At 67.5% G+C, this 113,878-nt stretch carries 103 protein-coding genes (2 of these 103 only partly in view); 49 read left to right on the top strand and 54 right to left on the bottom strand.

Translation table 11 applies throughout. The features are described from left to right. On the top strand, nucleotides 1-374 hold the 3' end of the coding sequence (locus tag ACFQ9K_RS10165) for a sensor histidine kinase (protein ID WP_378717675.1). It extends 748 nt beyond the left edge of the window; only the last 374 of its 1,122 coding nucleotides appear in the window; the start codon falls outside the window, past its left edge; the stop codon is at nucleotides 372-374. Between the two features lie 4 nt (nucleotides 375-378). Here ACFQ9K_RS10165 and ACFQ9K_RS10160 read toward each other — a convergent pair whose 3' ends face one another. The 8 genes from ACFQ9K_RS10160 to ACFQ9K_RS10125 form a co-directional block, all read right to left on the bottom strand. Further along, nucleotides 379-1,221, bottom strand: a complete 843-nt coding sequence (locus ACFQ9K_RS10160; RefSeq protein WP_378717674.1) for an SDR family NAD(P)-dependent oxidoreductase — start codon at nucleotides 1,219-1,221, stop codon at nucleotides 379-381. Beyond that, nucleotides 1,218-1,472: an acyl carrier protein gene (locus ACFQ9K_RS10155; RefSeq protein ID WP_378717673.1), complete on the bottom strand. Its 255-nt coding sequence runs from the start codon at nucleotides 1,470-1,472 to the stop codon at nucleotides 1,218-1,220. The genes ACFQ9K_RS10160 and ACFQ9K_RS10155 overlap by 4 nt, the downstream gene beginning before the upstream one ends. Beyond that, entirely contained in the window at nucleotides 1,469-2,338 is an 870-nt protein-coding gene (locus ACFQ9K_RS10150; RefSeq protein ID WP_378717672.1) for a hypothetical protein, read from the bottom strand. The genes ACFQ9K_RS10155 and ACFQ9K_RS10150 overlap by 4 nt, the downstream gene beginning before the upstream one ends. Next, nucleotides 2,322-2,570, bottom strand: coding sequence for a hypothetical protein (locus ACFQ9K_RS10145; RefSeq protein ID WP_378717671.1), 249 nt, complete (start codon nucleotides 2,568-2,570; stop codon nucleotides 2,322-2,324). The genes ACFQ9K_RS10150 and ACFQ9K_RS10145 overlap by 17 nt, the downstream gene beginning before the upstream one ends. Then, nucleotides 2,567-3,457 (bottom strand): diiron oxygenase, encoded by an 891-nt coding sequence (locus tag ACFQ9K_RS10140; RefSeq protein WP_378717669.1) that lies wholly within the window; start codon nucleotides 3,455-3,457, stop codon nucleotides 2,567-2,569. The genes ACFQ9K_RS10145 and ACFQ9K_RS10140 overlap by 4 nt, the downstream gene beginning before the upstream one ends. Beyond that, nucleotides 3,454-4,479: a hypothetical protein gene (locus ACFQ9K_RS10135; protein ID WP_378717668.1), complete on the bottom strand. Its 1,026-nt coding sequence runs from the start codon at nucleotides 4,477-4,479 to the stop codon at nucleotides 3,454-3,456. The genes ACFQ9K_RS10140 and ACFQ9K_RS10135 overlap by 4 nt, the downstream gene beginning before the upstream one ends. After that, nucleotides 4,476-5,093 carry a hypothetical protein gene (locus ACFQ9K_RS10130; RefSeq protein ID WP_378717667.1) on the bottom strand — a complete coding sequence of 206 codons (618 nt, stop codon included), beginning with the start codon at nucleotides 5,091-5,093 and terminating at the stop codon, nucleotides 4,476-4,478. The genes ACFQ9K_RS10135 and ACFQ9K_RS10130 overlap by 4 nt, the downstream gene beginning before the upstream one ends. Nucleotides 5,094-5,156: 63 nt before the next feature. Further along, complete coding sequence (locus ACFQ9K_RS10125) at nucleotides 5,157-5,582, bottom strand: hypothetical protein (protein ID WP_378717666.1); 426 nt, start codon at nucleotides 5,580-5,582, stop codon at nucleotides 5,157-5,159. 162 nt (nucleotides 5,583-5,744) lie between these two features. Between ACFQ9K_RS10125 and ACFQ9K_RS10120 the strand changes: the two genes are divergently transcribed. From ACFQ9K_RS10120 to ACFQ9K_RS10110, 3 genes are all read left to right on the top strand, one after another. Then, on the top strand, nucleotides 5,745-7,301 hold the full coding sequence (locus ACFQ9K_RS10120; protein WP_378717664.1) for a molybdopterin-dependent oxidoreductase: 1,557 nt from the start codon (nucleotides 5,745-5,747) through the stop codon (nucleotides 7,299-7,301). A gap of 23 nt (nucleotides 7,302-7,324) precedes the next feature. After that, complete coding sequence (locus ACFQ9K_RS10115; protein WP_378717663.1) at nucleotides 7,325-8,062, top strand: hypothetical protein; 738 nt, start codon at nucleotides 7,325-7,327, stop codon at nucleotides 8,060-8,062. A 75-nt stretch (nucleotides 8,063-8,137) separates the two neighbouring features. Next, a complete protein-coding gene (locus ACFQ9K_RS10110; RefSeq protein WP_378717661.1) occupies nucleotides 8,138-8,923 on the top strand; it encodes a BTAD domain-containing putative transcriptional regulator in 786 nt (261 codons plus the stop codon). On the opposite strand, the gene ACFQ9K_RS10105 is transcribed toward ACFQ9K_RS10110, so the two are convergent. Then, nucleotides 8,924-10,954 (bottom strand): LuxR C-terminal-related transcriptional regulator, encoded by a 2,031-nt coding sequence (locus tag ACFQ9K_RS10105; protein ID WP_378717659.1) that lies wholly within the window; start codon nucleotides 10,952-10,954, stop codon nucleotides 8,924-8,926. It lies immediately after the preceding gene. Nucleotides 10,955-11,377: 423 nt separating this feature from the next. On the opposite strand from ACFQ9K_RS10105, the gene ACFQ9K_RS10100 reads away from it, so the two are divergent. From ACFQ9K_RS10100 to ACFQ9K_RS10075, 6 genes are all read left to right on the top strand, one after another. Continuing rightward, on the top strand, nucleotides 11,378-13,585 hold the full coding sequence (locus ACFQ9K_RS10100; protein WP_378717657.1) for an aminotransferase class III-fold pyridoxal phosphate-dependent enzyme: 2,208 nt from the start codon (nucleotides 11,378-11,380) through the stop codon (nucleotides 13,583-13,585). Between the two features lie 133 nt (nucleotides 13,586-13,718). Next, nucleotides 13,719-20,267 carry an SDR family NAD(P)-dependent oxidoreductase gene (locus ACFQ9K_RS10095; protein ID WP_378717656.1) on the top strand — a complete coding sequence of 2,183 codons (6,549 nt, stop codon included), beginning with the start codon at nucleotides 13,719-13,721 and terminating at the stop codon, nucleotides 20,265-20,267. Between the two features lie 46 nt (nucleotides 20,268-20,313). Then, on the top strand, nucleotides 20,314-25,887 hold the full coding sequence (locus ACFQ9K_RS10090) for an SDR family NAD(P)-dependent oxidoreductase (protein WP_378717654.1): 5,574 nt from the start codon (nucleotides 20,314-20,316) through the stop codon (nucleotides 25,885-25,887). A gap of 23 nt (nucleotides 25,888-25,910) precedes the next feature. Continuing rightward, nucleotides 25,911-31,520, top strand: coding sequence for an SDR family NAD(P)-dependent oxidoreductase (locus tag ACFQ9K_RS10085; RefSeq protein ID WP_378983063.1), 5,610 nt, complete (start codon nucleotides 25,911-25,913; stop codon nucleotides 31,518-31,520). 24 nt (nucleotides 31,521-31,544) lie between these two features. Continuing rightward, complete coding sequence (locus ACFQ9K_RS10080; RefSeq protein WP_378983060.1) at nucleotides 31,545-33,902, top strand: type I polyketide synthase; 2,358 nt, start codon at nucleotides 31,545-31,547, stop codon at nucleotides 33,900-33,902. Nucleotides 33,903-34,032: 130 nt separating this feature from the next. Further along, nucleotides 34,033-34,236, top strand: coding sequence for a cold-shock protein (locus tag ACFQ9K_RS10075; protein ID WP_107655522.1), 204 nt, complete (start codon nucleotides 34,033-34,035; stop codon nucleotides 34,234-34,236). Nucleotides 34,237-34,299: 63 nt separating this feature from the next. On the opposite strand, the gene ACFQ9K_RS10070 is transcribed toward ACFQ9K_RS10075, so the two are convergent. Continuing rightward, on the bottom strand, nucleotides 34,300-35,118 hold the full coding sequence (locus ACFQ9K_RS10070; protein ID WP_378724436.1) for an SDR family oxidoreductase: 819 nt from the start codon (nucleotides 35,116-35,118) through the stop codon (nucleotides 34,300-34,302). 175 nt (nucleotides 35,119-35,293) lie between these two features. Here ACFQ9K_RS10070 and ACFQ9K_RS10065 point away from each other — a divergent pair, with 175 nt between their 5' ends. After that, nucleotides 35,294-35,485 (top strand): hypothetical protein, encoded by a 192-nt coding sequence (locus ACFQ9K_RS10065; protein WP_378724438.1) that lies wholly within the window; start codon nucleotides 35,294-35,296, stop codon nucleotides 35,483-35,485. Nucleotides 35,486-35,497: 12 nt separating this feature from the next. Further along, the gene (locus ACFQ9K_RS10060) at nucleotides 35,498-36,904 is read left to right on the top strand and encodes an amidase (protein WP_378724440.1); all 1,407 of its coding nucleotides are present in this window, start codon (nucleotides 35,498-35,500) and stop codon (nucleotides 36,902-36,904) included. Here the strand turns inward: ACFQ9K_RS10060 and ACFQ9K_RS10055 are convergent. From ACFQ9K_RS10055 to ACFQ9K_RS10030, 6 genes are all read right to left on the bottom strand, one after another. Beyond that, nucleotides 36,894-38,945 (bottom strand): phosphocholine-specific phospholipase C, encoded by a 2,052-nt coding sequence (locus ACFQ9K_RS10055; protein ID WP_378724442.1) that lies wholly within the window; start codon nucleotides 38,943-38,945, stop codon nucleotides 36,894-36,896. The two genes, ACFQ9K_RS10060 and ACFQ9K_RS10055, sit on opposite strands and share 11 nt — an antisense overlap. 202 nt (nucleotides 38,946-39,147) lie before the next feature. Then, the gene (locus ACFQ9K_RS10050) at nucleotides 39,148-39,975 is read right to left on the bottom strand and encodes an LLM class F420-dependent oxidoreductase (protein ID WP_378724444.1); all 828 of its coding nucleotides are present in this window, start codon (nucleotides 39,973-39,975) and stop codon (nucleotides 39,148-39,150) included. An 82-nt stretch (nucleotides 39,976-40,057) separates the two neighbouring features. Next, a complete protein-coding gene (locus tag ACFQ9K_RS10045) occupies nucleotides 40,058-41,911 on the bottom strand; it encodes a glycosyltransferase (RefSeq protein WP_378724446.1) in 1,854 nt (617 codons plus the stop codon). Continuing rightward, complete coding sequence (locus ACFQ9K_RS10040; protein WP_378724448.1) at nucleotides 41,911-42,657, bottom strand: hypothetical protein; 747 nt, start codon at nucleotides 42,655-42,657, stop codon at nucleotides 41,911-41,913. Before ACFQ9K_RS10040 ends, ACFQ9K_RS10045 begins: the two co-directional genes overlap by 1 nt. After that, complete coding sequence (locus ACFQ9K_RS10035; RefSeq protein ID WP_378724450.1) at nucleotides 42,654-43,493, bottom strand: DUF692 family multinuclear iron-containing protein; 840 nt, start codon at nucleotides 43,491-43,493, stop codon at nucleotides 42,654-42,656. The genes ACFQ9K_RS10040 and ACFQ9K_RS10035 overlap by 4 nt, the downstream gene beginning before the upstream one ends. Next, nucleotides 43,486-43,626 carry a hypothetical protein gene (locus ACFQ9K_RS10030; RefSeq protein WP_378724452.1) on the bottom strand — a complete coding sequence of 47 codons (141 nt, stop codon included), beginning with the start codon at nucleotides 43,624-43,626 and terminating at the stop codon, nucleotides 43,486-43,488. The genes ACFQ9K_RS10035 and ACFQ9K_RS10030 overlap by 8 nt, the downstream gene beginning before the upstream one ends. 237 nt (nucleotides 43,627-43,863) lie before the next feature. Between ACFQ9K_RS10030 and ACFQ9K_RS10025 the strand changes: the two genes are divergently transcribed. Continuing rightward, nucleotides 43,864-44,580: a LuxR C-terminal-related transcriptional regulator gene (locus ACFQ9K_RS10025; protein ID WP_378724459.1), complete on the top strand. Its 717-nt coding sequence runs from the start codon at nucleotides 43,864-43,866 to the stop codon at nucleotides 44,578-44,580. 148 nt (nucleotides 44,581-44,728) lie between these two features. Continuing rightward, on the top strand, nucleotides 44,729-45,061 hold the full coding sequence (locus tag ACFQ9K_RS10020) for a hypothetical protein (RefSeq protein ID WP_378724454.1): 333 nt from the start codon (nucleotides 44,729-44,731) through the stop codon (nucleotides 45,059-45,061). A gap of 70 nt (nucleotides 45,062-45,131) precedes the next feature. On the opposite strand, the gene ACFQ9K_RS10015 is transcribed toward ACFQ9K_RS10020, so the two are convergent. Next, nucleotides 45,132-45,467, bottom strand: a complete 336-nt coding sequence (locus ACFQ9K_RS10015) for an Lsr2 family protein (RefSeq protein ID WP_150407356.1) — start codon at nucleotides 45,465-45,467, stop codon at nucleotides 45,132-45,134. A 135-nt stretch (nucleotides 45,468-45,602) separates the two neighbouring features. On the opposite strand from ACFQ9K_RS10015, the gene ACFQ9K_RS10010 reads away from it, so the two are divergent. Continuing rightward, entirely contained in the window at nucleotides 45,603-46,664 is a 1,062-nt protein-coding gene (locus ACFQ9K_RS10010) for a threonine aldolase family protein (protein WP_378724457.1), read from the top strand. A gap of 4 nt (nucleotides 46,665-46,668) precedes the next feature. Here the strand turns inward: ACFQ9K_RS10010 and ACFQ9K_RS10005 are convergent, their stop codons facing one another. Next, nucleotides 46,669-47,148, bottom strand: coding sequence for a DoxX family protein (locus tag ACFQ9K_RS10005; protein ID WP_378983054.1), 480 nt, complete (start codon nucleotides 47,146-47,148; stop codon nucleotides 46,669-46,671). A 210-nt stretch (nucleotides 47,149-47,358) separates the two neighbouring features. On the opposite strand from ACFQ9K_RS10005, the gene ACFQ9K_RS10000 reads away from it, so the two are divergent. After that, the gene (locus ACFQ9K_RS10000; protein WP_378718340.1) at nucleotides 47,359-47,961 is read left to right on the top strand and encodes a GNAT family N-acetyltransferase; all 603 of its coding nucleotides are present in this window, start codon (nucleotides 47,359-47,361) and stop codon (nucleotides 47,959-47,961) included. 40 nt (nucleotides 47,962-48,001) lie between these two features. Here the strand turns inward: ACFQ9K_RS10000 and ACFQ9K_RS09995 are convergent, their stop codons facing one another. Continuing rightward, nucleotides 48,002-48,319: a hypothetical protein gene (locus ACFQ9K_RS09995; RefSeq protein WP_378718342.1), complete on the bottom strand. Its 318-nt coding sequence runs from the start codon at nucleotides 48,317-48,319 to the stop codon at nucleotides 48,002-48,004. 347 nt (nucleotides 48,320-48,666) lie between these two features. Here ACFQ9K_RS09995 and ACFQ9K_RS09990 point away from each other — a divergent pair, with 347 nt between their 5' ends. Next, nucleotides 48,667-48,987: a hypothetical protein gene (locus tag ACFQ9K_RS09990; RefSeq protein ID WP_378718344.1), complete on the top strand. Its 321-nt coding sequence runs from the start codon at nucleotides 48,667-48,669 to the stop codon at nucleotides 48,985-48,987. On the opposite strand, the gene ACFQ9K_RS09985 is transcribed toward ACFQ9K_RS09990, so the two are convergent. From ACFQ9K_RS09985 to ACFQ9K_RS09970, 4 genes are all read right to left on the bottom strand, one after another. Beyond that, entirely contained in the window at nucleotides 48,979-49,647 is a 669-nt protein-coding gene (locus tag ACFQ9K_RS09985; RefSeq protein WP_378718346.1) for an HAD family hydrolase, read from the bottom strand. The genes ACFQ9K_RS09990 and ACFQ9K_RS09985 overlap by 9 nt on opposite strands. Nucleotides 49,648-49,763: 116 nt before the next feature. Continuing rightward, nucleotides 49,764-50,129 (bottom strand): VOC family protein, encoded by a 366-nt coding sequence (locus ACFQ9K_RS09980; protein WP_378718348.1) that lies wholly within the window; start codon nucleotides 50,127-50,129, stop codon nucleotides 49,764-49,766. Beyond that, a complete protein-coding gene (locus ACFQ9K_RS09975) occupies nucleotides 50,080-51,267 on the bottom strand; it encodes a hypothetical protein (protein ID WP_378718349.1) in 1,188 nt (395 codons plus the stop codon). Before ACFQ9K_RS09975 ends, ACFQ9K_RS09980 begins: the two co-directional genes overlap by 50 nt. Continuing rightward, entirely contained in the window at nucleotides 51,264-52,193 is a 930-nt protein-coding gene (locus tag ACFQ9K_RS09970) for a metal-dependent hydrolase (protein WP_378718351.1), read from the bottom strand. The genes ACFQ9K_RS09975 and ACFQ9K_RS09970 overlap by 4 nt, the downstream gene beginning before the upstream one ends. 147 nt (nucleotides 52,194-52,340) lie before the next feature. Here ACFQ9K_RS09970 and ACFQ9K_RS09965 point away from each other — a divergent pair, with 147 nt between their 5' ends. After that, the gene (locus ACFQ9K_RS09965) at nucleotides 52,341-52,952 is read left to right on the top strand and encodes a TetR/AcrR family transcriptional regulator (protein ID WP_378718353.1); all 612 of its coding nucleotides are present in this window, start codon (nucleotides 52,341-52,343) and stop codon (nucleotides 52,950-52,952) included. Between the two features lie 11 nt (nucleotides 52,953-52,963). Here ACFQ9K_RS09965 and ACFQ9K_RS09960 read toward each other — a convergent pair whose 3' ends face one another. Continuing rightward, on the bottom strand, nucleotides 52,964-53,140 hold the full coding sequence (locus tag ACFQ9K_RS09960; RefSeq protein WP_191094372.1) for a DUF6011 domain-containing protein: 177 nt from the start codon (nucleotides 53,138-53,140) through the stop codon (nucleotides 52,964-52,966). A gap of 195 nt (nucleotides 53,141-53,335) precedes the next feature. Here ACFQ9K_RS09960 and ACFQ9K_RS09955 point away from each other — a divergent pair, with 195 nt between their 5' ends. The 3 genes from ACFQ9K_RS09955 to ACFQ9K_RS09945 all read left to right on the top strand — a co-directional run bounded on the left by ACFQ9K_RS09955 (nucleotide 53,336) and on the right by ACFQ9K_RS09945 (nucleotide 56,709). Beyond that, entirely contained in the window at nucleotides 53,336-54,205 is an 870-nt protein-coding gene (locus ACFQ9K_RS09955) for a GyrI-like domain-containing protein (protein WP_378718355.1), read from the top strand. Nucleotides 54,206-54,416: 211 nt separating this feature from the next. After that, on the top strand, nucleotides 54,417-54,845 hold the full coding sequence (locus ACFQ9K_RS09950) for a GtrA family protein (RefSeq protein ID WP_378718432.1): 429 nt from the start codon (nucleotides 54,417-54,419) through the stop codon (nucleotides 54,843-54,845). A 106-nt stretch (nucleotides 54,846-54,951) separates the two neighbouring features. After that, the gene (locus tag ACFQ9K_RS09945) at nucleotides 54,952-56,709 is read left to right on the top strand and encodes a flavin monoamine oxidase family protein (RefSeq protein WP_378718357.1); all 1,758 of its coding nucleotides are present in this window, start codon (nucleotides 54,952-54,954) and stop codon (nucleotides 56,707-56,709) included. 31 nt (nucleotides 56,710-56,740) lie between these two features. Here ACFQ9K_RS09945 and ACFQ9K_RS09940 read toward each other — a convergent pair whose 3' ends face one another. The 6 genes from ACFQ9K_RS09940 to ACFQ9K_RS09915 all read right to left on the bottom strand — a co-directional run bounded on the left by ACFQ9K_RS09940 (nucleotide 56,741) and on the right by ACFQ9K_RS09915 (nucleotide 62,105). Next, on the bottom strand, nucleotides 56,741-57,238 hold the full coding sequence (locus ACFQ9K_RS09940; RefSeq protein WP_378718359.1) for an SMI1/KNR4 family protein: 498 nt from the start codon (nucleotides 57,236-57,238) through the stop codon (nucleotides 56,741-56,743). A 45-nt stretch (nucleotides 57,239-57,283) separates the two neighbouring features. Further along, entirely contained in the window at nucleotides 57,284-58,063 is a 780-nt protein-coding gene (locus tag ACFQ9K_RS09935) for an alpha/beta fold hydrolase (protein WP_378718361.1), read from the bottom strand. Between the two features lie 211 nt (nucleotides 58,064-58,274). Then, on the bottom strand, nucleotides 58,275-59,456 hold the full coding sequence (locus ACFQ9K_RS09930) for a 4-hydroxybenzoate 3-monooxygenase (protein ID WP_378718363.1): 1,182 nt from the start codon (nucleotides 59,454-59,456) through the stop codon (nucleotides 58,275-58,277). 165 nt (nucleotides 59,457-59,621) lie between these two features. After that, nucleotides 59,622-60,395 (bottom strand): AraC family transcriptional regulator, encoded by a 774-nt coding sequence (locus tag ACFQ9K_RS09925; protein WP_378718365.1) that lies wholly within the window; start codon nucleotides 60,393-60,395, stop codon nucleotides 59,622-59,624. 48 nt (nucleotides 60,396-60,443) lie between these two features. Next, nucleotides 60,444-60,923, bottom strand: coding sequence for a hypothetical protein (locus tag ACFQ9K_RS09920; protein WP_378718366.1), 480 nt, complete (start codon nucleotides 60,921-60,923; stop codon nucleotides 60,444-60,446). A 294-nt stretch (nucleotides 60,924-61,217) separates the two neighbouring features. Continuing rightward, nucleotides 61,218-62,105, bottom strand: coding sequence for a helix-turn-helix transcriptional regulator (locus ACFQ9K_RS09915; RefSeq protein ID WP_378718368.1), 888 nt, complete (start codon nucleotides 62,103-62,105; stop codon nucleotides 61,218-61,220). Between the two features lie 138 nt (nucleotides 62,106-62,243). Between ACFQ9K_RS09915 and ACFQ9K_RS09910 the strand changes: the two genes are divergently transcribed. Beyond that, nucleotides 62,244-63,023, top strand: a complete 780-nt coding sequence (locus ACFQ9K_RS09910) for an NAD(P)H-dependent oxidoreductase (RefSeq protein ID WP_378718369.1) — start codon at nucleotides 62,244-62,246, stop codon at nucleotides 63,021-63,023. Between the two features lie 12 nt (nucleotides 63,024-63,035). Here the strand turns inward: ACFQ9K_RS09910 and ACFQ9K_RS09905 are convergent, their stop codons facing one another. Beyond that, on the bottom strand, nucleotides 63,036-63,317 hold the full coding sequence (locus tag ACFQ9K_RS09905; protein WP_378718370.1) for a hypothetical protein: 282 nt from the start codon (nucleotides 63,315-63,317) through the stop codon (nucleotides 63,036-63,038). 81 nt (nucleotides 63,318-63,398) lie between these two features. Here ACFQ9K_RS09905 and ACFQ9K_RS09900 point away from each other — a divergent pair, with 81 nt between their 5' ends. Further along, entirely contained in the window at nucleotides 63,399-64,337 is a 939-nt protein-coding gene (locus ACFQ9K_RS09900; RefSeq protein WP_378718372.1) for a MerR family transcriptional regulator, read from the top strand. Nucleotides 64,338-64,845: 508 nt separating this feature from the next. Beyond that, nucleotides 64,846-66,837: an NAD-dependent DNA ligase LigA gene (ligA, locus tag ACFQ9K_RS09895; RefSeq protein WP_378718373.1), complete on the top strand. Its 1,992-nt coding sequence runs from the start codon at nucleotides 64,846-64,848 to the stop codon at nucleotides 66,835-66,837. A 331-nt stretch (nucleotides 66,838-67,168) separates the two neighbouring features. On the opposite strand, the gene ACFQ9K_RS09890 is transcribed toward ligA, so the two are convergent. Then, on the bottom strand, nucleotides 67,169-68,134 hold the full coding sequence (locus ACFQ9K_RS09890) for a zinc-binding dehydrogenase (protein ID WP_378718375.1): 966 nt from the start codon (nucleotides 68,132-68,134) through the stop codon (nucleotides 67,169-67,171). Nucleotides 68,135-68,216: 82 nt separating this feature from the next. Here ACFQ9K_RS09890 and ACFQ9K_RS09885 point away from each other — a divergent pair, with 82 nt between their 5' ends. Then, on the top strand, nucleotides 68,217-68,849 hold the full coding sequence (locus tag ACFQ9K_RS09885; protein WP_378718377.1) for a TetR/AcrR family transcriptional regulator: 633 nt from the start codon (nucleotides 68,217-68,219) through the stop codon (nucleotides 68,847-68,849). Here the strand turns inward: ACFQ9K_RS09885 and ACFQ9K_RS09880 are convergent. Continuing rightward, complete coding sequence (locus ACFQ9K_RS09880; protein ID WP_378718379.1) at nucleotides 68,830-69,528, bottom strand: hypothetical protein; 699 nt, start codon at nucleotides 69,526-69,528, stop codon at nucleotides 68,830-68,832. The two genes, ACFQ9K_RS09885 and ACFQ9K_RS09880, sit on opposite strands and share 20 nt — an antisense overlap. A 192-nt stretch (nucleotides 69,529-69,720) precedes the next feature. Between ACFQ9K_RS09880 and ACFQ9K_RS09875 the strand changes: the two genes are divergently transcribed. Continuing rightward, nucleotides 69,721-70,173, top strand: coding sequence for an SRPBCC family protein (locus tag ACFQ9K_RS09875; protein WP_378718380.1), 453 nt, complete (start codon nucleotides 69,721-69,723; stop codon nucleotides 70,171-70,173). Nucleotides 70,174-70,180: 7 nt separating this feature from the next. Here the strand turns inward: ACFQ9K_RS09875 and ACFQ9K_RS09870 are convergent, their stop codons facing one another. From ACFQ9K_RS09870 to ACFQ9K_RS09850, 5 genes are all read right to left on the bottom strand, one after another. Then, nucleotides 70,181-70,852 carry a DUF998 domain-containing protein gene (locus tag ACFQ9K_RS09870; protein WP_378718382.1) on the bottom strand — a complete coding sequence of 224 codons (672 nt, stop codon included), beginning with the start codon at nucleotides 70,850-70,852 and terminating at the stop codon, nucleotides 70,181-70,183. Between the two features lie 33 nt (nucleotides 70,853-70,885). Continuing rightward, on the bottom strand, nucleotides 70,886-71,455 hold the full coding sequence (locus ACFQ9K_RS09865; protein ID WP_378718383.1) for a hemerythrin domain-containing protein: 570 nt from the start codon (nucleotides 71,453-71,455) through the stop codon (nucleotides 70,886-70,888). A 175-nt stretch (nucleotides 71,456-71,630) separates the two neighbouring features. Further along, nucleotides 71,631-71,777, bottom strand: a complete 147-nt coding sequence (locus ACFQ9K_RS09860) for a hypothetical protein (protein ID WP_378718385.1) — start codon at nucleotides 71,775-71,777, stop codon at nucleotides 71,631-71,633. Nucleotides 71,778-71,792: 15 nt separating this feature from the next. Beyond that, on the bottom strand, nucleotides 71,793-72,092 hold the full coding sequence (locus ACFQ9K_RS09855; protein WP_378718387.1) for a DUF3467 domain-containing protein: 300 nt from the start codon (nucleotides 72,090-72,092) through the stop codon (nucleotides 71,793-71,795). A gap of 3 nt (nucleotides 72,093-72,095) precedes the next feature. After that, complete coding sequence (locus tag ACFQ9K_RS09850; protein ID WP_378718389.1) at nucleotides 72,096-72,611, bottom strand: hypothetical protein; 516 nt, start codon at nucleotides 72,609-72,611, stop codon at nucleotides 72,096-72,098. A 423-nt stretch (nucleotides 72,612-73,034) separates the two neighbouring features. Here ACFQ9K_RS09850 and ACFQ9K_RS09845 point away from each other — a divergent pair, with 423 nt between their 5' ends. Continuing rightward, complete coding sequence (locus ACFQ9K_RS09845) at nucleotides 73,035-73,541, top strand: hypothetical protein (protein WP_378718391.1); 507 nt, start codon at nucleotides 73,035-73,037, stop codon at nucleotides 73,539-73,541. Between the two features lie 34 nt (nucleotides 73,542-73,575). Here the strand turns inward: ACFQ9K_RS09845 and ACFQ9K_RS09840 are convergent, their stop codons facing one another. Further along, entirely contained in the window at nucleotides 73,576-74,253 is a 678-nt protein-coding gene (locus ACFQ9K_RS09840; RefSeq protein WP_378718392.1) for a class I SAM-dependent methyltransferase, read from the bottom strand. A 74-nt stretch (nucleotides 74,254-74,327) separates the two neighbouring features. Between ACFQ9K_RS09840 and ACFQ9K_RS09835 the strand changes: the two genes are divergently transcribed. From ACFQ9K_RS09835 to ACFQ9K_RS09795, 9 genes are all read left to right on the top strand, one after another. After that, nucleotides 74,328-75,242 carry a helix-turn-helix transcriptional regulator gene (locus ACFQ9K_RS09835; RefSeq protein ID WP_378718393.1) on the top strand — a complete coding sequence of 305 codons (915 nt, stop codon included), beginning with the start codon at nucleotides 74,328-74,330 and terminating at the stop codon, nucleotides 75,240-75,242. 42 nt (nucleotides 75,243-75,284) lie between these two features. Next, nucleotides 75,285-75,701 (top strand): DoxX family protein, encoded by a 417-nt coding sequence (locus tag ACFQ9K_RS09830; protein ID WP_378718395.1) that lies wholly within the window; start codon nucleotides 75,285-75,287, stop codon nucleotides 75,699-75,701. A 294-nt stretch (nucleotides 75,702-75,995) separates the two neighbouring features. Continuing rightward, nucleotides 75,996-77,390, top strand: coding sequence for a glutamine synthetase family protein (locus ACFQ9K_RS09825; RefSeq protein WP_378718397.1), 1,395 nt, complete (start codon nucleotides 75,996-75,998; stop codon nucleotides 77,388-77,390). 50 nt (nucleotides 77,391-77,440) lie between these two features. After that, on the top strand, nucleotides 77,441-78,226 hold the full coding sequence (locus ACFQ9K_RS09820) for a 2OG-Fe dioxygenase family protein (RefSeq protein ID WP_378718400.1): 786 nt from the start codon (nucleotides 77,441-77,443) through the stop codon (nucleotides 78,224-78,226). Then, nucleotides 78,223-78,636 carry an adenosylmethionine decarboxylase gene (gene speD / locus ACFQ9K_RS09815; protein ID WP_378718402.1) on the top strand — a complete coding sequence of 138 codons (414 nt, stop codon included), beginning with the start codon at nucleotides 78,223-78,225 and terminating at the stop codon, nucleotides 78,634-78,636. The genes ACFQ9K_RS09820 and speD overlap by 4 nt, the downstream gene beginning before the upstream one ends. Continuing rightward, nucleotides 78,633-79,058, top strand: a complete 426-nt coding sequence (locus tag ACFQ9K_RS09810) for an ester cyclase (RefSeq protein WP_378718404.1) — start codon at nucleotides 78,633-78,635, stop codon at nucleotides 79,056-79,058. Before speD ends, ACFQ9K_RS09810 begins: the two co-directional genes overlap by 4 nt. 3 nt (nucleotides 79,059-79,061) lie before the next feature. Next, entirely contained in the window at nucleotides 79,062-80,282 is a 1,221-nt protein-coding gene (locus ACFQ9K_RS09805) for a kynureninase (RefSeq protein ID WP_378718405.1), read from the top strand. After that, entirely contained in the window at nucleotides 80,279-81,718 is a 1,440-nt protein-coding gene (locus ACFQ9K_RS09800; RefSeq protein ID WP_378718407.1) for an MFS transporter, read from the top strand. The genes ACFQ9K_RS09805 and ACFQ9K_RS09800 overlap by 4 nt, the downstream gene beginning before the upstream one ends. A 104-nt stretch (nucleotides 81,719-81,822) precedes the next feature. Further along, nucleotides 81,823-82,551, top strand: a complete 729-nt coding sequence (locus ACFQ9K_RS09795) for a GntR family transcriptional regulator (RefSeq protein ID WP_378983050.1) — start codon at nucleotides 81,823-81,825, stop codon at nucleotides 82,549-82,551. An 83-nt stretch (nucleotides 82,552-82,634) separates the two neighbouring features. Here ACFQ9K_RS09795 and ACFQ9K_RS09790 read toward each other — a convergent pair whose 3' ends face one another. Next, nucleotides 82,635-83,360 carry an alpha/beta hydrolase gene (locus ACFQ9K_RS09790; protein WP_378718412.1) on the bottom strand — a complete coding sequence of 242 codons (726 nt, stop codon included), beginning with the start codon at nucleotides 83,358-83,360 and terminating at the stop codon, nucleotides 82,635-82,637. Nucleotides 83,361-83,579: 219 nt separating this feature from the next. Continuing rightward, nucleotides 83,580-83,966, bottom strand: coding sequence for a hypothetical protein (locus ACFQ9K_RS09785; RefSeq protein WP_378718413.1), 387 nt, complete (start codon nucleotides 83,964-83,966; stop codon nucleotides 83,580-83,582). 714 nt (nucleotides 83,967-84,680) lie between these two features. On the opposite strand from ACFQ9K_RS09785, the gene ACFQ9K_RS09780 reads away from it, so the two are divergent. Continuing rightward, nucleotides 84,681-86,576: a hypothetical protein gene (locus ACFQ9K_RS09780; RefSeq protein WP_378718416.1), complete on the top strand. Its 1,896-nt coding sequence runs from the start codon at nucleotides 84,681-84,683 to the stop codon at nucleotides 86,574-86,576. A 121-nt stretch (nucleotides 86,577-86,697) separates the two neighbouring features. After that, the gene (locus ACFQ9K_RS09775; RefSeq protein ID WP_378718418.1) at nucleotides 86,698-87,096 is read left to right on the top strand and encodes a hypothetical protein; all 399 of its coding nucleotides are present in this window, start codon (nucleotides 86,698-86,700) and stop codon (nucleotides 87,094-87,096) included. 101 nt (nucleotides 87,097-87,197) lie between these two features. On the opposite strand, the gene ACFQ9K_RS09770 is transcribed toward ACFQ9K_RS09775, so the two are convergent. Continuing rightward, nucleotides 87,198-88,316, bottom strand: coding sequence for a serine hydrolase domain-containing protein (locus tag ACFQ9K_RS09770; protein WP_378718419.1), 1,119 nt, complete (start codon nucleotides 88,314-88,316; stop codon nucleotides 87,198-87,200). Nucleotides 88,317-88,370: 54 nt separating this feature from the next. Beyond that, entirely contained in the window at nucleotides 88,371-89,231 is an 861-nt protein-coding gene (locus tag ACFQ9K_RS09765; protein ID WP_378718421.1) for a helix-turn-helix domain-containing protein, read from the bottom strand. A gap of 254 nt (nucleotides 89,232-89,485) precedes the next feature. On the opposite strand from ACFQ9K_RS09765, the gene ACFQ9K_RS09760 reads away from it, so the two are divergent. Further along, nucleotides 89,486-91,039 carry an acyl-CoA carboxylase subunit beta gene (locus tag ACFQ9K_RS09760; RefSeq protein WP_378718423.1) on the top strand — a complete coding sequence of 518 codons (1,554 nt, stop codon included), beginning with the start codon at nucleotides 89,486-89,488 and terminating at the stop codon, nucleotides 91,037-91,039. 46 nt (nucleotides 91,040-91,085) lie between these two features. Here ACFQ9K_RS09760 and ACFQ9K_RS09755 read toward each other — a convergent pair whose 3' ends face one another. Next, nucleotides 91,086-92,549, bottom strand: a complete 1,464-nt coding sequence (locus tag ACFQ9K_RS09755; RefSeq protein WP_378718424.1) for an MFS transporter — start codon at nucleotides 92,547-92,549, stop codon at nucleotides 91,086-91,088. 521 nt (nucleotides 92,550-93,070) lie between these two features. Between ACFQ9K_RS09755 and ACFQ9K_RS09750 the strand changes: the two genes are divergently transcribed. After that, on the top strand, nucleotides 93,071-93,424 hold the full coding sequence (locus tag ACFQ9K_RS09750; protein ID WP_378718426.1) for a VOC family protein: 354 nt from the start codon (nucleotides 93,071-93,073) through the stop codon (nucleotides 93,422-93,424). 6 nt (nucleotides 93,425-93,430) lie between these two features. Here the strand turns inward: ACFQ9K_RS09750 and ACFQ9K_RS09745 are convergent, their stop codons facing one another. After that, a complete protein-coding gene (locus ACFQ9K_RS09745) occupies nucleotides 93,431-93,829 on the bottom strand; it encodes a DUF4440 domain-containing protein (protein WP_378718427.1) in 399 nt (132 codons plus the stop codon). Nucleotides 93,830-93,931: 102 nt separating this feature from the next. Here ACFQ9K_RS09745 and ACFQ9K_RS09740 point away from each other — a divergent pair, with 102 nt between their 5' ends. After that, nucleotides 93,932-94,552 (top strand): hypothetical protein, encoded by a 621-nt coding sequence (locus tag ACFQ9K_RS09740; RefSeq protein WP_378983047.1) that lies wholly within the window; start codon nucleotides 93,932-93,934, stop codon nucleotides 94,550-94,552. 61 nt (nucleotides 94,553-94,613) lie between these two features. Here ACFQ9K_RS09740 and ACFQ9K_RS09735 read toward each other — a convergent pair whose 3' ends face one another. From ACFQ9K_RS09735 to ACFQ9K_RS09720, 4 genes are all read right to left on the bottom strand, one after another. Continuing rightward, on the bottom strand, nucleotides 94,614-95,555 hold the full coding sequence (locus tag ACFQ9K_RS09735) for a hypothetical protein (protein WP_378718431.1): 942 nt from the start codon (nucleotides 95,553-95,555) through the stop codon (nucleotides 94,614-94,616). Nucleotides 95,556-95,998: 443 nt separating this feature from the next. After that, complete coding sequence (locus ACFQ9K_RS09730; protein WP_378983044.1) at nucleotides 95,999-96,250, bottom strand: hypothetical protein; 252 nt, start codon at nucleotides 96,248-96,250, stop codon at nucleotides 95,999-96,001. A 21-nt stretch (nucleotides 96,251-96,271) separates the two neighbouring features. Further along, nucleotides 96,272-96,814: a YaeQ family protein gene (locus ACFQ9K_RS09725; protein WP_378723392.1), complete on the bottom strand. Its 543-nt coding sequence runs from the start codon at nucleotides 96,812-96,814 to the stop codon at nucleotides 96,272-96,274. A 52-nt stretch (nucleotides 96,815-96,866) separates the two neighbouring features. After that, the gene (locus tag ACFQ9K_RS09720) at nucleotides 96,867-98,114 is read right to left on the bottom strand and encodes an alpha/beta hydrolase family protein (RefSeq protein WP_378723390.1); all 1,248 of its coding nucleotides are present in this window, start codon (nucleotides 98,112-98,114) and stop codon (nucleotides 96,867-96,869) included. A gap of 176 nt (nucleotides 98,115-98,290) precedes the next feature. Here ACFQ9K_RS09720 and ACFQ9K_RS09715 point away from each other — a divergent pair, with 176 nt between their 5' ends. After that, entirely contained in the window at nucleotides 98,291-98,437 is a 147-nt protein-coding gene (locus tag ACFQ9K_RS09715) for a DUF1059 domain-containing protein (protein WP_150404935.1), read from the top strand. A gap of 5 nt (nucleotides 98,438-98,442) precedes the next feature. Here ACFQ9K_RS09715 and ACFQ9K_RS09710 read toward each other — a convergent pair whose 3' ends face one another. Then, nucleotides 98,443-99,009 (bottom strand): hypothetical protein, encoded by a 567-nt coding sequence (locus ACFQ9K_RS09710; RefSeq protein WP_378723388.1) that lies wholly within the window; start codon nucleotides 99,007-99,009, stop codon nucleotides 98,443-98,445. A 1,044-nt stretch (nucleotides 99,010-100,053) separates the two neighbouring features. Here ACFQ9K_RS09710 and ACFQ9K_RS09705 point away from each other — a divergent pair. Then, nucleotides 100,054-100,905: a ParB/RepB/Spo0J family partition protein gene (locus tag ACFQ9K_RS09705; protein WP_378723387.1), complete on the top strand. Its 852-nt coding sequence runs from the start codon at nucleotides 100,054-100,056 to the stop codon at nucleotides 100,903-100,905. 385 nt (nucleotides 100,906-101,290) lie between these two features. On the opposite strand, the gene ACFQ9K_RS09700 is transcribed toward ACFQ9K_RS09705, so the two are convergent. Then, complete coding sequence (locus ACFQ9K_RS09700) at nucleotides 101,291-101,524, bottom strand: hypothetical protein (protein ID WP_378723386.1); 234 nt, start codon at nucleotides 101,522-101,524, stop codon at nucleotides 101,291-101,293. A gap of 118 nt (nucleotides 101,525-101,642) precedes the next feature. Between ACFQ9K_RS09700 and ACFQ9K_RS09695 the strand changes: the two genes are divergently transcribed. The 4 genes from ACFQ9K_RS09695 (at nucleotide 101,643) to ACFQ9K_RS09680 (ending at nucleotide 106,115) form a co-directional block, all read left to right on the top strand. Continuing rightward, nucleotides 101,643-102,392: a hypothetical protein gene (locus ACFQ9K_RS09695; RefSeq protein WP_378723384.1), complete on the top strand. Its 750-nt coding sequence runs from the start codon at nucleotides 101,643-101,645 to the stop codon at nucleotides 102,390-102,392. 188 nt (nucleotides 102,393-102,580) lie between these two features. Continuing rightward, entirely contained in the window at nucleotides 102,581-104,137 is a 1,557-nt protein-coding gene (locus ACFQ9K_RS09690) for a M1 family metallopeptidase (protein WP_378723383.1), read from the top strand. Between the two features lie 652 nt (nucleotides 104,138-104,789). Then, entirely contained in the window at nucleotides 104,790-105,608 is an 819-nt protein-coding gene (locus ACFQ9K_RS09685; protein ID WP_378723382.1) for a DUF1460 domain-containing protein, read from the top strand. A 42-nt stretch (nucleotides 105,609-105,650) separates the two neighbouring features. Continuing rightward, a complete protein-coding gene (locus ACFQ9K_RS09680; protein WP_378723381.1) occupies nucleotides 105,651-106,115 on the top strand; it encodes a GNAT family N-acetyltransferase in 465 nt (154 codons plus the stop codon). A 181-nt stretch (nucleotides 106,116-106,296) separates the two neighbouring features. Here the strand turns inward: ACFQ9K_RS09680 and ACFQ9K_RS09675 are convergent, their stop codons facing one another. From ACFQ9K_RS09675 to ACFQ9K_RS09665, 3 genes are all read right to left on the bottom strand, one after another. Further along, on the bottom strand, nucleotides 106,297-107,079 hold the full coding sequence (locus ACFQ9K_RS09675; protein ID WP_378723379.1) for an alpha/beta fold hydrolase: 783 nt from the start codon (nucleotides 107,077-107,079) through the stop codon (nucleotides 106,297-106,299). 994 nt (nucleotides 107,080-108,073) lie between these two features. Beyond that, nucleotides 108,074-108,523 (bottom strand): NUDIX domain-containing protein, encoded by a 450-nt coding sequence (locus ACFQ9K_RS09670; protein WP_378723378.1) that lies wholly within the window; start codon nucleotides 108,521-108,523, stop codon nucleotides 108,074-108,076. Nucleotides 108,524-108,782: 259 nt separating this feature from the next. After that, on the bottom strand, nucleotides 108,783-110,579 hold the full coding sequence (locus ACFQ9K_RS09665) for a lytic transglycosylase domain-containing protein (protein ID WP_378723377.1): 1,797 nt from the start codon (nucleotides 110,577-110,579) through the stop codon (nucleotides 108,783-108,785). Between the two features lie 521 nt (nucleotides 110,580-111,100). On the opposite strand from ACFQ9K_RS09665, the gene ACFQ9K_RS09660 reads away from it, so the two are divergent. Continuing rightward, nucleotides 111,101-112,684: a family 20 glycosylhydrolase gene (locus ACFQ9K_RS09660; RefSeq protein WP_378723376.1), complete on the top strand. Its 1,584-nt coding sequence runs from the start codon at nucleotides 111,101-111,103 to the stop codon at nucleotides 112,682-112,684. A 111-nt stretch (nucleotides 112,685-112,795) separates the two neighbouring features. Beyond that, on the top strand, nucleotides 112,796-113,878 hold the 5' portion of the coding sequence (locus tag ACFQ9K_RS09655) for a hypothetical protein (protein ID WP_378723375.1). The gene runs 66 nt beyond the window's last position; the window shows 1,083 of its 1,149 coding nt (coding positions 1-1,083); it begins with the start codon at nucleotides 112,796-112,798; its stop codon lies off the right edge, out of view.

Below are 113,878 nucleotides of genomic sequence, written 5' to 3'. Positions count from 1 at the left end.
GGAGCGGAATACAGGTGAAGTATGTGGTGCAGGGGGATTGGCGCTCGGTGTCCGCCGTGACCGGTCTCGCGCTGTACCGGATCACCCAGGAATCGCTGGCCAATATCGCCAAACACGCACCGAGTTCGACCGCGATGATCGATCTGCGCATCACCGATTCGACGGCGACCCTGGTGGTGGTGAACGACGCGCCGCGGTGCCGGACGAGCCGTGCGCGCAGCGGCGCCGGCCTGCGGAGTATGCGGCAGCGGGCCGAATTGCTCGGTGGCCGATTGCAGGTCGGTCCCGGCGACGACGGCTGGCTGGTGCGGGCGGAATTGCCGAACGGGGCCGGCCCGGGGGATATGCTCCGGCCGTTCCAGGGGATGACGTGAACGGTCAGACGCCGGAGCGCCGGACGATTCTGTCCACGGTTCGCGGGGCGAAGGCGCCGAGTACGCGCAGGGACCGCGCATAACGCGGTTCGATCCGCACCGGGCGTTTCCGGATCGCGGTCACGATCCATTCCGCCGCTTCCGCGGAACTCAGCACCGGCAGATTGGCGTAGCTTGCGGTCGGCGCGATCATCGGCGTGCGGACGAACGGATAATTCACCGAGGTGACCGCGATCCCGGTGCCTGCGAGTTCGGCGTTCGCGGTCCGGCTGAACGCGGCGAGCGCGGACTTCGAACCGAAATAGGCGGCGAAGTTCGGCGCGGTATCCGCCGCGCTGGTCGCGGTGCCGACGTTCACGATATGACCCGACCCGTGTTCGAGCATCGCGGGCAGCAATGCGAGCGTCAGCCGCACCGGTCCGAGATAGTTCAGCGCCACGGTGCGTTCGAAGTCGTGGAATCGGTCCAGCGATTCGGTCAGCGGTCGCCGAATCGAGCGTCCCGCATTGTTCACCAGTACGTCGATCGGCGAATACCGCGGCAGAATCCACTCCACCAAACGGTCCACGTCGCCGGTATCCGATACATCGCAGCAGCGGTATTCCGCGGAACCACCCGCCGCGGCGATTTCCGCGCACACGGCTTTCAGTTCGTCCGCGCGCCGCGCGACCAGAATCAGGTGCGCGCCCGCCGCGGCCAGCCGCACCGCCGCCGCGCGGCCGATGCCCGACGACGCACCGGTGAGCAGAATCCGTTGTCCCGCAACGCTTTCGTTGATCTCCGCGGCGCGCCCGGGCCGATGCAGCGACCTCGGCGGCCGCAGCGCCCACACCGGCGGGTGTCTCATCCCGCCCGACCGTTGAGATGCGCCTCGATCGCGGCGGCGGAGGTGAGCGACGGCGTGACCTCCGGCTCGATCCGAAGGCCGAACTCCGCCTCCAGCGCCAGCATCAACATCATGTGGTGCAGCGAATCCCACCGCTCCAGGTTGTGCGTGGCCGGCTGGTCCGGCAGGTCCGCCTCCGCCACGTGCAGCACGGTGCCGAGCACCGTGCGCACCCGGCGGGCCACGGTCGCGGTCTCCGCGTCCGATGTCATTGCCACAGCCCCGCTTTCGCCTCGATGACCCGATCGAGCGCCGCCGCGCCGAAGTGCTCGAGCAGCACGGAGATCCATCGCTCCAGGCCGAACGCGGCGCACCCGGAGAACGCGAACGAGCCGTCGTCCAGGGTGATCGCGCATCGCTCGCCGAAGAAGTTGCGGTGGAAGTTGATCGAACCGATCGCGACCGGTCCGCCGCCTCCGGTGTAGACGAATTCCTCCTTGACCGGAAACAGTTGCTGCATCAGCTTCCGCGGCCCCGACGCCTCGAAGAACGGATCGCTGGACGCCTGCACGTCGAGCGGTAACCCGATCGCCTCGGCGAACGCCAGCACCGTCTGCTTGAACGTCCGCACGTGCTCGATCACCGCCTCGTTCGCGCCGACACAGACGACCTCGCGCATGGTGAAGCCGAGCAGCCGCCGGTCGTGATACTCCTGCTCCCGGCGGAAGCAGGAGCACACCGTGGTGACTCGCCGATCCCGCTCGATGGTCGAATCCCGCAGCGCCAGATACACGTTGAAGCAGGCGGCCGAGGGCAGCGCGTACTGCGCGGGGCGCAGATCTTCGGCCGGAACACTGTCGATACGCGTCGATTCGACGTAGCGCTGCTGAGTCTCGTTGTCCCGCAAGCCGGTTGCGAGTACCGCCAGGTGCGGGAAGTTGCGGAAGTAGTCGAGGCCGGCCAGCTCCGCCACGGCGATCAGCGGCGGAAACAGCTGTCGCGTTGCTCCGGCCTGCAGCGCCCAGCCCTCGAATATCGCGTCGAGCGCGGAGCGGAGGGCGACCGCGTCGTCGTCCAGCGTGGCGAGCCCCGCGCGCACCGCGAACGGGGCGTGGGCCCGGCTATCGGGTCGAGTCATCGAAAAACCTCGCCTTGATCCGGTTGACGGTGCGAAAGTCACTGGGGGAGACGCTGTCCAGGGTGATCTCCCGGCCGGTCGCCTCCTCCAGGCGGTACAGGAACTCCACGAACATGAGCGAGCTGATGATCCGGTTGTCGATCAGATCCAGGTCGGGGTCGATGTCGACCAGGTCCGGACGGCGCTCCCGCAGGAAGCCGACGACGAACTCGACCCCGCCGCCGACGGTCATGCCGCGGCCCCCTCGGTGAATATCCTCGACTTGACCAGGTAGTCGGTCGGCCGCCGCAGCACGCTCGTGGTGAACTCCCGCCACCGAGGCGATTCGAGTACCCGGCGGCGCGCGGCATACGGGTCCGGGATGCCCGCGTCCCGGTAGGCCGCCGGGCTGGCCAGCGAGTCCATCGAGGCCCGCATGTAGTCCCTGAGGTGGCGCTCCAGCTCGCGCAGCTGTTCGGCGGGCAGCGTGTGCGCCAGCTTCGCGTACAGGTGACCGACGATCTGCCTGCCGAATGCGATGTGCCTGGACTCGTCGTGATGGTGAATCGCGTTGACCTGCTTGATGGTCTCGTGCAGACGCTGGTCGACGCCCAGCTTCGCGTTGAAGTAGTCGACGATCTCCTCGAAGATCCACAGCCGCGCGAACACCAGGAAGTTGGCCGCCTCGGCCTGGTCGGCGTTGTTCCAGCGAAGCTGCTTGTCCTCGTAGATCTTTCCGCCGTACTTGAGGCAGAAGGTGGCGAAGAACCACATGTGCTCGTTCTCTTCGCCGACGATGTGATGCAGGTATTCCGAGGCCATCTCGAAGCCGCGGGTGTGGATCCGCCCGATGATCTCGTTGAGCAGTTCGCGGATGCCGTGCACATTGAGGCTGTAGAAGTTGATGCTCTCCCATTTGCTCAGCCGGTGCAGTTGCTCGATGCCGAGCTCGTCGGCGACGTCGGTGCCGTGCACCGACATCAGCTCCGGGCTCATCCAAAAGGTCTCCTCCGGCAGCGATTTCGGCCACTGGAACAGCTTGTACGGGTCGTAGTAGTCCCGCTCGGACATCATGCAGAGCCGGTCGAGCGTCTCGCGGAGCTTCTCGTCGGTGTCGTTGAGCGCGGGTGCCGCGGTCATGGTTTCTCCCTTCGAAGTTCGGCCGGTGCCGAGTCCGGCGAAACGGGCAGGATGACGGCCTCGACGGACGGTTCCGAAACCGTGCCGCGGCAGCCGTGCGTGGCCAGTGGCTGCGCCGCCGAGAGTGCCGTCGGCAGGAGCCGATTGGTGCGCGCGCTGATATCGGGGCGATCGAGCAGTGGATTGCTGTCGGGCAGCATCGAGGAGAACAGCCCGAAGATCGGGTCCAGGATCTTGATCGTGCCGTCGGTATCGACGACCTCCACCCACGCGTGCACCAGGTCCAACATGCCGAGCACCCAGCCGCGTCGCGTGCGTGCGGTCAAACCCGCTGCCTGACATTGCCGTTCCAGATAGAGGCTGGCGGTGACGCAGGTGGCGATGCCACGCGGCAGCAGGGTGTCGACCTCGGCCTGGATCGCGGCGGGTAATTTGCTCCACCGCAACGAACGCGCGAGAAAGCCGGCGTAGATCTCGCGCACCCGCGCCGACCGGATCTCGGTGAATTCGCCCGCCACCCGAATCTCGGCCTGGAGGCGCAGCGTCTGCCCGGACGACCGCAGGCGTCCGGCCGCATCGGCCTCTATGTGCCCGGGCAGCCGGATTTCCCCGCCGTAGAGCTGCGGCGCGGGCACGGCGAGCGCGGACCCCGGATCGCCGTCGCAATACCGCGGCGCACGGCAATCGACGTCGGCGGTGAAGGTCCAGGTCCGGGCGCGGGTCAGCTCGTCCGTCGGCAGCGACATCCACCGCAGCGCGTAGCGGAACGCCAATTCCGGTGGGGTGCGGCCGGATCCGGTGTGCAGGGCGAGATTGAACAGGTCGCGCTGATCGAAACGCAGCCGCGCGCCGTCGCGCGTAGCGGGCAGGCCGCGGCGCACCAATTCGGCAAGGGTGTCCTCGTCGCACCCGAGGAGCTGTCGCGCCGCGACCGGATCCGTATCCGCTCGGCGTAGGGCGGCCGGTATCGGGAAGAAGCCGGCCAGGGTGTCGAAGAGCCGGTCGGTCGCCTGCTCGGTCACGCGGCCTCCCGGGCGGGACGCCACATCGTGGTCAGCACGTCACCGCTGGGCAGGTGGCACAGCTCGCGCGGCTCGAAGCCGACGAGGGCATACAGCTGAGCCAGCAGGGGCGCGCTCGCCTCCAGATACGCCGAGCGGCCCGCGTTGTCGACGTGACGATCGAGCACGGTCCGCATCAGCATCATCCCGATGCCGCGCGTCCCCTCCTCCGCGCCGATCTGCCAGAAGTGCACGTGCGCCTGCGGCGGTTGCAGGCCGCTGAAGTCGTTGTACGCGCGCAGCGCACGAAGTGCCGAGAACGGCCCGGCGATCAGGCCGGGCAGCACGCGCGGCGGCCAGGTCCACCAGGGAAAGCCGCGTTCGCCGTCCAGGAACGCGAGGACGACGCCGACCAGCCGATCACCCTCGTACCCGCCGTACACCAGACCCTTGCGGCCGTAGGCGATCAGCATCTCGACGAGGAAGAACAACCGCAGCACGAGCAGGCGATGCCGGCGCGCCCGCGGCCACACCGCGGTCATCACCGGATCGGCGAGAAACGCGTCGGCGAGCAACCTGGCCGCGGGCCACGCCTGCCGCAGCGGCAAGCGCTCCACCCTGGTGCTGCTGTTCATACGGCCAATTAATCAACCCCCGCGCCCGTGCCGGTACCCCTAGCGCGGGATAAGGGTGCGCGTCTACAACAGTTGGCCGTGCACGAAACCCGCCAGCAATACGAGGAATCCGCCGATCTCGCCGATGATCAACGTGACCATGTACACGCCCGTACCCCGTACCGGATTACGCAACTGATTATCGGTGTCCTGTCGCCAGCCGTGCCAGACATAGGTCGCGATGGCAATGACGAAGTAGGGCAGCAGCACCGCGGCGGCGATCAGGTTCACCGCGGTCGGCCAGTCGCTGAGCTCGACGAATACCGCGATGAGCAGCACCGCGAAGGAGTACAGCAGCGCGGCCCGGTGCGCGATGCTGACGTACGGATGCGCCTGGTGTTCCGGTGATACCACGATCTGCCGGTATTTCCATGCGCCGAGCAGCAATGCCCAGAGAAAGATCAGCCCGGCCACCAGCAGTAATACTTTGGTATCTGTCCCCAGGATCATCGGCACAGTGTAGGTATCCGCACGTCGGGCCCGACACCCTTACTCCACTAGGGGTTTCGACGGTCCGGCGGCTTTTGGGTTAATGGCACGACGTTGAAAAGCACCACTCTGTGCGGGGAGCTATTCGTGACCGTTGTCCGGGCCGGCCGTAGGGGAGATCACGTGTCTTCCGGCATCGCCGCCGCCGCTGTGCAATTGGCGGTGACCGAACTCGTCGCGCGGGCGATACCCGGTCTCGGTTCCCCGCTGTCGGCCGTGCAGCGGGCCGCCGTCGACCGGTCCTCCGCGCCGCTGTCCGACGCCGCGCTCACCCTGGTGGGCGGGTACGCGAAGCATCTGCTCGGCGCGGGCCTGATCGGCGGCATCCTCGGCAACGGTGCCGCGGCCGGGCTGGCCGTGCCCCGGGTCGGTGCGGTCGGGACCGGCCTGCTCGGCATCACGGGTGTCGTCGGCGCGCTGGGCAGCCTGACCCGGCCGGGTGCGCCGTCGCACGCCGCGCTGCCTGCCGCGGCAGGCACCGCCGCCGGAGTGCTCACCCAACTCGCACTCGGTCGCCGCGGGTGGCGCACCGCCGCCGTACTGGCGGGCGGCGCCGCCCTCGCGATCGCCGGGACGCGCAGGCCGCCGGCGATCGAGCGGGACGAGATCAAGCTGCCGCAGCCGGCCACGCTGCCCGCGCCGCGGGCCGACATGGAGTTCGGCATTCCCGGTGTGCGGCCGCTGATCACGCCGGTCGAGGACTTCTACGTGGTGCACATCGCGATCGATATGCCGCGGGTCGCGCTGCCGGATTGGCGGCTGCGGCTGACCGGTGAGGTCGAGCACGAGCTCGAGCTGACCTACGACGATCTGCTGGCCATGCCCATGGTCGAGGTCTACTCGACCATGGTCTGCGTGCACAACCACATCGGCGGCCCCCGGGTGAGCACCGGCCGATGGCTCGGCGTACCGGTGGCCGATCTATTGGCGCGAGCGGGAGTTTCGCCCGGCGCGGATCAATTGCTGGCGCACTCGGTCACCGCGGACGCGCTCACCTCCGGTCTGCCGCTGGACACCGCGCGCGACCGATCGATCCTCGCGGTCGGCTTGAACGGTCAGCCGCTGCGCATCGAGCACGGCTTTCCGGTCAGGCTGCTCACACCCGGCTCCTATGGTCAGTGGGCGAACGTGAAATGGCTGGAGCGACTGGAGGTTACGCGCTTCGCCGACGCTCCGGACTATTGGGCCCGGCGCGGCTGGCCGTTGACCGGCTGGGTCCGGCCCGGCTCGCAGATCGATGTGCCGGCCCGGTTCGCCGCCCTGCCTGCGGGGGAGACCATCGTCGCGGGGGTCGCCTGGCATCCACCGGAGGGGGTGCGCTCGGTCGAGGTGTCCATCGACGACGAGCCATGGGCCGCAGCCGAACTCGCCGCGGAGCTGGCGCCGACGGCCTGGCGGCAGTGGCGTTTCCGCTGGCCTGCGACACCGGGCCGGCATCGGATCCGGGTGCGCTGTGCCGGGCAGGAGTCGCGCACCCGATCGGCATTCCCCGAGGGATTCGGCGGCTACCACACCGTGCGGGTCGAGGTCGGGACGGCCGATTCCCCGCTGCGGCGCGGGCTGTCGATCTGGGCCGACGAAATGCTGACCAGGGCGAGGTACGCCACGCACGTGCCCGGAAGTTGGCTCGGCGTTACCGGGCGAAGGCCGAACCCGGCCTCGGGCAAGGGTTTCGAGTGAGCGCGGAAGGGAGTGGGTGGCCGATGCCGAGGCACGTTGTGACGATCACGCTCGGCGAGCTCAAATGGACCAACTTGCTGTATGCGATCGGTGGGCGGGCGGATCGGCCGGGCGCGCCGCGGCCACACCTGTGGACCGCGTTCTTCAAGGTCGACGGGGACAGCGTGCAGGGCAACGGGCACGGTGGATTGGCCGGCACGCCGGAAATATATGTCACCGATCGAAACGACGGCGACCCGATATTCCCCGCCGCGCAAGCCGAACGTTGGGTCGCCATACCGAGAACGGTCGGACAATGGTCGGGGACATTGTCACCAATTCCCGCGGCGGCCGGTCCGCGCGACGACCACGAAGGCCCGGGATTGGTCGGTGTCGCCGTCGCCCTCCTGCAGTCCCAAGGCTTTTCGATCGAGGCGACGACCGCGACTCGCGCCGCGCTGGACGACGCCATCCGAACCGCGATTTCCCGGGCGGTCGCGCGAGAATCCCTGCCCGACATCTATGTTCGGTTGCCGGACCGGGTGTCTGCGGCGCTGTGCGCGGCGGATCACCGCGGATTGTCTCGCCCGTCGGACCAGTTGCTCGGCCATCTCGTGCTCACCTGGTGTCAGCCCTGGTCGACCGGAAGGTATGCGAATCAACCGCTCTGTTCGGGTGGCGACCAGCTGTTCTCCGGAAAACTGCGCGCCGGCTGGTGGGAAGAATGGGAACTGAACGGTCTTGTCGCCACGCGCGACATAGTCGACGGTTCGACGGTCTAGTTCGACGGATTCGAGACAACCAGGCGGGCGGGAATGGATAGAATACGGTCCGGGATGGGGGAGGGTTGAGGCCCAATGGAATTCTCGGTTCTCGGGACACTGACGGTCACCGCGAACGGTGCGCCGATCGAGCTGGGCGGCGCCACCCAGCGGGCGGTCCTCGGGTACCTGTTGCTGAATGCCAATCAGATGGTGCCCATTTCGCAGCTGATCCGGGTGCTGTGGCGGGACGATCCGCCCTCCACGGCGCGCAAGATGGTGCACAACTCCGTCTGGTCGATCCGGCGCAGCATGGTCGCGCCGCGCGGGCGCGCGGTGAAGCTGGCCACCCAGCCGCCCGGGTACGTCTTCCGCGTCGATGACGATTCCGTCGATCTGTTCCGCTTCCGCCGGTTGGTCCGGCAGGGCCGCCAGGAACTCGACCGCGGCGCGATCGAGCGCGGAATCGACCTGCTCAGACAGGGATTGGCGCTATGGCGCGGCCAAGCGCTGGCGGACGTGGTCGATCAGGCGCAGCGCTGGTCCGAGCTCGTCGCCATCGAGGACGAGCGGCTCGGCGCCTACGAGGACTGTCTCGAGAACGAGCTGGCCTGCGGGCGGCACCGGGAACTCACCGCCGAGCTAGAGCGGCTCACCGCGGCCCAGCCCCGCCGGGAAAGCCTGCACCGGCTCTACATGCTCGCGCTCTATCGATCGGGCCGTCAGCTCGACGCGCTGGATGTCTTTCAGCGAGTGCGTACTTCGCTGGTGGACGGGTCCGGCGTCGAACCGGGACGCGAACTGCAACGCGTCCACGAACTGATCCTGCGCCACGACCGATCCCTCCACTCGGATCCCGGCCGGACCGTGCTGCACCCGTGATCAGCTGAGCAGCTCGTCCGCGCGCATGGCGAAGCGCAACTCGGATCGGCTGCCCACCTTCAACTTTCGGAACACCCGGGTGAGGTGCTGTTCGACGGTGCTCGTGGTGATGCCGAGCTGCTCGGCGATGTCCCGATTGCGTTCGCCGTCCGCCGCGAGGGTCGCCACCCGCAACTCGGCCGGGCTCAACGCCGATCGGATCTCGGCCGACGAACGGATCAGCACGGGCTTTTCCTCGGCGGTGGCGTTGCCCGCCAACGCTTTCGCGCCACACCGCCGGGACAGTCGATCGGCGTTGCGATGCAGCGCGCGGGATCGATCCGGCTGCCCCGCGCGCCGATAAGCCTCCGCGAGATCCTGGAGTACCCGGGCGATTTCGAGCTGATCGTCGTGCGATCGCGCGATCGCCTCGGACTCGCGCAGCAGCGCGAGGCCCTCCTCCGGTTTGCCGGTCGCCGCGAGCAGCCGCAGCGAAACGCCGCCGGTGCGGTGCGCGCCGGGCCGGCCGAGCTCGGCGAGGTGCATACGCGCGTAAGTCCGCGCATTGTCCCGGTCGCCCATGGCCAGGTACGCCTCGGCCATATCGTTGCGCCACGGCACCACGACGGGCAGATCGATCTGCCAGCGCTGCATGAGTTCACCGCAGCTGCGGAAGTCCTCGAGGGCGTCGTAGAACCGGTGCGTCGCCAGATAGAGATGACCCCGGGCATGGAGATAGCGCAGCCCGAACCGGGACGCGAACATCGGCAGCGGTACCGCGCGATCGAGCTGCGCCTGCGCCTCGCGATACCGTCCGGCCGCGGTCAGCGCGCGGATCAGCGTGGCCACCGGACTCCCGACCCAGGTGCCGAGATTCTTGGCCGACACCTGATTCAGCGCGCGCTGCGCATAGTGCTCGGCCGCGGTCAGGTCGCCGCGGCGCAGCGACACCTCGGCGCGCAGGCCGGCGAACACGGACTGCCAGGTCGGCGCTGACCGGGCGTTCGCCTCGGCCAGCAGCACATCGCACCAGGTCTGCGCGAGATCCAGGCGTTCGGCGTGCACGAGTCCGGCGATCGCGGTGGCGAGCGGCTCGACGGTCGCCGAGTTCAGCCGGTGCTCGGTCAGCAGCTCCTGTGCGGCAATCGCGATCTGCCCGATGGGTTCCCGCGCGGTGATGGCGGACAGCACCGTCGCGGCCTGCCGGTCGGCGGAGGCGGCATCGGTGCCGGGTTCCTGCACCGGTTCGATCTCGCGCGGGCCGTGGGTCGGGACCTCGGGATGGGTGTAGGCCAGCCAGGCATAGAGGAAGGCGACCTCGTCGGAGTTCGAGTCGGTGCCTGACGAGCGCTCGAGCGCGTCCAGGGCGACCTGCGCGTCGTCGACCTGGCCGTGCCACAGCTCATAGCGGACCAGGAACGGCAGCATGCGCCAGTTCAGCAGCCCGGCGCGCGCGGCAACCGTCGTGCGCACATAGCTTCTGGTCGCGGGCGACGGATTCACCTGCCATTCGATCGACAACAGCCGTCCGGAGATATCCGCGCGGTCGGCGGCGTGCAGGCTCGCGCGATAGGCGAGGGTGAGGCATTGGACCGCGCGATAGATCTGGTTCTGCAACATCGCGTCGTCGGCGGCGGCGAGCAGCACCGCCGACGACCACGGATAGCGCGCGTAACCGGCGCCGAGCAGCAGCCCGGCCACGGTGCGCGCGGATTCCTTGCCGAGCTGGAGCAAACCGGCGGCTCGGTGGAACAGGCTCTTGCGCGCGTCGACCGGCGTGTGCCGCAGGACGCGATCGCGGAAGTCGGCCTGCTGAAACCTGGCCGCCGCCGCGTCGACCAATCCGGCGGCGGACAGGCGGCCGAGCGTGGACCGCACGGCGGACTCGTCCGCCTCGAGCAGGGCGGCGACCCGTTCCGGCGTCGCGGCCTCGTCGAGCACGGCGATCGCCTGCGCGATCCGCCACACCTCACCGTCGCCGATCGGCAAGGGCGGCATGCCATTCGAACGCGCCACCCCGGCCGGGCAATTCGGATGTTGTGTGGAATGCATTCGACTCACTTGTGCCTCCAGCGTGCCGCGCCGATCGCCCTGCGTGAAAAAAGGTGAGGTGCTCTCCATACGTCAATACGGGAACGTGGTCGACCTCGATCGGCTAGCATTCCCCCACCCAATCTTGCGTCAAACAGTGCATCGCACCCGCGACGACGTTGTCAAGATTGCGGTCCACTCTGCGCGGGAATTAGCAAGACCCTGTCATATGACCCGCAAAATGAACGTGCGGTGACCCGGTGCTGCTAGGCGGCACATATCCTGGACGCGCGACCGGCGCCGGGTCGGCCGCCCGAGTTCGCGATTACTCCGCAATTACCCGGCCTGGTTATTATGGCACGGGATTACCCGGCGTCGCGGCGGGGCGCGATAGGGGATCGCCTAGGGGTTTCTGCCTGCTGTCCGGCACGCGATCGTGGGTGGATGCACACAGGCGGAGCAGATTCCAGTGCCCGGGGTGAGCCGGGCGTGCACCTCGATCCGGGCGATAACCGGGCCCGCGACTTCCCGCGGTCGGCGCTGGCCGAAGATCAGTGGGCGGCGCGCGCGATACTGGCCAAGCGGGTGGCGGCCAAAGCACCGAATATGGTGCTCGCCAGCGCCTATATCCCGATCGACGGCGCCGTCGCCTGTTATCTGCTGCATCGAATTCTGAGCCGTGCCGGTGAATCCGGAACACAATGGCATTCGGTATTCGCCAATTCGGGCGTAGACGCGGTCGGCACCGTACTGAAATACGTGCGCAACCGCACCAACCGCAAAGAACCGGGGACGTCCTGTCGAATTCTGGTATTGGACCCGACCGGAACCATCGCGCACGCGTCCGGTCACATCGTGCCCGGCCTGCGCTCGATGGTCGACGACGGCCTGCGCATCGTCGCCGATGTGCCGAGTTTCGTTCGGCACGCGGCGGATTCGTGGAGCGCCTACCTCGTCGTTCGCGACGGTCTCGACGATCATGAGTTGACCAGGGTGCGGGACGTGCTCGCGGGGCGCAGGGGTGTCGTCGCCCACGGTGCGCTGCGCGACGAGGCGGCGTTCGCCCGTATCTGCGCCACGCCACCCGACGGCGACATCGTCTTCCTCGGCGAGGTGTGTGTCAAGGGTCAAATCCCCTGCGGGACAGTGTCATTCACCCGCGCTGCGTTCGCTCTCTGGAACAACCTGGCCGACAGCATCGCGCATATCTCGACCTTCGGCGGTAACGGCATCGCGGTGCAGATGCTGTGCGACACCCTGATCGAGCGGCGCCCCCTCGATCACCGCGCGGCGGCGGTCGTCGACCGGATCCGGCATCAGCCGATCGTGCGGCGGGCCAGGCTGCGGATGCACGCCAATTCGTGGCAGACCCGCAATATCGACATCGGCGGCGTCAACCTGACCTTCGACAAGGCCGACGGCGTCAGCTACATCTCCGGCGACCGGCGCTACGTCGACCTGGCCTCCGGCGCCGGGCCTGCCTTCCGCGGGCACAATCAGCAATCGCCCGACGTCATCGCCTCGATCGGCGGCACCGGACGCGAAACCGAGCTGCTGGAAAAGAAACTCGGCGCACTGACCGGGCTGCCGGTCATGCTGCCCTCGATCAGCGGGGCGAGCGCGGTCGACAACGCGATCCTCGCCGCGCTGAGCGCGCGACCCGGCCGCGGCACGGTGGTCACGTTGCACGGCAACTACTCCGGCAAGGGGCCGATGTCGATCGCGGTGAGCCGGACCAGTCCGTTCCTGCGCGAACTCGATCATCATCCGTTCCGGCCGTACCCGGTGCGGATCGTCGAGGTGCCGATGGACGATCTGGCGATGCTGCGTACGACGTTGCGCCGCACAGATATTGCGCTGGTCTGGATGGAAGCGGTGTTCGGCGCGGAGTGCCTGGAGATACCGAGGGCGGTGCTCGACGAGATCGCGCGGGCGCGCGAGTCGTCGGGCTACCTGGTCGGGTACGACGAGATCTTCTCCGGCTTCTGGCGCGGCGATCCCGGCCACTTCCTCGCCAGCGCGACGCACGGGGTGCCCGCCGATCTGATCGCGGTGTCGAAAGGCCTGAGCGACAGCCTCGTTCCGATCGGCGCGACGATGATCTCGGCAGCGGTGATGGACGACCTGACCGCGTCGTCCCCGGACATGGCGAGCTGGCTGCGGTCGCACTACCGCAGCGATTTCGGGGCCGGATTGGCGCTGGCCGCGCTGGCGGAGGTCGACGGTCGAGCGACGCGGGCCGAACTCGTCCAGGCCCTGGAGTCGATGCTGGCCAACGCATCTCGATCGCCGATGTTCACCGGCTACCGCCGGGTCGGGCTGTTCGGCAAGTTGTTCGTGCGGCGGCCGCCGCGGATATTCGGGCCACTGCGCCGATATCTGGAGGACTACTTCGAGGTACTCATCTCCAGAATCCTGGCGACGCGATGCGGCGTGATCCTGCTCGGCATGCGCGTGCTGCCGTGCACCGCCGGCGGACACGACGCCGAACTCATTCGCGCGCTCGACGACACGGGTCGCTATCTCGGGCAGCTGAATCGGCCGCGATTCCTGCGCACGATGGTGACCTCGGCACTGCACTTCGCCGCGCTGGAAACGGCGACGATCCTCGTCTCGATCCGAGAGCGAATCGGCGACCGCAGGGCGAAATAGGGGACCGCCCTAGGGGTTTCAGCGAATTCAGGGTTTTGGCAGCATAAAGCGCAACTGCGGGTCCCGGCGTCGGGCGGAGGGGTTCGACGCGCCGACCGCGTCCCGCGATCGCCCAACGACAGAGGTTGTTCCGATGGCAAACGAAAACGAGCTCCGCGCATATCTGAAGAAGGCGATTCTCGAGTTGCAGGATACCCAGCAGCGCCTCGACGATGTGGAGTTCCGGGCGCACGAGCCGATCGCGATCGTGGGGATGGCCTGTCGTTATCCGGGCGGGATCGAATCGCCGGAGCATTTGTGGGCGGCGGTGGCCGAAGGCCGGGACCTGATTTCGGAGTGGCCGACCGATCGCGGCTGGGATGTAGACGGACTGTACGACCCGGATAATCCGGGGCGGGAGGGGAAGTCGTATGTCCGGGTCGGCGGATTCGTGCACGACGCGACGAAATTCGACGCCGCGTTTTTCGGGATCAGCCCGCGCGAGGCGCTGGCGATGGATCCACGGCAGCGGACCGCGCTGGAGTCGGTGTGGGAGGCGATCGAATACGCCGGCATCGACCCGACGAGTCTGCGGGGCAGCGACACCGGCGTCTATCTGGGGATGATGTCCGACTTCTACGGTCCGCTGACGCTGGAGGGCGGACGCGAGGAATTGGACGGTGTGCTGCCGTTCCTGATGACGGGCCAGGAGGCCAGCGTCGCGTCCGGGCGGGTGGCCTACGCGCTGGGATTGCAGGGCCCGGCCGTGACCTTGGATACGGCCTGCTCGTCGTCCTTGGTCGCGGTGCACCACGCGACGCAGTCGCTGCGCTCCGGCGAATGTTCGCTGGCGCTGGCGGTCGGGGTGACCATGATGGCGTCGCCGGTGCCGTTCGTCGGGTTCTCCTTGCAGCGCGCGCTGGCGCCGGACGGGCGGAGCAAGTCGTTCGCGGCGGCGGCGGACGGAACGACCTGGAGCGAGGGTGTCGGCACCCTGCTGCTGGAACGACTCTCGGACGCGCGCAGGCACGGGCATCCGGTGTGGGCGGTGGTGCGCGGGTCGGCGGTGAATCAGGACGGCACCTCGAATGGGCTGACCGCGCCGAACGGGGTATCCCAGCAGCGGGTCATCCGGCAGGCCCTGGCCAACGCCGGCGTAGCCGCGCACGAGGTCGACGTGGTCGAGGCGCACGGCACGGGCACCGTGCTCGGCGATCCGATCGAGGCGCAGGCCCTGCTGGCCACCTACGGGCAGAATCGCACTGCGGGACAACCACTCTGGCTGGGGTCGATCAAGTCGAACATGGGTCACACACAGGCCGCCGCCGGCGTCGCCGGGATCATCAAGCTGGTCGAGGCCATGCGCCACGATGTCGCGCCGCCGACCTTGCACGTGGATGCGCCGACGCCGCATGTGGATTGGTCATCGGGGGAGGTGCGGCTGCTGACCGAGGCGCAGCCGTGGCGGCCACGCGCTGATCGCCCGCGCCGGGGCGCGGTGTCCTCGTTCGGGATCAGCGGCACCAATGCGCACGTGATCGTCGAGGAGCCACCGCAGGATGCGAGCGCCGCGGCGGTGCCCGCGTTCGATCGATCCGGCCTGGCCGCGGTGCCGTGGGTGGTGTCGGCGAAGAGCGATCAGGCGTTGGCCGGGCAGGCCGCGAAGCTGCTCGACTTCGTGCGGCGCAATCCGGACCTCGATGTCGTGGACGTCGGGTGGTCGCTGCTGTCGCGTGCGGTGTTCGAGCATCGTGCGGTGGTGGTGGGGCGGGACAGGGCCGAACTGGTGGCCGGTCTGTCCGCGCTGGCCGAGGGCGGGGACGCGCCGGGGGTGGTTCGGGGGCGGGCCGACGCCGGTGCGAAGACGGTGTTCCTGTTCCCCGGTCAGGGAACGCAGTGGGCGGGCATGACGGCCGGGCTGCTGGCGACCTCGCCGGTGTTCGAGGCCGAATTGCGCCGTTGCGCCGAGTATTTCGCGGAGCTGGTGGACTGGTCACTGCTGGACGTGCTCGACGGCGTGCCGGGGGCGCCGGATCTTCAGCGGATCGACGTGGTTCCGCCGGTGCTCTTCGCGGTGATGGTGTCGTTGGCGGCGGTGTGGCGTTCGCTGGGCGTCGAACCCGACGGCGTGATCGGTCATTCGCAAGGCGAGATCGCCGCCGCCTATGTCGCGGGCGGACTGCCGCTGCGGGATGCGGCGCGGTTGATCGTGCAGCGCAGCCGGGCACTGACCGACATCGCCGGGACCGGTGCGATGATCTCGGTACCGCTGGATCTGGCGACGGCGCGCGAGCGAATCACCCCGTGGGGTGACCGATTGAGCGTCGCGGCGGTGAACGGCCCCGCGGCGACGGTGGTCTCGGGCGAGGTCGCGGCCATCGATGAGATCCTGGCCGAGCTCGTCACGGAGGGGATTTCGGCCCGCCGGATCGCGGTCGACTATGCGTCGCATTCGGCCCAGATCGATCTGATCCACACCGCGCTGGTCGAATCCATGGACGCGGTGCGACCGGAGAGCGCGGCGACGGAGTTCATCTCCGCGGTCTCCGGCGATCCGGTCGATACCGGCGTGCTCGACCTCGACTACTGGTTCCGGAATCTGCGTGAGCCGGTACGGTTCGACAAGGCCGTGCACACCGCCTACGAGCTCGGATATCGCAGCTTCGTCGAGTGCGGGCCGCATCCGGTGCTGTCGGTCGGCGTGGAGCAGTTCCTCGACGGGGTCGACGACCACGGCGATGTGTTGGTCACCGGTTCGCTGCGCCGCGACGACGGCGGGCTCGACCGGTTCCTGGTCAGTGTGGCCCAGGCGTACGTGCGGGGCGCCGCGGTGGATTGGTCGGTTCTGTTCGCCGGGACCGGCGCGCGTCGAATCGCGTTGCCCACCTACGCGTTCGACCGAAAGTACTACTGGCTCGAGCCGAGCGGCGATGCCAACGTCACCGCCGCGGGCCTGCAGACCGCCCAGCATCCACTGCTCGGTGCGGCCCTCACCCCGGCGGACGGCGGCGGGTTGATCCTGTCGGGGCGGTTGTCCTTGCAGTCGCATCGATGGCTCGCGGATCACCGGGTCGGCGGCGCGGTGCTGCTGCCCGGCACCGCCCTGGTCGAATTGGCCCTGCATGCCGGTGAATTGGTCGAGACGCCGGTGTTGGGTGAGCTGATTCTCCAGTCACCGTTGCTGATTCCGGGTTCCGGGGCGGTCGAGCTGCAAGTCGTGGCCGGTGCCGCGCAGGAGTCCGGGGACAGGTCGGTGTCGGTGTATTCGCGTCCCCAGATGTCCGGGGACGAGGCGGCCGCCGGCCCGTGGACGCCGCACGCGGTCGGTGTGTTGCGTACCCACCGCGACGAGGCGCTGGACGACAACGAGTTCGGCACCTGGCCGCCCGCCGGTGCGGTCGCGGTGGAGCTGGCCGACCTGGCCGAGGTCTACGCGGGGCTGGCGGCGCTCGGGTATCAGTACGGTCCGGTGTTCCAAGGATTGAAAGCGGTGTGGCGACGCGGAGATTCGATCTTCGCCGAGGTGGCCCTGCCCGAGTCGGCCCGGAGTGAGGCCGAGCGATTCGGCCTGCATCCGGCCTTGCTGGACGCCGCCCTGCACGCGGTCATCGTGACCGCGACCGCCGGCGTGGCCGGCGAGGTGCGGTTGCCGTTCTCCTGGGAGGGCGTCTCGCTGGAAGCCGTCGGCGCGTCCTCGCTGCGGGTGCGACTCGCGGCGACCGGGCCGGATTCGATCGCGGTGACCATGGCCGATCCGGCGGGCGGCATCGTCGCGAGGGTGGCGTCGCTGACCACCCGCTCGACGTCGGTCGAGGCATTGGGCGCCGTGCGGGGCCCGGTGGTCGACGACGCGTTGTTCGGCCTGAACTGGGTGCCGGTGACGGCCGCGGACGAGGTGCCCGCGGCGAGGTGGCAATCGTTGCCCGGCAACGGATCCGGGAACGGCGCGGCCGTGGCGGAGCGCTACGTGGGGTCGGCGGGCGAGTACGTGGTGATCCGCTGCTTCGCCGGGATCGGCGCCGGTCCGGACGTCGCCGCGCCGATCCGGGCCCGCACCGTCGAACTGCTCGCTCGGATACAGGATCTGCTGGCCGATGCGGGCTCGCCGGCATCCATCGTCGCGGTGACCTCCGGCGCGGTGTCGGTGCACGGCACGGAAGACATCGCGGACTTCGCCGGCGCGGCCGCCTGGGGTCTGCTGCGCAGTGCGCAGAACGAGAACCCCGGCCGCATCGTGCTCGTCGACGTCGACGAGCCGGCCGGCTACCGGGAGGCGGTGGCCACCGCGCTGGGCATCGGGACGGAACCCCAACTCGCGCTGCGCCATGGCGCGGCGTATGCCCCGCGGCTGGTACGCGCCGGAGCGGACACCCTCGGTGCGCCGGAACTGCTCGACCGCGGCGACTGGCAGATTGTCACCCGTGGCCGAGGGACGCTGCACGGCGACAACCTGCTCGCGGGCGAGAACCCCACGGCGGGAATGACACTCGCGCCGGGACAGGTGCGGATCGAACTGCGCGCGGCCGGGCTGAACTTCCGCGACGTGCTGATCGTCCTCGGCATGTATCCGATCCAGAACACGCCGGTCGGCGGCGAAGGCGCGGGCGTGGTGGTCGAGATCGGGCCGGAGGTCACCGATCTGGCCGTCGGCGACCGGGTGTTCGGCATGTTCCCGGGCATCGGTGCGACGGTGATCGCCGATCAGCGGGTCGTCACGCGGATGCCGGCGGGCTGGTCCTTCGCCGAGGCGGCATCGGTGCCGGTGGTGTTCGCCACCGCGTACTACGCGCTGGTGGACCTGGCCGAGGTGCGGGCCGGTCAAACGTTGCTGGTGCATTCCGCGACCGGTGGCGTCGGCATGGCCGCCGTGCAACTGGCGCGGCACCTCGGGCTCGAACTGTATGTCACCGCCAGCCTGCCCAAGTGGAACGTGCTGCGGGACATGGGTTTCGCGGACGACCGGATCGGCGACACGCGCAGCCTGGACTTCGAGGCGAAGTTCCGCGGCGCCACCGAGGGGCAGGGCGTGGACGTGGTGCTGGATTCGCTGGCCGGGGACAAGGTCGACGCCTCGTTGCGGCTGCTGCCCCGCGGCGGTCGCTTCATCGAGATGGGCGTCACCGATGTTCGCGAACCCGGCGAGATCGCCAACCGGTATCCGGGGGTCGACTATCGGCAGTTCATGTTGCCCGCGGTGCCGCCGCAGCGGCTGCACGAGATCATGGTCGAGCTGGTCCGCCTGTTCGAATCCGGTGTGCTGCGGCCGGTTCCGGTGACGGAGTGGGACGTGCGACGGGCACCGGAGGCGCTGCGTTTCCTCAGTCAGGCCCGCCATATCGGCAAGAACGTGCTGACCATGCCGCGCAGACTGGATCCGAACGGGTCGGTGCTGGTGACCGGTGGCACCGGTGGCCTGGGCGGCGTGCTGGCCCGGCATCTGGTGACGGCCCGCGGTGTCCGGCATCTGGTGTTGACCAGTCGGCGTGGTCTCGCGGCCGCGGGCGCGGCGGAGCTGGTCGCCGAGCTGTCGGAGTCGGGTGCCGCCGTCGACGTGGTGGCGTGCGACGTCACCGATCGGGGCGCGGTGCAGCGGTTGATCGCCGGCATCGATGCCGAGCATCCGCTGACGGCGGTGGTCCACGCGGCCGGCGTCCTCGACGATGACCTGTTCACGGCGCAGACTCCGGAGTCGGTGGCTAACGTGTTCGGCCCCAAGGTGGATGCCGCCTGGCACCTGCACGAGGCGACGCGCGAGCTGCCGCTGGCGGCGTTCGTGCTGTATTCCTCGATCGCCGGAGTGCTCGGCGCCCCTGGGCAATCCAACTACGCGGCGGCGAACGCGGTACTGGACGCGCTCGCCCACCATCGCCGGGTGCTCGGCCTGCCCGCCACGTCGATGGTCTGGGGCTTCTGGTCGCGCGCGACCGGCATGACCGGTCACCTGCAGGACGCGGACCGGGATCGGCTGCGCCGCGGTGGTTTCGCCGGAATCTCCGACCAGGACGGGATGGCGCTGTTCGACGCCGCGCTGGGATCGGGCCAGACGCTGATCGTGCCCGCGCGGATCGACGTTGCTGCGCTGCGCAAACAGGGCGGCGAAATCGAGGACATCCCGCCGCTGCTGCGTGGCCTGCTGCGGTCCGCGCGGCGGGTGGCCGACGGCGGTTCGGTGGAGTCGTCCAAGCTGGTGGCGAGTCTGCTCGGGCTCAGCCGGGGCGAGCAGGAGCGAATCGTCCTGGAGGCCATTCGCGCCCATGCCGCGGCGGTGCTCGGCCACGAGTCCAGCGACGCGGTCCCGCCCGATACCGCGTTCATGGAGTTGGGCTTCGATTCGCTCGGCGCGGTGGAGTTCCGCAACCGGCTGCAATCCTCGGCGGGGGTGAAGTTGCCGACGACGGTGGTGTTCGACTATCCGACCTCGATGGCGCTGGCCCGTTTCCTCACCGAGGAGATAGCGCCGGCGGACGACCCGGCGGCGCGGCTGCTCGACCAGGTCGATTCGCTCACCGCCGCATGGACATTCGCCGAATTGGCGCCGTCGGATCAGGACGTGCTGGCGGCTCGGCTGGACGACCTCGCCCGCCGGATCCGCGCCCGCGCGCCGGAGGCCGCCGACGAGGATCTCACCGGCGCCGACGACGACGCGATCTTCGATTTCATCGATCAAACCGATCCGCTGGTGGATTCCGGTGGACCGCACTGATTCTCGCGCGGTCCGCCGATCGCCCTAGTTGCAGAGGTTGTCCCCGATGGCGAATGAAGCCGAGCTTCGTACCTATCTGAAGAAAGCCACCCTGAATCTCCAGAAGACGCGGCAGCGGTTGCGTGAGCTGGAGTCCAGGGTGTCCGAGCCGATCGCGATCATCGGCATGGCCTGTCGCTATCCCGGCGGCATCGCATCGCCCGACGATCTCTGGACGGCCATATCGGAAGGCCGCGACCTGATCTCGGGCTGGCCGACCGATCGCGGCTGGGACGTCGAGGCGCTCTACGAACCGGACGAGCCGGGCAAGAACGGGAAGTCCTACGTCCGGGTCGGCGGGTTCGTGCACGACGCCGGGGAATTCGATGCCGCGTTCTTCGGCATCAGTCCGCGCGAGGCGCTGGCGATGGATCCGCAGCAGCGGGTGGTGCTCGAATCGGCCTGGGAGGCCATCGAACACGCGGGCCTGGATCCGGCGGCGTTGGCCGAGAGCGACACCGGCGTGTTCCTCGGCATCATCTCCGCCGACTACGGGCCCACCATGAACGGCGACGCCAACCACAAGGACGCCGACGCCGTGCCGTTCCTGGTCACCGGGCTGACCCCCAGCGTCGCCTCCGGGCGGGTGGCCTACGCCCTGGGTTTGCAGGGGCCCGCGGTCTCCATCGATACGGCATGCTCGTCCTCGTTCGCCGCGATCCATCAAGCGGTGCAGTCGCTTCGGCTGGGGGAGTGCTCGCTCGCCCTGGCCGGCGGGGTGACGGTGGCCACGACCGCGGAGATCTTCGTCGGGTTCTCCGCGCAGAAGGCGCTGGCGCCGGACGGGCGGTGCAAGTCGTTCGCGGCCGCCGCGGACGGCACCGGGTTCAGCGAGGGCGTCGGCATGCTGATGCTGGAGCGGCTGTCCCAGGCGCGGCGCAACGGGCACCGGGTGCTCGGCTTGATCCGGGGCACCGCGGTGAATCAGGACGGCGCGTCGAACGGTCTTGCCGCGCCGAACGGTTTGTCGCAGCAGCGGGTGATCCGGCAGGCGCTGGCGAACGCGGACCTGTCCGCCGCCGACATCGATGTGATCGAAGCGCATGGCACCGCAACGGTATTGGGCGACCCGATCGAGGCGCAGGCGCTGCTGGCGACCTACGGACAGCATCGGCCGGACGAGCGTCCGGTGTGGATGGGGACGATCAAATCGAATATGGGTCACACCCAGGCGGCGGCGGGGGTGGCCGGGTTGATCAAGATGGTGGAGGCGATGCGCCACGAGGTCGCGCCGCCGACCCTGCACGTGGACGAGCCGACGCCGCACGTGGATTGGTCGGTGGGAAATGTGCGGCTGCTGACCGAGGCGCAGCCGTGGCCGCGCGGCGAACGGCCGCGCCGCGCGGCGATCTCCTCGTTCGGGATCAGCGGCACGAACTCGCACGTGATCGTCGAGGAGGCGCCACCGGATCCGGATGCCGTCGGCGCCGAACCCGTTGGGCCGGCGGTGGTTCCCTGGGTGCTGTCGGCGAAGAGCGAACGGGCGCTGACCGGGCAGGCGGCGAAACTGCTCGCCTATCTGGAGCGTAACCCGGACGTCGATCCGGTGAACGTCGGCTATTCGCTGGTATCGACCCGGGTCGCCTTCGATCACCGGGCGGTCGTGGTCGGGCGCTCGCGCGCGGATCTGACGGCCGGGTTGGCACTGCTGGCGGGGGAGGATGTTTCGCCGACCGTGGTGCGGGGGGTCGCCGGAACCGGGGCGAAGACGGCGTTCATGTTCCCGGGGCAGGGCTCGCAGCGGGTGGGGATGGCGCGCGGATTGGGTTCGGCCTTCCCGGCTTTCGCGTCGGCGTTCGATGAGCTGTGCCAGGGGTTCGACGGCGCGTTCGAGGTGCCGCTGCGGACGGTGATCTTCGCCGAGCCGGAGTCGGCGGAGGCCGGATTGCTGGATCAGACCGCCTACACCCAGGCCGCGTTGTTCGTCATGGAGGTCGCGCTGTGCCGGCTCCTCGAATCATGGGGCGTGGTACCCGATCTGGTGCTTGGCCATTCGATCGGCGAGGTGACCGCCGCCTATGTGGCGGGGGTCTGGTCGTTGGCGGACGCGTGCGCACTGGTGGCCGCCAGGGGCCGGTTGATGCAGGCGCTCCCGCCCGGCGGCGCGATGGTGACGGTGACCGCCGGCGTCGACCAGGTGGCGGCGGCGCTGCGCGGGTTCGAGGATCGGGTCGGCGTGGCGGCGGTGAACGGACCCGAATCGGTGGTCGTCTCCGGTGCCGAGGCGCAAGTCGAGCAGGTGGTGGCGGCGCTGGCGGCCGGTGGCGCGCGGTCGCGGCGGCTTCGGGTGAGCCACGCGTTCCATTCGCCGCTGATGGACCCGATGCTGGCCGACTTCGAGCGGGTCTGTGCTGGCTTGACCTATCGGCCGCCGCGGATCGGTGTGGTCTCGAACCTGACCGGTGAGCTGGCCGACGCCGACGAGCTGTGCTCGCCGGGGTATTGGGTGCGGCATGTGCGGGAGCCGGTGCGGTTCGCCGAGGCGCTGGGGTGGGCGCAGTCGAAGGGCGAGGTGCGCTGCTTCCTCGAGGTGGGTCCCGGTGCCGCGCTGACCGTCTCGGCGCAGGGCGGCCTCGCGCCGGGTTCGGCCGTGGTGCAGGGGACGTCGCGGGCGCGAACCGATGCGGACATCGCGCTGCTGTGCGGGCTGGCCGGTGTGTATGCCGCTGGGACGCACGTGGATTGGGCGTCCGTGTTCGCAGGCAGCCAGGCGCGGCGGGTGGACCTGCCGACGTATGCGTTCGACCGCAAGTACTTCTGGCTCGACCGATCGGACGGCGTGAACCTGTCCGCCGCCGGACTCCAGGCTTCGGAACATCCGTTGCTCGGCGCGCGGCTGTCCCTCGCCGAGGACGGTGGCCTGGTTCTCTCGGGCCGGCTCTCGGTGCAGTCGCATCCCTGGCTTTCGGATCATCGGGTGGGCGGGAAGGTGCTGCTGCCCGGCACCGCGTTCGTCGAATTGGCCTTGCATATAGGCGAATTGGTGGAGTCGCCGGTACTCGGCGAGCTGATACTCCAGTCGCCGTTGGTGATTCCGGATTCGGGCGCCGTCGAGGTGCAGGTCATCGCGGGCATGCTGCGGGAATCCGGCGATCGGGCGGTGTCGGTGCATTCGCGGGCGCCGGGCGCCGGCGACACGGCATGGGTGCGGCACGCGGCCGGAGTGCTGCGCGCCGATGACCTCGCGGGCACCGGTGCCGTACCGGACCTGGGCGACTTCGTGTCCTGGCCGCCGGAGGGAGCCGTAGCCCTCGAACTCGGCGATGTGTATGCGGATCTCGCGGGTCTCGGGTACCAATACGGCCCGGTGTTCCAGGGATTGGCGGCAGTGTGGCGTCGAGGTGATTCGATCTTCGCCGAGGTGGCCCTGCCGGAGCCCGCGCGCGGTGCGGCCGAGAAGTTCGGTGTGCACCCGGCGCTACTCGACGCCGCGCTGCACGCCATGATCGCCACCGCGGTCGCCGAAGGCGGCTGGGAGGCGGGCGAGGTGCGGCTGCCGTTCGCGTGGGAAGGGGTGTCGCTGCACGCGGTCGGTGCTTCCTCGCTGCGGGTGCGCCTGCACGCGGCAGGGCCGGATTCGATCGCCTTGACCCTCGCCGACGCCGCCGGTGGGCCGGTCGCGCACGTCGCCTCGCTGACCACGCGGGCGGTGTCGATGGCCGCGCTCGGTGCCGCGAGTCGCTCCGTGGTCGACGAGGCGCTGTTCGGGGTGGACTGGGTGCCGCTGCCCCAACCGGATCGGCCGACGCCGATGATCAGTTGGTCCGTGCCGAAAGCACTGCACGGCAACGGATCTGCGAACGGATCGATGGCGAGCCTGCTGCGCTGCGTGGTGGGCGACCGAGAGTACGTGGTACTGCGCAGGTTCGCCGGTACCTCGGATTCGGCGATGCCAGAGCACATTCGCACCGAGGTGACAGACGCCTTGGCCCGGACGCAGGAGCTGCTCGCCGGTCCGGAAACGATCATCGTGGTCACCCGTGGCGCGGTCGGCATCGACAACACCGAGGATCCGACCGATGTGGCCGGCGCGGCGGTCTGGGGTCTGCTGCGTAGCGCGCAGAACGAAAACCCCGGCCGCATCATGCTTGTCGACGTCGACGAGCCGGATGCGTACCGAGCTGCGATCGCCACCGCGATAGCGGCCGGGCCGGAATCGCAACTCGCGATTCGACGCGGTGTACCGCACGCCCCGCGACTCGCCCGCCGGAGAGCCGACGCACCGGAGCGGGACGGCAGCGCGGTGTTCGATCCCGAGGGATCGGTACTGGTGACCGGCGGTACGGGTGGGCTCGGTGGGCTGCTGGCCCGGCATCTCGTTGCGGCGCACGGCGTTCGGCACTTGATACTGACCAGTCGGCGCGGCCGCTCGGCCGACGGCGCACCGGAATTGGTGGCCGAACTGTCGGAGGCGGGGGCGTCCGTCGACGTCGTGGATTGCGATGTAGCCGATCGATCCGCGGTCGACGACTTGATCGCAGGCATCGATCCGCAACATCCATTGACCGCGATAGTCCATACCGCCGGTGTGGTGGACGACGCCCTGTTCACCGCGCAGACCCCGGAATCGGTGGCGAAGGTGCTGGGCCCCAAGGCCGTTGGCGCATGGCACCTGCATGACGCGACCCGGGAGCTGCCGTTGGCCGCGTTCGTCCTGTACTCCTCCGTCGCGGGTCTGCTCGGTTCGCCCGGCCAGGGCAACTACGCCGCGGCGAACGCGGTGCTGGACGCGCTGGCGCAGCATCGCCGCGCCCAGGGCCTGCCCGCCACCGCGATGGCCTGGGGGCTGTGGGAGCGCGCGACCGGCATCACCGGCGGTCTCCAAGCGACCGACCGAGAACGCATGCGCCGCAGCGGATTCGTGCCGATCTCCGACGCGGACGGCCGGGCATTGTTCGATGCCGCGCTCGGTTCGGGCCACGCGCTGATCGCTCCGGCCCGCATCGATGTCGGTGCTATTCGCCGGTCGGGCGCGGACTCCGCGGACCTGCCCCCGCTGCTGCGCGGCCTGCTGCGGTCCGCGCGCCGGGTGGCCGACGGCGGCTCGGCGGATTCGGCGAAACTGGTGACGAGCCTGATCGGGCTGACCAGGGTCGAGCAGGAGCGGGTGGTCCTGGAGACCGTTCGTGCCCATGCGGCGGCGGTATTGGGCCACGAGTCCAGCAGGGCGGTTCCCGCCGACGCGCCCTTCCTGGAGCTGGGTTTCGATTCGCTGGGCGCGGTCGAGTTCCGCAATCGGCTGCAATCGGCGACCGGCGTGAAGCTGCCGACGACCGTGGTTTTCGACTATCCGAATCCGCTCGAATTCGCCCGCTATATCTGCGCCGAGATCGCACCGGTGGACGACCCCGCGGCCCGGCTCCTGGAACAGGTCGCCACCCTTGCCGCCGCCTGCTCCTCGGTGGATCTCGAACCGGCCGAACTCGGCGCGCTGGCCGCCCGGATGGACGAAATCCTGCGCGGACTCCGCGACCAGATGCACGTGTCGGACGCCGCCGCCGAGGACTTCGGCGCGGCCGACGACGACGCGATCTTCGAATTCATTGATCAACCGGATCCGCTGGTCGATTCCGGTGGCTGAACCGATTGCGGAGGTTATCCCCGATGGCGAATGAAGCCGAGCTGCGTACCTATCTGAAGAAGGCGGCGGCGGACCTGCACAAGACGCGGCAGCGGTTGCGTGCGCTGGAGTCCAGGGTGTCCGAGCCGATCGCGATCATCGGCATGGCCTGCCGCTATCCGGGCGGGATCAGCTCACCGGAGGAGCTCTGGACGGCGATATCGGCGGGCCGAGACCTGATTTCGGAGTGGCCGACCGATCGCGGCTGGGATGTCGCGAATCTGTTCGATCCGGACCACCCCGGCCGGGAGGGAAAGTCCTATGTCCGCAACGGCGGCTTCGTACACGACGCGACCGAGTTCGACGCGGGCTTTTTCGGAATAAGCCCGCACGAGGCGGTGGCGATGGATCCGCGGCAGCGGACGGCGCTGGAATCGGCGTGGGAGGCGATCGAGTATTCGGGCATTGATCCGCAGACTCTGCGGGGCAGCGATACCGGCGTCTTTCTGGGGATGATGTCGGACTATTACGGACCGACCACCGCGGAGGTGGACCGTGACGATCTGGACGGTGTGCTGCCGTTCCTGATGACGGGACAGGAGGCCAGTGTCGCGTCGGGGCGAGTGGCGTATGCGCTGGGTCTGCAGGGACCGGCGGTGACCTTGGATACGGCGTGCTCGTCGTCGCTGGTCGCGTTGCACCAGGCGGCCCAATCGCTGCGTTCGGGGGAATGCGCGCTCGCCCTCGCCGGCGGAGTCACGGTGATGGCGTCACCGATCCCGTTCGTCGGATTCTCGCTGCAGCGGGCGCTGGCACCGGATGGGCGGTGCAAATCGTTCGCGGCCGCCGCCGACGGGACCATCTGGAGCGAGGGCGTCGGCATGCTCCTGTTGGAGCGGGCCGCGGACGCGCGCCGCCACGGGCACCGGATTCTGGCGCTGATGCGCGGTTCGGCGGTCAACCAGGACGGTGCGTCGAATGGGCTGTCCGCGCCGAACGGCGGATCGCAGCAGCGGGTGATCAAGCAGGCACTGGCCAATGCCGGGGTGCCCGCCGCCGACGTGGATATGGTCGAAGCACACGGCACCGCAACGGTATTGGGCGATCCGATCGAGGCGCAGGCGGTGCAGGCCACCTATGGCATGAGCAGGCCCGAGGGCAGGCCGCTGTGGCTGGGCACGATCAAATCGAACATGGGGCATACGCAGGCGGCCGCCGGAGTGGCCGGGGTGATCAAGGTGGTCGAGGCGATGCGGCACGAGGAGATGCCGCCGACACTGCACGTCGATGCGCCTACCCCGCATGTGGACTGGTCGGTGGGCGACGTGCGGCTGCTCACCGAGGCACAGCCGTGGCCTCGGCGCGCCCGGCCGCGCCGGGCCGGGGTGTCCTCGTTCGGGATCAGCGGCACCAATTCGCACGTGATCATCGAGGAGCCCCCGGCGGAGGAGGCCGTCGAGTCATCGGATCCGGCTGTGCTGCCGGTGATTCCGTGGATCGTCACGGCGAAGACGGCGAATGGGCTGGCCGCGCAGGCGGCGAAGCTGCTGGCGTTCGTGCGACGGCATCCGGATCTGGATCCGGTGGACGTGGGCTATTCGCTGGTGGTGTCGCGGACGGTGTTCGACCATCGTGCGGTGGTCTCGGGACGGGACATGGCCGAATTGGTCGCCGGCCTAGGGGTTTTGGCCGAGGAACGGGAGGCGCCCACGGTGGTGCGCGGGCGGGCCGATCCGGATGCGGACGCGGAGACGAAGTCGGTCTTCATGTTTCCGGGCCAGGGTTCGCAGCGGGCGGGAATGGGCCGCGGGTTGCACTCGGCCTACCCGGTTTTCGCGACGGCGTTCGACGAGGCCTGCGCGGGATTCGACGGGCAGTTCGAGCACCCGTTGCGCGCGGTGATCTTTGCCGAGCCGGAGTCGGCCGAGGCGGGTCTACTGGATCAGACCGCCTATACCCAGGCGGCGCTGTTCGTGGTCGAGGTGGCGCTGTATCGGCTGCTGGAATCATGGGGCCTGGCACCGGATCTGGTGCTCGGCCATTCGATCGGCGAGGTCACCGCCGCCTATGTGGCCGGTGTCTGGTCGTTGCCGGACGCGTGTGCCCTGGTGGCCGCTCGGGGCCGGTTGATGCAGGCACTGCCTTCCGGCGGCGCGATGGTCTCGGTCACCGCCCAGGTCGACGAGGTCAACGCGTTGCTGCGCGGGCTCGGCCGCCGGGTGAGCGTGGCGGCGGTGAACGGGCCCGAGTCGGTGGTCATCTCCGGTGACGAGGCGGCGGTCGCGGAGGTGGCGGCGATGCTGGAAGGCACCGGGGCGCGGTCGAAGCGGCTCCGGGTCAGTCATGCGTTCCATTCGCCGCGGATGGACGCGATGCTCGCCGACTTCACGCAGGTGTGCGAGGGACTGACCTATCGGGAACCGCGGATCGGGGTCGTGTCGAACGTGACCGGCGAGCTGGCGACCACCGAGCAGCTGTGCTCGCCGGAATACTGGGTGCGGCACGTGCGGGAACCGGTTCGGTTCGCCGATGGTCTGGCGTGGGCTCGCGCCGCCGGGGTTCGGAGTTTCCTGGAGGTCGGCCCCGGTGCGGCGCTGACGGTTTCGGCGCAGGGCGTGCTCGAGCAGGAGCTCGAGCACGGGACCGTCGTGCTGGCCGGGACGTCACGATCGAAGGGCGATGCCGACTCGGCGCTGATCTCCGGGCTGGCCGAGCTGTATACCGCTGGCGGACAAGTCGATTGGCGGGCGGTGTTCGCCGGAACGAACGCGCGGCGCATCGATCTGCCCACCTACGCGTTCGACCGCGCCCACTATTGGCTCGACGCGACCGGCGGCGCGAACGTCACCGCCGCGGGGCTGGCGTCGGCGGGGCATCCACTGCTGGGCGCGATGGTGAGCCTCGCGCAGGGCGACGGCCTGCTGCTGTCGGGTTTGTTGTCGGTGCGGGCACGGCCGTGGCTCGGCGAGCACCGAGTCGGTGGTGTGGCCTTGCTGCCGGGTGCCGCATTGGTCGAATTGGCCTTGCATATAGGTGAATTGGTCGAGACACCCGTGCTGGGTGAACTCATCCTGCACGCGCCGGTGATGCTGCCCGAGGCGGGCGCGATCGAGTTGCAGGTCGTCGCGGGCGGCGTAGTGGATTCCGGGGAACGGTCGGTGGCGGTGTACTCGCGGCCGCAGATCCTCGGTGACGACGCGGTGGGTGCGGCGTGGGTCTGTCACGCGACGGGCGTGCTGCGCGCGGACGACGCGCGGCCGGCTCCGGACGCGGACCCAGCCGATTTCGCGGTATGGCCGCCGGTCGATGCGGTGGCCGTGCGGCTGGGGGACGTCTACCCGGGCATGGCGGAGCTGGGTTATTCCTACGGACCGGTCTTCCGCGGCCTGAAAGCGATGTGGCGACAAGGAGATTCGATCTTCGCCGAGGTCGAGCTGCCCGAGCAGGCGCGCGCGGAAGCCGAGAAGTTCGGCGTGCACCCGGCATTGCTCGATGCCACCCTGCACGCGCTGATCGTGACCGCCGACGCCGCGGCCGGGCCGGATACCGGAGAGGTGCGGTTGCCGTTCTCCTGGGAGGGCGTATCGCTGCACGCGGTCGGCGCGTCCTCGCTGCGGGTGCGGTTGCGCGCCACGGGAACGGATTCGATCGAGCTGACCCTGGCCGATCCGACCGGCGCCCTCGTCGCGCATGTTGCCGCGCTGACCACCCGTGCGGTGGCGCTGGCGGCTCTGGGCGCGGCGCAGCCCTCGGTGGTCGACGACGCGCTGTTCGGGGTGGACTGGGTTCCGGTACCCGATCCGGCGCGATCGGAGGCCGAGTGGATCGCGTCGGACGCGGTGCACGGCAACGGTTCTTCGAACGGGTCGGCGGCCGCGCCGGAGCGGGCGGTGATCGCCGGCCGCGAGTTCGTGGTGGTCCGGCGCTGCACGGCGGTCGCGAGCGGCGCGGACTCCACTGTGCCGGAGCGGATTCGCGCCGGAGCGACCGAGACGCTCGGACAGATACAGGCATTGCTGGCCGCCCCGGCGGCGCCCCGGATCGTGGTTGTCACCTCGGGCGCGGTCGGGACCGGCGGCGCGGATGATGTCACCGACTTCGCGGGTGCGGCGGTGTGGGGGCTGTTGCGCACCGCACAGAACGAAAACCCCGGCCGCATCACGCTTGTCGACGTCGATGATCCGGACCGCTACCGGGACGCGGTGCTCGCGGCAGCGACGGGTTCGGAATCGCAGCTGGCGATCCGGGCCGGGGTCGCGCACGCGCCGCGGTTGATTCGCGTCGAGCTCGACCGCCCGGATGCGCTCGAGCACAGCCGAACCGAGCGATTCGACCCGGACGGGACGGTGCTCGTCACCGGCGGCACGGGCGGCCTCGGCGGCGTGCTGGCGCGGCATCTCGTTGCCGCCCATGGTATTCGGCATCTGGTGCTGAGCAGTCGCCGCGGCATCGAGGCGCCGGGCGCCGCGGAACTGGTGGCGGAACTGACGGAGGCGGGAGCCGACGTAGCGGTCGTCTCGTGCGACGTGACCGATCGCGCGGCGGTGGGACGGCTGATCGGTGGTATCGGCACCGCACATCCGTTGACCGCGGTAATCCATGTCGCCGGTGTCCTCGACGACGCGCTGTTCACCGCGCAGACCCCGGAGTCGGTGGCGACCGTGTTCGGCCCCAAGGTCGATGCCGCGTGGCATCTGCACGAGGCCACGCGCGGACTGCCGCTGACGGCATTCGTTCTGTACTCGTCGGTCGCCGGATCGCTCGGAACCCCGGGGCAGGCCAACTATGCGGCGGCCAACGCGGTGCTCGACGCCTTGGCACAGCACCGCCGCGTGCTCGGCCTGCCCGCCACCGCCATGGCCTGGGGGCTGTGGGAACGAGCCACCGGCATGACCGGGCACCTCCAGGACGCGGACCGGGAACGCATGCGCCGCAGCGGATTCAGTCCGATCTCCGACGACGACGGCATGGCCCTGTTCGATGCCGCACTGGCCGCGGGCCGGGCGCTCACGGTGCCCGCGCGGATCGATCTGGGCGCACTGCGTAAACAGGGCGGCGATGTCGACGCGTTGCCACCGCTGCTGCGCGGACTGCTGCGGGCGTCGCGCCGGGTCGCCGACGGCGGCACCGCGGAATCGTCGAAGCTGGTGGCAAGCCTGGTCGGGCTGGGCAGGGCGGAGCAGGAACGAATCGTCCTCGACGCCATCCGCACCCACGCCGCCGCGGTGCTCGGCCACGCGTCCAGCGATGCCGTGCCCGCCGATACCCCGTTCATGGACCTGGGTTTCGACTCGCTCGGCGCGATCGAGTTCCGCAACCGGCTGCAATCCGCGACCGGCGTGCAGCTGTCCACCACCATCGTTTTCGATTACCCGAACGCCGTCGAGCTCGCTCGCTACCTCGGCCAGGAGATCGCGCCGGCGGACAATCCCGCGGCGCGCATCCTCGAACAGGTCGACGCGCTCGCGGCGAGCTGTGCGACGGTCGCCCTCGCCCACACCGATCGCAGCGTGCTGGCGATCCGGCTCAACGACATCGTCAGATCGCTGCACGGAGAGGTCGCGGCGGGACGCGCGATCGCCGATGTCGACGCCGCCGAGGACGACGAACTGTTCGATTTCCTGGACAAATCGCGGCCGGCCAGTCGCGCCTGACCCACCGAGAGGCTGCCGCCGCCGATGGCGAACGAAGACGAACTGCGCGCGTATCTGAAGAAGGCGGCGCTGGATCTGCAGAAGACCCGGCAGCGGCTGCGGGAACTGGAGTCCAAGGTTTCCGAGCCGATCGCGATCATCGGAATGGCCTGCCGGTATCCGGGCGGAATCGAATCACCGGAAGACCTGTGGACCGCGGTGGCGCAGGGCCGCGATCTGATCTCCGGCTTTCCGACGAACCGCGGCTGGAACCTCGATCTCATCTACGACGCCGACCCGGCCAAATCCGGTACCACCTACGTCCGCGACGGCGGTTTTCTCGATCATCCCGGCGAATTCGACGCCGATTTCTTCGGCATCGGCCGGCGCGAGGCGCTGGCCATGGACCCGCAGCAGCGCCTGGTGCTCGAGTGCGCGTGGGAGGCGATCGAGCGGGCCCGGATCGACCCGGTGACGCTGCGGGGGAGCGCGACCGGCGTTTTCGTCGGGGCCAACGATCAGCGGTACGGTATTTTCTCGCCCGAGGGCTGGGCCGCCTATACCCGATTCGACGATGCCGAATTGTTCTGGATGACCGGCAATATGAGTTCCTACGCTTCCGGTCGGGTCGCCTATCTGCTCGGGCTGGAGGGGCCGGCGGTCACCCTCGATACCGCGTGCTCGTCGTCCCTGGTGGCGTTGCATCAGGCGATGTCCGCGTTGCGGTCCGGGGAATGTTCGCTGGCGTTGGCGGGCGGGGTGACGGTGATGTCGACACCGATGCAGTTCGCGCTGTTTTCCCGGAACCAGGGTTTGTCGCATTACGGCCGGTGCAAGTCGTTCGCGGCGGCGGCCGACGGGATCGGATTCGGGGAAGGCGCCGGGTTGGTGCTCGTCGAACGACTCTCGGACGCGCGCCGCAACGGCCACCCGGTGCTCGCCGTCGTCCGCGGCTCGGCGGTGACTCAGGACGGCGCTTCGCCGAATCTGATGGCGCCGAAGGGTTCTTCGCAGCAGCGAGCGATCAAGGACGCGCTCGCCGACGCCGGGGTGGTCGCGGCCGAGGTCGACGTGGTCGAGGGGCACGGAACCGGCACCCCCATGGGGGATTCGATCGAGGCGCAAGCCCTGCTGGCTACCTACGGGCGGCATCGGCCGGACGGAAATCCGTTGTGGCTGGGGACGATCAAGTCGAACATGGGCCACACCCAACTGGCCGGCGGCGCCGCCGGATTGATCAAGATGGTGCAGGCGATGCGGCACGGCGTGGTGCCGCCGACCCTGCACGTGGACGAACCGACGCCGCACGCCGACTGGTCGGCGGGCAACGTGCGACTGGCGACCGAGGCACGGCCGTGGCCGGATGCGGGTAGGCCGCGGCGCGCCGGAGTGTCGTCGTTCGGTGTCAGTGGTACCAACCTGCACCTGATCCTGGAGCAGCCGGCGCAGCCGGAGCACGAACCCGGCGATGCCGCCCCGAGCGTTGTTCCGTGGGTGCTGTCGGCGAAAACCGATGCGGCACTGCGGGGTCAGGCGGTGCGGTTGGCGGAGATGCTGGCGGACGAGCACGAATTCAGCCCGGTCGATGTCGGGTACTCACTGGCCGCCACGCGGACGACGTTCGACCGGCGGGCGGTGGTGGTCGGCGAAACCCGCGCCGAACTGCTGGACGGGTTGGCGGCGATCGTCGACGGCGGACCGGTGCTCGAGGCGCGCACGGTCGGCCGCGGCGGGACTGCGATATTGCTGCCCGGCAAGGGAAGTCAGCGGATGGGACGGGACCTGTATGCCGCGTTCCCGGCATTCGCCAAGGCCCTCGACGAGGTGTGCGCGCACTTCGATCCGCGACTGGACCGCCCGTTGCGCGACCTGATGTTCGGCGAGAGTGGTTGCGCCGGAGCGGAGTTCGCCGCACTGCTGGCCGGACAGGTCGCGCTGTACCGACTGCTGGAGTCGTGGGGTGTACGCCCGGATTTCGTTGTCGGGCAGGCCCAGGACCAGTTCACCGCCGACCATGTGACCGGCGCGCTGCCGCTGCCGGATGCGGTCACGATGCGTCCGGCGGACGACGGCGCCCTCGACGACCGGGTCTCCGCGCTGCTCGACGCCGGGGTGACCACCTTCCTGGAATTCGGTCCGGGTGAAGGGCTGTCGGAGACCATCCGCGAAACCGTCGGTGCGGCAGGCGCAACCGTGATCCCGACCCGGCCGCAAGGTGTATCGGAGGTGCGCGGGCTGCTGGAATCGATTGCCCGCCTGTGGATTCGGGGTGCCCGCGTGGACTGGAGCGCGACGTTCGCCGGACGCGCCGCCCGCACCGTCGACCTGCCGACCTACGCGTTCCAGCGTCGCACGTACTGGATCGGTGACGTCGGTGCGGTGGCCGCGGAACCGGCGGGCTGAGTGTCGGTTAGCTCACATACCGGGATATTTCGTAGGGATTGCCACCGATCCATGACATGGTAGTCCAGTGAGATCAAGCTTATCGACGTGATTCGTTTGGCTCATCTACAGAAAAGAAGAAGTAAAAGTAATGGCTCAAGGCAGTGTGAAGTGGTTCAACAGCGAAAAGGGCTTCGGCTTTATCGCACAAGATGGTGGCGGCGCTGACGTGTTCGTTCACTACTCCGCCGTGTCCGGCTCGGGATTCAAGTCCCTCGAAGAAGGACAGCGCGTGGAGTTCGAGGTCGGACAGGGACAGAAGGGGCCGCAGGCCCAGGACGTCCGCGCTATCTGATCGACATAGCGTGAAAGAGCCCCGCACCCTTTGGGTGCGGGGCTTTTGCGTGGGATGGGACCGTCAGTTCCCCTGTGCCGCAGCGGAGATCGGCTGCCACCTACGCCACAGCTCCAGCCGGGACTCGTAATCCCTGGTGGCGATCGCCAGCGGCGCTTCGCCGAGGAAGATGCGCAACGGCGGCTCGTCCGCGTCGACCACGGCCAGGATCGCGTCCCTGGTGGCAGTGGGGTCGCCGCTGGGCATCGACGAACGCTGCGCGGCCCTGGCTTCCCGAGCCGCGTCGTAGGCCGGGTTCGGGGTGGCGTGCTTCGATGACGGGCCTGCCCAGTCGGTGCCGAAGCCGCCGGGCTCGATCAGGGTCACGTGCACGCCGAACGGCGCCACCTCCTGGGCGAGCGACTGCGAGAAACCCTCGAGCGCCCACTTCGACGCGTGGTACGCGCCCAGGTTCAGGAAGGCGGAGATGCCGCCGATGCTGGACACCTGGATGATGTGGCCGCTGCCCTGCTCGCGCAGGATCGGGACCGCCGCCTGGGTGACCCACAGGGCGCCGAACACATTGGTCTCGAATTGCGCCCGCAGCTCGTCTTCGGTGAGTTCCTCGATCATGCCGAACTGGCCGTAGCCGGCATTGTTGACGACCACGTCGAGCCGGCCGAAGCGGTCGACCGTCTGGCGCACGGCGGCGAAGTCGCCTGCCCGATCGGTGACGTCCAGCTGAATCGGTTGAAAGCTGTTGGGGTACTTGGCGACCAGGTCGTCGAGCGTACTCAGGTCGCGTGCGGTGCCTGCGACACTGTCGCCGCGCTCCAGGGCGGCGAGTGCCCATTCGCGGCCGAATCCTCGGGAAACGCCGGTGATGAACCAAACTTTGCTCATGCCTCCACGGTAGTCACCTGGAGTGCACTCCAAGCAAGGGCTCCCGGCGGCGAGTTCCCGCTGTGTGAGCCAGTCCACTCGATTTTCCTCCGCGCCGCGCTACGCGCCGGTATGGTCACCGAATCTGAGGCAAAGCCTCTGCTCGGAACCGCTTTTTTCTGCCGAGGAGGTCGCAATGCGGCGCATCTCTCTCCGCCCGCTGTGGCGTCACGTGCAGCGTGGCCTGATCCTGTGCGGTGCGTGCACCGGCGGATCGGCCCGCTGCTACATCGAGTGGGCGCGGGCCAATCCCGTCGACCAGCCGAAGCAGGAATGCTGGGACTGGTCGGTGCCGCAGCAGTGGTACGAGGCGGCACATCGGCACTGAACCGGGGTCTGAATGAGTGATCCGGCCGATCTACCCGCCACCGCCATGCTGGCGGGTTATCGCGCTCGAACGCTGTCGCCGGTCGAGGTCGTCGACGCGGTGCTGGCGCGGATCGAGCGGTGGGAGCCGCGAATCAACGCCCTGTACGTCGGCTATGCCGAGCAGGCGCGGGCGGCGGCGCTCGCCAGCGCGGATCGCTGGCGGCGCGGGGAACCGGCGGGCGCACTCGACGGGATACCGCTCACGCTTAAGGAGAACATCGCCACCGCGGGCTGCCCGACGCCGTTCGGCACCGCCGGTTCGGACCGCACCCCGGCCGCCGTGAACAGCCCGACCGCGGACCGGATCGAGGAGGCGGCCGGGATTCTGGTCGGCAAGACCACGATGCCCGACTACGGGATGTCCTCCAGCGGGCAGTCCAGCATCCACGGCGTCACGCGCAATCCGTGGAATCTCGCGCGCAATCCGGGAGGTTCGAGCTCGGGAGCGGCCGCGGCGGCCGCCGCCGGGTACGGGCCGATCCACTACGGCACCGACATCGGCGGGTCGATCCGGTTGCCCGCGGGCTGGTGCGGGGTGGTCGGGTTCAAGCCGAGCTTCGGCCTGATCCCGGTGGTCCCGCCCTACCTCGGCCGCACGATCGGCCCGTTGACCAGGACGGTCGCGGATGCGGCGCGCGCGACGTCGGCCGCGGCGATACCGGACCGGCGCGATCACACGGCCGGCCCGGAACTCGCGACCGACTGGGCCGCCGCGGCCAGGCCGCTCGCGCTTTCCGGTCTCCGGATCGGCCTGATGACCGACGCCGGCGCCGGGTTTCCGGTGGAGCCCGCCGTGCGTGCCGCGGTCGGCGCGGTGGCCGAATTGCTGCAGTCACTGGGCGCGCACGTGGAGCAGGCCGAGCCGGTCATGACCGACGACATGCTCGCCGGATTGAACGACTTCTGGTGCATGCGGCAGTGGTCGGACATCCGCGCACTGCCCGAAGAACGCAAAGCGCTGATCGCGCCGTTCATCCACGACTGGACCGCCGACGCCGAAAACCTGACCGGTGCGGCGGTTTTCGCCGGCTACTCGCAGTTCGACACCATGGCCTTCGCCGCCGACCGCAGGCTCGACGCCGTCGACTTCCTCATCACCCCGACCTCCCCGGTCACCACCTGGCCGGTCGAAAAGGTGGTGCCCGACGACGATCCGGCCCTCCCGTTCAAACACGTCTGCTTCACCATCCCGTTCAACCCCGCCGGGCACCCGGCCATCTCGATGAACTGCGGCCGGGTGGCCGACGGCACCGCCATCGGCGTCCAGTTCGTCGGCCGCCGCTTCGACGACGTCCGGCTGCTGCGACTCGCGGCCGCGTTCGAGGAGGCGCGCCCGGCGCAAGCTCCGTGGCCGAGCGCGCCGCCGGTCAGCCCGTGACGCTCGGCTGGCCGTTCTCGATGTGCCCGCGGAAGTGACGCTGGTAGGCGGGGTCGATGTCGACGGTCAGCGAGAGGTCGTACCAGCCCTTGCCGTAGCTGAGGGTGTTCCAGGTGTCGGTGGTGGTCTTGCCGGGGGCGATCTTGTAGGTCCAGGGGCCGTCGGTGCGGTAGCTGTTGGCCTTGACCGTGACGACGGCGGGGGCGGTGCCCTTGTTCGTCATGGTCAGTTGCAGCTTGTTGTCCGGGGAGTATGCGGCGGTGACCTCGAGCGGGGAGGTCGACGTGCCGTTCATGCGCCAGAGAAAGCGGTTGGCGCCGTGAATGGCGATGCCGTATTTCTTGTCCGGGTAGCTCTGGACATTCCAGGTGTCGGAGATGGTGGCACCGGATTTCACGTCGTAGTGCCACGGGCCGTCGGTGCGGCCGTCCGCCCGGTATGCGGCCAATTGCAGATCGGCCGCACCGGTGTTGCGGAACGTGGTGGTCAACGCGCCGCTGGCGAGGAGCGTCGCGTTGGCGACGGGGGCGTAGGGCAGGGCGCGGGCCGGCCGGGTGCCCGGCTCCTGCTCCGGTGGATGCTGGCCGCCGACGGGTGGGGGCGTGGGTCTGGGGAGCTTGCTCTGGGTGGCATCGGCTTGTGCGCGAAGGGCATTGGCGTCGGGCAGCGTCGGCACGGTGGTATTGGGCTTGGCGAAGTCGAAGCAGCCGGTGAGGTCGCCGCAGATGGAGCGGCGCCAGGCGGAGATGTTGGGTTCGGTGACGCCGGTCCACTTCTCCAGGAAGCGGATCACCGAAGTGTGGTCGTGCACCTGTGAGTTGACCCAGCCGCCACGGCTCCACGGCGAGATCACCAGCAGGGGGACGCGCGGGCCGAGGCCGATGGGCTGGCCGTTGACGTACTCGCCCGGTGTGCCCGGCGGCGCCATCGGCGGGGGAACGTGGTCGAAGAAGCCGTCGTTCTCGTCGAAGTTGATCAGCACGGCGGTCGAGTTCCAGAGATTCTGGTTGCCCCACAACGCTTTCAGCACGGCCTGGGTGTAGGCGGCGCCGTCGACGGGGCGGGCGGCGGGGTGCTCGGAGTACCCGTAGGGGGCGACCACCCAGGAAACCTGGGGGAGTCGGCCACCGGAACAGTCGGCGATGAAGTCCGCGAGGACGTGGTCGACGTTCTTGCCCTGGCCCGAGTCCGGCTTCCAGTTCTGTGCGCCGAATACCTTTGCCCGCGAAGCCAGTTCGGTGTTCTTCGGATCGTGGTAGGCATCGAAGAGCCACAGCGGGTTGTCGCCGTAGTCGCCGACGAAGGGGTGGCCGCCGTCGTCGCCCACCTCGTCGTTGGCGTACACCTTCCAGCTGATGCCCTTGTCCTGCAGGCGCTCCGGATAGGTGGTCCACCGGTAGACGGGCTTGTAGTCGGCCGGGTTGCTGATCGCCGGGCCGCCGAATTGTCCTGCGGGGTCGATGGTTCCGGTCCAGTGATACAGCCGGTTGGGTGTGGTCGGGCCGAGGACGGAGCAGTAGTAGTGATCGCAGACGGTGAACGCGTCGGCGAGCGCGCGGTGGAACGGGATGTCCGCGTCGGTGAAATAGCTCATGGCCATCTCGCCCTTCGCCGCGGTCCAGCCGTCGCTCCAGCCGCCGCGGACCGCGCGATGCTGATCGTCCCAGCCGTGCGGCAGATCGCCGAGATCCTGGCCGTCGACCACCTTGGTGTCCACGTGGAAGGGCAGCAGGTAGCCGCCGTCGGATCGGCCAGGATCCGGCTGATAGTAGACATTTCGGCCATCGGCCTTCAGCACGACCGACGCGTCGGCGAGCCCGCGCACGCCGCGCATCGTGCCGAAATAGTGGTCGAACGAGCGATTTTCCTGCATCAGGATCACCACGTGTTCGACATCGCCGAGGGTTCCCTTGCGGCTGGGCGCCGCAAGGGCCTCGGCCATCCCGGTGGGCAAGTTTTGCAGCCCACCGCCCAGCGCGGCCGCGCCGAGCGCCCCACCGATGAATCGTCGCCTTGGAAAACCCGAACCTATGTGGGGCACAGCATTCCTCTCGATACGACATCAAGCTGACGTGCGGAGTAGAGAATGTTCGCTTGCTATAACCATCGACGATGGTTTCGGCCGGAGGCAACTGGGCAGTGAACAAGCTGTAACTGGGGTCCGAATGGGCGGGGACTACGCGGGTTTAGGCAAACTCTCGGTTAATCATCGACGACCGGCGGTGGAATGGACGTCCGCGGCCTCAGCCTCGGGACAGGTAGGCATCGGCGAGTTTGGCGAATTCGTCCAATTTGTGCAGGGTTTCCGATTCGGGGAGGGTGGGCAGGGTGAGGGAGACTCGCCCGACGCCTGCTTCGGCGTAGGCGTCGAGCAGGGCGGGATCGGCGTTGGCGCCGAGCACGGTGATCGGGAGGTCGTTGCCGTCGAGCTGGGCCAGCTGGGCGGGTATGTCGGTGGGGTCGGACACGGCGAGGGGGACCCAGCCGACGCCGTGGCGGATCGCGCGCCTGGCCGCGGAGTCGCCGCCGCCGATGAAGATCGGCGGGTGTGGCTGCTGGACGGGCTTGGGCCAGGCGTAGATGGGGTCGAAATCGACGAAGCGGCCGTGGTATTCGGCGAGGTCCTTGGTCCAGATCTCGCGGATGGCCTCGATCTGCTCGTCGACCAGCGCGCCGCGGGTGCGCGGGTCGGTGCCGTGGTTGGCCATCTCCTCCCGGTTCCAGCCGATGCCGACGCCGAAGACGAAGCGGCCGTTGGAGATTCGATCGAGCGTGGCGATCTGCTTGGCGGTGTGGATGAGGTCGCGCTGAACCAGCAGGGTGACCCCGGAGGCGAGGATCAGCCGCTCGGTGACGGCCGCGACGGCGGCCAGCGTGACGAACGGATCCTCCGCCCGGTAATACACTCGCGGCAGTTCGCCGCCGCCCGGATAGGGGGTCTCGCGGCTCGCGGGAATATGCGAATGTTCAGCCAGGAACAGTGATTCGAACCCCCGATCCTCCAGCGCCAAGCCAAGCTTCGGACCACTGATTCCCTCGTCGGTGACGAAGGTATTGATACCGATATCCATGCGCAGACCAACCGGGGACCCACCGCCGGATATTCCGCTCGACCGTGACCGCCGAGCGATGCGGCACGGAAGGCCCCGGCGGTCAGCGCAGCTGCACGACGTGCTCGATGGCGAATTGCCGCAGCCGTTCGCGGACGACGGCCGGTGCCGCGCCGTGGGCCCGGGCGGCGAGGCCGGCGAGTTCGTCGACGGTGCGGGTGCCGTCGCAGAGGTCGAGCAGGTCACCGGTGGCGGGGGTCAGACGGAAGATCCGGCCCTGGAGGCTCGGGCGTTTGTGAAACGCGCACAGCCACGGTTCGCCGTGCACGAACTCGCCGCGAGTGGTCAGGGAGTCCAGGGCGAGCGTGAATTCGTCCATTCGGAGCAGCGAGCTGCGAATCGGACGCAATCGGCCGAAATCGGAGTCGCGGCGTGCGCCCGCCGAGCGGGCGAAGGCAGGCTGGACGACGTCGTGGTCCGCGTCGACCGCCAGCCACAGGCGGTGTTGTTCGAAGCGGATGATCTCGCGGACGGTATCCGGCGGGAGGTCCAACGGGGTGTCCGCGCCGACGGATTCGGCGAGCAGCGTGGCGAAATCCGGCGCGCTGATCGGGGCCGCCTGCTGCAGGAGCTGTTCGACGCGGCCGTTGAGGATCGCCACGGTCTGCGGCATGTTCCGGCGCAGTAGGGGAAGTATCGGGTCGGTGATCGGTTGCAGCGGCCTGCCGTGGCTGACGGCATCGAACATCGTTTCGTACGTGGCACCCATTTCGTCGTTGTCCGCCAAGGGAATCCGCTCGGCACTCCGCCGCCCGAATTCGACCGCCGCCGCCGGATCCTCGATCACGTCCGCGAGTACCGTTGCCAGCTCGTCGATATCGCGCGGGTCTTCGACGACCCGCGCCCGCTCGCGCAGCTGCGGCCAATACGGCTGGGTGCGAACCACTTCCGCGGAGAGCACCGCACAGGTTCCGCTGCTGAGCAGCTCCATCGGCAGCCCGGGGCGATGCACCCGCACCGGGAAATCCCGCTCCAGGCCGCACACCGCCGTGCAGGCGCGCAGTATCTCCGGAACGCGCCAGTGCGGCAGGAAAGGGAGTGTCCAGGTCAGGTCGGCGAGCCCGAGTTCGTCGAGCGCGGCGAGGAAGCGCGGGCGTTCGGTGCCGCCGGCCATGACCACGAAGTTGAATCGCATTCCGCGCCCGCGCAATCGCGACAGCGCCTGGATCAGGTCGTAGGAACCCTTGGTGACACCGAGCTTGCCGTAGACGCCGATCGTGGCGACCTGGGGATCGAGGGGTGCGGTATTGCGCACCCACGGCTCGTCGCTCAGCCGGGCGACGAGCGCCGACAGGTCGGCGACCGGACCGTCGGGGGTGAACTCCGGCGGCAGCGAAGCCCGCGGAATGGGCGCGATTCGCTCGAGCGGAATCCCCAGCCCGGTCAGATTCCGGTCGCCGACAACAAGATCCGCGCGCCGCAGTACCTCGCGGTAGGCCTGACCCAGCTCCGGATGATCGAGCAGGCGCGTGCGATCGCTGCCCGCGTGCTGGACGACGTGCGGAACGCCGGTCCAGGACGCGGCCAGGTGGGCGCTCAACCCGTAGGGCTCCAGGTAGGCCGAGAACACCAGGTCCGCGCCGTGCGCGCGGATTTCCTCGGTGGCCAGCGCGGCGAGCTTGGTCGCGAACGGATTGGCGGTCGGGATGTACGCCCTGGATCGCTCCCATCGGCCGGTCGAGATCACCCGGACCGCGCCACCCTGCGGAAACGTCGCCTCCAGCCGCTGGAAGTCGCTGTCGTCGAGCCGGATTCGATAGTCGTCCTCGACCTCGTCGGCATTGGTCACCACGTCCACCTGGTGCCCGCGCTCGGCCAGCGATCGGGCCATCCAGTAGCAGTGCGCACTCACGCCGCCCTGGATCGGCGGGTACTTCATCACCGCGCAGATCCGCATCAGCCCACCGGGTTTCCGTCGAGCAGCCGTTCCTGCCGGGCGAACCGGAGCACCGGCGCGGCCTCGGGCGGATACGGTGCGCCCGACCGCAGCACCCGAAAGGCCCGCTCGCCCAGGCGATAGCAGGCCAGAGCGGAGCGTCCGGCCACCTTGGCCAGGGCGATGCGAATCGGCGTCGCCGAGACGTCGTGCGGGAGTTCGCCGGTGCGCGTCCATTCGTTGTGCTGGGCAACCACATCGGTGTCGAATTCGGCGAGCCGCACGTGCGCGCCGAGTCGCGACCCTTCGTTCGTCGCGTACTCGGCCGCGAGCGTTGCCGCCGGGTCATAGAGCAACTCCAGGCGCAGTACCTCGTACCTGGCCAGATCGGCCATGCGCTGCCGGCCGCTGGTCACCAGATAGTCGAGAAACCTTGCCCCCTCGGCCAATACGCGTTTGTGGTTCTGCTGACCCGCGACGTGCACCGGCGGATAGCGGCGGATGAAGTCGCCGAGCAGCTCATGCTGATGCGGTGCCGCGGACAGGGTGGCAGGCAGGCAGCGGGCGAGCATGTCCAGCCGCTTGTTGGTCACCGAGCGCACGTTGATGTCGAGCTGCTGCCGATCCGCGGCGACCAGCAGCGCCAGCTCGGCGGGGGTGAGCCCGAACCGGGTGGCCAGCTCGGTAGGCCGCTCGTCCAACAGGATTCGCGCGTCGCCGGCGGTGAGCAGCTCGGCCAGCGCCCGCTGGAAACCGCTGCCGGTCATCGGTTCACCACCGGCCCGATCGCCTCCCTGGCCCGGCGCAGGTCCGCGGTGAGTTCGTCGAAGTCGTCCGGGAACTCTTGGTCGCGTTCGAGGATGACGCAGCGCAATGCCGGTGTCCGGTCGGACACGTACTCCAGCAGTTCCCACACCTCGGCCGGCACGGGGGCCGAATGCGAGTCCAGCAGGGTTCCTTCCGACCAGTAGCCGCCCGCCAGGTGCAGCTGCACCACCCGTTCGAGCGGGATCGAGTTCAGGAACTCGATCGGGTCGTAGTGGTGGTTGGTGGCGTTGACGAAGACGTTCGTCAGGTCGAGAAGCAGTCCGCAGCCGGCCTTTTCGACCACCCGCGTGATGAACTCGGCCTCGGACAACTCGGCCGGGAAGTCCAGGTGATAGGTGATGTTCTCCAGCAGGAACGGCGTGCCGACGTGCTCCTGTACCTGCCGTGCCTTGCCCGCGATGTCGTCGGCCAGTTCCCGCGTGCGCATCAGCGGCGTCAGCTGACCGATCGAGACGCCGCCGGCCCGGGTGAAGGACAGGTGGTCGCTGCACCACGGCGCGCCGACCCGCGCCACCAGCTGAGCGAGATCGTCGAGATAGGTGAGGTCGAGCGGTCCCTCGGTGCCGATCGACATCTCGATTCCGTGTGGTACCAGCGCGAACTGGTCGCGGAGCTGCTCGAGTGGGCCGCCCACCGGCGTGTCGAGAAAGCTCTCGGTGATGATCTCCAGGCAGTCGATCGGTTCCTGGTTCGCCATGATCGCGGCGTCCAGTTCCCGGCGATATCCGAGACCTACCCCGAGTGCGGGCAGGCGGCCGAGGTCGGCATCAGGCATAGCACATGCAGCAGCCACCGCAGCGGCAGCAGGGGAGCACACCCATGATGCGGTTCTCCGTGGCGCCTTCGTCTTCTGCCAGCTCCACGCGCTCGAACAGGTATGGATCCATCAGCTCTACCGCGATCGACATCGCTCTCACCTTTCGTCAGGTACCGAGCAGCCAGCATGGCCGGGTCGGTGGCCTTCGGACAGGGAGTACCGACCCGTTCCGGCTGGGAATCTTTCCCGGGTTGGCCGGGAAAGATCCGGGCGGCGGGTTCGGTCAGCGGTCCGGCGGCTTTCCATCCGGCCCTGGTCAGAGCACGCTCGGGCGGGACAGTCCGGCGAACCGGGCTGATATCGAGGACTGTGCAGGGGGTTGATCACCGTGCTGCCGAAGGCCGCTGCGCAGCGGCGAACGCTCGGGCCGGAACTTTCCGTCATCGACGGCATCGGGGCGACGTTGACCGGAACGCGACCGCTGACCGTGGTGCTCGCCGACGACCACGTGGTGGTCCGGGCGGGTCTGCGGTCGCTGCTCAGCTCTGCCGACTGGATCGAGGTGGTCGCCGAGACCACCGCGGACGGTGCGTTGCGCGAGGCGGTGCTGAGCCGGCCGGACGTGCTGATCCTCGGGCAGTGGCGGCACCCCGAAAGCGGCGCGGTCATCGGCGAATTGGCGCGTTCCGCGCCGGGGGTCGCGGTGTTGGTGTTCAGCGTGGGCGAGGACGACGAATCGGTGTTCGCCGCGCTCCGGGCCGGCGCGGGCGGCTGTCTGCGCGATGCGGCCGATCGCGACGACATCCTGCGCGCGATCTGCGCGGTGTCCGCGGGCTGGGTGGTACTGAGCCCACACATCGGCGGCAGGCTCGCCGCCATGCTTGCCGACCCCGCTCGGCCTGCCCGCCCGTTTCCGGATCTGACTACCAGGGAATTCGACGTGCTCACCCGTGTCGCCGCGGGGTTATCGAATGCGGCTATCGCCGCCGAACTCCAGTTGGCGCCGAAAACGATCAGTAACTACCTGTCGCGCATCTTTACCAAACTGGGTGTCGCCGATCGCGCGAACGCGATCGTACGCGCGCGCGACGCGGGGCTGGGATGAGTACTGGGCGGTCGACCGTGAAGTGTCGGTTGTTCGACCGACAACAGGGTTCCCGGTATGTATTTCGGTGTAGAGTTCAACTACTTTCATCGGGTCCCGAAGCGCGGCTCGCCGCGTAATGGTGCCGTCCCTGGAGTTGTGCATGCCGATGAGTAGCGATAAGGCCGATTTGCGCGCGGGGCGCAAACGGGCGGAATACGGACCGATTAATGCCGCGCCCAGCGTCGGTGGTGGGTCGGGCAAACTCGAACCGGATCTGGTGTGGCAGTGGGTGAAGTCGATGACCGCCAGTCGGATGACCGCCCAGCGACTCGGCGGGGAATTCCCGACGGTGTCCCCGAATGTAATCCAGGCGGCCGTCGCGCAGGCCCGTGCCGAACTGCATCCACTCCTGGCCGACTCGCTCACGGAAATGACCGAATTGCTTGCGCGCGAACGTATCCGGCGAGCCATCCGATCGAGGAAAGGCCGGCTCGGATGAAAAAGCCGCGGGCTCGGCAGGGCAGCACCAGGTCTGCGCGGCCGAGCCCGACTCGGCGCTTCGGGTGGACCTACATGCTCGCCTTCTTGTAGGCGTCCACGACCTCGGCCGAAATCCGCCCGCGGCTCGACACATCAATACCCTTCTGGCGTGCCCATTCACGGATGACACCGGTCTGCTCCCGCCCGGCCGCCGGCTGCGAGCGCGTGCTCGTGCCCCGCGGTGCGCGTCCGACCTTGCGGGCCGTCGCGGTCCACTCCGCGAAAATGCCGCGGAGTTGCTTGGCGTTCAGTGCCGACAGATCCATCTCGTAGGCCACGCCATCCAAGGTGAAGTGCACTGTTTCTTCGGCCTGGGACTTGCCGTCGTAGTCGTCGACCAGTGTCACAACGACCTTGCGTGCCATGGAGTTTCCCCTTCGTAGATGCTCGAATGTGTAGAAGCGACAATCGTAGACCTACGGAATGACGCGTGGACTTCGCGGTATCCGTGTTCGAACAATCCGAACTGGATGAGAAGCTGATCTGTGCTCGAGACTTCCATGACCGATGCCGTTCGCCGACACGATCCGGCGGTGCGCGGGTTCGCCAGTGACAACTACGCCGGGGTGCATCCGGAGGTGCTGGCCGCGCTCGCGCTGGCCAACGGCGGTCACCAGATCGCCTACGGCGGAGACGACTACACCGCGCACCTGCAACAGGTGTTCGCGCGGCATTTCGGCGAGCAGGCCGGGGCGTATCCGGTATTCAACGGCACCGGCGCGAATGTCGTTTCGCTGCAAGCGCTGCTGCCCCGGTGGGGCGCGGTGATCGCGGCGGAGTCGGCGCACATCACCATGGACGAGTGCGGTGCGCCGGAGAAGCTGGCCGGGGTGAAGATTCACACCGTCGCCACGCCGGACGGCAAATTGACCCCGGAGTTGATCGATCGGCAAGCCTACGGGTGGGGCGATGAGCATCGCGCGCAGCCGCTGGCCGTGTCGGTCACGCAGAGCACCGAGCTCGGCACCCGCTACACGGCCGCGGAACTGCGCGCGATCTGCGAGCACGCGCACGAGCGCGGCATGCTCGTGCACCTCGACGGCTCCCGGCTGGCCAACGCGGCCGCCTCGCTCGGGGTGCCGATGCGCGAGATCACCACGGACGTGGGCGTGGACGTGCTGTCCTTCGGCGGCACCAAAAATGGCCTGCTGCTTGGTGAATGCGTTGTCGTGCTCAATCCCGGGGCGGTGCGCGACCTGGTCTACCTGCGCAAGATGTCGATGCAGCTGGCGTCGAAGATGCGGTTCGTCTCGGTGCAGTTCGAGGCGCTGCTCGGCGGTGATCTGTGGTTGCGCAGCGCCGCGCACGCCAACGCGATGGCGGCGCGGCTCGCGGCGGCGGTGCGCGATATCGACGGTGTGCGGGTGGTGCGCCCGGTGCAGGCGAACGCGGTCTTCGCGATTCTGCCGCGTGCGGTGACCGAGCGATTGCAGCGGCGCTATCGGTTCTACCTGTGGGATCAGCGGACCGGCGAGGTCCGCTGGATGTGCGCGTTCGACACCACCGAGGACGATATCGACGGGTTCGCCGAGGCGATCGCCGAGGAGATGGGCAGGGCCTGATCCGCTAGCCGCGGCTGGGCGCCACGTCCGCCGGAGTCGTGCGTCGTTGCGCACGGCCGGTGCGCGGAATCAGCGCGTCGGCCGCGAACGCGCCGGGGCCGAGCACGGCGATGAGGAAGAACGCCCAGCAGAACATCGCCGCGGCTTCGCCACCGTTCTGGATCGGCAGGATGCCGGTCTTCAAATGCACGAACAGGAACGCGTAGGCCATCGAGCCCGAGCAGAGCAGCGCGGCGATCCGGGTACCGAGACCCAGGGTCACCAAGCCGCCCGCGACCAACTGGATCACCGATGCCCACCAGCTCGGCCAGCTGGCGAATTCGGCGACATGGCCGCCGTGCGGGGCGACCGGCCAGGCGAACAGGCCGGACATGCCGTGAATGGTGAACGAGAGCCCGACGAGAATGCGGAACAGACCGAGCACGATCGCGCCGGGACCGCCCGGGACGGTCCCGGCGTTCGCTTCGGAAGACAGCAGAGGCATGACACGACCTCGAATCCGTAGTTTTCGGATGATCGGAAGCGCCACCCGTATCTGTCACTACGATCCGCAGGCGCGAATTGTTCAGCAACTGGCGACGCCGAGTATGCGACGTCGTGTCCTCCCCACTTGATTCGCCGGTATCCGCGGCGGGGAGTGCCTGGTAGATAAAGTCTTCGGCGGTGGAGCCAGCGGCCGCTACAGTCGGAAGCTGTGCTACGCCCCGACCTGCCGATCGCCACCGAACGACTCATTCTGCGCACCGCCACGGCCGCGGACCTCGACGAGATGTACGCGTACAAATCGCAACCCGAGGTCTGCCGCTATCTGCCCTACGAGCCCATGTCGCGTGACCAGGTCGCCGAGCGGCTCGCCGGCCCGTGGGCGCGGACCGAGCTGACCGAGGTGGATCAGGGCCTCAACCTGAGCGTCGAGGACAAGGCGTCCGGACGGTTGCTCGGCGATGTCGTGCTGTTCTGGCGGGATGCCGAAAGCCGCAGCGGCGAAATAGGTTACGTGTTCTCGCCGGCCGCCGCGGGGCACGGGTACGCCACCGAGGCGGCCCGCGCGCTGCTGCGGTTAGGGTTCGAACAGCTTTCGCTGCACCGGATCACGGCCCGCATCGACGCGCGCAACGACGCGTCCGCCCGGGTCCTCGGCCGGCTCGGGATGCGCCGTGAGGCCCTCCATCTGGAGGATCTGTGGTTCAAGAACGAGTGGAGCGACACCGTCGTCTACGCGATGCTGGAACACGAATGGCGTAGCCGGACTGCCGCACTCGGCGACTCGGTGAGTCTCGGAACCGGCCGTCCCTGAATCGGCTCGGCCGGTCCGGAGTCGGATTGCCGAGTACGAACTACGCCTGGATGACCTCGATGCGAACCATTGCGCCGGGGGAGTCGCAGCTGGCCCAGGATTGATTCTGGCCGTACTGGATCGGGCCGTATTTCCAGTAGGTGAAGGGGACGGGCCAGGCGACGCAGGTGAGTTTGGCCTGGTGCCAGGTCGGCAGCTCGCAATTGACCATTCCGCCGGTGTTGAAGATGTTGTAGACGTGACAGTTGGCTTCCGGTACCGGGACGTCCGCCTGGGCCACGCCACCACCGGCGAGCACGGCGGATGCGGCCGCGGTGGCGACCACGGCACCGGCGGCGATTCGCTTCGCTGAGAACATTTCGAACCTCCTGAATTGGTGTTGACTGAAACATCGCACAGGGGTCGCGCTTGTTACTCGGAAATGTTTTCAGAGTTTCTGCCGACTCGAAAAGTGCTGAATGCGCCCGGTGTAGCCACCCGGATTGCACCTTGTCGGTGCATGCGACGTAACGCGGATTGTATGAATAACGATAGGGCGGCCCAGCGCGTTTGTTCGCCTATCCCATCGTGACATTCCTCGACGCCGAATGCCGAAGTTTTCGCTTGCGGGGCTATCTCTTTCGAGCGCGGATGCGTGGGCCTCCTTGTGGAGCGCGCCGCCGTGCCTACCCGTCGATGTCGGTGCCCGACCATATGGTTGGACGTATGACCGACATAGCTCCACTCGCCGCGTCCTCACGGGCCACCTTCGGGGATCCGGGCGTGCACGCCGTCGTCCGATCCGGGCGCACCGTGCACGCGGTCAGCCTCGGTCAGTGGGTGGGCGACGAAGAAGTTCCTGAACTGCTGTGTCACACCGGGGTCGCCGGGTGGTCGCCCGCGGCGCTGGAACCGACCAGGGAAGCGGTTACCTGCGCGCGCTGCCTGCGCCGGACCGGGCGGCAGAGTCTCGCGTCGCAACAGCTGCCGCTGTTCGGCGAGATCGAGGTTGCCGACCAGGGCGACCGGTTGCCGCTCTCAGAGTAGGCGCGCGATCGGGCTGTGCTCGAGCTCGCGCAGCAGGTGGGCGACGTCGTCGCAGACGAAGGCCGCGCCCTCGGCCGCGAGTTCGGCGCGCGAGATTCCGCCGCTGCGCACGCCGACGGTCGGCACGCCCACGGCGACGCAGGCGCGGATGTCCCACACCGTGTCGCCGACGAAGACCGCTCGTTCCGGCGGGACGCCCGCCCGGTCGAGCGCGACCTGCACGATGGTCGGATCGGGCTTGGCGGTGTCGACGTCCTCGCCGCCGGTCACCGCGTAGAGCGCGGATTCGCGGTCGAGCAGTTTGCGCAGTACGGACAGCTCGTCCGGCGGCGCGGAGGTGGCGAGCAGGACGCGCAGGCCGCGGTCGTGCAGCTCGGTCAGCGCCTCCCGCGCTCCGGGGAGCAGGGTCAGCTCGTCGGCACTGTCCAGGTAGAAGCGAGAGTGCAGCTCGTCGGCGCGTTCGGCGGCGGCCTCATCGAGCTCGCCGGCCAGGGTCTGGATCAGCGTGTCGCCGTCCATGCCGATGGCGCGGTGGATCCGCCAGGTCGGCACGACGGCGCCTGCCTCCCGAAACGCCCGGTGCCAGGCCCGCGCATGCAGATAGTTGGAGTCGACGAGGGTGCCGTCGATATCGAACAGTACCGCCGCGGGCTCGGGCAACGAGGACTCCTTCACTCGGGGCCGACGTGCTGCCGACCTGTACCCGATCTACCCCGGATCCGCCGATCGAACCGTTTCGCCGCGTGGTGTGGCGCCGTCGGCGCCGACCCGGCCGCTCAGTCGAGGCAGAATTCGTTGCCTTCGACGTCCTGCATCACCAGGCACGACTCGTTGACGCCGTCGGCGCGCAGCAACTCCACGCGGGTCGCGCCGAATGGGATCAGCCGGTTGCATTCGGCTTCCAAGGCGGCCACGCGCTCCTCGCCCACGAGTCCGGTGCCGACCCGCACGTCGAGATGGACCCGGTTCTTGACGACCTTGCCCTCGGGAACTCGCTGAAAGTACAGGCGCGGGCCGACACCGGACGGATCGACGCCCGATGCGCCCTGTTGCTCGTACCCCAGCACCTCGCACCAGAACTGAGCGACCCGCTCAGGTTCCGCGCAATCGAAGGTCACCTGGATCTGCCTGACCGCTGCCATCGGACCACGATAGAGCCCCCGGTCTTTCGTTGTCGCGGGACTTTTCTCGGGGCACCGGGAAGGTGGCGAGGACGGCGGCGATCGCGATGCCGAAGCAGGCGAGGGTGTACCAGAGATTTCCGGTGGGGTCGCCGTTGGGGGTGTGTCCGTCGGTGGCGTCGAAATAGTCGGGCAGGGCGGTGGCCCAGAGCAGTGCCATGACGGCCAGGTAGGCCACCGCGTACCACTGGACCAGCGGGTTGCGGTATCCGTCAGTGGGCTCCGAGCGTCGCGCCGACCACTGCCGGTACATCAGTACGATCGCGACCGCCGAGAGCGCGAAAAGTTCAGCCGCGTAGAGGAATCCGCGGACCGTATCGCTGCCCGCGCCGAAAACAGTGGCAGGCAGCGGCAGTACGAAAGTACCGACCGAGGCCAGTAGCCCGATCGCGATTGTGCGCGATACCAGTTGCAGCCCAGTGAATGTGGTTCCTGCCTCGACCGGACGCCCGACGAAGTAGCGCACGCACAGCGCCAGCGACATCGGCCACAGCGCGGCGAAGACGACGACGCTGGGCAGCGGCACGGAATCGAACATCGGCTGGTTGATCGGATTGTCCACCGACCATTCCCACCAGCGCAGTTGCGGGCCGATCTGATCGAAGATCTCGTAGCAGGCGTGGTGGACGAACCCGACGCAGGCCGCGCCGAGTATCAGCCCGTGGCGCCGGAAGATGCCGAGCATGCGCACGAGTTCGTAGGCCAGGGTCGCCATCAGCGGATAGATCGCGACGATGTAGAGCGGCAGCCTGCCCCACAGGAAGTCCACGGTGAACACGTTGTGCGCGAACATCGTATCGACGTGGTCGGCGATCCCGAATGCCGACGGGAAGTACAGCGGCGGTTCGATCACGAACAGGTAGGCGGTGGCGCCGAACCACAGCACCAGGTTGGTCGGATCACCGTGCCTGCGCAGTCGCAGGATCGCGTAGATCAGGGCGAGCACCGAACCGAGGACGATGGTCAGCTCGAGTACCGGCAGCGTCCAGTTCTCCAGCCCGGCAGGATTGCGGAACTCGACGAGCCCGCCCGCCTCGGCACAGGAGAACCCCAGTCGCGCAGCGAGATCGGCGAAGGTGGGGGTGCACAACTCGCTCATCGGTTCGCCGCCATGTTCTGATCGGCGGTATACCAGCGGGTGCAGTCGTAACCCGCGTCGTACCGCTCGAACCACCGGCCCGCCAGTTCCGGCAGCTTCTCCTGCGTCGGATCATGTTTGGGCAGCTGGCTGCGGACCACCCCGGCCAGCGCGGTGAGCTGCTCGCGCCGCGAGAGTCCGTCGAACGCGCGCGGCATCGGCCCCTTGGTCAGATACGGCGCGACGGCTTGCAGCACCCGCTGCTTGGCCCGGTGGGTGGCGAACATGGACAGCGCGTCGACCTGCCGATCGGCAAGCGGGACATGGAGATTGAAGCCCGTGCACGCGATCCGGATCACCTTGAGCACGTGCGCGAAGATCGACGGCGCCATCCGCATCCGGTAAAGCTCGTTTCCGACAACGGAATCGAAGATGATCAGCGCGGAACTGCGGTGCTCGACCTCCTCGACGAAATGCCAGATGAACAGGGACGCGACCCGGTCGTCACCCGGGCGGAACAGCGTCGCCTCATTGTCGAGCATCAGCTTGAACACCGGCGTGAAGGTGGCCTCCAGGTCGGCGGTGTAGGCGAGGCGATACTCGCGCGAGGTCGCCTCGGTGAGCAGGTCGAACTCGCCGATCACCGCGTCGAGGGTGTTCTGCAACCCCGGATACTGCCTGATCAGCGCCTTGACGTGCTGGCGATGCGCGGTCGAATGGTGCCCCTCCTGGCGCATGAACGCGACCGCCTCCTGCGCCACCGCCGGATCGGTGAGCACCGGCTTGAGCTGCATGATCAGCTTCACGATCATCTTCTCGAAGCCGACCGCGAGAAACGACACCGCGTTGGACATGCTCGACCACGCCGGGTTCCGCGGGTTCCACAGGAACGGGACCTCGGCGTCGTCGAGGCCGAAATCCATCTTTCGGGGCTGCAAATCGGTCACGGTGGGTTACCTCGCGTCGGTGAGTGATCGTCCCTGTGCGCTGCGGCACAAGCACAGTGAACGTCAACATACAGTCGCGAGTCAATGTGTATGATTACTTTCGTGAGGTCGCAGGTGCCTCGCCGCCGCACTGGTATCGTCCGGTCGGTGGCGCGCAGACGCGGGTGGGGCGGGAGTCCGCCGAAGGACGACGAGGAGGCGCACCGGCGCATCGTCGCCGCCGCGGTCGAGGTGATCGGGCGGACCGGCAAGGCGATCAGCATCGCCGACGTCGCGGACGCGCTCGGCGTCATCCGCCAGACCGTGTACCGCTACTTCCCGAGTTCCGAGTCGCTGATGGCCGCGGCCGCGATCGCCTCGGTCGACGGGTTCCTCGATCGCCTGACCGCGCACGTGGCCGGCCTCGACGATCCGGCCGAGGCGATGATCGAGGGCGTGGTCTACACCCTCACCGAGGTGCGCCGCACCCCGCATCTCGGCATCCTGCTGTCGAGTTCGTACTCCAACATCGCCCCCGACAGTCTCACCTCGGCGCAGGCCAAAGCCTTCGGCATGACGATGATCCATCGCTTCGACGTCGACTGGGAGCGGCACGGTTACGACGAGGCCGCGCTGGGCGAACTGGTCGAGTACGTCCTGCGGACCATGCACTCGTTCTTCGTCTCCCCGGGCAACCCGCCGCGCACCGACGACGAACTGCGCGCCTATCTGCGCCGCTGGTTGGGCACCGCGATCGCCGCGCAGCGAACGGTTCCCTAGGCGGAGCCGGTTCAGGCGGAGATGTCGAACAGGGTGAGTGCTCGGGTGGCGCGCTGTTCGGCGCGTTCGCGCATCGCGCAGGTCGGCCCGATGCCCTGGGTTACTGATTCCGCCGACAGGAGCCAGCCGTGGCAGCGCCGGCAGTGGGCGACGAGTCTGGCCTCGGGTTTGTTGTCGGTCTCGGCCATCTCGCTCTCCTCCGGCCGTGGGTCGATATGGGGTCAGCCTGACACAGGGGTACGACACATCCCACGCGGTCAACGGGGCCGCCGGGGGCGACGAAAGCGGTATCCCCGCGCGCGCCGGGAGATGATCGGATCGGTTCGCCGCGGTCGGGTATGGCGGGCGCCGGTCCGCCAGAGTTGAGAGCGAAGGGAGGCCGCATGATCTCGGCACTGAATCAGCTTGTCGACCTCGTCGACGCGCACCTCGCCGAGGAACTCGACGTCAGTGGGTTGGCGAAGACGCTCGGTACGACGGAATACCATCTGCGGCGGATGTTTTCGTCGTTGGCGGGGATGCCGCTGTCGGAGTATGTGCGTCGTCGGCGGATGACCGTCGCGGCCGCCGAGGTGGTTCGGGGCGGGGACGATTTGCTGAGCATCGCGGTGCGGCACGGGTACGGATCGACCGAGGCCTTCGGTCGCGCGTTCCGTGCGGTGCACGGCGTCGGGCCCGGTGCGGTGCGCCGGGATGGCGGTCCCCTTCGCACACAACCGCAACTCAGGTTTCGCCTGACTGTCGAAGGGAGCACTCCTATGGACACCCGCATCATCGATCGATCCGCGTTCCGGCTCGTCGGGCACGCGGCTCGGGTTCCGCTCATCCATCAGGGTGTCAATCCGCATATCGAGCGGCACATCGCCGCGCTGCCGCAGGCGGAGCATCTGCGGCTGAAGGCGCTCGGGAATGCCGAGCCCGCGGGGCTGCTGCAAGTGTGTGACGATCTGGATCCGGACAGCACCGAGGGCAGTGAACTCACGTACCTGCACGGCGTCGCGGTCACGTCGGACACCGCGGTCGCCGACGACCTCGACGCCATCGAGGTCCCCGGCGGCACCTGGGCGGTTTTCCGCACCGCCGGTGGGTATCCGCAGGCTCTGCAACAGACCTGGGCCGCGACCGCGACCGACTGGTTCCCGTCCAACCCGTGGCGGTTGCGGGCTGGTCCCTCGATCGTCGCGGTTCTCGATCGCGCGGCCGACTTCAGCACGGCGACCTGCGAGTTGTGGTTGCCGGTCGAACCGGCGTAGGCGGACATCGGGAACCGGGGTCGTCCGGCCCGCGCGTGATGCCGGCACCGGTTCCGTCTGATCGGTAGCCCTGTCAGCCGAAGTGTCAGGTTGGGGTCAGGTCGGTGTCAGCCGGGGTGGCGACAGTACCTCTGTGAACACAGCATTGGTCGCCTCGGGACTGCGGACGACATACGCGGACAACCTGATCCTCGACGGCGGGCACTTCTCGGTGCCGCGCGTGGCGGGGCTCGCCCGCGCGGGGCGATTTCTGCGCGGAGACCACGCGTTCGCGCAGTTGATCCGCTTCGCGCTGGTCGGGGGCGCCAGCAACCTCGCCTATGTGCTGCTGTTCCTGGTCATGAACGGGATGGGCACGATGGTCGCGAATATCGCCGGTTCCCTGGTGAGCACGGTGATCGCGAACGAACTGCACCGGCGGCTCACCTTCCGGGCGGCCGGACGGGTCGACTGGTTCACCGCGCAGTGGGAAGGCGGTGGGCTGGCTCTGGTCGGGCTGCTGATCAGCACGGCGGCGCTGGCCGGTCTCGAATTCTGGGCGCCGGGGCTCGGTGAGCTGGCGCAATCGGGTGCCGTGATCGTCATCATGGCGGCGGTCGGCGGCCTTCGATTCGTGGTGCTGCGTGGATTCGTCTTCTGACGGGGGCGACCCATCCGGGTCGCTGTCGGATCCGAATATCGGGAGATGCGGAGGATCTCCGCGGGCAGCGGTGGGGCATTCGCCCCTGGTTCCGGGAGGTTCGGGAATGGCGGACGGAGTTTCTCGGCGTCGATTGCTGAGTACTGCGCTGGCCGCCGGCGCGGTCGCCTCCGGTGCGGCCGCGAGTGCCTGTGCGCCTGCCTCGACCGAGAGCGTCGGCGGTTCGCGCGACCGCAGTGAGTCGCTTGCGCGCGAACTGCTGGGGGTCGATGAGAACGGCGCGGACCTGACGTTGGCGTATCTGAAGATCCTCATCGACCGCGGTTTGCCCGCTACGGATCGGCGGAAGAAGATCATTGTGATCGGCGCCGGTCCGGCCGGATTGAGTGCCGCGAACCTGCTGGCCGAGGCCGGGCATCAGGTTACGGTGTTGGAGGCCAACGGGAATCGCGTGGGTGGACGGGTCAAGACGTTTCGCGGAGTGTTCGCCGATCCCGCGCTGCATGCCGAGGCCGGGGCGATGCGGCTGTCCAGTGTGCAACCGATGGTGTTGGCGTTGGCGGACAAGCTCGGCATATCGCGGCGGCCGTTCTACAACTCCGACGTCCTCGCGGGGACCGTGACACCGCCGACTCCGTCGGTCTTCTACCGGTCGTTCACCGGCGAGGAATGGTCCAACGGGCCGCAGACACGGTATGTGCCGCCGCCCTCGGCCGGGCGCAGCTTGATCAAGGTCAACGGAATGACCGTCACCCGTGGGGAATACGCGGCGAACCCCGGCGCGGTGCACGCGGGCTTCGGCTGCGATCTGCGTGAAGCCAGCGGCGCGGTCATGGATGACGTGCTCCGTCAGCCCTCGGCGCAGTCCGGTCGGCCGATCGAGCGGCAAGTCGAGGGCTGGACGCGGTTGTTGAGCAAGTATGAAAATCATTCCCTGCGTGGATATCTCATCGATCGCGGTTGGGCCAAGGAGCGAATCGAGGCCGTCGGCACGCTGGAGAACATGACCGCGCGGATGCGGCACAGCGTGGTCTTCCCGCTCGTCGACCACACGGTGATTCCGGCCGATGCCACCTACTGGGAGCTGGCGGGCGGGATGGCGTCGCTCACCGATGCGCTGGCGCGGCGGCTCGGAACGTCGATTCTGCTGGGTAAGCGCATGATTCGGCTGGAGCAGACCGAGCACGGGGTGCGGGTCTGGACGACCGCGGAGACCGGGGACGAGAGTTCCGACGGTCGTCCGATCGATCCGGTCGAGTCGTTCGAGGCCGACTACGCGATCGTCGCGATCCCGCTCACCGCGGCCCGGTTCTGTGCGTTCGAGCCGCAGCTGTCGTATGCGAAGCGGTGGGCCATCATCGAGATGCACCACGACGCGGCGACAAAAGTGTTGCTGGAGTTCCGAAGTCGGTTCTGGGAGCAGGGAGCGAACGGGTTTCGCGGCGGGCGCTGTACCGTCGACCTGCCGAGCCGGTCGCTGTATTTCCCCTCGCACGTGGATGGCTCGGACGGCGGCGTGGTGCTGGCTTCCTACACCCTGGCCGAGGATGCGATGCGGTGGGATTCACTCACCGAGGGCGAGCGCGTGCATTTCGCGTTGGCGGGCATGCGTGAGCTGTTCGGTCCGCGCGTCGATGCCGAATTCACCGGCGTCGGCATCACTCAAAGCTGGGTCCGCGCGCGATACGCCCTCGGCGAAGCCGCCATGCCCACCCCCGGCCAACTGCACGACCATCACCTCGCCACCCGAGCCGTCGAGGGCCGCATCCATTTCGCCGGCGACCACACCAGCCTCAACACCGCCTGGATCGAAGGTGCCCTGGAAAGCGGAGTCCGCTCCGCCCTCGAGGTCCACCAACGCTGACCCCCTTCCCGCGGCCGCGCGGCAACGCAAATCAGTGTGCCGAGTCTTCGAAAGAATCGGCAGCGACGAGGCCTTGCAGGAAAGTCTCGAAGTCGGGGGCCAGTATCACCGAGGTCTCCTGATCCGTATCGAAGAACGTCACCGACGGTTCGCGGTGGGTGGCGCGGTTCCGGTAGTCGAGCCCGACCCACCAGTGGCCGTCACCGGCGAGCAGCACGATCGGCGAGGGAAGGCCCCATTCCTGGATCAGGTACGGCGTATCCAGCAGGCCGTCGGGGCCGACGCCCATGACCACATCGAACGGTGCGTAGCTGTCGATTCCGGGCGCCGGTGCAGGAAAGGGGAAAGCATTCCATTGATCGGCGACGGTCCCTCCGTTCTGCACGCGCAAAAGGCGCAACAGCGACGCGGGCAACTCGACCCCCAGTCGGTTCTCGGCCGCGCGGACCGCGTCGGCGGTCAGCGGATCGAGAACGCCGTAGCGGGAGTCGCTCCAGAATGACGCCAGGACCTGATCGAGTGTTGCCACGGCGCGAATCATACGAACCGCGCGGGTTGCCGGTCCGCGCGTAGGTCAGCTGGAGCGTTCTACTCGGGTCAGCCATTCGGTGAGGAGGGCGCGGAGGAGGGCTGGGTGTTCGTGGGGGAGGGCGTGGCCGGCGTCGTCGATTACGGCTAGGGAGGCGTGGGGGTAGTAGTCGACCAGGTCGGTGGAGGCGGCATAGCCGACGGTGGCGTCGAGGCGGCCGGCGACGATTGTGGTCGGGGCGGTGAAGGGGAGTCCGGCATTGGTTGTGAGCGACCATTGTTCGCCGATTCGGTCGAGTGCCGCGTGGTCGAAGAGTTCGGCGCCGGGGACCACGTAGCGTTCGTATCGTTCGAGCATTTCTGGGGTTTGGATGACGAAGTAGCCGCGGAATTCGTCGTCGCCGAGGTCGCCCGAGCCGACCACTACCCGGTGCTCGGGCAGATCGCGGGATTCCGGCAGCAGCGGGCAGATCAGCGCCAGACCGGCGAATTGCGCGGGACGTTTCGCGGCCATTCCCTGGGCGAAGTACGCGCCCGCCGAGTGGCCGATCAGCAGGGGCGCGGCTCCGGCGCCGACCTCGTCGGCGAATCCGAGCAGGGTGTCGACGACATCGTCGGCGCTGCGCAGTGTTTCGGGCGCGGGCGTCCGGCCCATTCCGGGGAGATCCGGATAGATCCGGCGGAAATTGGCCTGGGCGTCGAAGACCTGCTCGAAGCACGCCTCGCTCTCGCGGTGATCGACGCCTGCGCCGTGCAATATGACAACGGGGCGGCCGGCCCCGTGCTCTACGTAATGCACTGTTACTTTGCCCACTCGGGTTTCCATTTCCGCAAGCTACCGCGCTGTCGGCGGTCGCTGCCAACGCTGTTTTCATGGGCAGCACATTTAGGGGTGTCGCACGAGGTATGTGGTCCGAGCGGGGACCGCCTGCGCGGAACCATTGATGAGGACACCGGGTGACGCGGAGCGCGAGGCGAAAGTCGTTGTGCGAGTTCGTAACCATCGCGCCCGCGCTACCGGCGTGCTCCGCTGCGGACTAGTTCATTCCGGTGATGAACTCGCTGAGCAAGCGGTTCGCCGAACCGGACTCGAACAGGCGCTTGAAGTCTGCCCGGGCGATCCGATGCCGGAACTCGCCCTGATAGGAAGCGTCGCCGGCATTGTGCACCAATTCGGTCCACCACGCCGCGAACGCTTGATAGTTCCATACGTGCTCGAGACACGTCGACGAGTAACTGTCCAGCAGGCTCGAATCGCGCTCGTTGTTCCGGTAATGGACTATGGCTTCGGCGAGTACCTCGGCGTCGTGCAGGGCGAGATGCATTCCTTTCGCGCTCATCGGCGGGACGATGTGCGCGGCGTCGCCGAGCAGATACAGCCGGCCGTAACTCATCGGGCTGTACACCACACTGCGCAGCGGCACCAGTTGCGTAGTGACGATCCGGCCCTTGTTCGCGACGGGTGCGCCGAAGCGGGTTTCCAGCTCAGCCCAGATGTTCTCGTCCGTCCACTGGGACAGGGAAGTGTCGAGCGGGCACTGCAAATAGAATCGGCTCGCGTGCGGGCCGCGGGCGAACTGCCCCGCGAATCCGCGCGAATGGAGCGACATCATGGACTGCTGAGCGGGCGGCACCTCGGCCAGGATGGTCAGCCACGCGTATCCGTAGTCATGGGCGTAGCGGGTGAGGGCCGCGCTGGGGATGGCGGCCCTGCTGACGCCGCGGTCGCCGTCGCAACCGGCGACGAACTCGCAGGTGATCGCCCGGTCCATGCCTGCGCTGTCGCGATAGTTAACCCGGGGATGTTCGTCACCGATGTTCGCCACCGAAACATCGGCCTCGAAGCGCAGATCGCCTCCGTCGCTGAGGAACACATCGATGAGGTTGCGCACGAGGACCTGCTGCGGGCAGAAACGCCCGTCGTGGTAATCATCGGTGGTGAATTCGAGCGGTCGCGTCTCGCCGTCGATCCGGAAGTTCATCACGAGTTGCAACGGCGCACCGCCGAGCACGCGCTCTTCCAGCCCCCAGGCGCGGAACATGCGCACGCCGCGGGTGTCGACCACCCCGGCACGCTGTCGCTGTTCGACGTATTCGCGGCTGCGCTTTTCCACGATGACGCAATCGATTCCGCTGCGCAGCAGGAAGTTTCCGAGTGTCAACCCGGAGACTCCCGCTCCGATGATCACGACGGTGGTGCTTTCTTCTGTTATGGACATTATTCGGTGCTCCTGGATGAGTCCGGCTCTGTTCACAATCGGCCGCAGCGTGAATTCCTTTGCTGATCAGCGGGATTCACCGCAGCGCCGTACCAAGAAGGTATGTGCGCACCGGACCGGCTCACCACCGGCGTTCTGTCACCTGATACCGGAAATCCGCCAAGATCAGCGTGCTGCCCGCTGCAGGTCGCTCTGGTAGCGGCCGGGAGTCTGGCCGACGATGGCGGTGAACGCCTCGATGAAGCTGGTCGGATTGGACCAGCCGCAGGCCAGCGCGGTGCTGGTGACCGACCGTCCGTCGAGCAGATGCACCAGGGCGTGCTGGACGCGCAGCAGTGTTCGCCACTGCTGGAAGCTCATGCCGAGCTCGGCCTGGAACAGGCGGCTGAGCGTGCGCGCGCTGGCGCCCGCCGCGCGTCCCAGCTCGGTCAGCGTGGCGGTGCTGCCCGGTTCGGCGTGCAGCAGGCCGGTGACGGCGCGCAGCCGGTCGTCGCGCGGCTCGGGCAGGTAGACGAACTGCTCGGGGATGTCGGTGAGTTCGTCGATCACGATGTGGCGCAACCGTTCCCGCGCTCCGGGTTGGAACGGACGGTCGGTGGTGAGCGCGACCAGCGCCTCCCGCAGCAGCGGCGTCACCGCGAAGACGGTCGGTCGATTCGGTAGCCCGCCGCACAGTTCACGGGGCAGGTGGAGAATGCGGATCTCGGTTTCGCCATAGGCGCGATGGCTGTGCGCGAAACCGGCCGGGGTCCAGGTGAGCCGATCGGCCGGCGATACCCAGGTTCCGAATTCGGTCGTGGTGGCGAGCACGCCGGTCGAGGGGTAGAGCAGCTGTCCTTGACGATGCCGGTGCACGGCCATATGGGTGCCGTGACCCATCCAGCCCCGTTTCGTCGAGGTGGAGTCGAGGTCGGCAGCGGTCTGGCGGATTTCTGGCATCTCGCGCGAAGCTACCGGAATTGCGTCCGCTCAGCAGATTTGCGTGAGTTACTGCGGAGCTGGTCCGTCCGGCTGCGGCGAATCGGTGTCGCCGGAGTCGGCGCCGGGTCCGATTCTGCGTGGCCTGGCTCTGCGCCGGATGCCGGCTGCCGGGGCATCCGCACGGGCGCGTTTGCGCCGCGCCGCACCGAGATCGATGACGCTTCCGTCGTGCTCGGGATCCGGCACCTGACCGGGGTCGGCCGTCCACCATCCGGTGTCGCGCTGGAGTTCCGAGCGCAGCACGGGCCTGGTCGGCGGCGCCTCGTGGATGGCGTCGCCCTCCGTGCGCCAGGTCTTGCGGGGACGTTCGCCGGGGTCCTCGGTCATGCGCCGCGGGCTTCGCGGCAGTCTGGTGAGTTTCGCCGCGTCCTGATCCGCCTCGGGGGAACCGGCCTCGGGGGTCTTGTGACCTTCCAGCTTCCTACGTAACCGTTCCACCGCATCGAATCTGTTCCCGCCGGACCCCGGCACTATCGCGTCACTCACGTCCGCATTCTCCCTCAGGACGTTTACACGTGCGCCGTCGCCCACGTGACGAGTCAACGATAACCGGCGAGATCAGCGTCATACGAATGGCCTGGCGGGTATTGCCGGAGTCGGTCATTCGAGGACGGCCGGGCCGCCGACGGAGCGGCGGATACGGATCCCGTATAGCGCCGACGTGGGGACCATGCGAAGTTCGCCCTAGCCCGGCATACCGGCGAGGCTCGACGGAATCTCCGGAGTTGGTCCTGCGCCCGCGCGGCGACGCCCCGGGGGACAGCGTTCACCCACACTCCGTTACCGATTGTCGCGCAAGCTCTTTCGCGACTGCGGCAACTGCTCGCGTGTGCTCGGGTCGGGCTGAGTGCGCGCGTCGTCGCGGTCCGCGCCCAGGCCGGCGAGCAGACGCAGCCCGTCCGCGGCCGGACTGCCCGGTGCCGCGGACAACACGATCAGCTCCCTGCCCGACCCGTCCGGCAGGGCGAAGTTCTCCTGATGCAGCTCCAGGAGTCCGACCAGCGGGTGGTGGTAGGCCTTGCGGCCGTGGGTGCGGGCGCACACGTCGGCGCGGGCCCAGAGGCGGCGGAACCGCTCGCTGCCCATGGCCAGCTCGCCGATGAGCGAGGCCAGGCGTGGATCCTCGGGATATTTGCCCGCGGCCAGCCGCAGGTGCCCGACCACGTCGAGGGTGCAGGTCTCCCAGTCCGCGTACAGGCCGCGCTCTTCCTCCTCCAGGAAGATGTGCCGGGCGGTGTTCAAGCCGGGCAACGGGCGGCTGAAGAGCAGACCGGCGAGGCGGTTCCCGGCGAGCACGTCCAGGCGGTGATCCATGATCAGCGCGGGTGCGTCGACGACCAGGTCCAGGACGCGGAGCAGTTCCGGCCGGACCCGTCCGCCCGGTGTTTTCGCTCGGCGGCGGCGTTGCCGGGCCAGCCGGTAGAGGTGCTGATGTTCGGTCTCGTCCAGGCCGAGCACGCGGGCGAGCGCGTCGAGGACCTGCTCGGAGGGCTGGGTCGCGCGGCCCTGTTCCAAACGGACGTAGTAATCGACGCTGACCCCGGAAAGATGCGCGACCTCTTCCCGGCGCAAGCCGGCCACCCGGCGATATCCGTCGACGGGGATGCCGACCGCCGCCGGGTCGACGCGGGAACGCCGGGTCCGGAGGAAGCCTGCGAGATCATCCATGCCTTCAGTATTGCCGAGGTGGGGGGCGTGAAGGTGGTCCTGCTGATACCAGGAAGTCCGGTCCGATGGAAGCAGCGCCCCTGAACGCCGGGCGTCGCGGCGAACAGGATCGAAAGCACCCGATCCGAAGGAGTTCCCATGAAGACGTTGATCGTCTACGCCCACCCGGAGCCGAAGTCGCTCAACAGCTCGTTGAAAGACCTCGCGGTGTCCACCTTGGCGGCCGCAGGACACGAGGTGCAGGTGAGCGACCTGTACGCGATGAACTGGAAGGCGGTCGTGGATGCCGCGGACTACGGTCCGCACGCGTCGAGCCCGCTGCGGGTCGCCCGCGACTCGGGCCGGGCCTTCGACGCCGGAACGCTCACCCCGGACGTCCGCGCCGAGCAGGCGAAGCTGCTGTGGGCCGACACGATCATCTTCCAGTTCCCGCTGTGGTGGTACTCGATGCCCGCGATGTTGAAGGGTTGGGTGGACCGGGTCTTCACCTACAACTTCGCCTACGGCGTCGGCGAGCACAGCGATACCAGGTACGGCGAGCGCTTCGGCGAAGGCACCCTCGCGGGCCGGAAGGCGCTGCTGTCGGTGACCGTCGGCGGCCCGGAGTCGCATTACGCGGCGCGTGGAATCAACGGTCCCATCGACGATCTGCTGTTCCCGATCCAGCACGGCATCCTGTATTACCCCGGGATCGATGTGCTGCCGCCGTTCGTGCTGTACGGCACCGATCGGACCACCGACGCGGAGTACCCGGACATCGCCAAGGCCTGGGAGCAGCGCCTGCTCACCCTGGACTCGACCGCGCCGATCGCGTTCCGGCGGCAGAACTTCGGTGACTACGAGATCCCCTCGTTGCAGTTGAAGGAAGGGCTGGAACCCTTGGGGCGCAACGGTTTCGGGCTGCATGTGCAGGCCTGACCTGTGGTTGCGTCAGGTCCGTCGCAGGAACGCCATGGTGTAGTAGACGTGCCGGATGTTCTGTTCGAGCACGGTGACCAGCTCCCAGCCCTGCGATTCGAGCAGTTCGATGCCGTTGACCAGGTGGACGATCGGTTCGAAGATCGCCCGCTGGTAGTCGTCGGCGGTCTGCACGAAACCGCCGGTTTGCGGTGAGCTCAGGACCAGGGTGCGGCGTGGATACGCGCGCAGGTCCACCACGCCGTTCAGCACGGCGATCACGTCGAAAATCGGTCCGGGTACGGGAGCGGTCACGTCCCCATCGTCGTGCATGCCCGGACCGCTCGGCACAATCGGGCTTGTGTCTCCCGCTGGGGGAGGCTGGAGAGTTGGGGAATGGACGACGACACGCTCTTGACGATCGGGGCTCTGGCCGAACGGACCGGGTTGACGGTCAAAACGATTCGGTTCTACTCCGACAAGGGAATCGTGCCGCCGACCGACTACAGCCCCGGCGGGTACCGGCTCTATGACGCCGACGCCGCCGCACGGATCGAACTGGTCCGCACACTGCGCGAGCTGGGCATCGACCTGCCCACGGTGGCGCGGGTGCTGGCCAACGAGACGTCGGTGACCGCCGTCGCGTCGGCGCACGCCGACGCACTCGACGTGCAGATCCGGATTCTGCGCACGCGGCGTGCGGTACTGCGCGCGGTAGCCGAACGGGGTTCCCAGCGAACGGAGATGGACCTCATGCACAAACTGTTGCGTATGTCGGAGGCCGAACGGCACCGGCTGATCAACGATTTCGCCGACGCGGCCTATGGCGGCGTTGACGCGAACCCGGCCATGGTGGAGCTGGTGCGCACCAGCATGCCCGAGCTGCCGGACGATCCGACGACCGAGCAGATCACGGCATGGATGGAACTCGTGGAATTGGTGCAGGACAACGACTTCCGCGAGGCGGTTCGGGCGATGGCCGAGTATCAGGCGCGGGAGCGGGCCGATGGTGACACCACCGGGCTGCATCACGAGCTGACCGAAGTCGTTCGTACCGAAGTAGGCAAGGCGATCGCCGCCGGAATCGATGCCGAATCGGCTTCGGCGGCAACGGTTGTCGACGTAGTGAGTGCGCGCTATGCCGATACGTTCGGAAAGCTCGACGACGCGCGATTGCGCGAATGGATGCTCGAGCGGCTCGAGGTCGCGAATGATCCTCGCGTGGAACGTTATTGGCGTCTGGTCTCGGCGATCAACGGCTGGTCCGAAATGCCAGACCTGGCACCGGTATTCACCTGGCTCACGGTCGCGTTGCGCGCCCATCCAGGGGACTGAATCGCGCGAAACTCGGTCGGACGTCGGCCGCGGAAATATGCGGCTGACCCGGCCGCATCTGGAATCCCCAGCGGGTGCCGATGTTCGTGACGGCAGATCTCCTCGCCGTTGCCATCCACCCCGCCGATCGGCCGGAAAGATCAGCTCATCGGGGGATAGGCCCGATTACCTGCTACTGCTTAATGTCTAGAGGCAGGTGATCGGCCGCACGGACTGCCCTCCGTGGTCGCTGTCGGGTGGCACTGCCGGTCACCGGACGGGTCCGCCGATTTCGGGTATCGCCCGCCAGGTATCAAACCCTCGCGCCTGGCTCCCCGAGGTCGGCGGACCAACTCCCGTCGGTCGCCGCGCGGAGCGTGTCGTCGCCCAGCTACCGGAGATGTCATGCCGACCGCGGACTGATCAGCGGGCGCGTGGCGCGCCGCGCGGTTGCCGAAAGCGCCGTCCGCCACACCGGCGTGCCGATCCTCGTCGCGCGTGTCGGTGGGTATCGGTAGCGTCTGGTGCTGTGGAAACAGGGGAACGTATCCAAGAGCTCGCGGAGCGCATCGTGGCGCTGCGCGACGCCTACTACCAGGGCTCGCCGTTGGTCGCGGACGCGGACTACGACGCGATCGAGGACGAGCTGCGCGGTTTGATCGAGGCGCATCCGGAGCTCGCGCCGGATCCGAATCCGCTGGAGCAGGTCGGCGCGCCCGCTGTGCTGCACGCGCCGATCCGGCACGCGCGGCCGATGTTGTCGCTGGAGAAGGCGACCAAGCCGGAGCAGGTCGAGGCGTTCTTCAACCGCTTCCCCGGCCAGTCGGTGGTGGTGATGCCGAAGCTCGACGGGCTGTCGCTGTCCCTGGTCTTCGAGGACGGACGCCTGGTGCGAGCCGTGACCAGGGGCGACGGCACCACCGGCGACGACGTGACCATGCTGGTTCGCGCGCTGGTCGATGGCGTCCCGGAGCGGATCGACGTTCCGGGGCGGGTGGAGGTGCGCGGCGAGGCGGTGATGCTGCGCTCGACCTTCGTCGCCTACAACACGGCGCACCCGGACAAGCCGCTGATCAATCCCCGCAACGCCGCGGCGGGCACGCTGCGGGCGAAGGATCCGGCCACGGTCGCCGAACGGCGCCTGCAGTTCTTCGGCTTCGATCTGGACGCCGCCGACGACGACGCGGCCGACGACCTGGAAGAGGGACTGCGAGCGCTCGGGATCGCGGGTGCGCAGATGCGGCACTGCGCCGACGCCGAACAGGCGCAGGCGGCGATCACCGCGATCGAACAGGGCCGCAACGACCTGGACTACGACCTGGACGGCGCGGTGCTGCGCCTCGCCGACCGAGACGCCTACGCGGCGGCAGGCACCCGGTCGAACTCCCCGCGCGGCGCGCTGGCGTTCAAGTTCGCCGCCGAGGAGAAGACCACGCTGCTGCGCGAGGTGATCTGGGATGTCGGCAAGACGGGCAAGATCGTGCCGGTCGCCTGGCTGGAGCCGGTGTTCGTCGGCGGCACCACGGTCACGAAGGCGACGCTGGCCAACCAAGAGGTGATCAAGGCGCGCGACATCAAGGTGGGCGACACCGTGCTGGTGCGCCGGGCCGGTGACGTGATCCCGTTCGTGGCGGGCGTACTCGATGCCGCCAAGCGCACGGGTGCGGAGCGCGAGATCGTTCCGCCCACCGTCTGTCCGTCCTGCGCGCAGCCGGTGACCGAGCAGGGCAACAGCCGGGAACTGTTCTGCACCAATGTTTCCTGCCCGGCGCAGACGGTGCGCAGGCTGATCCACTGGGCGTCGCGCTCGGCGGCCGATATCGACGCCATCGGTGGCGTGTGGATCGAACGCCTCGCCGAGGCGGGCATTCTGGAGAACCCCTCGGACTTCTACACGCTGACCAAGGAACGCCTGCTCGAGTTCGACCGCATCGGCGAGGTCTCCGCCACCCGCATGATCGAATCGATCGATGCCAGTCGCCAGGTCGGCCTGCGTCGTGCGCTCATCGGCCTGGCGATCCCGATGGCCTCCGACGGAACCGCCGCTCGCCTGGCCCGCGCGGGATTCGGCTCGCTCGAGGAGGTCGCCGACGCGGGGGAGGAGCGTCTCGTCGCGGTCGACGATATCGGTGCGAAGGTCGCCGCCTCCCTGATCGCGCACCTCACCCGCCTGCGCCCGGAACTGGAGCGGCTGCGCGCGGCCGGCGTCTCCCTGGACGTGCGCGCCGAAGACCTGCCGCCGGTCGTCGCGGCCGGCGCACCCCTGGCCGGCAAGACGGTGGTGATCACCGGCGCGATCAGCGACCCACGCTCCGGCGAGAAGGTCGCCCGCCCGACCTTCCAACGCCTGTGCGAAAAAGCAGGCGCGACGGCCGCCTCCTCGGTCTCGGCGAACACCGACATGCTGATCACCGGCGCCGGAGTCGGCGACAGCAAACTGACCAAGGCGGAAAAGCTCGGCGTCGAAGTCATCGATCAATCCGAAATCTGGCCCTTGCTGATCGCCGCCAACATCGTCTAACCCCCGGTGCGCCCAGCCGCCCCATGCGACGCGCGAGCCACCCCCGCCCGGCTCGCGACCCGCACTCCCACTAGGGATTCGGGCTGTCTCTTAGGCCCCCTTGAGTGCGACTCCCGACCGCAGGTGCGGTGTGCCGCAGGTGCTGCGGCCTCCGCTGCTGTCCGCCTAGTTCGTAGGGCGGAATCTGCACTGTGCCTTGGGATTTGCACTGGCTTGGGCTCTATTTCGAGTGCGGGTCCCGATTGGGGGTACGGATTTCGGTTGGTGTGGCGGGTGAGTTTGCCGGGCGGATGCGGCGGTTTCGGCGCTCGAAGGCTTGGGGGACAGGTGATCAGGGGGTGAGGGTAATTCGGCCGAAGACCTCTGCTGCTTCCAGTTTCTGGTGGGCCAGGACCGCCTGCTCGAGCGGCAGCACCTCGTGCACCACCGACGCCAACTCACCACGCACGGCGGCGGCGAACACTTCGGCGGTCCCCGCGCGGAGATCGGCGGCGGGCACGGTGTCGGCGCTGAAAGTGATGAACGACAAGGACTTTCGGAACGCCGCGATCATCGGACCGGCGAAGTCCGGCGCCGGGAATCCGGCCATCGCGCCGACCACCACCATCCGGCCGTTCGGCACGAGCTTGGTGAAGAACGACGACAGGTCCGCGCCGGCCACGATGTCGAAGATGATGTCGTAACCCGCCGGGGCGTTCGCATCGCCCGAGCCGGCCCGGTCCAGCACGTGCGTCGCGCCGAGCTTGCGCAGCCGATCGCCACGCTCGGCCGACGACGTGGTCACCGCCACCGCCGAGGCGCCGCCGCGCACCGCGAGTTGCACCGCCATGACGCCGATCCCGCCCGCGGCCCCGCGCACCAGCACCGACTCGCCGTCGGCGAAATGCGCGTGGCGCAAAGCGAAATGGGCCACCGTACCGGAACTGCCGAGCGTCACCGCGTCGACAGCGGACAGGCCGTCCGGCAGCGGGACAAGCGCCGCCTCGGCGACGACGGCCTGCTCGGCGTAACCGCCGGTCCCCTCGGTCAGCGCCCACACCCGCCGACCGACCCACGCGGCGTCGACCCCGTCTCCGACCGCGCTCACGTGCCCCGCGACCTCGCTGCCGAGGACGTGACCGGCGGCGGTCTCGCCGAACGCGGCCAGCGTGCCGTTGCGGCGCAGCACGTCCACCCCGCCGACGCCGATCGCTTCGGTGGTGATCAGCACCTGCCCGGCGCCGGGGACCGGGTCGGGGAGGTCGACTACCGCGAGAACCTCGGGCCCGCCGAACGTTTGGACCTGTACTGCCTGCACTGATATCTCCGTTTTCTGTTCGATCTGAGCCGACTATCGGACCGTAACGGACACCCCCGTCCGTTTAACTAAAGTGAGAGCGGTGACCCCCCGTTTGTCTCACACGCTGCGCTCCGACGCGCAGGACAATCGCGAACGCATCCTCGACGCGGCCCGCGCGGCATTCGTCGCCGAGGGCCTGGACGTGCCGATGCGGGCGATCGCCCGCCGCGCCGAGGTCGGCCCCGCCACCCTCTACCGGCATTTCCCGACCAAGGAGCTGCTGGTCACCGAGGCGTTCACCGAGCAGATGCGCGCCTGCGAGACCATCGTGAACGAGGGGCTCGCCGACCCGGACCCCTGGCACGGTCTGTGTGTCGTGGTCGAGCGACTCTGCGCGCTGCAAGCCCAGGACAAAGGTTTTCCCGCGGCGTTCATGTCCGCCTTTCCGCACGCGATGGACTTCGCCACGATCCGCGCGTCGTCCCTGACCGGCGCGGCCGAGCTGATCCGCCGTGCGAAGGGCACCGGCCACTTGCGTCCCGATGTCGTGCTGGACGACTTCCTCCTCGCGATCATGGCCAACAGCGGCATTCGCGCGGCGACACCGGCCGCTCGCGTCGCGGCCTCCCGACGTTTCGCCGCGCTGATGATCCAGGCGTTCCGGGCCTCATCCGAGTCCTCCCCGCTACCGCCGGTGCCCCGGCTGATGCCGTTTACCTGGCCGGATCGCTGATGAGGTGGTGGTAGGCGGTGTCGAGCGGAATGTCGACCGCATACCAGGCCGCGGGTCGCTCGTTGTCGTGCGGACACCAGGCGGCCGCGATGCACAGCCGGGCGACCTGGGTGGTGTTGAGGCCGGGCAGGTGCCAGCCGATCCGCGCCGGATCGCCATAGCGCACACCGTATTCGGCGGTTTCGTCGTCGCTGTTCGGCAGCAGGCGAGCCCAGCTGGTCGGCATCAGCCGGCCGTCGGCGGCCTGCATGGCGAGCAACTCCGAATCCGGGCCGCCGATCGAGACCATGAAGTCCTCGTTCTCGACGCTCACCGCCGCGAGGCATTCGCCGGAATCGCGGCCGCCGAAGGCATTGCCGGGGATGTCGGTCAGCTCGGCCGCGATGACCAGCCGGGGCAGCTTGGCTCGCGACTGCACCTGCCAGATTCCGGCCCACACCGGGACCGGTGCGCCGCCATCCCAGGCCGGTACATCGATGCTGCCGAGCAGCAGATCGACCGCCGCGTCCCGATGCCGCCACTGGTGCAGGTGCGAGCCGTTCGGCAAGCGCCACAAGGCATCCGGTTCGGTCGCTAGCACGTCGGATCCGAGGGTGACGGAGAAGCCGATCGTGCCGAGGGGAGTGTCGATCACAGCTGGGCGACGGTCTGCCTGGGCCAGGTGGTCGGTAGGGAGCATGCGCCCATCATGCAGGGTAGCCCGCACGAGGAAACGACAGACCGGACCGTTGGCGTTCCCCGACCTGGTCGGCAAATCTCCGTCCGGAGCTTTCTGTTCTTCGTCCTCGAGGCCGTCGAAGATTCCTGAAACTGATTGCGCGAGAAGTACTACTGGTCGTAGTATTCGGGAAGCTGAAGGGGAGGGGCGGACGTGGAGACCATCACTGTCGAACGATTCATTGCGGCACCGGTCGGGGAGGTGTTCGAGTGGCTGGCCGATGCGCGCAACTATCCGCGGGCGACGTGGGTCGTCTTGTGTCAGAGGTTGGCTACGCCGGGCGAAGGCGCGCCTTATGGGCGTGGCGCGGTTCGGCAGTTGGTCTGGGTGGTGGGGTGGTTTCGGGAGCGGATCACCTCGTATGACCCGCCGCACGAGTTCGGTTATCTGGTCGAGCGCAGTGTGCCACCGTCGCGTCACGAGGGCGGAAAGTTGACGTTCACCGAGGTGCCCGGCGGGACACGGGTGGTGTGGACCACGGCGGCCGAGGTGCGACTTCCGTTCGCGGCGGCCATCACTCGCGCCGTGGTCAGGCCCGGGGTGACCTACATCTTCGGGAAGGTGCTCGACGCCGCGGCGGCGGAGCTTGCGCGGGCTCCGGGGTAGGCGCGGATCACGACAGCGATCGCTCTGGCGTGCGGACCAGTGAATCCGCCGGTCGGGTGAGCAGGGCGACGCCGTGCATGATGGCCCAGATCAGTACCGGAAACGCTGTCAGTCGCTCCCACAAGCCGAACATGCCCGCCCCGCCGAGCCTGGCCATCGTCGCGACGAAACTGGCAATGGCGATGGCCCCCAACACGATTCCCATCCGCCCGAGGGCCGGCGTTCGCCCGTCGGCGATCATGGCCACTGCGGTGAGCACCACCGCCACCGCGCCGCCCGCGATGGCGACGATCGCACCGATGGTGTGCGGAGCGAGCCTGGTGTCCTCCGGATTGAAACCGACCATCACCAGCCCGATTCCAGCCGCGGCGTACAACGCGAATCCCACCCGCGCCGGCCAGCGCCGCCCGTAGATCCGCGCCGCCAGCAGTGCGCCCGCGGTCAGGCACAGCCCGGTGAGCACCCAGGACGCATTGGCGAGCACATGCCACGGCGAACACACCCAGGTATCAACGTGTTCACTGTGGAAACAGGTTTCCGCCCCCAGATCACTGATCGCATTGCGCGTCCAGCTGTATGGCGTGGTCCATCGCGATTGGACCACGAACAACACGACGAAATACTGCACGGTCGACACCCACGCCAGACCGGCAATCGAAGCGATCCGTGAATTGCTCACCGTTCCCTTTCGTTCGAGGATGGCCCGCCCTGGTCAGTTCCGCTTCAGGCTGCCGACGCTGAGCGATCCCTTCGCCGGGGTGCGGATGTCCCCCTCCACCTCGCGGATGTACTCGACGGGATCCTGGTCCACGGGCTGCACGCCGGCATAGTTGCGCGCCTCGAAGGCGGCGAACTCGACGGCCAGCTGATGGCGGCGCGGCAGCCCGGCCAGACGGCGGAAGTCGGTGAGACCCTCGCGTTCCTCCTCGGCCATGTGATCGCTGTTGGCCAGGTTCGCGGCCGCGACGGCGGCGAACCACTCGTCGGTGCCGACCCGATGGCGTGCCACGTCGGCGACCGCGTCCCGGATCTCGTTGTGGTCGTGGATGGCGTCGAGGGTCTCGTCCTCCACCGTCCCCTTGCGCTTGGCCGCGATACCCACCTGGAGCAGGGCGGGATAGAAGATCTCCTCCTCGGCGAGCGCGTGCAACTCGAGGAAGGACGCCAGCCTGCCCCAGATCGCGGACAGCACCTCGGTATCGGCGCGATCGATCTGCTCCAGGATCGCGAACAGGCGGCGCTGTTCGTGGTGGTCGTCGAGAATCAGCTCGGCAATGTCCACAATTCCTCCCTGATGCTGCACTGTCAGTTCTGAACGCTGTCGTTCGCTCGCCGACCTCAGGGAATCGACGATAGCGCACAGATATGAGTTGCCGGCCTGTGCGGCGCGGATCGGGAGTGGTATGGCTTGTTGCCCTACCGGTTGCGGGATCGCGCAGCGGAAATGGGCGGGCGGGTCACTTCGTCCGGGTCCTCAGGACCGACGCGGTGACGAGGTAGCGACGGCCCTGGATGTGGTCGGGGCGGTAGCGGACGGCGGTGTCGGTCATGACGGGCCGGTCGTCGCGGCCGGCGACCGTGATGATCGGGCTCGAAACCAGCATGGGCCTCGGTCTTTCTCACAGGTGGTCGATCGACCCGAACTGCTGTTCGTAATTGCTCAGGCTGTCGTTCAAGGTCTGCATAAGGCGGAAAATCATGGATGGTGGGAATTTCACCCGCGACACCACCTGAACCGGTTGTCGCACAATGGGACTGCCATTGTTGTCGACCCCCGGTTCAGTGGGCAGGTGTACGACGAAATCCAGCGTGAAGTCGGTTCGGTTGTACCAGCAGGTGAAGCCGTTGGCATAGGCGCCCGCGCTGCACGATTCCGGAACAACCACCTCGACATTCGCCGGTGGCGTCGCATCGGTCATCTGCTAGCGCGACTGGAACTGGTTGCTCTGGTGGCGCAACTGGTGCAGTTGCAGTTCCTGTTGACTCGATCGATCCTGTGCGCGGGTGGCCTGGTCGTCGGCCTGTTGGGCCAGCTGGTTGGCCTGGTCCGCTTGATCTTGCGCGGTCTGCGCCTTCTGCTGCGACTGGATGGCCTCGTTCTGGGCCTGTTGGGCCTGGTTCTGGGCCTGCTGGGCCTGGCTCTGCGCCCGATCCGCCTCGTTCTGCGCCTGCTGGGCCTGATTCTGCGCCTGCACAGCCTGCTGGCGGGCCTGCTGCGCTTGCTGAGTGGCCTGGTTGGCCTCGCTCTGCGCCATATTCGCCTGATGCTGTACCTGGCGCGACTGTTGCTGCGCCTGCCGGGCGAGGCTCTGCGCCTGTTGCGCATACTGTCGCGCGCTCTGCGCTTCCTGCCGGGCCTCGTCCACGCGCATCTGGAATACTTCGATATCCCGTTGGCTTACGACGGTCTCACTTGTGTGCACGGTCTCCTGTGGCATCTCGACTCCAATTCGGTCCGTTGGGTGCGGTCTTCACTACCTCGCTGGAGTGTCGCCAAATAATGTTCTCTCCCTAGGCAATTGGCCACAACGCGCGCGAAACCTGGTTGAAACATGGACGGTCGCGCAGCAAGGAAATCGAAACCCGGCTGGGCAGAGCGTTCACCGGCTACTCGGCGGTCAGCACATGATCAGTTCCACTGTCAAGGGGTGCTGCGCCGCACCGTCATTCGGTCCCGAACTATTCCTGCTCGATCTGTTCCCGGGTATTCCCCGAAGGCTCGTAGGGGCATGTGACCGAAGTGACAGAACGTGGTTGAGGGGAAGGGTTCGGGGTAGAACGGTCAAGGAGGGCCCGCCTGCGTCGCCGGGAACCCGACGCCGATCGATCGGTGGATTACTCAGGGGAAAGGAACGTACGCAATGACAGATACTCTCGTCGATCTCACCCCCGACGGTCAGGTCGCCCGACCTGCTGCCCGGTTACAGCCGGTACGAAATACTCCGGCCGCGGGGAATGTGTGGCGCGACGCCAAAACTGTTCTGGTGACCCGGGTTACCGGTCCGCGCCAGTTGACCGCGGTGCCGCGACTGGTCATTCCGATCGGCGACACCCAGCTCGCCTTTCGGGTGTCGTCCCGGTCCGCGGAAGCCGAGGAGCTGGCGCGGGACGGGCGGGTGCTGGTTCAGCCCGGCGACCGGCGGGGCAACCCCGCGCTCGGCTCACACCAGCGGCAGGGTCAGGCCCAGTTGGTGACCGCGGGATCGTTGCTGCCCCACGTGGAGTCGGAGATCGCCGCGAAGTATCGGTGGCGAATCCCGGTGGCGCGCTTCGCTCATCGCCTCGGCCACGGTGACGCACCCTACGCGGACGTCGTCGTGCTCGTGACCGTCGCCGAGCCGAGCCCGACACCCATGCTGCCGCGCTGAGCGGGGCAGCGCGAACCCTGGTCCGGCGCGTTGGTCAGTGGGGGCGGGTGGCGCGATAGTAGGTGACGCGGCCGACGAAGCGGTGAGGTTGGGAGGCGACCTCCGCGCAGGTGAAGCCCGCGGAGCGGAGGAGGCGCGGGATGGTGTCGCCGATATTGTCGGGGAGCATGCGTTCCAACAGCTTGCGCTGCGGCGCGAAGCCGTCACCCTCGGTCAAGGCGCCGCCCACGTCGAGGATGTGCAGTCGGCCGCCGGGCCGTAGCACTCGCCAGGCTTCGGCGGCGGTAGCGGCCTTCACGTCGTGGTCCAGGTGGTGCAGCATCAATGCCGAGAGCACCCGGTCGAATTCGCCGTCGCCGTAAGGCAACTCCTGGGAGTAGCCGGACTCGAAGCGGATCCCGGTCAACTCCTTCGCTTTTCGCTGCGCGCGGGCCAGCGCGCGGGGGTCCGGATCGGAGCCGATGATGTCCGCGCCGGGGTAGGCCCGCTTGGCCTTGATGGTGAGATTGCCGGTGCCGCAACCGATTTCCAGTACGCGATGGTCGTCGCGAAGGTCGGCCTGCGTGATGAGCCGGTCGTGCATCTTCGGGGTGCCGAACAGGTGGGAGATCAGTTCGAAGCTCGGCAGCAGTGCGTGCAGGCCCGCGGCGGGACGGTAGTGGTGTCGTTCGGCGACGGCTCGGGTGCGGTCATGCGGAGGATGTTCGGTCATGAGTCCCATGATCAATCCCAGTTCACCGCCATAATGGGCGGATTGTCGGCCGAAGTAGGACTATCTTCGGTGCCATGCCCGAGGCTTCCCGGCCGGTGCGGTATCAGTCCGGCGTTCCGGTGCACGGCTACCGGACCGATCCGGCGATCCCGCCGGTGTCGGTGTGGCGGTTGACCGCCCACGAACTGGCCGGCGGCGTCGGTCCGCACATTCACGATTTCCCGGCGCTGCTGTATCTGCCTCGAACCGGCGAGATCTACGTGGTGGCCGTCGGCCACGTGGTCGACCGCGCCACGGTGGGCACCGTCGACGAGGCGTTCGCGGTGTTCTTCGACCCCGCCGCGTTGGGCGACGACGGACGCGGACCGTGGCCCGCCTGGCGCACCCACCCGCTGTTGTTCCCGTTCGTCCACGGCGCCGCGGGCGGGATGCTGCGGCTGCGGGTGCCCGCGGCTCGCCGCGGACTGTGGCAGGACACCATCACGGCGATCGATCAAGAGCTGACGCAACGCAGGCTCGGCCATCGGCAAGCGGCGCAAGCACATCTGACGGTGCTGCTCATCGATGTCGCCCGCCTGGCCGACGACGTCGCCGGCGACCTGCGCCGCAGCAACGAACCCATGCTGGCCGCGGTGTTCGAGGTCATCGAACAGCGCTACCACCAGTCCCTATCGCTGCGCGACGTGGCTCGCGCCGTCAGCATGACGCCGGGACACCTGACAACCGTGGTGCGCCGCCGGACCGGCCGCACCGTCCAGGACTGGATCATCGAACGCCGCATGGCCGAGGCCCGCGCCCTGCTCGCCGGCACCGACCTGCCCATCGCCGAGATCGCTCAGCGCGTCGGCCTGCCCGACCCCGGCTACTTCGCCCGTATGTTCCGCCGCACCCACGGCGTGGCGCCGCGACACTGGCGCGGCCGGTACGTGCCCGGCCGCGCTGCACCGGCGGACCCGCATCGGGTCGAGATCCGACCGGGCTCCAGCTGAACCGCGCTGTCACCTTTCGGCCAGGGAAACGGTCAGGATGGTATGACAATCGCGCACACCTGGCCCGGATGGGTCGCGACCGGTCTGCTCTGGTTCCTCGCCTTCGAATTCATGATGGGCGCGGTGACCAAATTCTGGCCCGGGCCAACGTTTTTCGGCCCGGCGTATGCAGTCAAGTTCGCGGACTGGGGCTGGCCGAGCTGGTTCCGGTTCGTCGTCGGCGGGATCGAGGGCGTGTGCGCTCTGCTGCTGGCGATTCCGTATCACGAGGCGCGATTCCTCGGTGCCGCAGTGCTGATCCTGGTGCTGGCCGGCGCCGTGGTCACGCACATCATCAACCACCATGGGGCCAAGGAAAGCTTCGCGGCGCCCGTGCATCTGATCATCATGGTGATCATCGCGCTCGCCACCTGGCCGACGCAGTGGATGGACGTGTTCCGGCCCGGGCAGTGGTCGTAGCCGAATACCGCTCGGCCATAACATGATCCGGCAACACCCGGCAACCCCTGAATAGCACTGGCACGAGCGGGCGCGATAGGCGCGAGTGAAACCTTGCGGAACCGAATGGCAAGTGTAAAAATCAATTGGATCCTGGATCCAATCTAGAAATCGATTGGTGTGCAGGGCAATCCGACCACCCCCGTCCCGACGTTGAACACTGCGTTGAGGCGTGACCGAAGGGGGGAACCTGTGGACATCGACGCCTTTCTGTCCGAACCAGGGCGTAGTGACGCAACCAACGACGTTCGAAAGTTGATCGACAAGCTCGACATTCAATACATCTACGTGCAATTCGTGTCGGTCACCGGCCGCGTGGTCGGCAAGGGTATGCCCGCCTCCCGATGGGAAGACCTGGCGACCCGCGGCGTGCAAATGGTGTACGGGGCGGTGGCCAATGTCGCCACCGACCGGCGCGGCCGCTACCTCGGCTACGGACCCGAGGCCTCGGAGCTGATCGCGATACCGGAGCCGGAGACCTTCGCCCAGCTACCCTGGGACGGCCGGGTCGCGCGGGTGTTCGCCCGGCTGTTCCGCAACCGCGAAGAGGCCGAAAACCCCGGCGCCGCACTGTCTTCGGACTGCCGCGGCAACCTGGCCCGGCAGCACGCGGCCTTCGCCGACCGGCACGACCTGCGCCTGCGGGTCGGCACCGAACCGGAGATGATGTGGCTGCGCCGCAACGCAGGCAACGAGCTGGTCGGCGTGTCGAAACCGTACTGCTACCACGTCGACCAGCTCGAGGAACTGCGCGACATCAGCCTGCGCGTGCTGACCTACGGCCAGGCGCTGGGGTTGGAGATGATCCAGGGCGACCACGAGGACGCACCGGGCCAGCTGGAGCTGAATTTCCGGTTCGACGACCCGCTGCGCAATGCCGACCGGCTCATCACCTATCGGCAGATTTGCCGTCAGGTCGCACGGGAATTCGACGTGATCGCGTGCTTCATGACCAAACCGTTCCCCGGCCTGTCGGCCTCGGGCTGCCACCACAACCTGTCGCTCTGGCGCGGTGGCGACGACGAGACGGTCCCGATGGAAACCGAGACCACCGTGCCCGGCGTACGCCGCTACCGCACCGGTGGGGTCAACCTGCTCACCGGCGATCGAGCTGCGGGCGCAAACCCATTGCAGCTCAACGATATCGGCCGACGCATGGTCGGCGGCGTGGTCACCCACCTGCCCGCCCTCACCGCGCTCGCCGCGTCGACGGTGCACTCCTACCGCCGCCTGTGGGATACCGGGTTCTGGGCGCCGCTGACCGCGGGCTGGGGCTTCCAGAATCGGACGTCCGCGGTCCGGGTGTCGGCGCCCGATCGGGTCGAATACCGCACGGCCGATTCGATGGTCAACCCGTACCTGATGGCCGCGGGCCTGCTCGCCGCGATGGACGACGGCCTGGCGAACGACCTGGACCCCGGTCCACCGTCGAGCGCCAACAGCTATGACAGCACACCGGACCCGCAACCGACCCTGCCGATGAATCTCGGTGCGGCACTGACGGCATTGGACCGGGACGAGGTACTGCGCGCGGCCTTGCCCGGTGACATGTACCGCGTCTACACCGCGCACAAACGCGACGAATGGGAACGATTTCTGGCCACGACCAGCGAGTGGGATTTCGACTTCTATCTCGACTACGTGTCGTGACCTGTCCGCTCGGTATCGACACCGAGTGACGAACATAGAAGAGGATTACGATGACGTCATCTACGCAGACCGAACTCTTCGGTCCGTTGCCCGCCGACCGCTTCGCCGACGATCCGGTGGTCATGCTTCCCGGCCGGTCCACCAGGGATCTCCCGCCGGATATCGTCGCCGGATTGTCCGAGCTGACCGTGGATTTCGATGACCTGGCCGACGACCGCTGGCTGCAAACGGAGTATTCCTTCCGGAAACGGCGGTTCAGCCTTTTCGCGGTGGACACCGCCGAGCACCGGATCGAGCAGTTGGAGCACCGCGCCTTCTATCAGGAGGAGACGGTCAATCCGTACGCGGGCGGATTCGAGCGGAAATTCGAGCCGCTGGCCGAGCGGACGACGGAGAACCCCTTCCTGCATCAGCTGATGTGGGATGTGCTCGCGGTGCTTCCGCCGGAGCGGGTGCGCGCGGCCAGGCACTGGGAGATCGGGGTGCATCTGATCCGGATCGTGGCGCTGCCGAACAAACCGGGATATCCGGCACCGGAGGGCATGCACCACGACGGGCACGCGTTTACCTCGATTTCATTGATCAATCGAGTGGACGTCGCGGGCGGGCGCAGCCTGTTCGCCGATCTGGATCGCGTGGTGTACCGCAAACTCGAATTGGAGGCGCCGATCGACACGGTGGTGTTCGAGGACCCGCGCTGCCTGCACGACGTGACCCCGGTGACCGTGGCCGGCGATGCCACCTTCGCCAGCCGGGACGTCTGCGGCTTCTCGCTGAACCCGCTGCCGGTCGAGGCAGGCTCCGACCGGCCGGTGGCCGCCGAGCAGGCCCGATGACCGAAATGGCCACCGCCCCCACACCACAGCTGCGGGCGGCGGGGACCCATCTGCTCGTCGATCTCGTCGGGGCGAGCCGCCTCGACGACCCCGCGCTGACCGAGCGGGTGCTGCGCGAATGTGTCCGGGCCACGAATGCCACGCTGCTGTATGTCTACGTGCACCATTTCGGCGGCGCGGGCGGGGTGACCGGGATCGCGGTGCTCGCGGAATCGCATATCAGCATTCACAGCTGGCCGGAGCACGACTTCGCCGCCGTGGACATTTTCACCTGCGGCAGCACCGACCCGGAAGTGGCGATCCCGGTGCTCGAAGCCAACTTTCGGCCGAAACGGGTCACCGTGCAATGGTTGAAACGTGGTCGTTCGGCTTTCACCGCCGACGGCCGGTATTCGAAGGAGACATCATGACCGAGACCGGAAGTCGCCGCGAAATCATGCGACACGTGTACGTGGACATCTGGATCGGTGAACTCTGGAACAAGGGCGACCCGGCGGGCAGCCGGATACTGTCGGAGAAATTCTTCGACCACCGTCCGATCGATGACTTCCCGAATACCAAGGAGGGGCATGTCGCCATGGCGATCGATTGGCATCAAGCCTTTCCCGACCTCACCTTCGATATCGAAGAGGTGCTCGTCGACGGCGACAAACTCGTGGCCAGATACAACTCTTCGGGAACCCACACCGGCGTGCTGTCCGGAATTGCCGGGACCGGGCGTCCGGTGTCGCTGTCCGGGATCGACATCATGCGCTTCGACGCGGACAACCGGCTCGCCGAGTGGTGGCACAACGAGGATATGTTCGGTCTCATGCAGCAAATAACGGAGTAGTACATGGAGCAGCGCCGATACTTCGAACAGCTCGACGCCGTCGATCCGCTGCGGGATATCCGGGCACAGTTCGATCTGCCCGACGACCGCATATTCTTCAATGGGAATTCGCTGGGTCCGCAGCCGCGCGGGACCGCGCGGCGACTCGACGAGGCCATGCGGCGCTGGCGCGACGACATGAACGCCGGCTGGTGGGACCACCAGTGGTTGCAGCTCCCGACGCTGACCGGCGACCGCATCGGCGGCGTCATCGGCGCGGCTCCCGGTCAGGTCGTGGTGGGCGAATCCACCTCGGTCAACCTGTTCAAATTGCTGTGCGGCGCTATGGAATTGCAGTCCGGGGGCAAGCGGTCGGTGATCCTCACCGACCGCGATAACTTCCCCAGTGACCTGTACATCGCCGACGGTGTCACGCGCTATGTGCATCGACAGGCGACGGTGCGCCGGGTACCGGTGGACGAGATCCTCGACCAGATCGACTCGGACGTCGCGGTGGTCACGCTCAGCCACGTCGATTACCGCACCGCGGAACTCCTTCCGATGCGCCGGATCAACGAGCGGGCACACGCGGCCGGAGCGCTCGTGCTGTGGGACCTTTCGCACAGTGCGGGCGTGGTCCCGCTCGAATTGGACGCCGCCGGTACCGATCTGGCGGTCGGTTGCGGGTACAAATACCTCAACGGCGGACCCGGCGCGCCCGGGTACATGTATGTCGCCCACCGCCTGCTGCCGCGCTTCGAACAGCCTGTCACCGGGTGGCTTGGGCACACCAGGCCGTTCGACTTCACCGCCGGCTATCAGCCGGATCCGGGCATCGCTCGCCTGACCACCGGCTGTCCGCCGCTGCTGAGTCTGCTCGCCTTGGACGAGGGCGTCATGCTCACCGCCGGGGCCGACCCGGCGGCGGTGCGCGCCAAATCGGTTGCGCTCAGCGAGGAGTTCATCGCTTTGGCCGCTGCCCGGCTGGCCCGCTACGGTGTCGAGGTGACCGGACCCGTCGACAGCGCGCAGCGCGGCAGCCATGTGTCCTTGCACTGCGAATCGGCCGAGCGCCTGGCGAAAGGCCTGGCGGCACGCGGTTTCCAGCTCGAACTGCGGCCACCGGACCTGCTGCGTTTCGGGCTGGCACCGCTCTACGTCCGGCACGTCGACGTCTTCGACTGCGTCGCCGCGATGGAACAACTACTAGCCGAGGAGACCGCCGACGCCGCCACGCGGCCGTGACGGTGCCCCCGGAGCAGATCCGAACGGCTCCGCCGCCGACCGGGGGAGCCCCGGCACCTTCCGGTTCCCGGCGGCGCTGGCCGGCGCTCGCGGTCGTGCTGACCGGCCAGTTCATGGCCTCGATGGACACCACGGTCGGCAATATCGCCGCGCCCTCGATCCAGCAGGACCTGCGGATCGAACCGGGGACCGCCGCGCTGGCGGTCGCGGCGTACACGCTGATGTACGCGAGCCTGCTGATCACCGGCGCGCGACTGGGTTCCGATCGCGGCAGGCGACGCCTGTTCCTGATCGGGATCACGGTGTTCACGCTGAGTTCCGTCGCGATCGGCCTGGCACCCGACGCCATCGTGCTGATCGGTGCCCGCGCCGTCCAGGGCGCGGGGGCGGCCATGGCCGTGCCCCAGGCGATTTCGTTCATCCAGGCGGATTTCACCGGTACCGCGCGCACCCGCGCCCTGGCCGCCTACGGTGCGATGATCTCCTTCGGCGCCACCGCGGGACTTGCCCTGGGCGGCGCGCTGATCAGTCTTGATGTGTTCGGACTCGGTTGGCGGATCGTCTTTTTGATCAATCTGCCGGTGGGTCTCGCCGTGCTGGTCGGCGCCGCCCGGCTGCTGCCCGAGATCGCGGTCTCCCCACGGCAACTCGACCTGGCCGGCGTCGGTCTGCTGACCGTCGGCGCGGCCTCGATCACCGGCGCGCTCGCGCTCGGCCCGGACACCGGGTGGACCTGGCCGGTCGCGGCGGTAGCGGCACTGGGTGTCGCGGTGCTCGCGGTGTTTCTCGCCTGGCAGCGGATTCAACTGCGGCGCAACGGTGCTCCGCTGCTCGATCTGCGCACCGTGGCGGTGCCCGGTATGCGGCCAGGGCTGATCGCGTTGCTGCTGTCGGGGACGACGTACACCGGGGTGCTGTTCTGCGTGGCCGCCGACCTCCAGGAGCATCATGGGCGCAGCGCCGCGGCGGCGGGAATCGCGCTGGTGCCCTTCGCGATCGGCTTCGGCGTCGGCTCTGCACCGGGATCGCTGGTGCCGCACCGGCGGCATCTCGTCCTCACCATCGTGGGCCTCGGGGTGCTCGGTGGCAGCCTGATCCTGCTCGGCGCGAGCGAGCGCGGCGACGGCCCGCATCCGGTGGGGGCCGTAATGCTGCTGGCGACGGCCGGTTTCGGCTACGGCGCCTGCTTCACCCCGCTGCTCGGTTTGACCGTGGCGCACGTTCGCCCCGACCAGGTGCCGGACGCGACCGGGATCGCCACCACCACGTTCCAATTCAGTTTCGTCCTCGGCGTAGCGGTCTTCGGCAGCCTCTACACCGCCACGTCCCTCGCGTTCGCGCTCGCGCTAATGGGCGCGCTCGCGTGCGCCGCGATCGCGCCGGCGGCAATGATTCGTCCCATAAATAACTTTGGGAGACAAACGAACAACGCATGACGATGCGGAAATGTTGCCCGCTCGGGCCGGGAGTGTTAGAAAATAACTGGATCATGGATCCCACTGCGGCGAACACTCCAGCATAGGTAGGCGGCACCGTTCGGATGAGCGCACGACACAGGCCGGTCATGGCTGCGCTGGGGCATATTTCGGTGCCGCAGACGCATTCCCGGTCGATAATCGAGTCGACGCTCGCGGAAGCAATTCTGAATGGAACCATTCGCCCGGGAACGCCGCTGCGGCAAGAGGAGCTCGCCGAGGTTTTCGGGGTGAGCCGTATGCCGGTGCGCGAGGCCTTGATTCAGCTGGAGGGAAAAGGGCTCGTCCGGTTGCGGGCGGGCAAGGGCGCCGTCGCGGTGAACCTCGACCCCGCCGACCTCATCGAAACGTATGACGTCCGGCTGATCATCGAACCCGCCGCGCTGCACTTATCGATCCCGAATCTCACCGACGCCGATATCCAGGAAATTCGGGGCCACGTCCGGCAACTGGAATCGGAAACCGATCCGGCCGCCATAGGACGCCTGAATACCGAGTTCCACCTGGCGCTCTGCCGGCGGGCCGCGAACGATCGATTGCTGAAGCTGGTGCGCGCGGCCCTGGAAGAGGAGGAGCAGATCATCCGGCTCCACTCGGCCGCGCTCGGAGCCGACGCGCTCGGGCGGCCCGATCACCGAGCGCTCGCCGACGCGGCCGCGGACCGAGATGCGGTGGCGGCCATCGAGATTCTGCATCGCCACATCACTGCCGCGGCGGACACGCTGCGGGCCTACCTGAGCGTGCGCGAGGGTGCCGGTAATCGTGCGGTCCCGGTGGGTCTTACGCGTAAGTAGTCGATGACGTGCGTGCCGCCGCCCCGACTCGCCGGTACGGCAGGTCGGGGCGGCGGTGCGTCAGACGATCCGACGTTTCGGCGTCACTTCAGGTGCCGGGCGAAGAAGCGGTTCGCCTCCTCCCCGGCGAAGGCTGGAACGCCGGTGTGCCCACCCATGTTGGCGTGCAACGTCTTCTCCTCGGAACCGAAGGCGTCGAACAGGTCCAGGGCCAGGTGCCGGTCGTTTCCTTCGTCGTCCCACTGCAACAGGACATGGAGCGGAATGGTGACCTGCCGCGCGTCCTCGAACATGCTGCGCGGCACGTAACTTCCGGCGAACAGGACGGCGGCCGCGATGCGCGGCTCGACCATCGCCAGTCGGATGCCGATGGCGATCACCCCGCCCGAGAACCCGACCGGACCGCCGATCTCGGGCAGCGACAGCAGGGCGTCCAGGGTGGCCCGCCACTCCGGGACCGCCTGTTCGACCAGCGGCAGGATGAGCCGGTCGACGATCTCGTCGGTGACCGGCTCGCCGGCTCCGATCGCCCGACGCAGGTCGGCGCGGGCCTGCTCGGCGTCGGCGGACCCGGGCCGGTTACCGCTCCACGGGAGTTCGATGGTGGCCGAGGCATAGCCCGCCGCTGCCGCGTGTCGAGCCCGGCCCGCCAGACGGGGATGCATCTTGTCCAGTCCACCGGGGTGGCCCATCAGGATCAGCGGCGCGGGCGCGGATCCGGGCGTCCACAGGACGCCGGGAACCTCGCCGAGCGTGAATTCGCGCTCGACGACGTCGTCATCGAGACGCTGCTCTGAAATGAATTGCATGGTCGTGCCTTTCGGGAATGCGCGTGAACGGCGCTCCCGGACGACCTATCGCCCTACCGTGGCCCCAAAGGGGAGCACCCATGTAAAAACCGCGTTCACAGGTACCACCTCCTCGTTCTCCAGCCCGGTCCCCAGAAACTAGCAATGGTTGCCGCTGCCCGGCAACGGATTAACCGACGGTCCGCTCCTGTGCTCGACCGGCCGATGATCACGCTCGCTTCACTCGATGTCTGAACTGATCGGCTCGGCCAGATGCCCGAGGGCGTCGTCGTATTGCCTGCGGTCGAACCGGAAGGGGCCGAACCCTCGGTAGTCGCGCTGCGGGCGATGGGGCTGTTCGAAGTTGTCCCAGGTCGCCAGGTCCTCGGTGAGCGTGATTTCGGCCTGGAGTGGCCAGCAAACCCACTCGCCACACTCACACGCGAGCAGGGGAGTCTTCGATCTCGTCGCAATGGTTGTCTTTCCCCGGAAGTGGTCATCGATCCGGTTGCTCCCGAGGTATGCCGGTAGGAGGCCCCCGTACGCCCCACCGGCGGGCCGCATGCCTGCCTCGATCTCGAATCTGTCGATCAGATCGGTGAGCGGGACGCCGTCCACCCTTGGCATGACCCGGTCGCGTCGCCATATCGGCGCGATGCCGGCCAGTACCCAACGGCGTGGGCGGCTGAACTGAACTTGTACTTCGAACTGAATCTTGTTGACGGCCACGGTGAAGTCCCGCGGAGACGTGCTGGCGCGAACAGCGGTCTGGCTATCGGCATCGCCGGAATCCAACCACTCGCCGGGGATCACCGGCAGGGGCGAAGAACGCCCTTTCCACTGGAAATAGTCACGGCCCCATCATATATGGCACCCGCATGTGCTCGGACGAGCAATCCTGCACTCCTGCAACGGGGTCGATGGCCGACGACCTACCTGTGCGACACGGTGCGCTAGTCCGTCCCCGATGAGATTCAGGCCCTGCTCGAACGCTGCCTCGTGATCGATCGGGGGGTCGGCAGAGGGGTTCCTCCGGGTCGTGCTGCCTTGCTCCTCCCGGACTGCGCCGACGGGTGAAGCGGCTTGCGGTGGAAGCTACGGCTGTTCTCGCGGAACCATTCGCGCCAGTCGTCAACTAGCCGTCGCCCACGGGCCCGAACGGATAGTTCTCGATCAGCCTGACCGAAGGGGCCGCCGCGGCCGCACGTGGCGCGGACCGCTTTGTCCGTCGATTGAATGAAGGATAGACGAAGAGATGTACGGCTGGCAGACTAAACATGGTCGGGGAAAATTAATCTTGAATTTTCGACTCGAGGCCAGTGCTTCGATTCGGGGGATATAATGGACAGCAAAGATAACGAGAAGAAATTCGAAAAATGGCTCACCATACGGGTTCTGACGAATCTCTTGGCCACCATCGGAATATTGGTTTCGGCTGCATGGGTCTTCTGCTTGATCTTCCCGTTGGACCTGTATACACGGCTGTGGTGGTTGGCGGCGGACTCTGCGATAGGCGGGATCTGGCTGTTGCTAAGGTTGATCCCGCCCGCTGTTCCGGTCAATGAGGCGAATGTATTCGCCACCTCATATAAAACAAACACTATTGTTCGAGCGCTGATGGAAGAAGCGTTCGAGATGACCGCCAAGTATGACAAGGAGGTTCTCGCGCTGCTCGCCGATATGATGGTGGAGCCGGAGACCTATCGTCATCGTGTAACAGAAAATCTGGAGCTCGGCCGCTGGGTCACGAAGAGATCCGTCACTATGGATCTCGTCATCGACGAACAGCAGTTCGCGCAGGTCGAAAAGAAGCCCTCGATTCTGGTTCCGCTTATAGAGCCGACGAAGGGTTGGCTGTTCGATCGGCTTGCCATCCACCCCACCGGCGACGAGCCTGTGGTGTCCCTGGCGTATGGCGGCCAATCGGCCGCTCTGTATATTGCGGTGCTCATTCATCAGTTTCATATCACATATCCCGACCTTCCCGCAGACTTCAGGAACTGGCCGTGGGACCGGTACGCGGCTCTGCAAGACATCGTGACCACGGTGTCGAAATCCGCTGCCGCATTGCGGTCGATGAGCAGATCGTTCACGAACAATTCGCAGTCCAGGAAGGTGAAGCTGAAAGAGGAGGATCGCCAGCGGCTCTTCGATGAAGTGGTCAAGGCGCATCAGGAGGATTTGGATCTCATCCTCGTGCCTAGTTCCGTGCCCGCGCCTGTCGGGGTGCCCGCTGTGGCCGATGGTAGCGGCGAGGAACTTGCCGTCCAGGATGTGGAGCGGGACAAGCTGCGGCGGATCGCGCGGCTCGGTATAGCTCATTACCTGGTGATCGTGCAGTGCAAGCCGGCGAAGTACCTCAAGCTGGCGTACAGCTACGAGCAGTCGACCGGAAGCTTCTTGCAGAAGCCGACTCGTTCGGAAACTTCGACACTGGCTCGGATTCTGCAAAAGATGTCCGGAATACCCAGTGGCTACCTGAAGGTGGGGCTCACCCGTGCAAGTCACGCTAAGAGTTATCACATGCACGCCGGTATACCCGACGGGTCGTATGTGCGACTCGCCTACGTCACCGATGATGCGAACCGGGCTGTCATGGTTAACGCGCGACCGTCCATCGCCGTCAATATTCCATATCTTCGCCCGGTAGGAAAGTCCGTGACCAGTCTGCACGTTTACGGTAGAAACCTGAGCAGCATCCGGGAGAAGGAGGGGAAAATTATTCCGATTGTTCGCAAACTCGATCGAGACGTCGATGAGCTGAATTCTCAACCAGTACGCCTCGGCCTCCGGGCGCGGATTTGTGAACGGCCAACCGGTACGGAGCTGTTCGCCACGATAGTGGCCTGGTCGGTGCTGCTGGTGACGATAATCCTGCGGACGGCGGCCGAGGACGAGGCACATACTGACGTCGCGGTGGCGGTGCTGGCACTTCCGGCGGCGATTGCGGCGTTGGCGGTGTTCTTTGTCCGGGCCTTCGAGCGAAGTCTGCTGGTATCCGTCGCCGGCTCGGCACTGACGATGGTGAGTACCGTGCTTGCGGTCACGGTGACTTTCCTCTTTGCGCTCAGGGCTGCGTCGACAAAACCTGATATGCATGCCGGCGACTGGTCTCGCTGGGCGCCTTACTGGCAAATATTGCTCGCACTCGTCGTGGTCGTGGTCATTGCCGCTACTGGGATGCTGGTAATTCGTACCAAACGGTATGTCTCCAGTCGATTCAAATCCGACACATAGTAATCATCGGAGAGTGTTGACAGCGGCGGTATAATTCGTCGCAGGGATTAACGTAGACAATATACTGCTCGATCATTTATCGATGGACACTCATATAGCACCAGAAGAGGAGGCTTGGCTCATGGCATCGAAGACTGGCCCGAGCCCCAGCGATCGCGATCAAGACGAAACCGTATGGGTTGAGGACGCTTCGTACCGTGCCAACGGCGCGCTCGTCATCCCCAGCGACGACGCCGACGTAGATCCGGTCCCGCTGGGCACGCCGCTCGGCAATGTCGAAGAGACCGCCGACGCTTATGGACCGATCCACGACACCATGGTCCGACTGAACGGCAATCCAGTCGAGCGCGCGCAGACGCTCGACGCGATGATGGCCCACTGGGATCCGGAGGCGGCGAACGAGCGGATCAAGGCTCGGGTCAGGGCGCGCGTAGCCGCGAACCGCAAGGACGACAGGTCGGTCCTTGGCAACGTCAAGGAATGGGTACGAGCCCATCCAGTCGCCAGTTCGTGGCTGTAACGCAGACCCTTGTCAGAGGGAGGCGCGGGAGGCTTCGAGCCTATGGCTGCCGACTGAACCTCACGGGCACGATCAACTGTGAGGTTCGTGGGAACCGATCCTCAACCGCACAGCGCCAGTTGGGTGAAGGCTTGGAGGGCGTGGTCTATGGGGTGGGGTTGTGGGCGTTGGGTGGGGTCGATGTGGTTCCATCGTTGGAGGTTTATCGCGACCGATAGCTGTCGTCGGGTGTCCGCGCTGGTCATGGACATCGCACCGCCACCCCAGACGGACCCGTCGTGTCCCCAGAAGATGCCGTGTCCTGGCACCGTCAACTTGTGCAAGCCGAGGCCGTACTCGATGGTCTTTCCCTCGAACGAGATGACCGGTACCGTGCGTTGCATTTCGGAAAGCGCTGAGTGGCTGATGATTTCACCATCGAGTAGCAGCCCGTAGAAGCGGTTCAGGTCCGCGACGGTCGAGATCAGCGACGCTGCGGGGCCGACCCAGGACATGTCGAAGACGCTGAAATCGCGTGGCGGATCGAACATGCCGAACCACGCCTCGTAGTGCAGGGAGTGCGGGCCGTCGAGATCCGGCCCGGTGGGGAGCTCGGTGTCGCGCAGTCCGGCCGGCTCGATGACGTCACGGGTGATGCAGTCCTCCGCCGAGACGCCGGTCACCAACTCCAGAAGCTGGCACAGGAGAAGGTAATTGGTATTCGAATACACGCCGGGTGAGCCACCGGGGTTCCCGGTGGCCGGCGCCGCGACGCCCAGTTCGATCAGCTCGATCGGATGAAACTTGGTGAACCTGTTGTCTTCCAGGCTCTTCGGCGTGGTTCGAGCCACCTCGGGGAACGCCGCGAGCGACGGATACGCGTACGGAAGATATTCGGCGAGCCCGCTCGTGTGATTGATCAGCATTCGCACCGTGATCGCCGACCCTCGATCACCGGGCACGAGGTGCGGCAGGTAATCGCCGATCGGTGCGTCGAGCGCGATCTGGCCGCGGTCGACCTGTTGCAACACCGCCGCCGCGGTGAAGGTCTTGGTGATGCTGCCGACGCGATGCCGCATCTCCGCCGTGACCGGCCGCCCGGTGGCCAGATCGGCGAGCCCGGTTGCCCCGCGCCAGATTTCAGAGCCGTCGCGGACCTCGGCGAAGGCTCCGGGCAGGCCGGCGTGGTGCAGGTTGTCCAGTGCGGTCTGCAATTTCGCGGGATCGAGGGTGTCGGTCACGGCGGGTGTCCTCTCACGGTCGACGAGTGCTCGTTCGCACTCGAAGTGACACCACTATCGACCGGCGGGTACACCCCGGTATTGGAAGAATTTCCCCCACGCCCGGTACCGATGCTGGGCGATCGTCGGCAGATAGTGCGCGGTCAGCGCCCCGGGCGGGCGGTGGGCGAAAATCGAAACGTCCCGGCTCAGATGCGCTTGATCGGTGTATCCGCAGTCCGCCGCGACCTCGGCGGCGGGCCGTCCCGCCAGCAGGCCGTCGACCGCGGACCGGAACCGCACCAGCATCGCCGCCCGCTTCGGCGTCAGTCCGATCTGCGACTCGAATCGCGTCAGCAGCCGCTTGTGACTCCACCCGACCGACTCGGCGAGCGCGCCGATCCGCACCTGACCACCCGAGCCGAGGATGCGTTCCCAGCTGGCGAGCACCTCCGGATCAGGCGCCCGCGTCGGCCGATCACCGTGCGCCAGAAACGTTTTCGTCAACGCGAAACGCTCCTCCCAGGTCCCGGCTTCCGCAAGTCGCGCACGCAGCCGCCGGGCCCGCGCGCCCCACAGATCCTCCAGACCGACCGCGTCCGGTCCCAAATCGGTTGGGGCGATGCCTAATAGCGCATATGCCCGGACAGGCGACAATCGCACCTCGACGCATTCGGCCCGCTCACCGCGAACCCGCATCGCCGCCAGCGGAAGCCCGGCCACGAACCCGTCGAGCGTCCGCCGCCCGGACGCGTCTTCGACCACCAGCCCACGACCCCCGAACTCGATCAGCACGGTGATCGCCGCCGTCCCCGCCACCCGAAGATCCACCCCGGCCCCGCCCGCGTCGCGATATCCGATCATCGCGCCCCGGAACGGCGCGGCCACGGCCGTGCCCGCGAAATCCCACTCCGCGTCCCGCCCGATATCAACCACCCGTTCAGGCTACGTAATCAGGCAGGCGCGCGAGGAGCGACAACCCCAGGAAGACCTGGTCGTGTTGCCGCGTGGGTTCTGCACCGTCCCCTGACCACAAGGGCATTCGACCCGCGCGACAGCTGTTCGGAAATCCATACCAAGCAGCCCCCGACTGTGACCTGTCCCGCATCTGCCGATCGAGTGCCCGCTTCGGTGTCCACACCGCTTAACGTCGCCAAGGCACGACAGTTGGAGGGAAGGTGGCGGCGAGCGTGGTTGAAACCCAGGCGAAGCTCGATGAATTGGTCAAGATCCTGGCGATCGCTACGGAACCGGCAGGTGAGGCCGGTATTGCCAAGCGGGAGAAGAAGGGTATCCCGAGTGTCCGCGAGCGCGTGCACATGCTGCTCGATCCCGGCACGTTCGTCGAGACCAGTGCGCTGGCCCGCCAGCCCGATCAGAAGGACGCCCTCTACGGCGACGGACTGGTCACCGGCCGGGGTTTGATCGCCGGTCGTCCCGTGGTGGTGATCGCCCACGACCAGACCGTCTACGGCGGGTCGGTCGGCATCACCTCCGCGCGCAAGTTCATGCGGGCGCTGCAACTCGCGTTCGACAACGCCTGCCCGGTCGTCACGATCAACGATTCCGGCGGCGCGCGCATCCAGGACGCGGTCGGCTCGATCGCGTCGTTCGGAGATATCTCCCGGGTGCTGGAGAAGCTGTCCGGCTACGTGCCGCAGGTGTCGATCATTCTCGGCAAGTGCGCCGCGGGTTCGGTGTATGGGCCGATCAATACCGACGTGCTGATCGGCACCAAGGATTCCTACATGTTCGTCACCGGCCCGGAGGTGATCAAAGCCGTCAACGGTGAGGACATCTCCGCGGAGGCGCTCGGCGGCGCCGAGGTTCAGGCCAAGCGCGGCACCCTGCATCACGTGGCCGACACCGAGCAGGAGGCCTACGACTGGGCCCGCCGGTACCTGAGCTACATGCCGACCAGCTGCCTGGAGCAGCCGACGATCGTGAATCCTGGCCTGGAGCCGGAGATCACCGCCAGCGATCGGGAACTGGAGAAGATCGTCCCTGACTCCGATCGCACCGGCTACGACATGCACGAGATCCTGCTGCGGATCTTCGACGACGGTGAGTTCCACGAGGTTCGCGAGGCGATGGCGCCGAACCTGATCACCGGTTTCGCCCGGGTCGACGGTTATCCGGTCGGCGTGATCGCCAATCAGCCGCTGGTGCTGGGTGGTTCGATCGACGCGAACTGCTCGGACAAGTCGACCTATTTCATCCGGCTCTGCGACGCGTTCAATATTCCGCTGGTCTTCGTCGTCGACACCCCGGGGGTGCTGCCGGGGCTCGAGCAGGAAGCCAACGGCGTGATCATCCGCGGCGGCCGGGTGCCGCGCGCGATCATCGAGGCCACCGTGCCGATCATCAACCTCGTGGTGCGCAAGTCTTACGGCGGCGCGTACGGCATGATGGCGGCGCGTCAGGTGGGCGCCGACATCAGTTTCGCCTGGCCGACCGCCCGGATCGCGGTGATCGGCGCCGAGAGCGCGGTCGACCTGATCGGCAAGCGGCAGCTGGCGGCGGTGCCCGCCGAGCAGCGGGCCGCGGCGCGCGAGTTCATGGTCAACCACTACAACGAGACCATCGCCACCCCGTGGATCGCGGCCGAGCGCGGCTACATCGACGCCGTCATCGAGCCCGCGCGCACTCGCCTGGAGATCCGGCACGCGCTGCGCTTGCTGCGCGACAAGCCGCCGGTCAAGCCGGAGTTCAACCCGCGCAAGCATCCGGTGTACCCGATGTGAGTGCGAGTCCGACCGCGCCAGGTGCCCTCACCTGGCGCGGTCTGTCTTACTCGCCCCCGTGGTCGGCGTGCCTGGGCAAGCAGAACATCAAGCCCCACATCACCGCGAAGACGCCGCCGACCCACCAGAGCACACCGGTGAACGCCTCGCGGTTGGCCGCGCCGTCGGGTGCGCCGCCGGTCGTCGCGAAGAACACCAACGCCGTCATGGCGATGCCGACGGCGTAGCCCAGCTGCAACGCGGTGTTGAACAGGCCGGAGGCCGAGCCGGCGCGCTCGTGTGGAACCTTCGCGAGCGTCAGGTCGGCGATCGGCCCGCCGACCATGCCGAGGCCGAAGCCGAGCAGCACCACGGGAACGGCCATCGCGAGCAGCGTCACCTCGGCGTGGCCACCGCTGATCTGGATCCCGTAGGCCGTTATCGAGGCGAGGGCGATCAGGGCGCCGGTCTGCGGCAGGCGACGCGCGAACCGGCCCGCGGTCTTCGTCGCGGTGATGGCGCCGGCCAGCTCGCCGAGCGCGAGCAGCATGAAGGCCAGGGCCGCCGACAGCGGGCTCATGCGCAGGCCGTGTTGCAGATACAGCGTCCAGGTCATGAAGAACAGGCCGCACATCAGGCCAAGCATCAGCTGCGTGGACAGTCCGCCGGCGAACTGCTTGCCCCGGAACAACGACAGCGTGATCAGCGGGGCCACCGTGCGGCACTGCTGCTGGCGCAGGAATATGCCCAGCACGAGCAGACCGCCGGCCAGCATGGCGAAGCACCACAGCGGCCAGCCGTGCGCCTGTCCCTCGGTGAGCGGGAACAGGATCAGCACCATGGCCGCCGCGGACAGCAGCACCCCGACGAGGTCGAGACGTTCCGCCTGCGTCGCGGTCGACTCGGTGATGAACTTGCGTCCGAGGACGATCACGGCGAGGCCGATGGGCACGTTGATCAGGAAGATCGGCCGCCAGGACAGGCCGAACAGGTCGGCCTGGGTGAGTGTGCCGCCAAGGACCGGACCCAGGACACTGCCCAACGACAGGACGGCTCCGAAAAGGCCGAAGGCGCGGCTGCGGGTTTCGCCGTCGAAGGTGACGTGCACGGTCGCCAGGACCTGCGGGATCAGCACCGCGGCCGCACCGCCCTGGCACACGCGGGCGGCGATCAGCAGGCCGGGGCCGGTCGCCACGCCGCACAGCAGCGAGGCGAGGGTGAACCCGGCGGTGCCGAGCAGGAAGACCTTGCGCCGGCCGAAGATGTCACCGAGCCTGCCGCCGGTGATCAGCCCGAGGGCGAAGGTCAGCACATAGCCCGCGGTCAGCCACTGCACCGCGGCCGGCCCGGCGCCGAGCGATGCTTGCAGGGTGGGCAGCGCGGTGACGACGACCGAATCGTCGAGGATGCTCATGAGTTCGCCGGTCAGCAGGACCGCGAGGGCGATCTTGGCGGCCGCCGTCATCGCCGGTGACGAGACGGGGATACCGGCCGAGGGCTCAGGGGTCTGGTCGAGCGCGGGGGAGTTCACGGTAGGGCTCCTGATTCAGGAATCGGGGAGCTCGCCATCCGCCGCACCCGGGGCGGAAAACACGAAATCCCGGGGCAGCTGGCAGAGCCGCACCCGGGAACGGACAGCGGGGTGACGCAACTCAGGCCGATGCGACGTCCGGTCCCATGCACGTTGACCGTGGGGACTGCGGACGACTACCCGACCTGGGAGATACGTCACCACCTCGAATCCACTACCGAAGGAACAGGAGCCCGAGCCGCCGAAGGAGCTGCGGAAGCCGGGACTCGACCACGATACGGCACCGTCCGGCTCCTGCGCACGCGGATATCCGCAGGCCCGCCATCTGGGCCGCGAGGTCATGCGAAAGCCGCGCGGCCGCCGCAGCTTCCGGTCCGGGCAGGCGCGGTTTACGGTGACAACCGTGCGGAAGCGCCACGACGCCCGACCATCCGGTGAGGTCACGGACGCATTCCGGCGCGGAGAAGTGGTGGCATGGCCTCGCCGCGGCGGGGCCTGGACGAGGTGGGAGTACCGACGAGATGACGAACCGCTTGGTCGGCGTGACGATCGACTGTGTCGATGTGGAGCGGGTCGCGGACTTCTGGAGCGCGCTGCTCGATCGTCCGCGTGGAACGTCGCGGCCGGGCTGGGTCTACCTCGGCGAACGCGACGATCCGCAGCCCCGTCTGGTCTTCCAGCCCGTGACCGAGCCGAAGCGCGGCAAGGTCCGTCTGCATCTGGACGTCGCGGTCGACGACATCGACGAGGGCATCGCCCAGGTCGTCGCGCTCGGCGGCAGGCCGACCGGTGAGCGGCACGATTACGACCAGGGCGTGGTGGTCGTGCTGACCGATCCCGAGGAGCACGAGTTCTGCCTGGTCCAGTACTACTGACCGGGCCTATTCGGTTGCCGGAGCGGTGGTTTCGTGGACCAGCCGCCACAGGTAGCCATGGTCCGCGCTGAGCAGGATCGCGGTGACCAGCCGGCGACTGCTGACCTCGCCCTGCCGGTTCTCCGCCGTGAAACGCACGGTGAGAATGGTTCCGCTCTGCGCCACCTCTTCGATGTCGCTGATCTCGATGGTGAAGCCCGGCTGCGCATTGCGCGCCGACCACACGCCCGCCAGCAGCGTGTCCCGGTCGATGACCTGACCGAGCGTGGTGACCGAGGAGAAATCGTCGTGCAGCGCGTTGGCGAACCGGTCGAACACCTTGGGCGGGGCGTTCGAGCCCATCCATTCGGCCAGGTCCGAGTGCAGTGCCTCGATCACATCGGCGAGGTCGGGGTGTTCAGGCATAGCGGCAATCTCGGTCTCGTCGGCGTACGCGGCCCTTCCCGAAGATCATATCCAGCGTGGATCGCACGAAATAGGTGGCGCGGCAATAGGATCGTCGGGGTGGTGGGAGACGACAAGGCACACAGTGGCATATCCAACCGGCGCGCGGTCATCGCCGGGGCAGCGGCGGCGGTCGCGGGCGCCGGGATCGGGGTGGCGGCCGGGCGGGCCACCGCGACGGACGCGGACGCCTCGACCGTGCCGGGTTCGTTCACGGTGGTCGATCGGCGCGGCAAACAGCGGTTCCTGCTGGATACGGGGAAGCCGCCGATCGTCCTCGGCGGTAAGACGCTTCCGGCGGCGGAGCGGAGCGGGCCGGACGGCTCGTACCTGATCTTCAACGACGAGAACGGCGATGAGAAGGGCGGCATCATCGCTGCCAGCAGCGGGGCGCTGGTCTCGCTCGACTACCCCAACGGCGACGCCGTTCACCTTCAGACCGCCTGGCAGGACCGGACGGGTGGCGCCGCGCTGACCATGACTCACATCGGGGATCCGACGGCGCCGATCGACGACGCGAAACATCCTCTGGGCGTGCAGCTTTCCGTCGACACCGAGAACGGGACGGCGCTGATGCTGTGTGATCCGCAGGGGCGCCCGCGAATTCGGCTCCGCGTCGGGATGGACGGTACGCCCTCCATCGCGATGCTCGACGAAAACGGCACTGTCGTCAAACAGCTGTGATCGCGAACGGGATTGCCGCCGGCGGGCCGTACCGGCGGCAATCCCGCTCCGCCCCCAGATGTCAAGCGGTGCAATTTTTCTGGGCGTCGGTGCGCACCTTGCGGCCGGTGAACTCCTCCAGGATCGAGATGTTCTCCTGCGCGTAGTTCTTCTCGGTGATCTTGTCGGCGTTGGGGCTGCCGAGCTTGCCGGAGTACGGCGCGGACTTCTCCAACCAATAAGCGGTGCGCAGGAATTCGGTCAGCACCCAGTCGCGCAGCTTCGGCTCGTTCTTGATCTTCGCCCAGTAGTCGGGGTGCTTGTCCTTGGCAACGCGCAAGTACAGCAGCAGATACCGGAGGTTGGTCGCGGCGATATCCCTGGAATTACTGGCGCCGATGCCCTTGATGTACTCCTGCACCACGGTGACCGCGGGCAGGCCCATCAGCCCGGCGTTCAATTCCGCGGTCACGCCTTGCAGGTGGTAATCACCCTGCTGCTTGTCCCGCAGATAGATGCCGTCCATGTCGTCGCTGAGCTTGTCCTTGATCAACGGCAGGATTTCCTTACGCGGGAAGCCGCCGTACAGCGGGATGTTCGTCAGCTGCTGGGTGGCATTGATCCAGGACGCGGTGTACTTGTCCCACTCGGTGCGCGACCCGTCCAGGTCCCACATGTGGGTTTCCTCGTGAATCGCCACCATCATCGACTCGGCGAACGCCTCGAAACTGCTCGTATCCACGAACTGGTTCCAGTACTGATCCTTCGCCTGCGCGATCGCCAGTTTCTGCCCGCTCGGCCATCGCCGCTGGTACATGGCTTGCAGGGTGGGCATCCAGTTCGACCGGTTGAATCGAGCCTTCAGGTCGCTGATGTCGGCCTGGGGTGTGGCGGGTTCCTCGTAGCAGAAGGGTGCGGCCGCAACCGGATCCTGGACATCGGGTGCCGCCACCGCCACCGAGCCAGGCCCGATCGACAGGATCAAGCAGGCGGTGACGATGGGTAATAGACGTTGACGGTTCATGAGAATCTCGCTCGGGGGTGTGCAGGGGTAGGGCGGGTGCTGGACAGCAGGACGAACCCGATACCGCGGCGCTGGGCATTTCGACAATTGCTCACCGAGACCGCAGGGCATTCGACCAAAACCGAGATCTGTTGCGCGCGAGGCTGTCCCAGCGACGGCCGCGGGGTACGCCACCATTTCTGAACAACTGTTTGAATGGTGACATGAAAGACATCACCCGGAACTCCCCAGTGGAAGTGGGGAGAATTTCGAGAATTCACCCTTGAATTGTTCGACCGCGCAACCCGCGCGGAACGCGAAGCTGCGTAGGCCCGATCCCGAACTCCCCCAGTGCATATGCCGCCCCGCGCTACGGTCGCCGCCGTCTGGTCGGCGACGAGGCTGTCGGCACGCGACGATCCCGTGCCGGGCGAGCGGAAACGCTCGCCCGGTCAAGCGGGTGGTTAACGCCCGGAACCGCTTTCGAGGAACTCACGAATGAAGCAGAGGGGGCAGATCGGGTCGAACGGCGCGGTGACCGTGGTGGCGGAATTCGACGGCGGATCCGCCGGCGCGGCCGAGGCGATCGCGGGTTGCGCGGCGAGCGCCAGGGAAATGGCTCCGGCGGCGAGAACATTCAGCATGGGACGGTTCAAGAGATCCTCCACGTTGATGAGATGAGCCGTGAGGGTAGCAAGGTCCGCCGACGCGGTCATGCCCCGAATTTCGGCGAAGTCTCAGCCGAGTGCGTGCTCTTCGACCGGTGCGCTCAGGTTCGTGCCGTTGAGATCCAGGTACAGCGAGCGTTCGGTGACGGACAGGGTCGCGGTATTGCGGCGGTCGAGTGCGGCGACGGCGGCATCGATGAAGTCGCGGTCGAAGCTGTAGAGCGGGATGTCCTCGGCCCGGTGGATGCGCTTGCCTGCGAATTGGGCCAGCACCTTCGCCGGGTCGCGATGGGTATAGGCGGCCGCGCGCCCGGCCAGCTTGCTGCCGCGGTGCAGACGTTCGGCGTCGGGTGCACCGACCTCGATCCAGGCCGTGATCCGTCCGGTCATGTCCCGGACCAGCACCGCGGGCTCGTCGGTGGACGAGACCCCGCCCTCGCTGAAGGCGATGCCGTCCTGATATTCGAGGCAGTAGGCGAGCAGCCGGGTGATCATGAACTCGGCGGTCTCGGACGGGTGGCGCGCGACCCGCAACTCCAGATCCTGGTAGACCTCGCGATCGACGTCGGCCAGCTGGACGGCGAAGTTGTGCAGTGTTGCGGGAAGGGCCATAAGATCAGGAGCTTAGGTGACGCCCGCCGATGCCCGTGCCGCGCGACCTCGGTCAGGGGATGAACCGGGTGTCCGGGTGCCGCGGGCTGTTCGCGTCGAACAGGTCGGTGCCGATGTGCTTCAGGTGCAGATCGAAGAACGCCGCGATGTAGTCCTGCTGCGCGTCCACCGATCGCGCCGGATTGATCGTGCCGACCTCCTGCTCGCGCGCCTCAGTCGTCAGCAGACTGGCGCACTGTGGCACCGCGACCTGTAAGTCGGTGAAGCTGTTGTGCGCGGCGCCGTCGAAGTGCAGGTCGCGCTTCCACCCCCGCTGGTTGGCCCAGAACTGACCCCAGCTCGGGTCGGCATCGTTCGCGTGCGAGTGCTCGAATCCGCGGCCCGTCTGCGGATGCACGCCGTCCGCGCCGACCAGTAGGAACGGCCGGTCCAGTCCGTGCTGGGTGACCTCGCCGAGCCGGCCTGCGCTCATGCTGCCGTCGAAGTTGATGCCTGCGGTGATGCGCCGATCGTGAAACATCGCCTCGCCCGCGGCGTAGCCGCCCAGCGAATGACCGAACATGCCGACCTTCGACAGGTCCAGCGCGCCCGCCAACCCCGCTGGGAGCGCGCGATTCTCGGCGTCCGGCTGCTCGCCCCGGTGCAGCCGGTCCAACTGGTCCAGCACGAACCGCGTGTCCGCGACCCGGGTGTCCAGCGCGGTCGCCAGGAAGGCGGGGTCAGGCTTCGCGTCGCCGGTGACCATGCGCCCGCCGGGGAACTCGACCGCCTGCGCGTCGTAGGTGTGGGAGATGGACACGACCACGAAGCCGTGGCTGGCCAGGTCGTCGGTGCGCACCGAATTGAGCTCGCGTGGCACCCCGAAGCCGTGCGAGAACAGCACGACCGGCCACGCGCCGCCCGTGCGGTCCACGTCGACGGAGTTGCTCGCCTGGCGGGTGGCGCCGGCCCAGTCGATCGTGCCGGGTGCAAGTCCGTCCGCGGGCGCCGCGGTCGCGATCCGATCGATCGCGGCCGCCATACCCGGCGACATCCAGGCGGCGCGCTCCCCGGTGCGCTGCGCGGGGTAGCTCACGGTGACCATCAGCTCCCGCTTGTCGGCCGGATGCCATGGATCCGGCCGCGTATCCACCAGATGCAGGTCCGTCGTTCCGACCGGATAGCGTCCGCTCAGCGGCGGCAGGGTGATCTTCGCCGGGGCGGGAGCCGGCTCGGTCCTGTCCTGCCCGCACGCGGTGAGCAGGACGGTCGCGGCCATGGCGGCGGCCAGCGCCGCCGCGCAGCTGCGCAATGTGAACACTTCGGGGGTCCTCCTCGACGTCGGCTCGGCGTCATCATGGCAAAAGCCGCCTTACCTGCGCGTCGCCCTGACGGAGGAGTCGGTGTACCCCGGGATGCGTAGGGGAGTACCCCCAGAGGACCGAGCCGCTACCGACTCGTCCCCCTAGACTGTCGATCGAGAGGAAGGGACACCTGATGAAGCGAAACCTGAACTGCCCCTGCGGAGAAGCCATCGTCGGCACCGACGAGGACGATCTTGTGGCGAAGACCCAGGCCCACCTGGCCGAGAATCATCCGGGTCACGACTACTCGCGTGACGAGATCTTGTTCATCGCTTACTGATTCGATTATCGGTTCAGCTCCGGCCAGAGCACCTGATCGGGCTGGCACAGGCTGGCCGATCGGGTAGTCGGCACCGGGCCGGTGCCGGGGGTGAAGGCCCACTGGGAGATCGGCCCGGCCGCCTTCCAGCGCAGCGCGCCCGACGCGTCCGCGACCACCTCGTACACGGACTCGCTGCCGCCGACGAGCTGGGTGCCGACGCAGTAGTCGTTGTATTCGGTGCCGGGTTGCTGTGCCCCCGCGCTGAAGTTCCCGGTCGGCGCCGTGGTGGCGCCCGGGTTCGCGACGGTGCGCGGGGTACGGCCGCCCGCGCCCGGGATCCAGCGCGGTGCGCCGAGTTGATCTGTGGCACAGGTGAATGCACGGCCGCCGGCCGTGACCGCCGTGCCCTGCGGGTAACCCGTTCCGGCCCAGAGACAATCGGCGGCGGGTGCGGCGCTCGCGCTGCCCGTGGCCGCGCCGACCAGGCCAGCGGCGGCGACCGCGGCCGCGGCGACGGCCAGCCCGCCGCGCCACCGGGTGGGCCGTCCGGAGGCGTCGTGAGCAGCTGATTCGCGTTCGTTGTCGATCATGTCTCGACCATAGGAATCGGTTGCCCGACTGAGCATCACGCCGCAGCGCTATTTGCCGTCGGTACCCCGGTGCTAGGGGTGATTCCGCAGTGCGCGGCGGCGCCGACTCAGGGTGCCGAGGACCGCCGGGGAGGTGTCCGATCAGGCCAGGGATGTGTTGTGTCACAAGGACGCCGACGCTGTGCTGTGCGGTTGCACGGCCGGAATCCGGCGGGACCCCGGCGATCGACCTACCGACAAGTTTTCGGTCGCGCCGACCGCATATCGCCGAAACATGCTCTGCTGTATGGTCTCTCGCGGGATGGGCCGGCCCGGAGGATTTCGTCCGTCACCCTGCCCAGGGGGAGGTCCGATGATAGGATGGACTGGAACTGAGGGATGTTCGGGCAGATGAGTTCCTCGGTCGAAATCGTTGAGAACAAGGCGGGCTCCGCCTTGTTCTTCGTGTGCGAGAGGGGACTTGGACACGTACTCCCAATTGGTGTGCCTGCGGCACGTGGTGTAGGTCGAACGGTTATTCCTTCGGTGTGGAATACCGTCGGTTTGTGGTGTCCTGATTCGAATTGTTCGGGATTTCCTTTGTTGTCATCGTGGCGACTGGTCGGTCGTCGCGCTTCGAGACTTGATCACACCATATATGGTGGCGTACAACCATGTCCGGTGTCGCCTTCGTGGTCGGTGCCGAAACCCAACTCTTAAGCGTATCCGCGCTGCTGCCTGTTTCGGGCTGGAACTGGTAGGTTCCGAAATGTTTCCGAAAGGTGACGCGTTTGATCTCGGGGTTAACACCATTCACAAATAACGCCACGAATCACGCTGGCGATCCGCAGATTGCGAATGCAGGGGGCTTTCGACACCGTATCGTTGCCGGAACTCTGCCAATGTGAAATATTGCTGTCCGCGCTAGTTAGTCACTGCTGACCCGGCACAGCGCCGTGCCTACCGCATCGATTCGTCCCGCTTGTTGTGGTGGTTCGGATCGGTACTGGCAGCGGGGCGAAGTGTGCTACGGAATGATCTCGGCTTCGACGCAGGAGTACCGCCGTGAGTGAACACAGGTTGAACGTGGACGACGATGCGAGAGTCGGAGTTGCCGACGTAGTCATCGAGATTCCTATCGAGTCGATAGACATCAGCGGCGCACTGCGCGTGCGAGCTGAGGACTCGGCGCATACGCAGGTGCTAGCGACGACGGAGGCGGAACTGCCGCCGATCCTGGTGCATCGAGAAACCATGCGGCTGATCGACGGTGTGCACCGTCTGAAGGCCGCGAAATTGAAGGGGGACACCGTCATCCGGGCACAATTCTTCGACGGCACCGAGGAGGAGGCGTTCGTGCTCGCGGTGCAGGCCAACATCGCGCACGGCCTGCCGCTGTCGATTCTCGATCGCAAAGCCGCCTCGCTGCGCATCATGCGGATGTATCCGCTGTGGTCGGATCGCAAGGTCGCCGAAGTCGCCGGGCTGGACCACAAGACGGTCGGCGCGGTGCGCAGGCAGTCGTCTGGGGATGTTCCCCAGACGAGGCACCGACTAGGGCGCGACGGCCGGATGCGCCGCGTGCGCCGTCCGGACGTCGAGCACCAGCGCCGGAAGAAGCCCTGCGACGGCAGCGACGCGGCGCCGCTCGCGCCCGATCCGGCGCCGCCGGAACGGGTTTGCCCCTCCTCGGTCCTGCAGAGCCTGCGGCGCGATCCGTCGCTGCGGCTCACCGAGACCGGACGAACGGTGCTGCGCTGGCTCGACGCCAGTCCGCGCACGCCGACGCAATCGCTCGATCTGGCCGACCGCATCCCGGAACACTGCCTGAATCTCGTGCTCGATATGGCCCGGCAGAACGCGGCGAACTGGCAGGACTTCGCGACCCGAATCGGCGATCGGCTGCACAGTAAATGACGACGGATTCTACCTCGGGAGACGGTGCGTGACTTGCGAATCGGATTAATTTGCAGGTCGCGCACCGCCGAGTCCCCGGCACCGCGATTCACCCCGCCGACGCTGCCGAGCGTCGGCGTTTTTTCGGCCCGGAGCAGACCGTGCGGCACTGGGGCGAGTCGATCGCGGTGCCGAAGGTCGGTGGGCGAGCATCGCTCGGGTGACGTCCGGGTGGTGCCGGCAGCGCTCGGCGGCGGCACAATTCGTCGCAGTTGCGCCGAAAGCCGGGTTGCCCGAGCGCACGTGCGGGATACTTCGCCGGATTAGCGCAGCGGGCTAATTAATTAACCCGTGATACGAACTCCCCAGTATCTCCCCAGTCGAAAATAACGCCCGCGGTGTGTTTCTACTTGGATATGAAACACCCACATCGAAGGGCGGCTCGCTTCACCGCTACCGCGGTGTTCGTTTTAGCGGCAACGGCTTTCACGACCAGCTCCGGTGCCCTCGCCCAGCCAACGACAACCACACCGCCGGCAACCCCTTCGACGTCGGCGCCGACCACCACGCCGACCGGTTCCTCGACCACCACGTCGACCGATCCGTCTACGTCGCCGACCGACGCCTCGCCGACCACCACGTCTGCCGATCCGTCGACGACCTTCTACCCGTCGGCCGAACCGACGACGTCGGCGCCGACCACGCCGCCGTCGCCGACCACCTCGACGACCACCACCCCGCCGACCGCGACGACCGTCGTGCCGACGTCGCCGACCACGCCGGGCATTCTCGAGCTCCCCACCCTGCCGAAGAATCCGTTCACCGATCCCGACGGGATCATCGCGCAGGTCATCTTCAAGAACCCGCTGCCGAAGCCGTCGGGCACCCCGTCCGAGGCCCCAGCGATCGCGCAGGCGCAAGCGCAGACCGTGCAGCAGGCCTTCGGCGCCGAATCGGTCGGCAGCCTCGTGGTGGACAAGGCATTTCAGGCGGGGCAGGGCGCCACGGTCCGGCTGCGGCAACAGATCGACTCGGTGCCGGTGTTCGGCGCGACGGTCGCGCAGTCGCTGGCCGCCGACGGCTCGCTCACCTCGGCCAGTGGCGCACTGTCACACAAGGTCGAGGGCAAGTATCCGGCCGGCGTGCGTACGCCGCCCGCCGCGGTCGCCGCCACCGCGCTGCGCACGCTGGCCACCGAGACCAAGCAGTCGAGGGACAAGTTCGCGGTCGGCGCGACGGTCGCCATGTGGTACGACCCGAAACTCGCGGCCGGGAGCACCGCGGCGGGCGGGGCGGTCCCGGCCTACAAGGTCACGGTCAAAAGCGCAGGCGCACAGGGTAAGCAACCCGTGCAGTGGGTCGTGTTCGTGGACGCCAACAACACCGGACGCGTGCTGGACGGCTGGCGCGAATCCGAGCATCCCGAGCGCGACGTGTGCGATTCGGGTCGTACGCCGGCCGACCCCGACGGCAGGCCGGAAACGCTGTCGGCGCGCTGCCGCCGCTGAACGTGTGCCGCCCGGCGGCGCACTGATTTACGGGAATCGGACGGCGGTGTGCGCCGTCCGAATTCCCGGCAATACCTGCGGGATGCCGAGTTGGCATCGCCCGCAGTCGATGACAGATCCGCTCGGGCTTCGACACGTGCGCGCGACCCAGCTCGGTCCCGGATCGCCTACCACAGAGGTTGTGCACCATGCGAATTCAGAAATGGTCTGACAGAGGCAATCCGATTCCCGTCGCGCTCAGAGCCCGGCCGGTCGCGGTGTCGGCGTTGGCCCTAGCGTTGAGCCTCACGGCCGGGGTGGCCGCGGTCGCTGCCGCACCGCCGGATTCGCCGAACGGGGCGGCGGCCAGTGCGGCCGATCCGACGCCGGGTTCCGACGGACTCGGCGACCCGTACTACCCGAAGGACGGCAACGGCGGCTACGACGCGATCCACTACGACGTCGCCATCGACTACAACCCGCCGACGCACAACCTCAAGGGCAAGGCCACCATCACGGCCAATGCCACACAGAACCTTTCGGCGTTCAACCTTGACTACGCCGGGCCCGCGGTGAGTGCGGTGGCCGTCAACGGTCAGACCGCCACCTTCCGCAAGACCGGCGAGCACGAGCTCGTGGTGACGCCCAAAGCGGCGCTGCCGCAGGGGCAACCGTTCACCGTCGTGGTCGACTACGCGGGCACGGTGCCCAACACCAACGGCAACGGCTGGACCTACTCGCCGTCCGGCGGCGCCTTCGCCGCGGGCGAACCGCATTCCGCGACAACGTGGTACCCGCTCAACGACACCCCGCTGGACAAGGTCACCTTCACCGTGAAGGCCACCGTGCCGACCGGCTGGGACGTGGCGTCGAACGGCGTGCGCGCGTCGGACGTGCCGGCGGGCACGGGCAAGCACACCGTCACCTGGGAGGCGAAGGATCCGATCATCGGGTACCTGACGACGATCGCGATCGACAAGTTCACCCGGCTGAATCAGCGCGCCGGGAATACGCCGCTGGAGAGTTTCTTCGCGCCGGGCGGTGCGCAGCAGAAGAAGGACCTGGAAAAGAAGCTGCCGGGCGTGCTCGCGTTCGAGGAGGGGCTGTACGGTCCCTATCCGCTCGAGGCCGGCGGCGGCATCTATGTCGACACCAACCTGCAATTCTCGCTCGAAACGCAGACCCGGCCCATCTACGCGCCGTGGACGGACCTCAACACGCTGATCCACGAGAACGCCCACCAGTGGTGGGGCGATTCGGTGTCGGTCAAGGATTGGCGCGATGTCTGCCTGAACGAATGCTTCGCCAGCTACACCGCCGACATCCTGTACCCCGAGCGGGTCAATCACCAGAACGCCGATCAGATCTATCGCCGGGCCCTCGCCAGCGCCGATCAGCAGGGCGTCTGGTCCACTCCGCTCTACGATCCCGGTAAGGGCAACGAATTCACCGTGGTCTACAGCCGCGGGCCGCTGTTCCTGCACGCCCTGCGCCGCTACATCGGTGATGACGTCTTCTTCGCCGCGGTCAAGGATTTCGCGCAGGGGCACAAGGGCGGGAACGCGTCGATTCCGGAGTTCCGGCAGTTCGTCCAGTCCCGCACCAGCAAGAACCTGAACGGTTTCTTCGATGCCTGGTTGAACGGGCGGAAGCGGCCGGCGAGCGAGTACCTGTACCCGGGCAGCCTCAACAACCAGGGGCTGCAAGAGGCTCCCGAGGCGCCGGGCACCGATGCTTGGCCGTTCGGCCGCGGAGATCGGAAATGACGCCGGTCTCCATGAGACCTGAGTTACCGCAGCGCATCCGGACCTTTGTCGCAGCGGCCGCCCTCGCCCCGTTCATCGTGGGTGTGCTGCACGCGATGCCGGAGTCGGATGCGCGCGGGCATGTTTCGTCGCCGCACAGTCGACCGGCGAAATGTGCGCAGGTGAATCCGATCGAATCCCGGCCGCCGCGGGCGGAAGGGGGAGCGGGACAGCGTAATTGCGGTGTCGGGCACTGGGCCGACCCCGGTAACGGCGCAGTCACTCCGGCGGGGACGAAGGGTGTCTTCAAGAAGAAACCCTCCTATCTGGAGGCTTGACGATATCCGCTGGGCCGCTGCGTGTTTCGCGCAGCGGCTCGGCGTCGTGTGCGCGCCGTTCGAGCGGCGTCGCCGAACCCGCAGAGACAGCCGGACCGCGGCAGGTATCGAGGACCGCACTGCTGCGAGTCCGACGATGAGATGTCGAGGCAGCGCGCTGACGGCAGCGGCTGCCGGCGAATACCATCGGCCGTCGCGGTCAGTTCGGCGAGGGGTGTCGGCTTGGCCGGATCTGCCGCTGTCATCGCCGGGCGTGGGCGTGCGGGCGCCTCGGGGTTGACCTTCGAGCTACCGTGGGGTGGCATCTCGGTCGTTCTACCCACGTTGGAGGTTCCTTGCGCACCCTCGCTCGCGTACTGCTCGTGCTGCTGGTTCTCGCCGGTGGGTCGGCCGCGGCGGTGCCAGCTGCGCTCGCCGAGCCCACGGTGCCGCCGGTGACCATCGATGGCGTCACCCTGGAGAAGATCGACGCGGCGCTGGCGGTGCGCAACGGTGCGCCGGCCGGGCGGAGCAAAGGCGAGTTGCTCGAGCTGGTGTCGCGGCAGTTCCTCGGTACGCCCTACGGCGCCGATATGCTGATCGGGTCCGCGACGCAGCGCGAACAGCTCGTCGTCGACCTCCGCCGGGTGGATTGCTTCACCTATCTCGATTACGTCGAGGCGCTCAGTCGCTCCGCCGACAAGGAGCAGTTCCTCTCGAATCTGGTCGACACGCGCTACACCGGCGGGCAGGTCGACTTTCTGCGACGCAAGCACTTCTTCAGTGACTGGGTGAGTACGCCGAGAATCGCCGCCACCGACGTCACCGGCGCGGTGAGCACCGGCGCGATGACCGTCGCCAAGCGGCTCAACGCCAAGGGCGACGGCGGCACATATCTGCCCGGGTTGCCGGTGGTCGATCGCGCCATCACCCACATTCCCAGCGCCGCCGTGAATGACAGCGTGATCGCCGGCCTCCGCACCGGCGACTACATCGGCGCGTCCAGCGACGAGCCAGGATTGGACGTCACCCACGTCGGCATCTTCATCATGACCCCGAACGGGCCGATGTTCCGCAACGCCTCCTCCCTCGCCGCGAACAATGAGGTGGTCGACTCACCTTTCCTGGACTACGTCCACACGGTCCCCGGCATAGTGGTATACCGCCCGCAGTAGTGCCCGAGGTGGTAATCCGCTGTGCTGTGCCAGAATCCACGGATGGGTACGACCGTGATTCGGCCGGCGGGGGACGACGACCTCGGCGGTGTTGCTCGGCTTCGGTGGGAATGGCTCTTGGAAAACCAAGGGAGTCCCGCGACTTCGTACGAGGAGTTCGCTTCGGCGTTCGTGGGCTGGGCGCAGGCGAACCGGTCTTCGCATCGGTGTCTGATCATGGTCGAGAACGATGTCGTCATCGGGATGGCGTGGCTGGCGATTATTCGACGTGTACCGACTCCGAGTACGTTGCAACGTATTTCAGGTGATCTGCAGAGCATGTACGTGGTGCCGGCGCGGCGGGGTGCCGGGCTCGGCGGTCAGCTGATCGACGCCGTTGTCGATCTTGCCGGCCGACTGGGCGTCAAACACCTGACCGTGCACTCGAGCGCCAAGGCGATCAGCGCGTATGCCCGGCATGGCTTTTCGACATCGCCGGATCTGTTGTGCGCCGAACCGGTTGTGTAGCAAGCAGGTTCGTGCGTTACGGGTCCGGGGTGGGGTCGTCCGGGGGTCTGCCGTGCTCGGCGGGCGCTGTAGAAGGCGACGATTGCGGCGAGGCCGGCGAGGATCGCGTCGACGGGTAGGTAGCTGGTCAGGGTGCCGGGGATCTCGAAGGACAGGCGGGCCATGGCCAGGCCCACGGCGATCATGATGAGGACGGTTGTCTCGAGCATTCGAGTGTCCGCTTGAAGAAGCTGACCAGCGCTGCGGTCGTCTCGGCGGGACGCTCGAGATTGGGCAGGTGAGCTGCTCCGGGAAGTTCCAGGTGGCGGGCGTTCGTGAGGAGGGTGGGGAGTCGAGCGGCGAACTGGCGGAAGTCCGGCAGGTCCAGTTCGCCGGAGACGGCTAGGGTCGGTGCGCCGATCGAGGACAGGTCGAATTCGGTTCTGGTTCGGCCGGGAGCGTCGGCGGCGGCCAGTTGGAGCTCGAAGGCCTGGTGCTGCATGTGCCGCACAGCCGCTTGTATTTTCGCGTCAGCGGTAGGACTGAGCCAAGTGGCTACGTTCAGTTCCACTGCGCTCTCGATATCGCCGGCTTCCAGAAGGGCGTCCTCGCGCGTATCGAACTCTTGTAAAACGGCGCTGGGACTGTGCTGGGGCGCGGCGGAGCACAGTAACGCCAGGGCCGTGGTGCGTTGGGGCCAGCGGGCGGCGAATTCCAGAGCGATTCTGCCGCCGTAGGAGGAACCGATGAATGCAGCTTGTTCGATGTCGAGATCATCCAAGAGGCCGAAGACGTCCTCGGCGTCGTTGTACGGACGGGGCGGCACCGGAGCGTCGCCGAAACCGCGGAAGTCGCAGCGCACCAATCGATATCCGGCACCGACCAGAGTGGCCCACTGAGGGTCCCACATCCGCCGGTCGCATACCCCCGCGTGCAGGAGGACGATAGACGGGCCAGCACCTGCCACATCATGGGGGAGGGTCATTACTCGGACGCTAGTCGGCGCCTGCTACCTGCGCATTCGAATATCGCAACAGGTGACCGCCATCCACATCGCGGTCTGCTGGATCCCGGGTGGCGACCGTGTGCATCGCCTTGGTGGTCCCAGGCGGCGGGCCAGTGGTCACTACTGCTGTGTAGCGCCAAAGGCCCGATCAGGCGCCGCTGGAACGCCACCAATCCACCTGAGCCACAGCCAATGCCCGAATGATGCGGCCCGCGATCGTCAACGGGACATGGTGGAGTCAAAGTGCGAGTAATGGCTCTGTCATGTCCCGCTCGGGGGAGTAGTGAGCGCCGAACGGGACGTGCGGGGGCTAGTGGCCGGGAGCGGCCCGTCGTCAGGTGTCACGCGCGGTCGGGGGGCGGTGGGCTGGCGGGTATGGCCAGGGAATCCGGAGTGGGGCTCGCTCAGGTCCCTCTCGGAGGCGAGGACGACTCTGGGCGGGACGTGGCGGCGGCAACGTGTGAGTGGCTCTGGTCTCATGTCCCGTTCGGCGACGGGGGTGGGGCTGACATCGTGGTGGCGGAGGGTGAGTGGCGGGGGTGGCATGTTCCGGTCGGTGGGGTGCTGAATATCGAATGGGATGTTGCGGCGGTCATGGGCGAGTGGGGCGCCGTTAGGTTCCGTTTGGTATCGGGGGGGGTGGGCTGGCGGGTATGGCCAGGGACACGGGAGTGGGGCTCGCTCAGGTCCCTCTCGGAGGCGAGGACGACTCTGGGCGGGACGTGGCGGCGGCAACGTGTGAGTGGCTCTGGTCTCATGTCCCGTTCGGAGACGAGGGTGGGGCTGAAGGGGACATCTTGGTGGGGGAGGTCGAGTGGGGGCGTTGTCATGTTCCGGTCGGTGGGATGCTGGATATCGGATGGGATGTTGCGGCGGTCGTGTGTGAGTGGGGGTGCTGTTATGTTCCGTTTGGTATCGGGGGTGCTGCTCTGGGGCGATGTCGGTCGGGATGTTCCTATCGCCTTCACAGCAGTTAGCTGAGGATTTGGTCTAGCCAGGCATCCTGGTTGTCGGCTAACCGGGTGTTGAGCGGTAGTGCTGAGAAGCGGCAGGCGAAGGTCAGGCCGTGGTCGTCGCCGTCGACCTGGTGTATCCAGGCATCTGCGGTGGCTGTCGAGGCATGAAGGTGGAAATAGGTGGTCCGGCGGGGCTGATGGGTCAGCGGGTGTGGCCGGTTTTCCACTGCGATCTGGTTGACCACGTAGACATCGAGCAGCCCGGTCTCTTCGGCCACCTCGCGCAGGACCGCTCGTTCGAGGTCCTCGCCTGGGCGGACACCGCCGGCCGGAATCTGGGTTCCTGCCTCGGGCATGCCGACATGGTCGAAGACAAGGAGTTCGGGGAGTGTGCGGCACCGAATAACGTAGGCGGCCACTCGGATTCTCGGTTGCTCCACTTCAACATCGTGCCCGACTTCGACCATTCGAAGTTCCGCCTGTTCTCTGAGCTCAGGCGTTAGCTGTGGTTGGGGCGGGATGGGTTTCGTGGTGGAGGCGAAGTGGGTGAAGGCTCTGTTGTGCCCCAGTGAGGAGCGAGTGGGGCCGTTTGCCGGGGGCTTTGGCTGAGGGACGGATGGGTCGGTGGCCGAGTGGTCAGGGCCGGGCGGTCGGATGGGTTTCGGGGTGGAGGCTCTGTTATATGCCAGTAGGAGCGAGGCTAAGTCGTTTGCGCGGGAGCTTTGGCTATGGGGCGGGTGGGGTCGGTGGCCGGATGGTGGGGGCCGGTTGGGGTGGGATGGGTTTCGTGGTGGGGGCCGGTGGTTTCTGTTGGGGGGCTGGGGCGGCTGGTGGTTGTTTGGGGGCTGGTTCGGTTGTCTTGGGGGCGGGCGCCGGTGGTGGAGGTGGGGCGGCGGGCTGTTGTTTGGGGGTGGTCGGGGTGGCTTGTTGGTTGGGGGCGGGAGGCGGGGAGGGTTGCTTAGGCGCAGGCGCAGGCGCAGGCGCTGGGGCCGGCGCGGGTGCTGTGCCTGGTGCGGGGGGAGGTGGGGTGGCTGGTTGTTTGGATGCGGGGGTGGTTGGGATGGGCGTGGTTGGTTGTTGTTTGGGGGCGGGTGCCGGGGTGGTTGAGGGTGGCGCGGCTGGTTGTTGGGCCGGTGGGTTCGGCGTCGTCGCTTGGGTCGATGGTTTAGGTGCGGGTGCGGGTGCGGGTGCGGGTGTGGTTGTGGTGGTGGGGTTTTGGGGTGGCTTCTGTTCGGTTGTCTTGGGGGCGGGAGCTACTGGTGGCTGGGCCTGGGGCGACGGGGTGGCCGGAGTCGGTGATGGCGTGGTTGCGGGAGATGGTGGTTTGGCTGGGGCTGTGGTGGTGGGGTTTTGGGGTGGCTTCTGTTCGGTTGTCTTGGGGGCGGGAGCCACTGGCGGCTGGGCCTGGGGTGAGGAGGTGGCCTGGGCCGGAGCCGGTGGTGGTGTGCTGGCCGACGGCGAGGTGGTTGATGGCGGCGTGGTAGTTGTCGACGGCGTGGCGGTTGACGTTGTGGTGGGAGGAGGGGTGGTCGAGGTGGGTGGGGTTGTCGTGGTGGGGGTTTGGGGGGTTGTGGTCGGTTGCACCGTGGGAATGCCGGGAAGTGAGGGTGGGCAGAAGACGCCGCAGGGGATCGGGGCTCGGCCGGGGATGTTGATCATCACCTGGATTCTGAGTTCCAGTGTGCCCGTCGGATTTTGCGGGTCCGGGGTGGTGGGCGCCGTGGTTGTCGGATCGATGGCCGGGTCCGGGGCGGGGGCATCGGGGGCGGGGGGTGCGGCGGGGTCGGCGAGGGTAGCCGTCTCGCCGACGCTCATGCTCGAACCCGCTCCGTCCGGCATGCCGCCGCTGGGGGTGCTGTCGGGGATGGGGGCGAGCTCGCCTTGCTGGGGCGCGCCGCCGGTCTTGTAGGCGTTGGACCAGCTGAGCACCTTCGACGCGTAGTCGAGCGAATTGTTGTAGCGCAGGACGGCGCGGATCTCCTGTTTCGGATCGCGCATGTCGAGATTGCCGGAGCACAGGTACTTACCCGCGCCGAGCACGGCGTCGAAGATGTTGTTGGGGTCGGTCTTACGATCGCCGTTGCCGTCCGCGGCATACAGCGTCCAGGTGCCGGGCAGGAACTGCATCGGTCCGACGGCGCGCACATAACCGCCGTCGGCGGCCTTGATGATCTCGTTGCCGGGCAGGGTGCCGTCCAGCGCCGGGCCGTAGATGATGCCGCGGGTGGTCCCGTCGGCGTCGGTGCGCCCGTTGCCCGCATGATTGGACTCGATCTTGCCGATGCCGGCCAGCAGGTGCCACGGCATCCCGCAATTCGGCGTCGACGACTGCAGCGACAGCTCGGCATTGCGATAGGCGGCGAGCGCGACCTCCGGGATGCCCCGGGTCGGCACGTTGGGCAGCGCGACATCGTGCAGGGGAACGGTCACGTCCCCCGAGGCGCCCGGATCACCGGGCGGATCCGCTTGCAGCCGTAGCGATTCACTGGACGTCGGCACCGCGCTCGCCGATTGATCGGCCACCTGATCATTAGGTGTAATCGCCGACGCCAGTACGCCGTCGGGCACATGTTTGCTCGCGACCGAGCCGGAAATCAACAATCCGGCGAATACGAGTGCGGATGCGGTAACAGGTCCGGAAATTCGCATCGGCCCACCAATTCCTTCATCGACGTCGATGGCGAACTGCAGCGTTTCGCCACGTTTTTCGATCTCGCGCCGACGAATCGTCCACCGCGACATCTATTTCTCACCCCCACCCGCCGATCGACGCGCGGACGAGCATGAGACCTGTTGTACGAGTGGATGTCACAGCGCAACGGCCGACCACCCGCCGTCAAGTTCCGAACAACCGGCGCAAGCATGACACGAAAGGACCCGCTCGGGATCCCCAGTAGAAGTGGGGAATTCGACACAGCCATGTGCCGCCCGCCGCGGCGATCGGATAAATAACCGCATATCCCCAGTTGAGAAGGTCCCCACTCATATCTTGCACGCTGATCCATACTTCTGGATGCCCCCTAAAGTTGTACCGGAGGTACGCTATGCGAAAGTTTCTATACCCCTTGGCATTCGGCGCCGCCGTGGCTTTGACCACGCTGGTGTTACCGGGCCAATCCGGTTACGCCGCCGATAATCCGCAAACAACCGAGCGCGCTGTCACCGATATCGTGCCGGTTCCCGTGGAAGCCAAGGCCGATCCCGGCGCGAACTTCACCCTGACCGCTGCCACGGTGATCCGCGCCGAACACCAGGCGAAGGAGGTCGGGGAATACCTCGGCGGGCTGCTCCGGCCCGCCACGGGCTTCCGGCTGCCGGTGGTGGATCGATACGACCGGGCCAAGCCGGGCATCACCCTGGAGCTCGGCGACGCGGGTCATCGAGTCGGTGACCAGGGCTACCAGCTCACCGTGGCCAAATCCGGGGTCACCCTGAAGGCGAACACCACCGACGGACTGTTCGGCGGCGTACAGTCGCTGCGCCAGCTGTTCCCGGCGGCGATCAACAAAACGTCGGTGCAGAAACAAGATTGGGTCGTTTCGGGCGGCAAGGTCGTCGACTATCCGCGCTTCCGCCAGCGTGGCGCGATGCTCGACGTGGCCCGCCACTTCTTCAAGCCCGACCAGGTCAAGCGCTACATCGACCAGATCGCGCAGTACAAGGTCAACACCCTGCACCTGCACCTGACCGACGATCAGGGCTGGCGCATCGAGATCAAGAGCTGGCCGAAGCTGGCCGAGATCGGCGGCCTGACCGCGGTCGGCGGGGATCCGGGTGGTTACTACACCCAGGATCAGTACAAGGACATCGTCAAATACGCCGCGTCCCGGCATATCACGATCGTTCCCGAGGTCGACATGCCCGGCCACACCAATGCCGCGCAGGCGTCGTACGGCGAATTGAATTGCGACGGAAAGCCCGTGCCGCCGCGCACGGACATCGAGGTCGGCTACAGCTCGCTGTGCATCGGCAACCCGATCACCTACAAGTTCGTCGAGGACGTCATCCGCGAACTGTCGGCGATGACCCCCGGCAAGTACATCAATATCGGTGGTGACGAGGCCCATTCGACCTCACCGGCGGATTACCAGACCTTCTACCAGAAGGTGACGCCGATGCTGGCCACCTACGACAAGAAGGCGACCGGCTGGCACAACATCGTCGTGACCAACCCGCCCACGTCGGCCATCCCGCAGTACTGGGATCCCGCCAACACCAATGCCGATGTCGTGGCAGCGGCCAAGCGCGGCAACAAGATCCTGATGTCGCCGGCCAACAAGGCGTACCTGGATATGCAGTACAACAAGGATTCACCGCTCGGTCTGCACTGGGCCGGCTACGTCGAGGTGCAGGACTCCTACAACTGGGATCCGGCCACCTTCCTGCAGGGCCTCACGGAGAACCAGCTGGCCGGCGTCGAGGCGCCGCTGTGGTCGGAGACCCTGCGGACCAGCGCCGACATCGAATACATGGCCTTCCCTCGGCTGGCGGGCATCGCCGAGATCGGCTGGTCGCCGCAGGCGACGCACAACTGGGACAGGTATCGGGCACGGCTGGCCAAGCAGGGCCCGATCTGGACCGCGCAGGGCATCAATTTCTATCGCTCACCGCAGGTGGACTGGAAATAGCTGACGCTGCGCAATAATCCGGAGGTCACTTCGGAAATCGAATAACCACCGCAGGTTCGGTGTGTCCGAATAACAGGATCGTCCCCCAACGCGATCCGGAAGGAGTCCGAGGTGTCGCCTTACAGAAAAACTCTGATCGCTTCATTCGCACTACTGACCGGGCTGGGGGCGTTTCTCACCCCGGCGACTGCCGTGGCCCAACCCGCGGCCGCGGCAGTCGACACCGACGGTGACGGATTGCCCGACGTGTGGGAAACCAACGGATACGACGCCAACGGCGACGGCAAGATCGACGTCGATCTGCCCAAGATGGGCGCGAATCCGAAGCACAAGGACCTGTTCGTCGAGATGGACTACATGAACGGGCGGCTGCCGACCGCCGCGGCGCTCGACCGGATCGTCGGGGTCTTCGCCGATTCCCCGGTGACCAACCCGGACGGCCGCAACGGCATCACCATCCATCTGGACGCGGGCAATGCCAGGGGCGCCAAATATGATCTCGGCGGCGGCAATCAGGTGCCCTACGACAGCAACCTGTCCCCGGTGGACGATCAGGTCGCGGCGATCAAGCGAACCAACTTCGCCTCCGCCCGTTCGCACATCTTCCACTACATGATCTGGGCCGACTCCTACGACAATGGTTGCAGCAGCGGCATTTCGCTGGGTATTCCGGCGGACACCTTCATCGTCGCGCTCGGCCCGCAGTGCAACTGGAACCCGGGCGACAACGGCAACGTCGGCACGTTCATCCACGAGCTTGGACACAACCTCGGCCTGAAACACGGTGGCACCGACCACGTCAACTACAAGCCGAACTACCTGAGCGTGATGAACTACAGCTTCCAGTTCAACGGTGTGCCGAAGGTCGACGGCAGTGCGAACTTCGGTTACTCCAGCGTGAATCCGCCTGCGCTGAACGAGAATTCGTTGCAGGAGCGGCAGGGCCTCGGTGCGGTCGCCGCCGGGTGGCGGACGGACTACTTCTGCCCGGACAACACCCGCAGGCGCACCCCGGGATCGGCGGACCAGCCGATCGACTGGAACTGCAACGGCTCCATCCAGACCGGCACGATACGGACCAGTGTCAACAACGACCGGAACTACGGCACCCTGCAAGCCCAGAACAATTGGGCCTCAGTGGTATTCGACGGGGGCAACGTCGGACCGGTCGGTGTCGAATCCCGGCAGCTGCCG

Source organism: Nocardia sp. NPDC056564 (assembly GCF_042793755.1).
Taxonomy (GTDB): Bacteria; Actinomycetota; Actinomycetes; order Mycobacteriales; family Mycobacteriaceae; genus Nocardia.
This window is presented reverse-complemented; position numbering and strand designations above follow the sequence as displayed.

Bases quoted from the DNA above. Each gene is read 5' to 3' on its own strand.
- ACFQ9K_RS10160 (WP_378717674.1), bottom strand. From the start codon at position 1,221: ATGAGACACCCGCCGGTGTGGGCGCTGCGGCCGCCGAGGTCGCTGCAT.
- ACFQ9K_RS10155 (WP_378717673.1), bottom strand. From the start codon at position 1,472: ATGACATCGGACGCGGAGACCGCGACCGTGGCCCGCCGGGTGCGCACG.
- ACFQ9K_RS10150 (WP_378717672.1), bottom strand. From the start codon at position 2,338: ATGACTCGACCCGATAGCCGGGCCCACGCCCCGTTCGCGGTGCGCGCG.
- ACFQ9K_RS10145 (WP_378717671.1), bottom strand. From the start codon at position 2,570: ATGACCGTCGGCGGCGGGGTCGAGTTCGTCGTCGGCTTCCTGCGGGAG.
- ACFQ9K_RS10140 (WP_378717669.1), bottom strand. From the start codon at position 3,457: ATGACCGCGGCACCCGCGCTCAACGACACCGACGAGAAGCTCCGCGAG.
- ACFQ9K_RS10130 (WP_378717667.1), bottom strand. From the start codon at position 5,093: ATGAACAGCAGCACCAGGGTGGAGCGCTTGCCGCTGCGGCAGGCGTGG.
- ACFQ9K_RS10125 (WP_378717666.1), bottom strand. From the start codon at position 5,582: ATGATCCTGGGGACAGATACCAAAGTATTACTGCTGGTGGCCGGGCTG.
- ACFQ9K_RS10115 (WP_378717663.1), top strand. From the start codon at position 7,325: ATGCCGAGGCACGTTGTGACGATCACGCTCGGCGAGCTCAAATGGACC.
- ACFQ9K_RS10110 (WP_378717661.1), top strand. From the start codon at position 8,138: ATGGAATTCTCGGTTCTCGGGACACTGACGGTCACCGCGAACGGTGCG.
- ACFQ9K_RS10105 (WP_378717659.1), bottom strand. From the start codon at position 10,954: ATGCATTCCACACAACATCCGAATTGCCCGGCCGGGGTGGCGCGTTCG.
- ACFQ9K_RS10100 (WP_378717657.1), top strand. From the start codon at position 11,378: ATGCACACAGGCGGAGCAGATTCCAGTGCCCGGGGTGAGCCGGGCGTG.
- ACFQ9K_RS10095 (WP_378717656.1), top strand. From the start codon at position 13,719: ATGGCAAACGAAAACGAGCTCCGCGCATATCTGAAGAAGGCGATTCTC.
- ACFQ9K_RS10090 (WP_378717654.1), top strand. From the start codon at position 20,314: ATGGCGAATGAAGCCGAGCTTCGTACCTATCTGAAGAAAGCCACCCTG.
- ACFQ9K_RS10085 (WP_378983063.1), top strand. From the start codon at position 25,911: ATGGCGAATGAAGCCGAGCTGCGTACCTATCTGAAGAAGGCGGCGGCG.
- ACFQ9K_RS10080 (WP_378983060.1), top strand. From the start codon at position 31,545: ATGGCGAACGAAGACGAACTGCGCGCGTATCTGAAGAAGGCGGCGCTG.
- ACFQ9K_RS10075 (WP_107655522.1), top strand. From the start codon at position 34,033: ATGGCTCAAGGCAGTGTGAAGTGGTTCAACAGCGAAAAGGGCTTCGGC.
- ACFQ9K_RS10070 (WP_378724436.1), bottom strand. From the start codon at position 35,118: ATGAGCAAAGTTTGGTTCATCACCGGCGTTTCCCGAGGATTCGGCCGC.
- ACFQ9K_RS10065 (WP_378724438.1), top strand. From the start codon at position 35,294: ATGCGGCGCATCTCTCTCCGCCCGCTGTGGCGTCACGTGCAGCGTGGC.
- ACFQ9K_RS10060 (WP_378724440.1), top strand. From the start codon at position 35,498: ATGAGTGATCCGGCCGATCTACCCGCCACCGCCATGCTGGCGGGTTAT.
- ACFQ9K_RS10050 (WP_378724444.1), bottom strand. From the start codon at position 39,975: ATGGATATCGGTATCAATACCTTCGTCACCGACGAGGGAATCAGTGGT.
- ACFQ9K_RS10045 (WP_378724446.1), bottom strand. From the start codon at position 41,911: ATGCGGATCTGCGCGGTGATGAAGTACCCGCCGATCCAGGGCGGCGTG.
- ACFQ9K_RS10040 (WP_378724448.1), bottom strand. From the start codon at position 42,657: ATGACCGGCAGCGGTTTCCAGCGGGCGCTGGCCGAGCTGCTCACCGCC.
- ACFQ9K_RS10035 (WP_378724450.1), bottom strand. From the start codon at position 43,493: ATGCCTGATGCCGACCTCGGCCGCCTGCCCGCACTCGGGGTAGGTCTC.
- ACFQ9K_RS10030 (WP_378724452.1), bottom strand. From the start codon at position 43,626: ATGTCGATCGCGGTAGAGCTGATGGATCCATACCTGTTCGAGCGCGTG.
- ACFQ9K_RS10020 (WP_378724454.1), top strand. From the start codon at position 44,729: ATGAGTAGCGATAAGGCCGATTTGCGCGCGGGGCGCAAACGGGCGGAA.
- ACFQ9K_RS10015 (WP_150407356.1), bottom strand. From the start codon at position 45,467: ATGGCACGCAAGGTCGTTGTGACACTGGTCGACGACTACGACGGCAAG.
- ACFQ9K_RS10010 (WP_378724457.1), top strand. From the start codon at position 45,603: ATGACCGATGCCGTTCGCCGACACGATCCGGCGGTGCGCGGGTTCGCC.
- ACFQ9K_RS10005 (WP_378983054.1), bottom strand. From the start codon at position 47,148: ATGCCTCTGCTGTCTTCCGAAGCGAACGCCGGGACCGTCCCGGGCGGT.
- ACFQ9K_RS09995 (WP_378718342.1), bottom strand. From the start codon at position 48,319: ATGTTCTCAGCGAAGCGAATCGCCGCCGGTGCCGTGGTCGCCACCGCG.
- ACFQ9K_RS09990 (WP_378718344.1), top strand. From the start codon at position 48,667: ATGACCGACATAGCTCCACTCGCCGCGTCCTCACGGGCCACCTTCGGG.
- ACFQ9K_RS09980 (WP_378718348.1), bottom strand. From the start codon at position 50,129: ATGGCAGCGGTCAGGCAGATCCAGGTGACCTTCGATTGCGCGGAACCT.
- ACFQ9K_RS09975 (WP_378718349.1), bottom strand. From the start codon at position 51,267: ATGAGCGAGTTGTGCACCCCCACCTTCGCCGATCTCGCTGCGCGACTG.
- ACFQ9K_RS09960 (WP_191094372.1), bottom strand. From the start codon at position 53,140: ATGGCCGAGACCGACAACAAACCCGAGGCCAGACTCGTCGCCCACTGC.
- ACFQ9K_RS09955 (WP_378718355.1), top strand. From the start codon at position 53,336: ATGATCTCGGCACTGAATCAGCTTGTCGACCTCGTCGACGCGCACCTC.
- ACFQ9K_RS09945 (WP_378718357.1), top strand. From the start codon at position 54,952: ATGGCGGACGGAGTTTCTCGGCGTCGATTGCTGAGTACTGCGCTGGCC.
- ACFQ9K_RS09935 (WP_378718361.1), bottom strand. From the start codon at position 58,063: ATGGAAACCCGAGTGGGCAAAGTAACAGTGCATTACGTAGAGCACGGG.
- ACFQ9K_RS09930 (WP_378718363.1), bottom strand. From the start codon at position 59,456: ATGTCCATAACAGAAGAAAGCACCACCGTCGTGATCATCGGAGCGGGA.
- ACFQ9K_RS09925 (WP_378718365.1), bottom strand. From the start codon at position 60,395: ATGCCAGAAATCCGCCAGACCGCTGCCGACCTCGACTCCACCTCGACG.
- ACFQ9K_RS09915 (WP_378718368.1), bottom strand. From the start codon at position 62,105: ATGGATGATCTCGCAGGCTTCCTCCGGACCCGGCGTTCCCGCGTCGAC.
- ACFQ9K_RS09910 (WP_378718369.1), top strand. From the start codon at position 62,244: ATGAAGACGTTGATCGTCTACGCCCACCCGGAGCCGAAGTCGCTCAAC.
- ACFQ9K_RS09900 (WP_378718372.1), top strand. From the start codon at position 63,399: ATGGACGACGACACGCTCTTGACGATCGGGGCTCTGGCCGAACGGACC.
- ACFQ9K_RS09880 (WP_378718379.1), bottom strand. From the start codon at position 69,528: ATGCTCCCTACCGACCACCTGGCCCAGGCAGACCGTCGCCCAGCTGTG.
- ACFQ9K_RS09860 (WP_378718385.1), bottom strand. From the start codon at position 71,777: ATGCTGGTTTCGAGCCCGATCATCACGGTCGCCGGCCGCGACGACCGG.
- ACFQ9K_RS09855 (WP_378718387.1), bottom strand. From the start codon at position 72,092: ATGACCGATGCGACGCCACCGGCGAATGTCGAGGTGGTTGTTCCGGAA.
- ACFQ9K_RS09850 (WP_378718389.1), bottom strand. From the start codon at position 72,611: ATGCCACAGGAGACCGTGCACACAAGTGAGACCGTCGTAAGCCAACGG.
- ACFQ9K_RS09845 (WP_378718391.1), top strand. From the start codon at position 73,035: ATGACAGATACTCTCGTCGATCTCACCCCCGACGGTCAGGTCGCCCGA.
- ACFQ9K_RS09840 (WP_378718392.1), bottom strand. From the start codon at position 74,253: ATGACCGAACATCCTCCGCATGACCGCACCCGAGCCGTCGCCGAACGA.
- ACFQ9K_RS09835 (WP_378718393.1), top strand. From the start codon at position 74,328: ATGCCCGAGGCTTCCCGGCCGGTGCGGTATCAGTCCGGCGTTCCGGTG.
- ACFQ9K_RS09830 (WP_378718395.1), top strand. From the start codon at position 75,285: ATGACAATCGCGCACACCTGGCCCGGATGGGTCGCGACCGGTCTGCTC.
- ACFQ9K_RS09820 (WP_378718400.1), top strand. From the start codon at position 77,441: ATGACGTCATCTACGCAGACCGAACTCTTCGGTCCGTTGCCCGCCGAC.
- speD (WP_378718402.1), top strand. From the start codon at position 78,223: ATGACCGAAATGGCCACCGCCCCCACACCACAGCTGCGGGCGGCGGGG.
- ACFQ9K_RS09810 (WP_378718404.1), top strand. From the start codon at position 78,633: ATGACCGAGACCGGAAGTCGCCGCGAAATCATGCGACACGTGTACGTG.
- ACFQ9K_RS09805 (WP_378718405.1), top strand. From the start codon at position 79,062: ATGGAGCAGCGCCGATACTTCGAACAGCTCGACGCCGTCGATCCGCTG.
- ACFQ9K_RS09795 (WP_378983050.1), top strand. From the start codon at position 81,823: ATGAGCGCACGACACAGGCCGGTCATGGCTGCGCTGGGGCATATTTCG.
- ACFQ9K_RS09790 (WP_378718412.1), bottom strand. From the start codon at position 83,360: ATGCAATTCATTTCAGAGCAGCGTCTCGATGACGACGTCGTCGAGCGC.
- ACFQ9K_RS09785 (WP_378718413.1), bottom strand. From the start codon at position 83,966: ATGCCAAGGGTGGACGGCGTCCCGCTCACCGATCTGATCGACAGATTC.
- ACFQ9K_RS09780 (WP_378718416.1), top strand. From the start codon at position 84,681: ATGGACAGCAAAGATAACGAGAAGAAATTCGAAAAATGGCTCACCATA.
- ACFQ9K_RS09775 (WP_378718418.1), top strand. From the start codon at position 86,698: ATGGCATCGAAGACTGGCCCGAGCCCCAGCGATCGCGATCAAGACGAA.
- ACFQ9K_RS09750 (WP_378718426.1), top strand. From the start codon at position 93,071: ATGACGAACCGCTTGGTCGGCGTGACGATCGACTGTGTCGATGTGGAG.
- ACFQ9K_RS09745 (WP_378718427.1), bottom strand. From the start codon at position 93,829: ATGCCTGAACACCCCGACCTCGCCGATGTGATCGAGGCACTGCACTCG.
- ACFQ9K_RS09735 (WP_378718431.1), bottom strand. From the start codon at position 95,555: ATGAACCGTCAACGTCTATTACCCATCGTCACCGCCTGCTTGATCCTG.
- ACFQ9K_RS09730 (WP_378983044.1), bottom strand. From the start codon at position 96,250: ATGACCGCGTCGGCGGACCTTGCTACCCTCACGGCTCATCTCATCAAC.
- ACFQ9K_RS09725 (WP_378723392.1), bottom strand. From the start codon at position 96,814: ATGGCCCTTCCCGCAACACTGCACAACTTCGCCGTCCAGCTGGCCGAC.
- ACFQ9K_RS09715 (WP_150404935.1), top strand. From the start codon at position 98,291: ATGAAGCGAAACCTGAACTGCCCCTGCGGAGAAGCCATCGTCGGCACC.
- ACFQ9K_RS09710 (WP_378723388.1), bottom strand. From the start codon at position 99,009: ATGATCGACAACGAACGCGAATCAGCTGCTCACGACGCCTCCGGACGG.
- ACFQ9K_RS09690 (WP_378723383.1), top strand. From the start codon at position 102,581: ATGCGAATTCAGAAATGGTCTGACAGAGGCAATCCGATTCCCGTCGCG.
- ACFQ9K_RS09680 (WP_378723381.1), top strand. From the start codon at position 105,651: ATGGGTACGACCGTGATTCGGCCGGCGGGGGACGACGACCTCGGCGGT.
- ACFQ9K_RS09675 (WP_378723379.1), bottom strand. From the start codon at position 107,079: ATGACCCTCCCCCATGATGTGGCAGGTGCTGGCCCGTCTATCGTCCTC.
- ACFQ9K_RS09670 (WP_378723378.1), bottom strand. From the start codon at position 108,523: ATGGTCGAAGTCGGGCACGATGTTGAAGTGGAGCAACCGAGAATCCGA.
- ACFQ9K_RS09660 (WP_378723376.1), top strand. From the start codon at position 111,101: ATGCGAAAGTTTCTATACCCCTTGGCATTCGGCGCCGCCGTGGCTTTG.